The 110,949-nt window shown below is 72.8% G+C and carries 111 protein-coding genes (1 of these 111 only partly in view); 51 read left to right on the top strand and 60 right to left on the bottom strand.

The annotated features are described in order from the left end of the window. Window positions 1-94 precede the first annotated feature (94 nt). Entirely contained in the window at window positions 95-460 is a 366-nt protein-coding gene (locus tag ACGFMP_RS28565) for a hypothetical protein (protein WP_393675906.1), read from the bottom strand. Between the two features lie 579 nt (window positions 461-1,039). After that, a complete protein-coding gene (locus ACGFMP_RS28570) occupies window positions 1,040-1,846 on the bottom strand; it encodes a DUF4253 domain-containing protein (protein WP_393675907.1) in 807 nt (268 codons plus the stop codon). 388 nt (window positions 1,847-2,234) lie between these two features. Here ACGFMP_RS28570 and ACGFMP_RS28575 point away from each other — a divergent pair, with 388 nt between their 5' ends. Beyond that, the gene (locus ACGFMP_RS28575) at window positions 2,235-2,537 is read left to right on the top strand and encodes a hypothetical protein (protein WP_393675908.1); all 303 of its coding nucleotides are present in this window, start codon (window positions 2,235-2,237) and stop codon (window positions 2,535-2,537) included. 1,162 nt (window positions 2,538-3,699) lie between these two features. On the opposite strand, the gene ACGFMP_RS28580 is transcribed toward ACGFMP_RS28575, so the two are convergent. The 6 genes from ACGFMP_RS28580 to ACGFMP_RS28605 all read right to left on the bottom strand — a co-directional run bounded on the left by ACGFMP_RS28580 (window position 3,700) and on the right by ACGFMP_RS28605 (window position 8,944). Continuing rightward, window positions 3,700-4,053 (bottom strand): hypothetical protein, encoded by a 354-nt coding sequence (locus ACGFMP_RS28580; RefSeq protein WP_393675909.1) that lies wholly within the window; start codon window positions 4,051-4,053, stop codon window positions 3,700-3,702. A gap of 133 nt (window positions 4,054-4,186) precedes the next feature. Continuing rightward, a complete protein-coding gene (locus ACGFMP_RS28585; RefSeq protein WP_393675910.1) occupies window positions 4,187-4,927 on the bottom strand; it encodes an MBL fold metallo-hydrolase in 741 nt (246 codons plus the stop codon). A gap of 182 nt (window positions 4,928-5,109) precedes the next feature. Further along, on the bottom strand, window positions 5,110-5,943 hold the full coding sequence (locus ACGFMP_RS28590) for a hypothetical protein (RefSeq protein ID WP_393675911.1): 834 nt from the start codon (window positions 5,941-5,943) through the stop codon (window positions 5,110-5,112). 650 nt (window positions 5,944-6,593) lie between these two features. Beyond that, window positions 6,594-6,887: a DUF1330 domain-containing protein gene (locus ACGFMP_RS28595; RefSeq protein ID WP_393675912.1), complete on the bottom strand. Its 294-nt coding sequence runs from the start codon at window positions 6,885-6,887 to the stop codon at window positions 6,594-6,596. 123 nt (window positions 6,888-7,010) lie between these two features. Beyond that, window positions 7,011-8,489: an MFS transporter gene (locus ACGFMP_RS28600; RefSeq protein ID WP_393675913.1), complete on the bottom strand. Its 1,479-nt coding sequence runs from the start codon at window positions 8,487-8,489 to the stop codon at window positions 7,011-7,013. Beyond that, a complete protein-coding gene (locus ACGFMP_RS28605) occupies window positions 8,486-8,944 on the bottom strand; it encodes a MarR family winged helix-turn-helix transcriptional regulator (protein WP_393675914.1) in 459 nt (152 codons plus the stop codon). The genes ACGFMP_RS28600 and ACGFMP_RS28605 overlap by 4 nt, the downstream gene beginning before the upstream one ends. Before the next feature lie 249 nt (window positions 8,945-9,193). Between ACGFMP_RS28605 and ACGFMP_RS28610 the strand changes: the two genes are divergently transcribed. Continuing rightward, on the top strand, window positions 9,194-9,493 hold the full coding sequence (locus ACGFMP_RS28610) for a hypothetical protein (protein WP_393675915.1): 300 nt from the start codon (window positions 9,194-9,196) through the stop codon (window positions 9,491-9,493). A 114-nt stretch (window positions 9,494-9,607) separates the two neighbouring features. Next, a complete protein-coding gene (locus tag ACGFMP_RS28615) occupies window positions 9,608-10,063 on the top strand; it encodes a hypothetical protein (RefSeq protein WP_393675916.1) in 456 nt (151 codons plus the stop codon). Between the two features lie 108 nt (window positions 10,064-10,171). On the opposite strand, the gene ACGFMP_RS28620 is transcribed toward ACGFMP_RS28615, so the two are convergent. Then, complete coding sequence (locus ACGFMP_RS28620; protein ID WP_393675917.1) at window positions 10,172-10,882, bottom strand: type 1 glutamine amidotransferase domain-containing protein; 711 nt, start codon at window positions 10,880-10,882, stop codon at window positions 10,172-10,174. A gap of 245 nt (window positions 10,883-11,127) precedes the next feature. Here ACGFMP_RS28620 and ACGFMP_RS28625 point away from each other — a divergent pair, with 245 nt between their 5' ends. Next, entirely contained in the window at window positions 11,128-11,721 is a 594-nt protein-coding gene (locus ACGFMP_RS28625; protein ID WP_393675918.1) for an ABATE domain-containing protein, read from the top strand. A gap of 41 nt (window positions 11,722-11,762) precedes the next feature. On the opposite strand, the gene ACGFMP_RS28630 is transcribed toward ACGFMP_RS28625, so the two are convergent. From ACGFMP_RS28630 to ACGFMP_RS28640, 3 genes are all read right to left on the bottom strand, one after another. Further along, the gene (locus ACGFMP_RS28630) at window positions 11,763-12,080 is read right to left on the bottom strand and encodes an amidase family protein (RefSeq protein WP_393675919.1); all 318 of its coding nucleotides are present in this window, start codon (window positions 12,078-12,080) and stop codon (window positions 11,763-11,765) included. Next, window positions 12,077-12,268 (bottom strand): hypothetical protein, encoded by a 192-nt coding sequence (locus tag ACGFMP_RS28635; RefSeq protein ID WP_393675920.1) that lies wholly within the window; start codon window positions 12,266-12,268, stop codon window positions 12,077-12,079. Before ACGFMP_RS28635 ends, ACGFMP_RS28630 begins: the two co-directional genes overlap by 4 nt. A gap of 175 nt (window positions 12,269-12,443) precedes the next feature. Next, a complete protein-coding gene (locus tag ACGFMP_RS28640; RefSeq protein ID WP_393675921.1) occupies window positions 12,444-12,821 on the bottom strand; it encodes a winged helix-turn-helix transcriptional regulator in 378 nt (125 codons plus the stop codon). A 216-nt stretch (window positions 12,822-13,037) separates the two neighbouring features. Between ACGFMP_RS28640 and ACGFMP_RS28645 the strand changes: the two genes are divergently transcribed. Continuing rightward, window positions 13,038-13,997, top strand: coding sequence for an aldo/keto reductase (locus tag ACGFMP_RS28645; RefSeq protein ID WP_393675922.1), 960 nt, complete (start codon window positions 13,038-13,040; stop codon window positions 13,995-13,997). Window positions 13,998-14,229: 232 nt separating this feature from the next. Further along, window positions 14,230-15,327 (top strand): MerR family DNA-binding transcriptional regulator, encoded by a 1,098-nt coding sequence (locus ACGFMP_RS28650; protein ID WP_393676046.1) that lies wholly within the window; start codon window positions 14,230-14,232, stop codon window positions 15,325-15,327. A 176-nt stretch (window positions 15,328-15,503) separates the two neighbouring features. Here ACGFMP_RS28650 and ACGFMP_RS28655 read toward each other — a convergent pair whose 3' ends face one another. From ACGFMP_RS28655 to ACGFMP_RS28670, 4 genes are all read right to left on the bottom strand, one after another. Continuing rightward, window positions 15,504-15,995, bottom strand: a complete 492-nt coding sequence (locus tag ACGFMP_RS28655; protein WP_393675923.1) for a nuclear transport factor 2 family protein — start codon at window positions 15,993-15,995, stop codon at window positions 15,504-15,506. A gap of 55 nt (window positions 15,996-16,050) precedes the next feature. Continuing rightward, window positions 16,051-16,704, bottom strand: coding sequence for a hypothetical protein (locus ACGFMP_RS28660; protein WP_393675924.1), 654 nt, complete (start codon window positions 16,702-16,704; stop codon window positions 16,051-16,053). A gap of 53 nt (window positions 16,705-16,757) precedes the next feature. Further along, complete coding sequence (locus ACGFMP_RS28665; protein ID WP_393675925.1) at window positions 16,758-17,342, bottom strand: short chain dehydrogenase; 585 nt, start codon at window positions 17,340-17,342, stop codon at window positions 16,758-16,760. Window positions 17,343-17,445: 103 nt separating this feature from the next. Next, the gene (locus ACGFMP_RS28670; protein ID WP_393675926.1) at window positions 17,446-18,276 is read right to left on the bottom strand and encodes a class I SAM-dependent methyltransferase; all 831 of its coding nucleotides are present in this window, start codon (window positions 18,274-18,276) and stop codon (window positions 17,446-17,448) included. Window positions 18,277-18,338: 62 nt separating this feature from the next. Here ACGFMP_RS28670 and ACGFMP_RS28675 point away from each other — a divergent pair, with 62 nt between their 5' ends. Then, window positions 18,339-18,938 (top strand): TetR family transcriptional regulator, encoded by a 600-nt coding sequence (locus ACGFMP_RS28675; protein WP_393675927.1) that lies wholly within the window; start codon window positions 18,339-18,341, stop codon window positions 18,936-18,938. A 90-nt stretch (window positions 18,939-19,028) separates the two neighbouring features. Here the strand turns inward: ACGFMP_RS28675 and ACGFMP_RS28680 are convergent, their stop codons facing one another. From ACGFMP_RS28680 to ACGFMP_RS28695, 4 genes are all read right to left on the bottom strand, one after another. Continuing rightward, the gene (locus tag ACGFMP_RS28680; RefSeq protein ID WP_393675928.1) at window positions 19,029-20,039 is read right to left on the bottom strand and encodes a hypothetical protein; all 1,011 of its coding nucleotides are present in this window, start codon (window positions 20,037-20,039) and stop codon (window positions 19,029-19,031) included. Then, complete coding sequence (locus ACGFMP_RS28685) at window positions 20,036-20,506, bottom strand: LD-carboxypeptidase (protein WP_393675929.1); 471 nt, start codon at window positions 20,504-20,506, stop codon at window positions 20,036-20,038. Before ACGFMP_RS28685 ends, ACGFMP_RS28680 begins: the two co-directional genes overlap by 4 nt. 174 nt (window positions 20,507-20,680) lie before the next feature. Beyond that, a complete protein-coding gene (locus tag ACGFMP_RS28690) occupies window positions 20,681-20,893 on the bottom strand; it encodes a DUF6199 family natural product biosynthesis protein (RefSeq protein WP_393675930.1) in 213 nt (70 codons plus the stop codon). Between the two features lie 164 nt (window positions 20,894-21,057). Beyond that, complete coding sequence (locus ACGFMP_RS28695; protein WP_393675931.1) at window positions 21,058-21,993, bottom strand: LysR family transcriptional regulator; 936 nt, start codon at window positions 21,991-21,993, stop codon at window positions 21,058-21,060. A gap of 131 nt (window positions 21,994-22,124) precedes the next feature. Here ACGFMP_RS28695 and ACGFMP_RS28700 point away from each other — a divergent pair, with 131 nt between their 5' ends. Next, a complete protein-coding gene (locus tag ACGFMP_RS28700; RefSeq protein WP_393675932.1) occupies window positions 22,125-23,393 on the top strand; it encodes an MFS transporter in 1,269 nt (422 codons plus the stop codon). 39 nt (window positions 23,394-23,432) lie between these two features. On the opposite strand, the gene ACGFMP_RS28705 is transcribed toward ACGFMP_RS28700, so the two are convergent. The 3 genes from ACGFMP_RS28705 to ACGFMP_RS28715 form a co-directional block, all read right to left on the bottom strand. Continuing rightward, a complete protein-coding gene (locus ACGFMP_RS28705; protein WP_393675933.1) occupies window positions 23,433-24,056 on the bottom strand; it encodes a TetR/AcrR family transcriptional regulator in 624 nt (207 codons plus the stop codon). 226 nt (window positions 24,057-24,282) lie between these two features. Beyond that, on the bottom strand, window positions 24,283-24,816 hold the full coding sequence (locus ACGFMP_RS28710; protein ID WP_393675934.1) for a GNAT family N-acetyltransferase: 534 nt from the start codon (window positions 24,814-24,816) through the stop codon (window positions 24,283-24,285). Between the two features lie 46 nt (window positions 24,817-24,862). Continuing rightward, a complete protein-coding gene (locus tag ACGFMP_RS28715; protein ID WP_393675935.1) occupies window positions 24,863-25,606 on the bottom strand; it encodes an SAM-dependent methyltransferase in 744 nt (247 codons plus the stop codon). A gap of 112 nt (window positions 25,607-25,718) precedes the next feature. On the opposite strand from ACGFMP_RS28715, the gene ACGFMP_RS28720 reads away from it, so the two are divergent. Further along, on the top strand, window positions 25,719-26,207 hold the full coding sequence (locus ACGFMP_RS28720; protein WP_393675936.1) for a GNAT family N-acetyltransferase: 489 nt from the start codon (window positions 25,719-25,721) through the stop codon (window positions 26,205-26,207). A 45-nt stretch (window positions 26,208-26,252) separates the two neighbouring features. Here the strand turns inward: ACGFMP_RS28720 and ACGFMP_RS28725 are convergent, their stop codons facing one another. Continuing rightward, window positions 26,253-26,834, bottom strand: a complete 582-nt coding sequence (locus tag ACGFMP_RS28725; RefSeq protein ID WP_393675937.1) for a TetR/AcrR family transcriptional regulator — start codon at window positions 26,832-26,834, stop codon at window positions 26,253-26,255. A gap of 39 nt (window positions 26,835-26,873) precedes the next feature. On the opposite strand from ACGFMP_RS28725, the gene ACGFMP_RS28730 reads away from it, so the two are divergent. The 3 genes from ACGFMP_RS28730 to ACGFMP_RS28740 all read left to right on the top strand — a co-directional run bounded on the left by ACGFMP_RS28730 (window position 26,874) and on the right by ACGFMP_RS28740 (window position 28,445). Further along, window positions 26,874-27,299, top strand: a complete 426-nt coding sequence (locus ACGFMP_RS28730) for a DUF4267 domain-containing protein (RefSeq protein WP_393675938.1) — start codon at window positions 26,874-26,876, stop codon at window positions 27,297-27,299. Window positions 27,300-27,330: 31 nt separating this feature from the next. Continuing rightward, window positions 27,331-27,822 carry a cupin domain-containing protein gene (locus ACGFMP_RS28735; protein WP_393675939.1) on the top strand — a complete coding sequence of 164 codons (492 nt, stop codon included), beginning with the start codon at window positions 27,331-27,333 and terminating at the stop codon, window positions 27,820-27,822. A 122-nt stretch (window positions 27,823-27,944) separates the two neighbouring features. After that, window positions 27,945-28,445 carry a GNAT family N-acetyltransferase gene (locus ACGFMP_RS28740; protein WP_393675940.1) on the top strand — a complete coding sequence of 167 codons (501 nt, stop codon included), beginning with the start codon at window positions 27,945-27,947 and terminating at the stop codon, window positions 28,443-28,445. A 207-nt stretch (window positions 28,446-28,652) separates the two neighbouring features. Here the strand turns inward: ACGFMP_RS28740 and ACGFMP_RS28745 are convergent, their stop codons facing one another. Both ACGFMP_RS28745 and rpmG read right to left on the bottom strand, forming a co-directional pair. Continuing rightward, window positions 28,653-28,904, bottom strand: coding sequence for a type B 50S ribosomal protein L31 (locus tag ACGFMP_RS28745; protein ID WP_393675941.1), 252 nt, complete (start codon window positions 28,902-28,904; stop codon window positions 28,653-28,655). A gap of 60 nt (window positions 28,905-28,964) precedes the next feature. After that, the gene (gene rpmG / locus ACGFMP_RS28750) at window positions 28,965-29,129 is read right to left on the bottom strand and encodes a 50S ribosomal protein L33 (protein WP_205048242.1); all 165 of its coding nucleotides are present in this window, start codon (window positions 29,127-29,129) and stop codon (window positions 28,965-28,967) included. Between the two features lie 163 nt (window positions 29,130-29,292). On the opposite strand from rpmG, the gene ACGFMP_RS28755 reads away from it, so the two are divergent. After that, window positions 29,293-29,952 carry a TetR/AcrR family transcriptional regulator gene (locus ACGFMP_RS28755; protein ID WP_393675942.1) on the top strand — a complete coding sequence of 220 codons (660 nt, stop codon included), beginning with the start codon at window positions 29,293-29,295 and terminating at the stop codon, window positions 29,950-29,952. Window positions 29,953-30,266: 314 nt separating this feature from the next. Here ACGFMP_RS28755 and ACGFMP_RS28760 read toward each other — a convergent pair whose 3' ends face one another. The 4 genes from ACGFMP_RS28760 to ACGFMP_RS28775 all read right to left on the bottom strand — a co-directional run bounded on the left by ACGFMP_RS28760 (window position 30,267) and on the right by ACGFMP_RS28775 (window position 33,887). Beyond that, a complete protein-coding gene (locus ACGFMP_RS28760) occupies window positions 30,267-31,121 on the bottom strand; it encodes a VOC family protein (protein ID WP_393675943.1) in 855 nt (284 codons plus the stop codon). Window positions 31,122-31,215: 94 nt separating this feature from the next. Continuing rightward, a complete protein-coding gene (locus ACGFMP_RS28765) occupies window positions 31,216-31,938 on the bottom strand; it encodes a beta-glucanase (RefSeq protein WP_393675944.1) in 723 nt (240 codons plus the stop codon). A gap of 137 nt (window positions 31,939-32,075) precedes the next feature. Continuing rightward, complete coding sequence (locus ACGFMP_RS28770) at window positions 32,076-33,062, bottom strand: MerR family DNA-binding transcriptional regulator (RefSeq protein WP_393675945.1); 987 nt, start codon at window positions 33,060-33,062, stop codon at window positions 32,076-32,078. A 75-nt stretch (window positions 33,063-33,137) separates the two neighbouring features. After that, window positions 33,138-33,887, bottom strand: coding sequence for an aldo/keto reductase (locus ACGFMP_RS28775; RefSeq protein ID WP_393676047.1), 750 nt, complete (start codon window positions 33,885-33,887; stop codon window positions 33,138-33,140). A gap of 11 nt (window positions 33,888-33,898) precedes the next feature. Between ACGFMP_RS28775 and ACGFMP_RS28780 the strand changes: the two genes are divergently transcribed. Further along, a complete protein-coding gene (locus ACGFMP_RS28780) occupies window positions 33,899-34,774 on the top strand; it encodes a LysR family transcriptional regulator (protein WP_393675946.1) in 876 nt (291 codons plus the stop codon). 36 nt (window positions 34,775-34,810) lie between these two features. On the opposite strand, the gene ACGFMP_RS28785 is transcribed toward ACGFMP_RS28780, so the two are convergent. Next, window positions 34,811-35,851, bottom strand: a complete 1,041-nt coding sequence (locus tag ACGFMP_RS28785) for an NAD(P)/FAD-dependent oxidoreductase (protein WP_393675947.1) — start codon at window positions 35,849-35,851, stop codon at window positions 34,811-34,813. A gap of 177 nt (window positions 35,852-36,028) precedes the next feature. Here ACGFMP_RS28785 and ACGFMP_RS28790 point away from each other — a divergent pair, with 177 nt between their 5' ends. From ACGFMP_RS28790 to ACGFMP_RS28800, 3 genes are all read left to right on the top strand, one after another. After that, the gene (locus tag ACGFMP_RS28790; protein ID WP_393675948.1) at window positions 36,029-36,688 is read left to right on the top strand and encodes a helix-turn-helix domain-containing protein; all 660 of its coding nucleotides are present in this window, start codon (window positions 36,029-36,031) and stop codon (window positions 36,686-36,688) included. Beyond that, the gene (locus ACGFMP_RS28795) at window positions 36,685-36,870 is read left to right on the top strand and encodes a DUF6126 family protein (RefSeq protein ID WP_393675949.1); all 186 of its coding nucleotides are present in this window, start codon (window positions 36,685-36,687) and stop codon (window positions 36,868-36,870) included. The genes ACGFMP_RS28790 and ACGFMP_RS28795 overlap by 4 nt, the downstream gene beginning before the upstream one ends. Window positions 36,871-36,963: 93 nt before the next feature. Beyond that, window positions 36,964-38,211 carry an amidohydrolase gene (locus tag ACGFMP_RS28800; protein WP_393675950.1) on the top strand — a complete coding sequence of 416 codons (1,248 nt, stop codon included), beginning with the start codon at window positions 36,964-36,966 and terminating at the stop codon, window positions 38,209-38,211. Window positions 38,212-38,218: 7 nt separating this feature from the next. Here the strand turns inward: ACGFMP_RS28800 and ACGFMP_RS28805 are convergent, their stop codons facing one another. Further along, on the bottom strand, window positions 38,219-39,193 hold the full coding sequence (locus ACGFMP_RS28805) for an NAD-dependent epimerase/dehydratase family protein (RefSeq protein ID WP_393675951.1): 975 nt from the start codon (window positions 39,191-39,193) through the stop codon (window positions 38,219-38,221). A 126-nt stretch (window positions 39,194-39,319) separates the two neighbouring features. Here ACGFMP_RS28805 and ACGFMP_RS28810 point away from each other — a divergent pair, with 126 nt between their 5' ends. Beyond that, window positions 39,320-39,763: a MarR family winged helix-turn-helix transcriptional regulator gene (locus ACGFMP_RS28810; RefSeq protein WP_393675952.1), complete on the top strand. Its 444-nt coding sequence runs from the start codon at window positions 39,320-39,322 to the stop codon at window positions 39,761-39,763. A 103-nt stretch (window positions 39,764-39,866) separates the two neighbouring features. Here the strand turns inward: ACGFMP_RS28810 and ACGFMP_RS28815 are convergent, their stop codons facing one another. The 3 genes from ACGFMP_RS28815 to ACGFMP_RS28825 all read right to left on the bottom strand — a co-directional run bounded on the left by ACGFMP_RS28815 (window position 39,867) and on the right by ACGFMP_RS28825 (window position 43,128). Next, complete coding sequence (locus ACGFMP_RS28815) at window positions 39,867-40,163, bottom strand: hypothetical protein (RefSeq protein ID WP_393675953.1); 297 nt, start codon at window positions 40,161-40,163, stop codon at window positions 39,867-39,869. 63 nt (window positions 40,164-40,226) lie between these two features. Next, a complete protein-coding gene (thrS, locus tag ACGFMP_RS28820; RefSeq protein WP_393675954.1) occupies window positions 40,227-41,495 on the bottom strand; it encodes a threonine--tRNA ligase in 1,269 nt (422 codons plus the stop codon). 196 nt (window positions 41,496-41,691) lie between these two features. Next, complete coding sequence (locus tag ACGFMP_RS28825) at window positions 41,692-43,128, bottom strand: serine/threonine-protein kinase (RefSeq protein WP_393675955.1); 1,437 nt, start codon at window positions 43,126-43,128, stop codon at window positions 41,692-41,694. A gap of 232 nt (window positions 43,129-43,360) precedes the next feature. Between ACGFMP_RS28825 and ACGFMP_RS28830 the strand changes: the two genes are divergently transcribed. From ACGFMP_RS28830 to ACGFMP_RS28840, 3 genes are all read left to right on the top strand, one after another. Beyond that, window positions 43,361-44,920 carry a Re/Si-specific NAD(P)(+) transhydrogenase subunit alpha gene (locus ACGFMP_RS28830; protein WP_393675956.1) on the top strand — a complete coding sequence of 520 codons (1,560 nt, stop codon included), beginning with the start codon at window positions 43,361-43,363 and terminating at the stop codon, window positions 44,918-44,920. A gap of 6 nt (window positions 44,921-44,926) precedes the next feature. Continuing rightward, a complete protein-coding gene (pntB, locus tag ACGFMP_RS28835) occupies window positions 44,927-46,333 on the top strand; it encodes a Re/Si-specific NAD(P)(+) transhydrogenase subunit beta (protein ID WP_393675957.1) in 1,407 nt (468 codons plus the stop codon). Between the two features lie 260 nt (window positions 46,334-46,593). Further along, complete coding sequence (locus ACGFMP_RS28840; protein ID WP_393675958.1) at window positions 46,594-48,381, top strand: cation:proton antiporter; 1,788 nt, start codon at window positions 46,594-46,596, stop codon at window positions 48,379-48,381. Between the two features lie 24 nt (window positions 48,382-48,405). Here the strand turns inward: ACGFMP_RS28840 and ACGFMP_RS28845 are convergent, their stop codons facing one another. The 4 genes from ACGFMP_RS28845 to ACGFMP_RS28860 all read right to left on the bottom strand — a co-directional run bounded on the left by ACGFMP_RS28845 (window position 48,406) and on the right by ACGFMP_RS28860 (window position 52,073). Beyond that, entirely contained in the window at window positions 48,406-49,362 is a 957-nt protein-coding gene (locus ACGFMP_RS28845) for a DUF389 domain-containing protein (RefSeq protein WP_393676048.1), read from the bottom strand. A gap of 141 nt (window positions 49,363-49,503) precedes the next feature. Next, window positions 49,504-50,334, bottom strand: coding sequence for a slipin family protein (locus ACGFMP_RS28850; RefSeq protein WP_393675959.1), 831 nt, complete (start codon window positions 50,332-50,334; stop codon window positions 49,504-49,506). A gap of 151 nt (window positions 50,335-50,485) precedes the next feature. Further along, the gene (locus tag ACGFMP_RS28855; RefSeq protein ID WP_393675960.1) at window positions 50,486-50,923 is read right to left on the bottom strand and encodes a MarR family winged helix-turn-helix transcriptional regulator; all 438 of its coding nucleotides are present in this window, start codon (window positions 50,921-50,923) and stop codon (window positions 50,486-50,488) included. A gap of 16 nt (window positions 50,924-50,939) precedes the next feature. Next, the gene (locus ACGFMP_RS28860; protein ID WP_393675961.1) at window positions 50,940-52,073 is read right to left on the bottom strand and encodes a PP2C family protein-serine/threonine phosphatase; all 1,134 of its coding nucleotides are present in this window, start codon (window positions 52,071-52,073) and stop codon (window positions 50,940-50,942) included. Window positions 52,074-52,299: 226 nt separating this feature from the next. Here ACGFMP_RS28860 and ACGFMP_RS28865 point away from each other — a divergent pair, with 226 nt between their 5' ends. The 8 genes from ACGFMP_RS28865 to ACGFMP_RS28900 all read left to right on the top strand — a co-directional run bounded on the left by ACGFMP_RS28865 (window position 52,300) and on the right by ACGFMP_RS28900 (window position 61,694). Then, window positions 52,300-53,184: an aldo/keto reductase gene (locus tag ACGFMP_RS28865; protein ID WP_393675962.1), complete on the top strand. Its 885-nt coding sequence runs from the start codon at window positions 52,300-52,302 to the stop codon at window positions 53,182-53,184. A 411-nt stretch (window positions 53,185-53,595) separates the two neighbouring features. After that, window positions 53,596-55,248, top strand: coding sequence for a xylosidase (locus ACGFMP_RS28870; RefSeq protein ID WP_393675963.1), 1,653 nt, complete (start codon window positions 53,596-53,598; stop codon window positions 55,246-55,248). Window positions 55,249-55,425: 177 nt separating this feature from the next. Continuing rightward, window positions 55,426-57,015 carry an MFS transporter gene (locus ACGFMP_RS28875; RefSeq protein ID WP_393675964.1) on the top strand — a complete coding sequence of 530 codons (1,590 nt, stop codon included), beginning with the start codon at window positions 55,426-55,428 and terminating at the stop codon, window positions 57,013-57,015. A 109-nt stretch (window positions 57,016-57,124) separates the two neighbouring features. Further along, window positions 57,125-58,291, top strand: a complete 1,167-nt coding sequence (locus ACGFMP_RS28880; protein ID WP_393675965.1) for an ABC transporter ATP-binding protein — start codon at window positions 57,125-57,127, stop codon at window positions 58,289-58,291. Then, a complete protein-coding gene (locus tag ACGFMP_RS28885; RefSeq protein WP_393675966.1) occupies window positions 58,288-59,013 on the top strand; it encodes an ABC transporter permease in 726 nt (241 codons plus the stop codon). Before ACGFMP_RS28880 ends, ACGFMP_RS28885 begins: the two co-directional genes overlap by 4 nt. Further along, window positions 59,010-59,678, top strand: a complete 669-nt coding sequence (locus ACGFMP_RS28890; protein WP_393675967.1) for an ABC transporter permease — start codon at window positions 59,010-59,012, stop codon at window positions 59,676-59,678. The genes ACGFMP_RS28885 and ACGFMP_RS28890 overlap by 4 nt, the downstream gene beginning before the upstream one ends. 277 nt (window positions 59,679-59,955) lie before the next feature. Then, on the top strand, window positions 59,956-60,912 hold the full coding sequence (locus ACGFMP_RS28895) for an ABC transporter substrate-binding protein (RefSeq protein WP_393675968.1): 957 nt from the start codon (window positions 59,956-59,958) through the stop codon (window positions 60,910-60,912). A gap of 125 nt (window positions 60,913-61,037) precedes the next feature. Beyond that, window positions 61,038-61,694, top strand: coding sequence for a PhzF family phenazine biosynthesis protein (locus tag ACGFMP_RS28900; protein ID WP_393675969.1), 657 nt, complete (start codon window positions 61,038-61,040; stop codon window positions 61,692-61,694). Between the two features lie 34 nt (window positions 61,695-61,728). Here ACGFMP_RS28900 and ACGFMP_RS28905 read toward each other — a convergent pair whose 3' ends face one another. Then, on the bottom strand, window positions 61,729-62,013 hold the full coding sequence (locus ACGFMP_RS28905; protein ID WP_393675970.1) for a dsRBD fold-containing protein: 285 nt from the start codon (window positions 62,011-62,013) through the stop codon (window positions 61,729-61,731). Between the two features lie 227 nt (window positions 62,014-62,240). Between ACGFMP_RS28905 and ACGFMP_RS28910 the strand changes: the two genes are divergently transcribed. Next, on the top strand, window positions 62,241-64,064 hold the full coding sequence (locus tag ACGFMP_RS28910) for an alkyl/aryl-sulfatase (protein ID WP_393675971.1): 1,824 nt from the start codon (window positions 62,241-62,243) through the stop codon (window positions 64,062-64,064). Between the two features lie 135 nt (window positions 64,065-64,199). Here the strand turns inward: ACGFMP_RS28910 and ACGFMP_RS28915 are convergent, their stop codons facing one another. Both ACGFMP_RS28915 and ACGFMP_RS28920 read right to left on the bottom strand, forming a co-directional pair. After that, window positions 64,200-64,691, bottom strand: a complete 492-nt coding sequence (locus ACGFMP_RS28915; RefSeq protein ID WP_393675972.1) for a peptidylprolyl isomerase — start codon at window positions 64,689-64,691, stop codon at window positions 64,200-64,202. Window positions 64,692-64,753: 62 nt separating this feature from the next. Further along, entirely contained in the window at window positions 64,754-66,166 is a 1,413-nt protein-coding gene (locus ACGFMP_RS28920) for a PLP-dependent aminotransferase family protein (protein WP_393675973.1), read from the bottom strand. A 47-nt stretch (window positions 66,167-66,213) separates the two neighbouring features. On the opposite strand from ACGFMP_RS28920, the gene ACGFMP_RS28925 reads away from it, so the two are divergent. The 6 genes from ACGFMP_RS28925 to ACGFMP_RS28950 all read left to right on the top strand — a co-directional run bounded on the left by ACGFMP_RS28925 (window position 66,214) and on the right by ACGFMP_RS28950 (window position 75,417). After that, window positions 66,214-67,545, top strand: coding sequence for an MFS transporter (locus ACGFMP_RS28925; RefSeq protein ID WP_393675974.1), 1,332 nt, complete (start codon window positions 66,214-66,216; stop codon window positions 67,543-67,545). Between the two features lie 535 nt (window positions 67,546-68,080). Then, window positions 68,081-68,287 (top strand): type A2 lantipeptide, encoded by a 207-nt coding sequence (locus ACGFMP_RS28930; RefSeq protein ID WP_393675975.1) that lies wholly within the window; start codon window positions 68,081-68,083, stop codon window positions 68,285-68,287. 73 nt (window positions 68,288-68,360) lie between these two features. Further along, the gene (locus ACGFMP_RS28935; protein ID WP_393675976.1) at window positions 68,361-69,161 is read left to right on the top strand and encodes a hypothetical protein; all 801 of its coding nucleotides are present in this window, start codon (window positions 68,361-68,363) and stop codon (window positions 69,159-69,161) included. A gap of 107 nt (window positions 69,162-69,268) precedes the next feature. Next, window positions 69,269-71,395: an NHLP family bacteriocin export ABC transporter peptidase/permease/ATPase subunit gene (locus ACGFMP_RS28940; protein ID WP_393675977.1), complete on the top strand. Its 2,127-nt coding sequence runs from the start codon at window positions 69,269-69,271 to the stop codon at window positions 71,393-71,395. Between the two features lie 130 nt (window positions 71,396-71,525). After that, window positions 71,526-74,390, top strand: a complete 2,865-nt coding sequence (locus ACGFMP_RS28945; RefSeq protein WP_393676049.1) for an NHLP bacteriocin export ABC transporter permease/ATPase subunit — start codon at window positions 71,526-71,528, stop codon at window positions 74,388-74,390. An 82-nt stretch (window positions 74,391-74,472) separates the two neighbouring features. Further along, on the top strand, window positions 74,473-75,417 hold the full coding sequence (locus tag ACGFMP_RS28950; protein WP_393675978.1) for a carbohydrate kinase: 945 nt from the start codon (window positions 74,473-74,475) through the stop codon (window positions 75,415-75,417). Window positions 75,418-75,449: 32 nt separating this feature from the next. Here the strand turns inward: ACGFMP_RS28950 and ACGFMP_RS28955 are convergent, their stop codons facing one another. Beyond that, on the bottom strand, window positions 75,450-76,631 hold the full coding sequence (locus ACGFMP_RS28955; protein WP_393675979.1) for a hypothetical protein: 1,182 nt from the start codon (window positions 76,629-76,631) through the stop codon (window positions 75,450-75,452). Window positions 76,632-76,680: 49 nt separating this feature from the next. Then, window positions 76,681-76,857, bottom strand: a complete 177-nt coding sequence (locus ACGFMP_RS28960) for a hypothetical protein (protein ID WP_393675980.1) — start codon at window positions 76,855-76,857, stop codon at window positions 76,681-76,683. Between the two features lie 191 nt (window positions 76,858-77,048). Here ACGFMP_RS28960 and ACGFMP_RS28965 point away from each other — a divergent pair, with 191 nt between their 5' ends. Together ACGFMP_RS28965 and ACGFMP_RS28970 are read left to right on the top strand one after the other, a co-directional pair. Further along, window positions 77,049-77,522 carry a GreA/GreB family elongation factor gene (locus tag ACGFMP_RS28965; protein WP_393675981.1) on the top strand — a complete coding sequence of 158 codons (474 nt, stop codon included), beginning with the start codon at window positions 77,049-77,051 and terminating at the stop codon, window positions 77,520-77,522. A gap of 192 nt (window positions 77,523-77,714) precedes the next feature. Further along, the gene (locus ACGFMP_RS28970; RefSeq protein ID WP_393675982.1) at window positions 77,715-78,044 is read left to right on the top strand and encodes a hypothetical protein; all 330 of its coding nucleotides are present in this window, start codon (window positions 77,715-77,717) and stop codon (window positions 78,042-78,044) included. A 65-nt stretch (window positions 78,045-78,109) separates the two neighbouring features. On the opposite strand, the gene ACGFMP_RS28975 is transcribed toward ACGFMP_RS28970, so the two are convergent. Further along, window positions 78,110-78,952 carry a hypothetical protein gene (locus ACGFMP_RS28975; RefSeq protein WP_393675983.1) on the bottom strand — a complete coding sequence of 281 codons (843 nt, stop codon included), beginning with the start codon at window positions 78,950-78,952 and terminating at the stop codon, window positions 78,110-78,112. After that, window positions 78,952-80,220, bottom strand: a complete 1,269-nt coding sequence (locus ACGFMP_RS28980) for a VWA domain-containing protein (protein ID WP_393675984.1) — start codon at window positions 80,218-80,220, stop codon at window positions 78,952-78,954. Before ACGFMP_RS28980 ends, ACGFMP_RS28975 begins: the two co-directional genes overlap by 1 nt. Before the next feature lie 220 nt (window positions 80,221-80,440). On the opposite strand from ACGFMP_RS28980, the gene ACGFMP_RS28985 reads away from it, so the two are divergent. The 4 genes from ACGFMP_RS28985 to ACGFMP_RS29000 all read left to right on the top strand — a co-directional run bounded on the left by ACGFMP_RS28985 (window position 80,441) and on the right by ACGFMP_RS29000 (window position 83,493). Beyond that, entirely contained in the window at window positions 80,441-81,157 is a 717-nt protein-coding gene (locus ACGFMP_RS28985; protein WP_393675985.1) for a DUF4232 domain-containing protein, read from the top strand. A gap of 317 nt (window positions 81,158-81,474) precedes the next feature. Further along, on the top strand, window positions 81,475-82,101 hold the full coding sequence (locus ACGFMP_RS28990; RefSeq protein WP_393675986.1) for a class F sortase: 627 nt from the start codon (window positions 81,475-81,477) through the stop codon (window positions 82,099-82,101). A 53-nt stretch (window positions 82,102-82,154) separates the two neighbouring features. Further along, on the top strand, window positions 82,155-82,643 hold the full coding sequence (locus tag ACGFMP_RS28995) for an RNA polymerase sigma factor (RefSeq protein ID WP_393676050.1): 489 nt from the start codon (window positions 82,155-82,157) through the stop codon (window positions 82,641-82,643). Continuing rightward, window positions 82,627-83,493 (top strand): DUF4232 domain-containing protein, encoded by an 867-nt coding sequence (locus ACGFMP_RS29000; RefSeq protein ID WP_393675987.1) that lies wholly within the window; start codon window positions 82,627-82,629, stop codon window positions 83,491-83,493. The genes ACGFMP_RS28995 and ACGFMP_RS29000 overlap by 17 nt, the downstream gene beginning before the upstream one ends. A 93-nt stretch (window positions 83,494-83,586) precedes the next feature. Here ACGFMP_RS29000 and ACGFMP_RS29005 read toward each other — a convergent pair whose 3' ends face one another. The 10 genes from ACGFMP_RS29005 to ACGFMP_RS29050 all read right to left on the bottom strand — a co-directional run bounded on the left by ACGFMP_RS29005 (window position 83,587) and on the right by ACGFMP_RS29050 (window position 94,499). Next, entirely contained in the window at window positions 83,587-84,879 is a 1,293-nt protein-coding gene (locus tag ACGFMP_RS29005) for a polysaccharide lyase family 1 protein (protein ID WP_393676051.1), read from the bottom strand. Between the two features lie 142 nt (window positions 84,880-85,021). Continuing rightward, window positions 85,022-86,362 carry an ABC transporter substrate-binding protein gene (locus ACGFMP_RS29010; RefSeq protein ID WP_393675988.1) on the bottom strand — a complete coding sequence of 447 codons (1,341 nt, stop codon included), beginning with the start codon at window positions 86,360-86,362 and terminating at the stop codon, window positions 85,022-85,024. A 23-nt stretch (window positions 86,363-86,385) separates the two neighbouring features. Next, window positions 86,386-87,204 (bottom strand): PmoA family protein, encoded by an 819-nt coding sequence (locus ACGFMP_RS29015; RefSeq protein WP_393675989.1) that lies wholly within the window; start codon window positions 87,202-87,204, stop codon window positions 86,386-86,388. Further along, window positions 87,201-88,391, bottom strand: a complete 1,191-nt coding sequence (locus ACGFMP_RS29020; RefSeq protein ID WP_393675990.1) for a Gfo/Idh/MocA family protein — start codon at window positions 88,389-88,391, stop codon at window positions 87,201-87,203. Before ACGFMP_RS29020 ends, ACGFMP_RS29015 begins: the two co-directional genes overlap by 4 nt. A 5-nt stretch (window positions 88,392-88,396) precedes the next feature. Next, window positions 88,397-89,296, bottom strand: coding sequence for a carbohydrate ABC transporter permease (locus tag ACGFMP_RS29025; protein ID WP_393675991.1), 900 nt, complete (start codon window positions 89,294-89,296; stop codon window positions 88,397-88,399). Next, a complete protein-coding gene (locus ACGFMP_RS29030; RefSeq protein WP_393675992.1) occupies window positions 89,293-90,210 on the bottom strand; it encodes a carbohydrate ABC transporter permease in 918 nt (305 codons plus the stop codon). Before ACGFMP_RS29030 ends, ACGFMP_RS29025 begins: the two co-directional genes overlap by 4 nt. Before the next feature lie 75 nt (window positions 90,211-90,285). Next, the gene (araD, locus tag ACGFMP_RS29035) at window positions 90,286-92,019 is read right to left on the bottom strand and encodes an L-arabinonate dehydratase (RefSeq protein WP_393675993.1); all 1,734 of its coding nucleotides are present in this window, start codon (window positions 92,017-92,019) and stop codon (window positions 90,286-90,288) included. After that, entirely contained in the window at window positions 92,016-92,921 is a 906-nt protein-coding gene (locus ACGFMP_RS29040; RefSeq protein ID WP_393675994.1) for a dihydrodipicolinate synthase family protein, read from the bottom strand. The genes araD and ACGFMP_RS29040 overlap by 4 nt, the downstream gene beginning before the upstream one ends. After that, entirely contained in the window at window positions 92,921-93,568 is a 648-nt protein-coding gene (locus tag ACGFMP_RS29045) for a GntR family transcriptional regulator (protein WP_393675995.1), read from the bottom strand. The genes ACGFMP_RS29040 and ACGFMP_RS29045 overlap by 1 nt, the downstream gene beginning before the upstream one ends. A gap of 214 nt (window positions 93,569-93,782) precedes the next feature. After that, a complete protein-coding gene (locus ACGFMP_RS29050) occupies window positions 93,783-94,499 on the bottom strand; it encodes a ribonuclease H (protein ID WP_393675996.1) in 717 nt (238 codons plus the stop codon). Window positions 94,500-94,626: 127 nt separating this feature from the next. Between ACGFMP_RS29050 and ACGFMP_RS29055 the strand changes: the two genes are divergently transcribed. Next, on the top strand, window positions 94,627-96,639 hold the full coding sequence (locus ACGFMP_RS29055) for a SpoIIE family protein phosphatase (RefSeq protein WP_393675997.1): 2,013 nt from the start codon (window positions 94,627-94,629) through the stop codon (window positions 96,637-96,639). A 96-nt stretch (window positions 96,640-96,735) separates the two neighbouring features. On the opposite strand, the gene ACGFMP_RS29060 is transcribed toward ACGFMP_RS29055, so the two are convergent. Continuing rightward, a complete protein-coding gene (locus ACGFMP_RS29060; RefSeq protein ID WP_393676052.1) occupies window positions 96,736-98,103 on the bottom strand; it encodes an NAD(P)/FAD-dependent oxidoreductase in 1,368 nt (455 codons plus the stop codon). Between the two features lie 273 nt (window positions 98,104-98,376). Here ACGFMP_RS29060 and ACGFMP_RS29065 point away from each other — a divergent pair, with 273 nt between their 5' ends. Continuing rightward, a complete protein-coding gene (locus ACGFMP_RS29065; RefSeq protein WP_393675998.1) occupies window positions 98,377-98,898 on the top strand; it encodes a hypothetical protein in 522 nt (173 codons plus the stop codon). On the opposite strand, the gene ACGFMP_RS29070 is transcribed toward ACGFMP_RS29065, so the two are convergent. Next, window positions 98,870-100,135, bottom strand: coding sequence for an MFS transporter (locus ACGFMP_RS29070; protein ID WP_393675999.1), 1,266 nt, complete (start codon window positions 100,133-100,135; stop codon window positions 98,870-98,872). The genes ACGFMP_RS29065 and ACGFMP_RS29070 overlap by 29 nt on opposite strands. A gap of 151 nt (window positions 100,136-100,286) precedes the next feature. Here ACGFMP_RS29070 and ACGFMP_RS29075 point away from each other — a divergent pair, with 151 nt between their 5' ends. Further along, a complete protein-coding gene (locus tag ACGFMP_RS29075; RefSeq protein ID WP_393676000.1) occupies window positions 100,287-100,751 on the top strand; it encodes a MarR family winged helix-turn-helix transcriptional regulator in 465 nt (154 codons plus the stop codon). 119 nt (window positions 100,752-100,870) lie between these two features. On the opposite strand, the gene ACGFMP_RS29080 is transcribed toward ACGFMP_RS29075, so the two are convergent. Further along, on the bottom strand, window positions 100,871-101,434 hold the full coding sequence (locus tag ACGFMP_RS29080) for a hypothetical protein (RefSeq protein ID WP_393676001.1): 564 nt from the start codon (window positions 101,432-101,434) through the stop codon (window positions 100,871-100,873). Between the two features lie 257 nt (window positions 101,435-101,691). Between ACGFMP_RS29080 and ACGFMP_RS29085 the strand changes: the two genes are divergently transcribed. The 6 genes from ACGFMP_RS29085 (at window position 101,692) to ACGFMP_RS29110 (ending at window position 109,942) form a co-directional block, all read left to right on the top strand. Further along, the gene (locus ACGFMP_RS29085; RefSeq protein WP_393676002.1) at window positions 101,692-102,327 is read left to right on the top strand and encodes an NAD(P)-dependent oxidoreductase; all 636 of its coding nucleotides are present in this window, start codon (window positions 101,692-101,694) and stop codon (window positions 102,325-102,327) included. Between the two features lie 84 nt (window positions 102,328-102,411). Next, window positions 102,412-103,089, top strand: coding sequence for an epimerase (locus ACGFMP_RS29090; RefSeq protein WP_393676003.1), 678 nt, complete (start codon window positions 102,412-102,414; stop codon window positions 103,087-103,089). A gap of 73 nt (window positions 103,090-103,162) precedes the next feature. Further along, window positions 103,163-103,906, top strand: a complete 744-nt coding sequence (locus ACGFMP_RS29095; RefSeq protein ID WP_393676004.1) for an HAD family hydrolase — start codon at window positions 103,163-103,165, stop codon at window positions 103,904-103,906. Then, window positions 103,903-106,263 (top strand): glycoside hydrolase family 65 protein, encoded by a 2,361-nt coding sequence (locus ACGFMP_RS29100; RefSeq protein ID WP_393676005.1) that lies wholly within the window; start codon window positions 103,903-103,905, stop codon window positions 106,261-106,263. Before ACGFMP_RS29095 ends, ACGFMP_RS29100 begins: the two co-directional genes overlap by 4 nt. Window positions 106,264-106,325: 62 nt before the next feature. Then, on the top strand, window positions 106,326-107,729 hold the full coding sequence (gene sthA / locus ACGFMP_RS29105) for a Si-specific NAD(P)(+) transhydrogenase (protein WP_393676006.1): 1,404 nt from the start codon (window positions 106,326-106,328) through the stop codon (window positions 107,727-107,729). Window positions 107,730-107,854: 125 nt separating this feature from the next. Continuing rightward, window positions 107,855-109,942 carry a cellulose binding domain-containing protein gene (locus tag ACGFMP_RS29110; RefSeq protein WP_393676007.1) on the top strand — a complete coding sequence of 696 codons (2,088 nt, stop codon included), beginning with the start codon at window positions 107,855-107,857 and terminating at the stop codon, window positions 109,940-109,942. 67 nt (window positions 109,943-110,009) lie between these two features. Here ACGFMP_RS29110 and ACGFMP_RS29115 read toward each other — a convergent pair whose 3' ends face one another. Further along, window positions 110,010-110,949, bottom strand: partial view of a PHP domain-containing protein gene (locus ACGFMP_RS29115; protein ID WP_393676008.1) — the 3' portion only. Its footprint extends 95 nt past the window's final position; 940 of the gene's 1,035 nt are visible here — the last part of the coding sequence; its start codon lies off the right edge, out of view; the stop codon is at window positions 110,010-110,012.

The raw sequence follows: 110,949 nt of genomic DNA on the forward strand, positions 1-110,949 counted from the left end.
GGCCCTGTCTCCATGCGCACCCCGACCGGAGATCACCCGACCGAGAAACCACACTCGAACCCACGCTCACCACACCCGATAGCGCAACAGCTTCTTAGGGGTGGTACTTGGGCTGGAAGGGCCAAGGCGGATAGCCCTCGTAGCACGTGCCGTCCGGTTGGACGACCGGCGACTGCATCCCGGTGCGGTAGACGGCGGTGAAGAACACGACGGCGGCCAGGGGCAGCAGCCACAGGACACACCGCACGGCGGGTGCGGGAAGCGCGAGGGCCCACAAGGAGAGCTGGGTCACCAGCATCGCCACCGTCATCAGCACCCAGACCGCCGGCATCGTTCCCATCACGAGTCCGACGCCGCTCGAGGCGTCGACACCGAGCGGGCAGTCGGCCCAGGCACGCTCGGTCAGCACGGTGCCGACGTACGTGCCCACAGCCGCGAACACCGGAGCACGGGCGAACATCTGTACAGGGGGGAGGGTGGCCCACGGCTGTCGGCCGGCCGCGGAGGGACGGGGCGGCCAAAACGGCATGGGCGACCACGCGGGCGGCGGGGGCCACGCGGGCGGCGGCGGATAGGCGGGCGGTAAGGGGTCCACGACAAGGATCACGCGCCTGCGGCCAGAACAGTTCCGGCCCCGTCCCGGTCACCCAACCACCAAGACCCCAGCCCACAGCTCACTCCACGCATCAACCAGCCACCCCTCCGATCTCACCCTCGTCCTGCCAGTCATGGACTTCCCCGGTCCGCTCAGGCAGCAGCCCGGTAGCGTCACATCAGGGCGGGCGGCAAGGGTCTGCCACCCTGACAGGTGCTGGGAAGGGCCCCGGGGATGAGTGGCTGGCAGGCGGTGGGATGGGGTGCGTTAGGCGCCGCGCTGTACATCGCCGCGGTGTGGCGTCGCCTGCACGCTCCGGTGACCATGGTCGGTGGGATCGCGAGGGCCGACGGCCCCGCCCGGCGCGACCTCCTACCTGCACACGTGCCCGGCAGCACGACCTGTACGGGGCCGCTGCCGTCGCTGGGGCGGTGGCAGGCGGCGTCAGTCCCACCAGAACTCCCAGCAGTTCAGGTCGATCAGATACTCGGCGTACGCCGCCAGGTCGGGGTGCGCGCCCTGGCAGACGTTGTCGGGGCAGAAAGCGAAGTGCTCGGCCGCGAGGACCAGGGCGTCATCGAGACGGTGCGGTGGTGCGGCAACGCTGAGGTGCAGGGTGTCGAAGCCGACACCGGCGACACGTGCGCCGAAGCGGTCTTCCCAGTCGCGCACGACGGCGGAGAACTTGGCGGTGTCGTTGTCGTAGTTCAACGGTCCGGTCCAACCGGCGGCGGCCAGGGTCCCGGCTCCGCAAGGTGCTGCGACAAGTCCGAGGCGTGCATGGGGATGCCGGGCCAGGAAGCCTCGCGCGTACCGGTCGGCCATCGCGCCCGGGTCCTCCACGGGTGTGGAAGCCGGGGCAGGCCCGGGCCAGGTCTGCCCGAAGGGGGCGGTGACGGGCACGCGTTCGTCCAGGCTCAGCTCGTCCTCCTCCTCGGGCGCGGTGCAGTCCTGCCACCAGCGCATCAGGAGTGCCTGGGGATCATGGTCCGCCGGGGACGACATGCTCTCAGGCCATATCTCACCGCACGCCCAGGGACGGAAGTCGGTGTCATGCGGATCCAGGGAGTCCAGCAGGAGCGGCCAGAGCCCCGAAGCGGCGTGCTCAGCGCGCAGCCGGGGCCACAACTCCGGGAGAGGCGGGTTGTCGCTCAACCACAGCGGCTGCAGGACACCATCGCCCTCATCCGAAGTGATCATGCGGCCCGGCGGCAGCAGCAGGCCCTCGGGCAGGCGGGATTCGAAGCTCACGACCGCACGATAGGCCCGGGGTACGACAGCGCGGGCCGCCCCCGCGGCCCGGTGTACCCGGGAAAGCGCCCCGGTCGCTTCGGGCGGTCGCAGTGGGCCATTGCCCCGACCGTGTCCATGACCCCTGCGACCAGCAGATTTTCACGGCCGGAAGTGCCCCTACGTACTTCGTCGAGCCGAGCAAGAATGGCGGCATGACGACGGGGGATCGGCTGTGGCAGCCACTGCTGCCCAACGCCGTCTCTTCAACCAGCTGCTCTTCAAACTCTGCCACTGTCTCCAGCAGCGCGCACGGCCTTCCCAGGAGTCGCCGTGCGGGTAGAAGCGACCGCGGCGTAAACCAACGGGACGCCTTGCTCCAGCCAACCACAGCGTTGATCATTCGCGGATGAGACCAGAAGTTCAGGCCTTCGTAGCCGACGGCCCCCTCCCTGACTGGGACGCCGACGCGGAGGAGATCGACCGGCGATCCGACCAGTTCGACGCCATCGCCAAGCCCGTAACCGGCGAGGAAGCCCAAGCCCTGGTCGCCTGCTTCGGCCCGGACGACTGCTACGGCGTCGCCTGGGCTCTACTGCACCTCATCGAGACAGACCCGAATCCGGTCCTGACCACCGAACCCGCTCGCGACGCCAACGAGTGGCACCACAGCCTCTGGGCTCGCATCGTCAACAGCACTCTCCCCCAGTGAACTTGACATGCCAGGATCCAGATCCCTTCGGCACCCAGCGGACCCCATCCGGCGTCTCTTCCACGACCGGTACGGTCGCGCCGCCGCGTATCACCGGGCCCGGTGACCGTGCCGACAAGCTCACCGAGGGGTTACGTCCTTGGAAGTGGTGTAGCGGGTGGGACCTGATCCGGGGGTTTGTCCCGGCGTCTGGATTGGTGCCCGCATAGAGAGACGGCCACCGGCTGATCTTCGAAGTGTCTAAAGCCTCGAAGGAGATCAGCACGATGACCGCACCAGACAGTCTGCCCCTGCACGCCCTCACCGAGGACAACCTCGCCACGGCGAGTCCCGACCTGCTGCGCGCGATGGTCAAGACGTTCACCGATGCGCTGATGTAGGCCGAGGCCGACGCGATGCGCAATGCGGAGTATGGGCAGGTCAGCGACGAACGCGTCAACCGGGTCTGGTGCACGATCGGGTGACGTCTTGACCTGTCACCCAACCCTGCACCAGACCCGGCTACCTGTCGTGGCTGGAGGTCTGTTCATGGGGCGACGACATCGAAGTGACACTCGCCGCCGCGCGTCACTGGTTGCAGACACGCTCTTGATCTCGAACGAACCAGCGTCCAGCGGCCTCCGCGACACCACCGACATCACGCGTTCAAGTTCAGTAGCGTCGCCTTCCGTGACCAGGACCACTCCCCCCACGGCCGATCGATGCCGAGGTGTTCTTTTCGGAACTGGCTGCCTACCGAGGCACGACGACGCGGCTCCGCCCGGCACCTCCCGACACGCTGGCAGCACCCAAACCAGTGCAGTTCAGCGACACAGGTTTCAGCAGACCCGCGACGCGCTGAAACCAGCTGGCGGGTCATACGGAGCAGTCCGGCACCCTGATGCCGAGAGCACTGGCGAGGCGGAAGACGTGGGCGGGCTCGCCCAGGTGGGGTCCGAATGATCGGCCTCAGGGTGGATGGCCTGGCGCAGGATCGCGAGGACTTCTTGCCGCCTGCCGAGTAAAGCGAGGTGGAATTGTGGGGAAAGTCCTGCACGCACGCGATGCCATCCGGCATGCGAAGGAGGCGAACATCCCCGCTCATGTGCCCTTCCAGGGGAAACGGGCAGCGGCGCCGTGCGACCGGCAGCGCCCGGTCCTCCAGTAGCAGGCTCTCCTCTACTCAGCGGAACTCGTGGACCACCTGGATCTCGCCGACAATGTGGGCGTTGAAGTCGTCCAGTTCCTCGGCCGGAACCCAGAGTTCGAGGATTGTCCGCCCGCCGGCCTGCTGGACGGGATAGCGGCTCAAGAACTCCGACTCGACTTCAAAGCGAGTGACGAAACCGGCGCCATCGTGCTTCACGTTCCAATCCCGCGCGATCCTGATCGCGTAGTCCTCGTTGAGGACGGGGTAGAAGATCGGCTGCTCGGCGAGCCGGGGCGGCCAGGCCTTCCAGCTCAACTCCCGGACCAGATCCAGCTCCTTGGGGCCGGTGGGGCGCCACAGGGTCGTCGTTGCCTGCTGGCTGGTCATCTGCATCGCTCTCTGAAGGTAGGTCGCCGGTACGACGGGGCGGGAGACCGGACGATACCGGCATCGCGGACTCGGCAGCCACAAGGTTTCCGCACCCTGGCCAGGTTCGTGACCAGCGGGCACGAGACAGCCCTCAGCGGCTCGGCCCGTTCAGCGCGGCCTCGACTTCCTGTCGCGACTTCGGCACGTCGTGGCTCTCCACATATGTCTCGTAGTCCGTGCTCACCAGTTCCCGGACCATCGCCAGGTCGGCTTCGTCGCCCGGCTGCCGCATGTGGTACGGCGGCGGGTAGTAGCAGTCGCCCAGCAGGATCACGCCCTCGGACGGGACCCGGACCACGATCGAATCAGGGGCGTGGCGCCCGCCTACATGGTCGAGTTCGACCGCCGCACCCGCGAGCCGGACGGTGTGCCGGCCGTGGAAGGTCTGGGTGGGGAGCACCAGCCGGAACGACTCCCAGCAGCCCTCCATGGCTCGACTCCGAGCCGAATAACTCGGCACCAGCAGCGGTTCGCGTGCCATCTCCGCCCGCAGATACGCATCGGACCAGGGCTTGTCCGCCTCCGCGAGCATCATCTGCCGGCAGCGCTCATGGGCGACGACCGGAACCCCCCACTCCTGTGCGCCCCAGACGTGGTCCCAGTGGTGGTGGGTGTAGACCAGCAGCCGAGGCGGCGGGAGGCCCTGGTCCGCCATGCTGTCGCGAACCCGGCGAGCGTGCGCCGGACTCTGCCCGGCATCGACCATGACGCAGCCGTCGTCCCCCACGATCACCCCGACGCTCGCCTGGACCCGGTCGGGATCAGGATGGTGGGGCCATATCCAGACGCGTTCCGTGACCCGCACAAGCGCACCAGGAACCACGTGTGCCATCTCTCCCCCAGGACTACGGCGCCGACGTGCCCCGCACACTACATCGACGCCCGCTGCGGCGGCCCGGCGGTCCGCGACACCGTCAACCGCCACCCGCGGACGAACAGCGACCGATCCGCCGAAGGACTCCCACCGGTGACCGGACCCTGCGAGACCGTGGCAGACGCGCCTTCGGGGCGGGTTCAGGTGCTGGTCGGTCGCGCCGAGCGGGGTCTGCCGCGCAGCGCCGGGAGCAGGGCGCAGGCTTCGGAGTCCGCCAGGCACTCGCCCGATGCCAGGAGCGAGAGCAGCTGCACCGGGCGGCCGGCTGCGGCCGCGGCCTCCAGCTTGTGGTGGCCGTCGAGGAGGAAATGCGTCAGGCCCCAGTGCCGGTAGTGGTCGGCCGGCAGGCCGGAGGCGGGTTCGCACACGTCCAGCGTCGAGACCGCCACAGCCGTCGGGACCGCTCCTCGGCCCATGCTGTCGATGTATTCCTCGACGCGCTCTCCCTCGTTCCACGTCGGCGGAACCATGGGTACGACGAACTCGTAGAGGTGAGCGGACGCGTCGACCGTGGTCTCGAAAGTCCGGTAGTACGGCGTGTGCGAATTTTCCGGGAGTCCCCAGAATTGGTCAAGCCCCCAGGTGGCCACTTGCTCGCCGCTGAAATAGTCGCCGTCCCGGCCCGGGGTGACCAAGCGAGGCTCCACGCGGAGCAGCATCGGAAGGTACTCACCCGCCGGCAGCAACGCACCGAACGCCTCGATCACACCGCCGTCGTCGGGATCGGCCAGCGTGCCGGTGAGCTGTTCCTGCATGCTCTGCAGCGACAGGGTCTGCCGGGCGGTCTCCAACCGGCGGAAGAGAAAAGGGCATGTTCCGCACCAGAAGCTGAGTTCGAAGGCGGGTTCCCCGTCGACCACGAGCAGCCTGCGTCCCGGCCCGCTCCCGGTCTCCTGCTGCTCCGCCTCGAACCGCAACCGCGCCTCCGGGGCCGGGACACCGAGCCTGCGCGGTCCGCCCGACGTGATCAGCACGAACCGACCCTACGGGACGTCGCGGATCGGCACCGTCGGCACCATCCCCTATAGCCTCACATCGCGTTCGGGAACCGCTGGGTCGACATCCATGCGGTGTACCAGCCGCAGGAATCCCGTCAGGGAGTCGGACCACCGCATATGTGGCTTCCCGGCCGTGTGGTAGGCCTCATTTCTCACCGATCCGCGGGTGGTGCCGGGATTCCGCTCCGCCCGAGCTGCGTTCCTGTTCGGCGGAGGGACCGCGGACTCGCTGTGGGACGGGGAGGTCGCGCGTGAGTTCACACCTTTCGTGCGCGAAGTCGACGGCGGCGCGGACTCACGGGATGGAAGTGCCGGGCCCCTCGCTGCTTCCGCAGCCGTACTCGGCCAAGTGGCCGCGGAGATCGAGCAGTTACTCGACGAGACCGTGTGGGCGTTCACCTGAGGCCCTGGGGTGGTCGCTCCGATGGGCGCTGGAACCTCGTCGAACGCACCCCCGCGCCATCAAGGCCGACGTCCGCGGCGCCGCGCCGCCGGGAACCGTCGCCGGACCGGACATCACTGCAGATGCCACTGGCCTGACGCTGTTCGCGACGGTGCGGCGCGCTGACGGGCCGGGGTGATCCCCGCAGTCGGCTTCGTGTTCGTCGCCGACGCAGCCGCGATCGTCAGTCGAGGCCTTCGATGATGCGGAAGTCGCGCTCGACGGCACCGGCAAGTGCGGCCAGCGCCTCCTGGTAAGCCGCACTCGCATGTGCGGCGACCGCCTGTTCGAAGCTGTCGAACTCGATCAGGACGGTGCGCTCGGCGATTCCCGCGTCGTGTGCGACCACCCGGCCGCCGCGGGCAAGCGGCCGCCCGCCCGCGGCTTGGACGGCTGGACCGGCCAGCTTGTTGTAGGCGGCCAGCTTCTCGGGGTCCGCAATGGTGCGGTAGGCGCTGACCCAGTAGCCCTTGGCCACGGTTACCTCCTGTGTTCGGAATTGATGCTCGGCAGCATGCTCGGATCCATCGGCGGCGCGCTGTGGGTCAGCGAGCCGACGGAGACGGCGTCGAAGTCGGCCGGCTCCGGTCCTCAGCCTTCCTCAACTTTCGGTTCGATCGGACCGGCCCAGGCCCGACACACCGGCTGGGGCTGTGATCGGATCGGTCTCGGGTGGGCGCCGGCGGGCGAGGGCGAGACTGGCCATCGTCGTGATCGCCATCGCGGCGACGCCGACCAGCGCCGCGGTCGTGTAGGCGTCGTCGTTCGGGAAGAGGCGGCCCGTGGGGGTGCCGGAGGCCAGGATCAGACCGCCGATGGCGCTGCCCAGGGAGTACCCGACGCTCCGGACGACGTAGTTGAAGCTCATGGCGCTCGACGTCTCGCTCTTGGGGGTGACGGCCAGGATGACGCCGGGCATGGCGGCCGAGAAGCTGCCGACGCCGAAGCCCAGCACTCCCATGGCCGCGAGCAGTTCGGCCAGGTTGGACCGGGCGGTGGCGAACAGGATGAACCCGCCGCCGACGATGGCGGCGCTGCCCGCCAGGAGCAGGGGGCCCTCGATCCGGGTCCGGACCCGCGGTGTGAGCTTGCCGGCGACGAACCCCAGCACGGAGAACGGGATGAGGACCAGCCCCGCCACGAAGGTGGTCAGTCCGAAGCCGTAGCCGGCGCTGTGCGGCGTCTGCGCGTAGCGGGTGATGAGCGTGAGCAGGAGGTACATGCCGCTCCCGCCGACGAACATGGCGATGTTCGCCCCGGCGACCGCCGGGTGCCGTACCGCCCGGACGTCGACCAGGGGCGTTGTGGTTCGCAGTTCGGAGACGGTCCAGAGGCAGAGCAGGAGTACCGCGCCGACGGCAAGGGTCACCGCCACGGTGAGGTGTCGGCTCCACAGGCTCCTCTCGCCGGCCAGGAACAGGACGAGGAACAGTCCGCCCGCCAGGGCGAGCCCACCGGCCACGTTCACGTGGGCGGAGCGGCCTTCGGGAGCTGCGGGCATGGAGCGCCAGGCGGTCACGAAGGCGATGACGGTGACGAGCAGGCCGAGGCCGTAGGCGGCCCGCAGCCCGCCGAACTCGGCGAGCAGCGCGGCCAGCGGGTAGCCGACGCCGGCACCGATGATGGAGACCACGGAGATCAGGGCGATCGTGGCCGCACTGCGCTCCTCGGGAAGATGGTCGCGGGCCACGCCCATCATCAGCGCCGTGAGACCGAGTCCGACGCCTTGGGCAGCTCTGCCCACGAGCAGCCAGGCGAACGGCAGCGGCAGCACGGTGAGGGCGCTGCCGACGACGACGATCGCCAGCGTGGCGAGAATCGTGGCCCGCCGGTGCGGACCGGCTCCGAGCCGGCCGAGGACGGGTGTGGCGACGGCGCCGCTGAGCAGGGCGATGGTCAGCGTCCACTGCGCGCTGTCGAGGGAGACGTGGAACGTGGTCGCCACGCTGGTGATGAGGGGCGTCCCGAGGCTGGCGACCGCCGCCACGACCAGGGCGATGAATATCAGTGCGGGGACCAGCAGACGTGTCTCGGAACGTATCAGGGCAGTGCTCTTGGGCTGGTCCTGGGCCGCGGTCACCGGTCCGACTCCTCTCGGGTGTGGCTTTCGAGCTCCGCCAGATGCAGCAGCGCCGGAAGGGCTGCCACCAGGGCCTCGACCTCGTGACCGGAGAGTTCGCCGATCAACCGCGCGTACGCGTCGACGCCCGCCTGGTGTCGCGTCCGGACGTACGACGCGCCGGCCTCGGTCAGGCACACCAGAGTGACCCGCTTGTCGGACGGGTCGCCCTTCCGCTCGACCAGCCCGGATTCCTCCATCACCCGGACCAGGACGGTCATCGCGGGCTGGGTGACGCCCTCGGTCACCGCCAGATCGGTGATACGTCGCGGGCCGGTCTTGTCCAGGGTGGCCAAGGTGGCCGCGGACGTCAGGCTCATGTCGCGGGGAAGGCGTCTCACCGCCCGGGTGGCCAGGCCGTAGAGGGCTGACCCGATGGCATCGGTAGCGCCGTGCGCGGCGTCTCGGCTACTCACGCCTGAAGCATAGTCGATTTATATGAATCCTTTATGCATCTCGGATCAGGGGCTGGTCATACCTGACTTGCCACGGGCTGGTTCCGCCGACGAGTGCGCACCCTGCGGCCGCCCGGACCGCACCTCCACTCCCGTGATCGTCGGCGAGGTGCCGCTCAGTCGGCAGGAGTGCCGGACGTGGGTGCCGTTGCCGTGGCACGATCATGACGGTCGTCGTGGACCGGCAAGACGCAGGGAGTCGTACCGCTCATGGCCCGCTGGATAGTGCTTCTCACGCAAACCGCCGGGTATCCCGCCGAGGCGTCCGGTGTTCACCCTCTCGCCGAGTTCGAAGGCAGTGCGGAGGAGGCGGCAGCGGGGTTTGCGGAAATGGTGAGCACCTACGACCATGACGTCAGGAAGGTCACCCGGCGCGAGGTGTTCAAGTGCTCGGACCGGTCCTACTTTGTTCGAGTCAAGGGACGCATCCGCGAGTTCGAGTACCTGTTCCAGCTTGCCGAGCTGGTTGCCGACACGAAGTCCCCCGACCTTCCCGACACGATCGGCTGACGCAGCCGCCGTGACCCACCGGCGGATGCGGCCGTTGGCGGCCCACCACCCGCGTGAAACCCGATGCTCCTGCCATGATCGGGCCGAGTCGTGGAGAAGGGTGGGGAATCGGCCGTGGCGTACCAACTCACGTTCTTCTGCCGGGCGGACGAGGAGAGCGGGCAGGAAGCGATCAACCGCCTGCTGGCCGAGGTCTCGTCCGTCGGCGATCCCCTGTCGGCCGAGTGGCTCGGACCGTTCGCCGACCAGGTGGCCGCGTACTCGCTGGTGACGAGAGGGTCCGCCGGACATCCCGTGGCTGACTGGCTGACCCTTGAGGTGCACGTGGGAGTGGCGTGGAACGCGGAGTCGGTGATCGCGGCTTCTCCAGCCGATGAACACGGCATTTGGGGATGCGACCTGCTCGCCACGATCACCCTCAGCGGGGGCGCTCCCGACTGGCCTCTCGTCAACCGCATCTGGACGGCACTGGTCCGCCTGTGGGGAGCCACCCCCTGGGACGAGATCTCCGGATTCGAGGTTGCGAACAGTACGCCGGATGCCGTGCGGACGAAGAGAGGGAACTCGTAGAGATCCAGGGGGTGTTCAGTCGGCGATGGACCAGGGGCAAGGGCGCACCGCCTCTCCCGTGAGTGGACGCGAAGCGGCGCTCGCGCGGGTGGTCAGGGGATCTCGTGGTCAGGCGGCGAGCAGTTTGAGGACGGCTTCGGCTGCGGGGCCTGCGGATGCCGGGTTCTGGCCGGTGACGAGATTGCCGTCGACCACGACGTACGGGGACCAGGGCTGACCCTTGGAGTAGTCGGCGCCCGCGGAGCGCAGACGGCTCTCCAGCAGCCAGGCGGCGTTGGCTGCCAGTCCGGTCATCGTCTCCTCCTCGTCGGAGAAAGCGGTGAGCTTGCGGCCGTCGAAAAGCCAGGACTCGGTGCTGCCCGCGGAAAGGAGGCCCGCCTGGCCGTGGCACACCGCTGCGACGACCTTGGTGGTGTCGGGCAAGGTGGCCTCCAGGAGGCGGCCCAGGTCCTCGTTGACGGCGAGGTCCTGCATCGGGCCGTGACCACCGGGTATCAGGACGGCGTCGAAGCCGGCCGGGGTGACGTCCTCCAGGCGCAGCGGGGCCTCAAGGAAGGCCTGGACGCTGCCGGACTCCAGGTAGGCGCGCAGGTCTGCGACCTTGTCGGCGTCGCCGTTGTTCGCCTCGGGGGCGAGGCTGAGTTCGTCGACCGTCGGCACGCGGCCGCCAGGGGTGGCGAGGGAGATGTCGAGGCCGGCCGCGGTGAAGGCGCGGTGGGGCTCGATGAACTCCTCTGCCCAGTATCCGGTGGCGCGCTGGCTGCCGTCCGCCTGGGTCCACCTGGTGGCGGCGGTCAGCACGATGAGAACCGAGGGCATGGGTGTCTCCGTAGGAAGAAGAAGGGTCGGGGGGCCCGGGGGCCTCTGGCGGCCTCCCGGGGCGTCGCAGGGGGAACGGCTGACTCGGGAGCCTCTCCTCCGAGCCACCAAACTACCGTAACACCTTCGGGTATCACCTTTCCAAGGCTCGGAGGCTGTACGTCATATCCATCCGCCATTAGCTCATGACTGCGAGAGGGGGCGAAGGCATCGTAGGATGGGGTCCTCGAATGGAGGTGGGAGACATGCAGCAGGCTCCAGCGGACGCGTGCGCCGGTGACGCATGCCGCAGCTCGGAACTGCTCCTGGGCTTCGTGAACACCGCGCCCCACGGCAGCGAGCGGATCGAGCTGTTGGGTGACGGCCCGGCGCTGCGGGACTGGATGGCGGGCGCGGGGCTGGGAGTCGGCGAGGGCGAGCTGGTCACGCAGGCGGATGCCATGGCGGGCCGTGAGCTGCGCGATGCCCTGTGCACGGTCTTCCGCGAGCACTCGGCGTGCGTCGAGGGCGCGGAGATGCTGCCTGCCGCCGAGGCGTACCTCCTGCGGGCGGCCGATCGCCACCCGCTGACGCTGCGGGTCGGCGCCGGGAGCTGCGTGCTCGTGCCGGCGCAGACCGGGGTGCTGGGCGCGTTCGGCGCACTGTTCGCCGCCGCTGCTGACCTGTCGGCCCGTGGGGCGTGGGGTCGTATGAAGATGTGCGCGAACAAGGACTGCCACTCCGGGTTCTTCGACAAGACCCGCAACACCTCGGGCCTCTACTGCGGCACGGCGTGCAGCGCGAAGGCGTCGCAACGCGCGTACCGCAGCCGGCGGAAGGCCGCGACCGGGGTCGCGTAGATCCTCGGCGGGCGGCGCGGCCTCAGTGGCACGGCACCGCTTCACCGTCGGCCGTGGCTCAGGTGAAGCCAGTATTTGCGCGAGCCGCCCGGGCACAGGGCGGCGTGCTGGTCTCGGACCTCGCTCAGCGTCTCGAGCAACGAGGCGATGCGCAGGATCGTCGACTCGGCGTACCAGGTCGCGAGCAGTTGCACGCCGATCGGCAGGCCCTCGCGGGTCGTACCGAACCGCATGGACAGGGCCGGGAGCCCTGTCAGGCTGAACGGGACGGTCGTCGAGCTCACGTGGAAGGGGCCCGGCGTCTGCCCGTCGAGGACGAACTCCTCGAGCGCGTGCGCGTGCGCGTGGATCGTCGTCACGGCAGCAGCAGCGCGTCGTACGTCCGGAAGTACGCGGCGAAACCGTTCCGGAGCCGCTCCACGCCCTGCTCGGCCAGGACGTAGTCGGCCGCCGATGTGTCGGGGGTGGCGAGCAGGGTCGTGGAGTAGCTGAACATCTCGTCCTCGTGTCCGGAAGTGATCTCCCGGACGGCCGGCTTCATCTCCATGACGTGCTGCCGGGCGAAGAGGTCGACGCGGATGGCTGCACACCGGTCCCGGAAACCTGGCGACCGGCATCGGCCTGTTCACATCAATTTCCATGGATATCGCGCCCGGGGAGCAGCCGCATGTCCACTCGGCTGCTCCGCTCGTTCACCCGCTGTGACCCGGTACCGACCTGACTCAGGCGCCAGGGGACTCAACGGGGCCGGTGGTCATCGCGCGGACGGGGGTGGCATGGCGCTCGCCCCATTCGCGCAGCGCGCGGAGAACGGGGAGCAGAGCGCGGCCCGCGTCGGTCAGCAGGTACTCGTCCCGAGGCGGACGGTCACTGTAGCGGCGACGCTCGATGACCCCGGCGTCCTCCAGCTTGCGCAACCGCAGGACCAGCGTCTCCCGCGGGGCGCCGGTGTTGATCCGGATGTCCTTGAACCGGTGGACGTCGAACCCCAGCTCCCGGACCACGAGCAGACTCCAGCGTTCACCGACGACATCGAGCGCGTCGGCGACGGAGCAGACCCGGGGGGCCTGGCAGTCAGTCGATTCGGATTCCGGACTCACTCGGTCATATTACCTCTTCCGGGTCCCGGTCCCGACGGGCTGCACCCCGGGGCCGCGGGGTTTGCGTGATCGATGGCGAGCCACGGGCGAGCAGGTTCGCTTCTCGGACTGACCTTGGGTAGCGTTGGCAACAGGAGTGAGTTCGGAAATCGTACTTACTGGTAGAGCCTGGGCTCGCGACCCGAGTGGCCGGCTCCCCGAGAGATTGGATGTGCCTTGACCTGGATCGCATCGTCACCGCAAGCGCGCCGGGCGCAACTCGGACGATTTGTGCTGGGCACCGGCAACATCGGCGGAGTCTCGACTCAGACCGGCCCCGGCCTCGGGCTGTCCGACTCCGAGGGAATCGACCTGATCGACCGTGCGGTCGCCGAGGGCATCACGGTCATCGACACCGCCGACGTCTACACCGGCGGCAACAGCGAGCGTGTGGTCGGCATGTGGAACAAGGCGCACCCGGACTCCGGAGTGCTCATCCAGAGCAAGACGGGCTTCACGAGCGACGGCCCCGATCTGTCCCCTGAGCGCGTGGCCCGCCAGTTGCAGGCCGGCATCGACACCCTCGGCCGGGTGGACATCTACTTGGCGCACACCGTCGACCCCGATACGCCGTGGGCCGAGTCGCTCCCGGTGTTCAGCGCGGCCGTGGAGAGCGGCCGTATCCGGGCGTACGGCCTGTCGAACATCGACCGGGCCGGGCTCGAGTCGGTCCTGGAGACCGCGGACCGCCTCGGCCTCGTACGCCCCGAGCTGATCCAGAACCCCTACTCCCTGCTCGTCCGCGGCGATGACCTGTCCGTCTTGCCGGTCGTGCAGGCAGAGGGGCTGGCGTACACCCCCTACTCCCCGCTGGCCAACGGCATCCTCGCCGGCCGCTACAGCCGCGGCGAACAGCCGGAGAAGGGAAGCCGGGCCAGTACCGTGCGCCGGGCCGACGAATTCCTGGGCGACCCGGGGCTGATGGAGCGGGTGCAGGCATTCGACCGGCTCGCGGCCGACCACGGCGTCACGCCGGCCGGCCTGGCGCTGGCATGGCTGGTCAACCACCCGCAGGTCGCCGCACCGGTCATCGGCGTCAGCAAGGAGTCCCAGTGGCAGGGGGTCCACGAGGCGCTGAAGCTCGAATGGACGGCCGACCTCTCGGCGCGGCTCGACGAACTCTTCCCGGCTGCATGACCTGACCGCCTGGGCTCCCGTCCGGCCTCCGCCGCAGGGGTTCGCGATCCGCTCACCCCCTCAGCGCGCGTCCGGATCCTGCGCGCGCTCTGCGGTCGCCCGCGCCTGTCCCCATGAGCGACATCGTCCGCCGTCCGCTGCTTCGCGTTCACCTCCTGCTGCCCTGGGTGAGGTGCTTGACCCTCACGTGACGTCAGGCTGCATAGTCGGTGCCGTGGAAGATCACTGGACCGTGGGACGCGTGGCCGAGCTCGCCGGCGTGAGCGTCCGCACGCTGCATCACTATGACGAGATCGGGCTCGTCCTGCCGTCGGCGCGGACTCCGGCCGGGTACCGGGCCTATTCGGCGGGCGACGTGGAGCGGCTGCGGGAGGTGCTGGCCTACCGGCGGCTGGGCTTCGGGCTCCGCGAGGTCGCGGAACTGGTCGGCGACCCGTCCACCGACGCGGTCGCGCACCTGCGCCGGCTGCGCGGCCTGCTGCTGGAGCGGCGGGATCGCGCCGACGTCATGGTGGCGGCCATCGACAGGGAACTCGAGGCACGAGCGAAGGGAGTGCTGGTGACACCTGAGGAGCAGTTGGAGATGCTCGGGGCACGGCTGTACGACGCGATCGGCGGCGCCTACACGGCGACACGGCGCACCGAACCGCGGTTCGCCGCGCAGATCTGGGGCGCCCTCGGAGATGCGCGGACGGTGCTGAACGTGGGCGCCGGTACCGGGTCCTACGAGCCCGCTGACCGGCACGTGACAGCGGTGGAGCCATCGGCGGTCATGCGGGGGCAGCGGCCTGCCGGCTCAGCGCCGTGCGTGGCCGCCGCCGCGGAGAGCCTGCCGTTCGAGGACCACTCCTTCGACGTCGCGATGGCCGTCTCCACGGTTCACCACTGGGGCGACCCGATAGCGGGGCTGCGTGAGATGCGGCGGGTGGCCCGCCGCGTGGTGGTGCTGACATTCGACACCGACGAGCCTGCCTGGCAGGACCGGTTCTGGCTGACCCGCGACTACCTGCCCGAATTCGCCGGCGTCCTCGCCGATTTTCCCTCGCTCGCGGGGATGGCCGACGCGATCGGCGCCCGCGCCGAGCCGGTGCCTGTCCCGTGGGACTGCGCTGACGGCCTGTTCGAGGCGTACTGGCGCCGGCCGGAGGCGTATCTGGATGATCACGTGCGCCGTGCCATGTCGGTGTGGACGAGGGTCGGGCCGGAGGCCGAGCAGCGGGCGGTACGGAGCCTCGGCGACGATCTCGAATCCGGCCGGTGGGCCGAGCGCAACGGCGACCTCGCCGACCTCGACGCGGCTGATCTGGGCCTCCGCCTGCTCGTGGCGTGAACCGCGTTACAGCGCGGGTGCGTTGGTGGCCCATGGAAGCGCCGCACGTCGTATGCAAGCGGCGGCATGCTTTTCGGGACGTCCGTCCGGTCCACGACATGGCTGGCCAGAGCGCACAGTCGGCGCCGGCAGATGAGTACGCAACCGAGGCCGGCAGGGCTTCATGGCCGGGCGTTCTAGGGCCATCGATCGAAGTGGGCGCGGACGGGGCCGCCGGCGGGGGCCGCTCCTTCACCACCCATGATCACGTCGAAAGGGCGTCTCGCTCTGCGTCGTGTCATCCGCCAGACCCCTTCCCCGCGGCGGTATTCGTCCTCGTAGCTGCCTCCGCCGATCAACCAGCGGCGGTCGGGAAGCTGGGCTAAGACCACGACGTCCGACCGGCCTGTCGCCATGTCCCCGCTGATGGCCACGGTGTGGTTCGCGGTGGCGTGCTGCATGAAAGGGAAGGTGCGCCACTGCTGCTCGACTGCCGCGCAGATGGCCTCCAGGCCCCTGAAGACGCGGTTGGGGCTGATCTCCCAGATGGCGTCCAGTGCCCATACCGCCTCCCAGCGGAGCCGGTCGTGGTGGTCGGCGCCCACGCAGTAGTCGTGGGCCAAGCGGTGCAGTGCCAATTCCGCCTCTACACGGTCGAGACGGGCAGCGAGATCCTCCAGCGTAGTCATGCCGGGCACGCTACTCACAGGTGGGACAACCCGGGAGGGGGCCGGGTGGGCTCGGTCAGGGCCGGCATGACTCGCGATCTTCACTCTGACCTGTTTTTCCACGTGCCCCGTCCAGCGGCGCCCGAGGGCGGTCCTGCCTGTCGGCGGGCACGCAGGTCAACGGTTGCCCGCCGCGGCCGGTCCGGCTGACGCCGCGCGGTGAGAATGTCATCGGGCCGATCCAGCCTTGGCGGACCAGGGCGACCTGGGAGGGCAAGGGGGTCACCGGGTCGAGGGCCCGTCCTCGTGACCAGTTCTCGAACAGGCCATCGGTGGTCTCGACAGCGGACACCACCATGGCCACTTGGAGGCCCCCTTCGTCCCAGGTGTTCCACAGCGCCCATCCTTCCGGCCGTGCTTCGACACCGATACGCGCGCACACTTCCTCGTAGCTCTCGTCCACCCCGGCCGGCATGGTCCCGGGCCTCAGCACCGTGGCACCGGCAAGTCTGACCACCGTGCGGTCCTCCTCCACGCAGCCGTCGCCGTCGAAGTGGTGGCAGCGCAGGGCGCGCGCCAGCGCGTTGACGCTGCGTCGGAGCGGGGACGCGCTTTCCGATTCCTGCTGGTACGAGAGCCAGCCTTCGCCGGACGCTTCGAGAATGACGCGGTGGGCGAGACGTTCGATCTCCAAGAGGTAGTCCGGATCGCTGAGTTCAAGTGTCGTCATGGCGCGCAGTGTCGCACCGGGGCGGTCCGGCAGGACACGCGTTTTCCGGCGGGCTACGGACGTATCGTCCGGCCCTGCATGGTGCCTTCCACGGCGTCCACGTAGGCGCGGGCGACTTCGGAGACGGGAGTGCCGTCCGTCGAATCCGCCCCCATGCCGTCCAGGGTCTCCTTGACCCACCCGGGGCTGATGAGGTTGATGCGCAGGCTCCGGGGCACTTCCGCCGACAGATTCCGGACGAAGCCCTCCAGGCCGGTGTTGATGAGGGCGCCCAGTGACCCACCGGCCAGCGGAGCGGTGAAGGTCCCTCCGGTCAGAGTGACGGAGCCTCCGTCCCTGAGATGGCGCACGGCTCGCTGGGCCAGCGCGACCTGTCCCAGGAGCTTGCCTCGTACTCCGGCCGCGATCTCTTCATCGGTCGCCGACGCGAAATCCACCCGCGGGCCGCCGGCGGCGCAGCACACCACCGCATCGAGGTCAGCCACTTGATCGAAGAGTGCGTCCAGAGAGGCAGGGTCTTCGAGGTCCACTTTCAGCGGGCCGCCACGCGAAGCCCTCATGACCTGATGAGAGGTTTCCAACGCGCCGGCGACAGCGCCGCCGATGGTCCCGGTCGCTCCGATGACAAGTACGTTCATGCCGGGGATCATGCCAGTGGAACCCGGAGAGGTCTTCACGGTCGCGCCTGGAACCGGCCGGATCCGGCCTGGCCGCACAGCACCGACTGCCCTGCTCGGGACGTCAGTTCGGGCCCGAGCGGGTCGAGGTGACCACCACGGTGGTGTAGGGCATCGCGGCACTGCCGCCGAGAGAGTCGATCGCGGCCCCGACGCTGTCCAGGACCGTCGCGAGCTTGTCCGCGGGCAGGCGGGTGAGCAGGCCGAAGGTGGGGAGCTGGTCGAGCCATTCGTCCCGGGTGCAGGTGCGCTCCCAGGTGAAGCGCCACTGCTCCGGTTCGCTGAACCCGCCCGCCTGCCGCATGCCGTCCGCGATTCTCGTGAACAGCGGCTGGAACGCGTCCAAGGCCGACTCCCCCAGCACGCCGGGGTCGAGCGGCGAGTCGGGTGCCACCTGCCGGTATGCCCCGGCGAGGGCGCCCATCACCTCGGCCGGGAGCCGGGGCACGTGGTGGAAGGGCGCGAGTCGGCCGCCGGGCCTGAGCACCTGGGCGGCCTTGGCCGCGCCGGCGACGGGGTCCACCCAGTGCCAGGCGGTGCCGGCGATGACCGCGTCGAACCGCCGCCCGGCCGGCTGCCAGTCCTCGAACCTGGCGACCTCGACCTCGACGCGGCTGCGTCGTGCGACCGCGGCCATCCGCTCGTCGGGTTCGACGCCGAGCACCGTGCAGTCGGCCGCCTGGAACTGCCGGGCTTCGATGCCGGTGCCGGCCCCGACGTCGAGGACGTCCCGGCCGGGGCTTGCCGCGACGATGCGGTCCACCAGGGCTTCGGGATACCGCGGTCGGGCGCGGTCGTAGCGTTCGGCGTCCGCGCCGAACGACTCGGCCACCTGCCGGTGGCGGTGGGGCTCGGGTACGTGGCGGTCCGGCTGTCCCTGCGACAGAGTGGGCATGCGCCCACTCTAATGGGCAGGTGCCCACATGGAAAGATGGCTGCCGCTGAGGAAGGGGAGCGATGCCGTCAGGGGTGCACATCCACAACGTGCGCGGCCAGCTGTTCGAGGCCGCCGAGCGCGTCCTGCTCAGGGACGGGCCCGACGCGCTGACCAGCCGGGCGGTCACCGAGGAGGCGCACTGCGCCAAAGGCGTGCTGCACCGGCACTTCACCGACTTCGACGCCTTCCTGGCCGAGCTGGTCCTCGACCGCATCCGCGGCATCGAGGAACGGGCCACCGTCCTGCGCGCGGCCGCCGGCACCGGGAGCGTGGTCGACAACCTGGCCGGTGCGCTGGCGGACCTGTTCGGGCCGGTCACGGTGGCGATCGTCGCGCTCATCACCTTCCGCGACGGCCTGCGTGCCCGGCTGCGCCGAGCCGGTCTGGCCGGCATCCCGCTGGTCGCGCAGGGCTCCGCCATGGTCGCCGGCTACCTCACCGCCGAGCGGGAGTCGGGACGGGTGGCGGACGACGCCGACATCGACACGCTCGCCCCCGTCCTCGTCGGGGCCGGGCACCTGCTGTTCGCCGACCGGACGAGCGCTCCGCCGCAGATCGCCGCCGTCCGCAGGATGGTGGCCACCGTCGTCGCCGGGGCCGTGCGGCCGCCCCTGGTGTGACACGCCCGCCCCTCCCGGGTCACCCTCGACACGCTCGCCGGTGTCCCGCAGGCGCCATGCAGCCCCCCGGACAGGTCGTGCATCCCGACGTCAGATCTCCGGTCGGGCTTCGGTCCTGCGTGCGAGGTCGAGGAGGGTGCGCGTGGCGGCGTTGCGGATGGCGCGGGCGCCGCGCGACGCCCGTCGGCCGCTCAAGTCGTGCAGGATCGAGCGTGGGGTCCGCGTGTTGGCGGCCAGCAGGAGAAGGACGTCCGGGTCGCCGGTTGCCGCGAGAGCGGCGGCGGCCGCGGAGCCCAGGGACGGACCGGCCGCGTCCCGGCGGTGCTTCCGACGCCTGAGGGCGTCGGACACCATCGGGTCGGTCGCGTCCCGGGCGCGGGATTCGACCAGTTCGCCACGCTCGGGGTCCCGGATGCGCGATTCCAGCAGGAGGACGAGAACCTGCGGGTCGCCGTACCTGTCGAGGAACCGCGCGAGCCCGTCGATGTCGCTGCCCGGGGCGTTCGCCAGGTGCCGGGCGTGGAAACCGGCCGCCTTCCGGCCGCCGTCCGTCGCGGTCGGCGAGGCGCCGAGCATGTCCTCGTACGCGGTCTGTTTGAGTGCCGAGTCCGGATCGGCCTCGGCGAGTGCCCGCAGCAGCCGCCCGTCGGATACGTCGCCGTACCGTCGGACGAAGGCTGCGAACTCGTCGGGGGGGACGCGGGGGTCGCGGTAGAGCTCCAGCCCGAGCGTCAGGATCGACTCCTCGTACCTGTGGACCTCGCACATGCGCGTGAGCAGGCTGCGCGGCCCGGGGCGATGCCCCAACTCGTCGATGAGCACGCCGCGATCGCACAACTCGAGGAGGTAGTCCTCCGGCATGCCCGCGTTGCCGGTGAACCCGCACCCGAGTTCCTCGTACCCTTCGGCGACCACCGCCTCGACGATCCCGCGCAGCTGGGCGGCGGATGCGTCCGCCGCTGCCGCGGCACGGGCGACCGCGTTCACCAGTGCCGCGGTGTCGCCCGGCCCTTCCAGCGCCTGGTAGAGGTCGTGCCGCCAGGGTGGCCGCAGCATGTCCGTGACGAGCGTCGCCGGGTTCACGTCGTCCTCGGTGATCATCGCGTCGACGTCCGGGGGTGTCCGCCGTCGGGAGGTGCGGAGGTGACGGCGTGTCCGGGAACTCTGCGGCCCTCGGCACGAAGATCGATTCGGCGACCGGCCGGGTGGCCGAGGATCGGCTTGGGGTCGGCGGCGATCGCCTCGATGTCGATCAGGTCGAGGCAGTCGAGCGCCGTCTGGTCGCCGTCGTGCGCGACGAGCGCGCGGAACTCGGGATCGGGCGGCGGGGTGTTGGGCTCCCGGGTGATCTCCGCGGGCCGCGCCGCACTCCACCGGTGGTGCCGCCCGGCTTCGAGGAGCGGCGCGAGCCGTACGCGGAATCCCATCCGTTCGCTCCCGGCCACGGCCTGCCGGAGGTCCGGCTCGCAGGTGGTGTGGAGCGGCCCGGACAGCGGGGCGATGACGACGAGGTCTCCGGGCGCCAGGGCGCGGGGCCGAGGCGGTCCAGGCGGTGCGGCACGGGTCACCGGGGCAGTATTCCGGCGCCTGCCGCAGCACGCCACGCATTTGCCGTTCGGCCGCTGTGGCGCGGTGCCGTTCACCGGTGACCGGTGTCCCGCGCGGGCGGGCGGGCGTCGGGAGCCGGCCGTCCCGCACCCCTCGTCGTTCCACGTGCGGGTCGGCCGGCGCCGTGGCTGCGGTCAGATGTTCGTCACCAGGATCCAGACGGCGACGGCGAGGAAGACGACACCGACGACGCGCTGCATGGCGTAGCCCTTGCGGGTGGGCTCCGTGCCGTCGGGATCCTTCACCCAGCCCCGCTGCAGGCGCCTGTTCATCCCCCAGAGCAACTGCGGTCGTACGACCTGGAGCAGCCCCATGGCGAGCATGAGGCACATGACGGCGATGAACACCGGTCCCCCTTGCGATCGTGTCGGGCGGCCCGTGCCTTGCCCGGCCCGGCCTCGCCTCTCGGCTGCCCCGGGGGCCAGGGCGGAAACGGGCACCGGTAGCCTCGCCCGTCGCGGGCGGCGGCAGGCGTGACGGCGTCCGCAACGTCCCACGGCGCGGGGCGTGTTCAGTGCGGGGGCACCCAGTCCGGGACCCATGTCCCGGCGGCACCGTGGCCTGCGGCCGTGGCGGCGAGATGGGCCCGCAGGGTGGCCAGCGCCGGGTGGGGGTTGTCGCGGTGCCAGAGCAGCGAGTGCGGGTACACGGGCGTCGGGTCCGTCACCGGGATGCGGCGCAGGCCGTGGCCTGCGGGCCAGACCAGGCGGGCGTGGACGCCCATGAAGGTGGCCAGGGCAGGGGTGTCGGCGACGGTGTCCAGGAGGACGTCGGAGCCGAAGTTGGGGCCGGTCGCCTCGATGGTCAGGCCGAACTCGGCGACGAGGTCGTCGTAGTAGGCGGCCCACTCCGTACCGGGCACGATGCCCGGCATCCAGATCCGGTGCCCGGCGAGCTGGGCGACGCTCACCGACCTCGCTCCCGCGAGCGCGTGGGCGGGCCCGGTCAGGAGCTCCAGCGGCTCGTCGAGCACCCGGACGGACTCGATGTCCTCGGGCAGGGGCCGCCCGGGCACCCCGACGGCACGGAAGGACGCGTCGATCACGCCGGACCGGATGGCGGCCACGGCCGTCTCGATGTCGAACAGCATCACCACGTCGAGCTCGATCTCGGGGCGCGCCTGGTGGAAGCCGCGCATCAGGCCCGACGCCGCGCCGCGCGAGGCGATGATGTCCACCCGCAGCGGACGGCGGCCGGTGTGCACCGAGGCTGCCGCACGGTCGGCGACGCGCAGCAGCTCGCGCGCGTGCGGCAGGAACGCCTGCCCGTCGATCGTGAGCACTGCGCCGCGCGGGGTGCGGGTGAACAGCCGTACCCCGAGGCTCCGCTCCAGCGCGGCGATGCGTTTGGAGACGGCCTGCTGGGTGACCGCCAGCTCGGCCGCGGCCTCCTGGAACTGCCCGGCGTCGGCCGCGGCGACGAAGGTTCTGACGGCGTCGAGATCCATGGAGGCACCTTAGACGCACAACCACCGGTTGTGGCCGGTGGGCCAGCGGTTGTTTGATCCGCGGATACGGCACTCGCTTTGATGCTTCCGATCGCGGATCGGTTGTACGGGTGAGGACGAGGGGTGCGGGGATGAGGAGCGGGGACCGGCGGGGGCAGCGCCAGGGACAACGGCTGGGGCGGGCCTTCGGGTGGCTGTGGGCGGCGTACGGCACCAGCGCGCTCGGCACGTGGCTCGCCTTCGGCGCGTTCCCCCTCATCGCCATCCGGGTGCTCGGCTCGGGGCCAGCCGAGGTCGCCGCGCTCTCCAGCGTCGGGGCCGCGGTGGGCGCGGCCGTCGCGATTCCGCTCGGCCCGTGGGTGGAATTCCGCCGCAAGCGGCAGGTGCTGATCGCGATGGACCTGCTGCGGTGCGCGGCATTGGTCACGATCCCCGCGGCATTCGCACTCGGCGTCCTCACCTTCCTCCAGCTCCTGCTGGTCTCCGTCGCGGTCGCGACCGCCGACATCACCTTCAGGGCCGCCTCCGGCGCCTACCTGAAGACGCTGCTGCCGACCGGTGACCTCCTCGTCGCCAACGCCCGATTCGAGTCCACCGCCTGGACCACCACGATCGTGGGTCCCCCGCTGGGCGGGGCCGCGATCAGCCTCCTCGGCCCGGTGGCCACGGTGGTGGCGGACGCGGTGAGCTACCTGCTCTCGGCCGTCGGGATCCGTGCCATCGGCGGGAACGAGCCGCGCCCCGAGCGACGGGAGGCCGCGCGCATGCGGCCGGGGGACCTGCTCGACGGCTGGCGGTACATCCTCGCCGACAACGCGCTGCGCCCCCTGTTCTTCAACACCGCCGTCTTCAACGGCCTGGTGATGGCCACCCAGCCGCTGCTGGCCGTCATGATGCTCGGGCGGCTCGGATTCCCGCCGTGGCAGTACGGGCTCGCCTTCGCCGCGCCCTCCGTGGCAGGGCTGCTCGGTTCACGACTGGCACGGCCGCTCGTCACCCGCCACGGACAGCGCCGCGTCCTGGTCGCGACCGGGGTGCTGCGGGCGATCTGGCCCATCGGCCTGGCCTTCGTCGGGCCGGGCGCCGCAGGACTGCTGCTGGTGGTGGGCGTCGAGCTCGGGCTCATCTTCTGCTGCGGGATCTTCAACCCGGTCAGCGGCACCTACCGCCTCGAACGGACCCCTGCCGACCGGGTCGCCCGCACACTGACCGCATGGGCGGTGACGACCAAGGCGTCGACCGCTCTGCTGACGGCCGTGTGGGGGGCGCTGGGCGCGCTGCTCGGCCTGCGTACGGCCGTCGGCCTGGCCGGAGTCCTCCTGCTGGCGACTCCACTGCTGCTCCCCCGCCGCACGGCGGCGCCGCTCCCCCGGCCGGAACCCGTGTCGAACCCCACCTGACCGGCCCGCCCCGCTGCCGGCGGGCGTTGCGTGACCGTGTCAGGCGCACAGTGACGCGTTGTCCCCGACGGAGGCGGCCAGTGCCCTGGCGATCAACTCGGGCAGCTCGGTGCGCCCGTCGTCCTCGGCCCAGCGGGTCAGCGCCGTGTGCATCGCGGCCAGGCAGGCGCTCGTGGCCGCCTGGGCGCGGAAAGCGGTGTCGGTGTCGGCCGCCTGGTCCCCCAGGGCCTCGATGATGGCCTGCTGCAGGGCGTATTGGCTGTCGAGGTACCGGGCGCGCAGCGCGGGCGTGGCGACCATGAGCTTGAGGCAGTCCAGCAGGAACCGCCGGTAGGCCGCCGGTTCGGCCGCGTCGCCGCCCGTCAGTGCCGCGGCCGCGTCGACGAGTGCGCCGCCGACACGGCTCACCAGGGGGTTGCCTGCGGGGGACGCGGCGACACGTTCGGCGATGAGCCGCGCCGGCTGGTCGACGAGGACGAGGTCCTCCTTGGTGGGGAAGTGCCGGTAGACGGTCATCGCCGAGACACCGGCGGCGCGGGCGACGTCGGCCACCGTCACCGTGTCGTAGCCGCGGTCGGTGAACAGCCCCACCGCCTGCGCCTGGATCAGGCGCCGCGTCTCGGAGCGCTGTCGCTCCCGCAGGGTCGGTTGCCGGTCACTCACGCGAAGGACATTACCGCAGCGTCTGCCATCGGCACCGAAGAGGACTCGCATCGGCGCCTTCGTGCACGGCCGCGCCGGTGCCCCGCTGCCCCGATGGCCACTGCGGTGCCCGGCATGCCCGGTCACCGCTCCGGATGCCCCACCACCAGCGCCCGGCCGTCCATCCGCCCACCCTGCCCGGGTCCGGAAGGGTCCGGCGCCCGAACTCTGCGGCCCGGCCCTGGTCTCAGCGGTCCCCGACGCGGCGGGCCAGGACCTGGCCCGGCCAGGAGTCGGCCGTGAAACGGTCCGTCGGGGTGAAGCCGTTGCGCTCGTAGTAGGCGACCAACTCGCCCCCGCCGCCCGCCCAGCAGTCCACCCGCAGCAGGTCCACGCCGGCCCGCCGGGTCTCCTCGACGGCGTGCGCGAGCAGCGCCGCTCCGACGCCCCGGCCGGCGTGGGCGCGGTCGGAGACCAGCAGCCTCACGTACCGCTCGGGTTCGTCGGCCGGCGCGATCGGCACATGCGGGCTGGGCCCCGAGTCCAGGACCAGGGTTCCGACGGGGCGTCCGTCCAGCTCCGCGATGAAGGGGGCGTTGTCGGTCATGTACTTCTCGACCCGCGCCACACCGCCCGGCTTCTGCGAATACGGCGTGGTGCCCCACTGCTCGGTGTTGCCGCGCGCGTTCATCCAGGCCACCGCCGCGTCGAGCATGTCGAGCGTGGCGGGCGCGTCGGCCGGGCCGCCGGGTCGGATCGTCAGGCGTGTCGTGTCGTTCACGGCGTGAGTGTAGGCACAGCCGGCAGGCACGAGCGCCACCTCGGGGTCAAGAGTGCCCCTGCGTGCGGCGCAGGAGAAGTGTCACGAAGCCGAAGGCGTCGCGGTAGACGCGCAGCCATTCGGTGCGGCGGGTGTCAGCGGTGGCCAGCACCTCCGCGGCGGCGGGGTCGTCGGGGTGGTCCAGCGCCCAGGCGGCCAGGGCGCCCCAGCAGGCCCACTCGTAGTCGTCCAGCTCACGGCGGGTGCTGACGTGTCCGTGTACGGGGGTCCAGCCCTCGGCGGCGACCTTCTCCACGGTGGTGGCCAGGTCGTCGAAGTCGCCGAGCATCCCGACGGCTTCGGCGGACGGCGCGGACTCCCAGAAGCCGTCGCCGATCAGGACGTGGCCGCCGGGGGCAAGGTGCTCTCGGGCCGCGGCGAGGGTCGGGAGCAGGCCTCCGAAGGCATGCGCGGCCCCGACGCTCAGCACCAGGTCGAACGGTTGCGGCGCCGTGAAGTCCGCCGCGTCCCGCCGGTGCAGCACCAGCCGCTGCTCGACGCCCCGGCGGGTGGCCGCCTCGCGGGCCTGGGACAGCGCCTCGGGGGAGATGTCGACGCCCTCGGCGTGCACATGGGGGCCTGCCGCCAGGGCGCGCAGCAGCCATTCGCCGCCGCCGCAGCCGAGGTCGAGCACGCGTCCCCCGCCGCGCGCGAGGCCCTTGTCCAGGAGTTGCCGGACCGAGTCGTCGTCGAGCGGCGCCTTGATCGGGTGGTCGGAGTGGGCGATGCGGGAGATCTCTTCGCGGTTCACCCGCGCAGCCTGCCGACTCCGTGGCGCACGCGCATCCGATTTTGCGGTGGCGTCGGGAGTCCGCGGGGATATGCGGTGGAAGGCAGCGGTCCGGTGCGGGCATCCTGTGCGCATGCTGATCAGGGAAGCCACCACCGAGGACTGGCCGGCCATCTGGCCGTTCTTCCACCGCATCGTCACGGAGGGCGAGACCTTCACCTACCCCGTGGACCTCACCGAGGACCAGGGCCGCGAGTGGTGGCTGCTGGCGGAGCCGATGCGTACCGTCGTCGCGGTGGACGACGCGGGCACCGTGCTGGGCACGGCGAAGATGAACCGCAACCACATGGGCAACGGCTCGCACATCGCGAGCGCCAGCTACATGGTCGACCCGGCGCACTCGGGGCAGGGCGTGGGGCGTGCGCTGTGTGCGTACACGGTGGAGTGGGCGCGCGCGGCGGGCTATCGGGCGATGCAGTTCAACGCGGTCGTGGAGACGAACGAGTACGCGGTGAAGCTGTACAGGTCGCTCGGCTTCCAGGTGATCGGCACGCTGCCGGAGGGCTTCCGGCACCCGAGGCTCGGCTATGTCGGGCTGCACATCATGCATCTCGCGCTCTGACCGGGCGGCGGCCCGCGGGCCCCGGCGGGCCGTGCCCCGCGCCTCTCACGCGGGCGGTGAGAACCGGTCGATCAGCAGGGCGAGCCGGACGTCGTGGCCCTCACGGCGCAGACGGCCGCTGCGCATGAGGGTGAGCAGGCCGTGCAGGCCGCTCCACACGGTCTCGGTGAGCGCGCCCGGATCGTCGCCCGGCGCCGCCAGCGGTTCGACGGCGCCGCGCAGTTCACCGAACGCCTCGCGGAGCGGGGCGGGGGCCTGCGGGGTCGCGAACGGCAGGTCGACGGCGTGGGTGAACATCGCGTCGTACGTCGCTGGGCACCGCTCGGCGAACGCGGAATAGGTCACGGCCACGGCCACGAGGGCTTCGCGCGGGCCGGGCGCCGCGGTGCGCGCCGCCCGCAGTTCGCCGGCCATCTCGGCGAATCCCTGGACGGCGACGGCGGCCATGATGGCGTCCTTGCCCTTGAAGTGGCTGTAGAGCACCGGCTGGCTGTACTCGATCTCGGCGGCGAGACGGCGGGTGGTGACCGACTCCCAGCCCTCGGCCTCGGCCATGTCCCGGGCGGCCGTGATGATCGACCGCTCACGTTCGGCTCGTTCGCGCTCGCGGCGCGTCTGGATCGTCATGGCAGTGACTCTAGCATTGCTAGGCAATGTGTCGACGCTATGCTAGCGTCGATCTCGTTCCTAGCAGTGACAACTACCGCGAGGAGAACCGCCGTGCTCACGCCCACCGCCTACGGCCTGGCCATCGTGCTCGACCTGCTCGTCCTGTTGATCGGCGCCCGCTTCCTGCTGGTGCCGCGGCCCGCCGCCGTGGGCTACGGGGTGGCCGCCCGGGAGAACGGCGACCCGGCGTATCTGACGGTCAAGGGCCTCAGGGACGCCACGTTCGGCGTCATGGGCCTGGCCCTGCTCGCCTTCTCCGGTGCCGGCGCCGAGGCCTGGTTCATGCTCGTCGTGGCCCTCGCGCCGCTCGGCGACACCCTGATCGTGCTGCGGCACGGCGGGACCAAGGCCACAGCATTCGGCATACACTTCGCGACCGCCGTCACCGTACTGGCCAGTGCGGCCCTGCTGTTCGCCGTCTGACCACCGCTCACCCCACCCCGAGGAGCCAGAGATGTCGCTCATCGTCCCGAAGTTCGACGAATCCGTGGTCGTCCGCTCCGCGGAGGCGGAGGTGATCGGCAGGGCGCCGACCACCATCAGGCTGCTGGCCGACAGCAGCGCGACCGGCGGCGCGCTGTCCACCCAGCGGGTCACCCTCACGGACGGCGCCGACGGCGCCAAGCCGCACCACCACGCCGGCTCCGCCGAAATGTTCTACCTGCTCGACGGCACCGCACAGCTGCTGTCCGGCGAGCAGGTCGTCACCGCCGAGCGCGGCGACCTGGTCATCGTCCCGCCGGGTCTCCCCCACGCCTTCGCGGCCGCCCCCGGGCACGACGCGGACATCCTCATCGTCATCACACCGGGCGTCGAGCGCTTCGAGTACTTCCGCCACCTGGAGCGCATCGCCTACGGCAAAGTCCCCCCGGAGAGCCTCCTGGACGTCCAGGAGCTGTACGACACGTACTTCCTGCAGAGCGCGGCCTGGGACGAAAGGCATTGACGGCGATGTGGCGGGGGGGCAGGGACGGAGGCGACCGGAACATCCCGGCCGGTGCACGCGTGGCGACCGGGCCCCCGGCCCGGGACCGCGGGCCCGTCGGGACGGAAGACAGGCCGGCGGCCGTGGACGATCTGACGACGGCGCGCCTCGTACTGCATCCGCTGAGTGCGGGCGAGGCCGAGCAGGTGCTGGGCGGCCGGGCCGACCGCTCGGTGCGCTGGGCCGACGGGTATCCCGCGGAAGGGGACCTCTCGGCGGCCAGGCGTTTCCTCGCCACCTGCGCGGACAGCGGCGATCCGCGGCCTTTCGGCACCTACGGGATCCGGCTGCGCGAGGACGGGCGGACCATCGGCGGCGTGGACTTCCACGGCAGGCCGGACGAGGACGGCTGCGTCACGATCGGCTACGGCCTCGTACCCGCGGCGCACGGCAACGGATACGCCTCGGAGGCGCTGCGCGCGCTGCTGGCATTCGCGCGGACGCAGGGCGTCGGCAGCGTCCTGGGCGACACGGACGTCGGCAATGTCGCCTCCCGCCGCGTGATGGCCGCGGCCGGCATGCGGCTCACAGCCGAGACCGAGCAGCTGGCCTTCTACCGGATCGACTGGGAGGACGCGATCTGACGGCGGCCCGGGACGCAGCAGGAGAGTGCCCCCGGGTGGGTGGATGGGGCTGGTCGAAGGCACTGTCCACCGCAGCAGCAGGAAACACTCTCCAGGCCGGTGACTCTACCCGGGCACGCCGCGGCGGCGGCGCGAAAGCGCCGCCGCACGAAGACGATCACCCTTTCCAGCGACATAGCTGCCGGGGCCCGCGGGGGCAGGACCGGATCAGCCGGCGCTGCGCCCGTAGCGGCGCCGGAAGCGGTCGATTCGGCCCGCGGTGTCCAGCTCGCGTGCCTTGCCGGTGTAGAAGGGGTGGCTGGCCGACGACGTCTCGACGTCGATGACCGGGTAGGTGTTGCCGTCCGTCCAGGCCAGGGTGCGGTCGGACGTCGCGGTGGAGCGGGTCAGGAAGGCGAAGTCGCCGGCCTTGTCCCTGAAGATGACCGGGCGGGAGGTGGGGTGGATGCCGTTCTTCATGCGTGTCCTTTCACTGGCCGGCTGTGGCGTGCCGCGGTGCTGCCCTGATGGGGCCGCGGGTCAGCGCTCCTCGCGGAAGAGCACGTGCTTGCGGGCCACCGGGTCGTACTTGAGCAGCGTCAGCCTGTCGGGGTCGTTGCGCCGGTTCTTCCTGGTCACGTACGTGTGTCCGGTACCGGCAGTGGAGCGGAGTTTCACGACGGGGCGCAGTTCACTGCGAGCCATCAGCCACCTCTTTCCGTCATCGTTGTCGTTTCCACTTCCTACGCTCACCAGAACGCACCGGGGTGGCGTCGCATTCCTTCCCCGGCCGACTTTTCCGCACGGTCGTGCTGCCAGTCACGTAGGCTTGGCGGATCGGAATCAGGACAACGCATCGGAGGCTCCAGTGGCGACGACGAGGACCGCCGCCCGCGTCGACGGGCGGGTGGCGCGCGGCGACGAGACGAGGCGCCTGGTACTGGAGCGCGCCGTCGCGCTCGCGTCGGTCGAGGGCCTGGACGGGCTGACGGTCGGGCGGCTCGCCGGCGACCTGGGGCTCAGCAAGAGCGGGGTCTTCGCGCTGTTCGGGTCGAAGGAGGACCTCCAGCTGGCGACCGTGCGCACCGCGATCAGGATCTTCCTCGAGCACGTGGTGAACCCCGCACACGAGCTGCCGCACGGCATGGACAGGCTGTGGCGGCTGTGCAGCGGCTGGCTGGCCTATTCGCAGGCGAGGATCTTCCCCGGCGGCTGCTTCTTCTACGCGGTCGGCGCCGAATACGACGCGCGGCCCGGCCGGCTGCACGACACGATCGCGGCGGCCCGCAGGAACTGGTCCTCCTTCCTGGAGCAGACCCTGCGGGAGGCCCAGCAGGCGGGCCAGGCGCGGCAGGACGTCGACCGGCCGCAGCTGGTCTTCGAGATCTGCGCGCTGATGGAGATGGCCAACGGCGATTCGGTGCTGCACGGCGACGACACCGGCTACCGGATGGCGGCCAAGGGCATCCTGCGCCGGTTGCGGGAGGTGGCGACCGACCCCTCGCTGCTGCCCGCGGCGGACGGCTGAGCGCGGGGGCCGGGGCCGGCGCGAGACTCACCAGCCATCGGCCCGCACATCTTTAAGCACGATCGTTCGTGTATATTTCGCGGCGACGGTCATCCGGTGCATCGGGAGGCAGGACATGGTGGAGCCGCCGGCTTCTGGGCAGCAGTCCGTGAAACCCCGGATCGCCGGGCCCAATCAGTGGATCAAGGACCACCTCGACGCGCTGATAGACGCCCGGCTGCTGCCGCAGGACCCGGCACCGCCCGCCCGGGGACGTGCCCGCAGGTCCGCCAGGATCGCGGACCGGTTGAAGCGGGCGGTGGCTCCGGACGCGGCTACCGGGAGAACACCGTGAACAGGCCGCCGTCCGGGTCGCGCAGGTCGGCCCACGGGCCGGCCTGGCCCGTCCCGCTGCCGAGCAGCGTGCCGCCCAGCGCCCGGGCGGCCTCGACACGCGCCGCGACGTCGTCGACCGCGAAGTGGACGGCCCAGTGCGGGCGGACCACCGGGTCGGGCGCCGCCTCGACCGCGCCTGAGGAGATCCGGGCCACCACGTCGCCCGAGCTGTGGACGAGGACCTCGGCGCGCTCGTAGTCGTAGGAGACGCTGCAGCAGCCGGCCGCCTCGTCGGCCCACTCCAGGACGCCGCCGTAGAAGATCGCCGCCTCGAAGGCGTCCCTGGTGCGCAGGCGGACGACCACGGGCCCGCGGTCGTGCCAGGACTGCCAGCCGCCGGGCAGCCGGCCGTCCCATACGCCGAAGACGGCGCCGTCCCGGTCGGCGGCCAGGACCGCGCGACCCGAGGCGAAGGAGACCGGGCCGAGCGCCACGGTGGCGCTGCGCTCGCGGATCCTGGCGGTCGCCTCGTCGGCCTGTGCGACCTCGAAGAACGGTGTCCATCCCACCGCGACCTGCATGTCGCCGGCGACCGCGCCGATGGTGGCGATCGGCCGGCCGTCGGTCACCGCGACGGCGAAGCGCTCGCCGAGCGTCGTCGAGCGGAACTCCCAGCCCAGCACGCTGCCGTAGAACTTCTCGGCGGCGGCCAGATCGCGTGCGGTCAGGCTGACCCAGCACGGGGCGCCGCGCGCCACGACCGGGTCGCTCGCGCCCGTCCCGCTCGTACCGCTGGTCGGACCGGTCGCGCCGGTCGCGCGCCCGTCCGTCTTCGCCGGCTGCCGCCCGGTCATTGCACCGACTCCGCTTCGTCCACTTGATGCTCAGGGGGAGATGACCCCCTGGATACGGGGGTGTCCTTCCTGCACTTGCCCGGTCCTCGCGTGATCATGCCGGGTGATCGCGGTCTCTTCCGGTGCCGGACACGGAGCGGCGCACGGTCAGGGCCGAGCACTGCCAGTGCAGCTCGTCGGTGCCGGGGCGCGGCGGCAGATGGCCGTAGCGGCCGGCGGCGACGCTGATGCAGACCACCGGCCAGGCGCGCCAGTGCGGGCCGACGCCCCGGTGGTCGGCGTGGAGCAGCCGGCCGTCGGCATACCACTCGACGCTCGCCGCCCCGAAGACCACCCGCAGCACGAACGGGCGGCCGGCGGTGACGGCGCCCTCGGCGTAGTGCGCGGCAGGGCGGACGTGGTTGGTCAGCTCCAGCATGCCGGGGTGGGTGGGGTGGTATTCGAAGGCGTCGATCTCTCCGTGTCCCGGCTGCGGGCGGCCGCCGGTGTCGCGGCCCCAGGTCCACAGTGCGGGCCACGCGCCCTGGACGTCGTGGACGACGCAGGTCGCGCTGAGCTCGTCGCCGGCCAGCAGTTCGAACCCGCCCGGGGCGTACTCGGTGGAGACCAGGGCGGTGTGCCACTCGCCGCCGCGGGCGCGGTGGGCGGCGAAGACCCCGTCAGCGGTGGGGGCGAAGTCCGGGCCGATCCGGTCGAGCTTGTTGTCGCCGGGGTTGCGGCCGTCCTCGGGATAGGCGGAGGTGCGGCCGACCGCCCAGGCGGAGCGGTCGCCGAAGGGCGCGTCGAAGACCACTGCTGGGGTGGGGCGGTCGGGCATACGGGCTCCTTGCTGGCGGCCGGAATGACCCCATTCAATCCGGTTCGACCCTCCATTGGAAGCGGCGTGCGGAAGCGTCCGCCCGGCGCGTACGGCGTGGCACGCGCCCCCGGGCAGGTCCCGGGGCGGGCGGCGGCTCAGGCGGGGTTGTCCGCGAGCCAGCGGAGGACCTCGCCCGCGTGCCGGTCCGGCGGGAAGACCGGGTAGAAGACGTGCTCGACGACGCCGTCCCGGACGACCAGCGTGATGCGCGCGTGGAGCACGTCCCCGCCGGCCTCGAAGGTGGGCAGACCCAGTGACGCGGCCAGGCTCAGCGCGGGGTCGGAGAGCATCGCGAAGGGGAGCCGCAGCCGGGCCACGACCTCCTGCTGGTAGCCGGTGTCCTGGCTGGACAGCCCGAGGACGCGGGCCACGCCGAGGGCGGCGAGGTCGTCGTGGTGGTCCCGGAAGCCGCACGCCTGCGCGGTGCAGCCGCGCGCTCCCGGGATCGAGTCCCAGCCCTCGGGCACATCGGTGTCGGGCCTGCCGGTGAGCGGGTAGCAGTACAGCACGGTACGTCCCTCGCCGAGCGCGTCCAGGGCGACCGTGCCGCCCGCGGTGCCGGGCAGCGCAAGGGCGGGCATCCGGCAGCCGACGAGGTGGTCCGCGGCGCCGTCGTCCTGCGGCACCGGCAGGTTCTGCGGCAGCCGCCTGAGGTGCGCGTCCCCCGTCGCGCCGCCGGCGAGGGCGTCCCGCGCGGGCACGGCGGCGGCCGGCGGGGAGGCCCTGCTGTTGCGGTAGGCCGCCTCGCGCAGCTGGGACGCGAGGGTGTCCCTGCGCACGGTCAGCGCGTCGATCCGGGCCGTCAGGTCGTCGATGGCTTCGCGATAGGCGGCCAGCGAGGACGGGCAGTCGTCCGCGTACTCCCGGCCGCCGGCCAGGCATTCGAGGAAGGGCCGGGTCCGCTCGACGGGGATGCCGAGGGAGTTGAGCGCCCGGGCCTCGCGCACCATCCGGGCGTCCTGCTCCGAGTAGTCCCGGTAGCCGTTGGGCAGCCGGGCCGGGGCCAGCAGCCCCGCGGCCTCGTAGTAGAGGACCGTCTTGACCGTCACTCCCGCGCGGCGCGCGACCTCACCGATTTTCATGTCATCACCACGGAACGGACCCTAGACCCTGCCCCGAGGGGCAGGGTCAAGCGGCGGACGCGGAAGGCCTGCCGCTCAGCGGCCGCCCTCGATGCGGCGGCCGCGCTGCTCCACCCCGGGAACGCCGTACGGGTAGTCCGCCGCGCCCGGGTCGCTGGCCTCGTCCAGCCTGGCCGTCTGCCCGGCGGTCAGGCGCAGGGCTGCAGAGCCGAGGTTGTCGTCGAGCTGCTCGACGGTACGGGCGCCGAGGATGACCGAGGTCACCGCCGGGCGGTCCAGCAGCCAGGCAAGGGCGACCTGCGCCATGGTGGCGCCGGTCTCCTCGGCGATCGACTGGACCGCGTCCACCACGTCCCAGGTGCGCTGCACGCGAGCCCGCCGCTCGTACGCCTCCACGCCGCGCTCGGGGTTCTCGCCGAGCCGGGTGGCGCCGGTGGGGCGCTCGTCGCGGCGGTACTTGCCGGTGAGCCAGCCGCCGCCGAGCGGGCTCCAGGGCAGCAGCCCCAGGCCCTCGGACTGGCAGGCCGGGGTGACCTCCCACTCGATCTCCCGGCTGAGCAGGCTGTACTGGGGCTGCAGCGTCACCGGTCGGGCCAGGCCGCGGAAGTCGGCGGTGTCGACGGCCTTCTGGAGCTGCCAGCCGGTGTGGTTCGACAGTCCGACGTAGTGGATGCGGCCTTGGCGTACCGCGTCGTCGAGGAAGCGCAGGGTCTCCTCCACCGGGGTCAGCGGGTCCCAGGAGTGCACCTGGTAGAGGTCGACGCAGTCCACGCCGAGCCGGCGCAGCGAGGCGGTCAGCGCCCGGTCGAGGTGCCGCCGGGACAGTCCGGCGCATCATGGAACTGCGGCAACTCGAGTACTTCGTCGCCGTCGCCGAGGAGCGGCACTTCACGCGGGCGGCGCACCGGATGGTGGTGTCCCAGTCGGGGCTGTCGGCATCGGTGCGGTCGCTGGAGCGCGAGTTGGGCGCGGCGCTGTTCACCCGGACCACCCGCAGCGTCGAACTGACCGGCGCGGGACGGGCGTTGCTGGCCGAGGCGACCCGTACGCTGGCCGCCGCCAGGGCCGCGGGGGACGCCGTCGCGGCGGTGCAGGGGCTGCTCCGCGGCAGCCTGGCGGTGGGCACGGAGCAGTGCGTGAACGTCGACGTGGGGGCGCTGCTGGCCCGCTTCCGCGCCGAGCACGGCAATGTGGAGGTGCGGCTGCGGCAGGCGGGCTCCGCGGTGATGGCGCAGGACGTCGCCGACGGCCGGCTGGACCTGGCCTTCATCACCCTGCCGGGGCCGCCGCCCGAGGGGGTGCGGCTGCTCCCGCTGACCAGCGAGCCGATGGTGCTGCTGTGCGGTCCGGGGCACCGGCTGGCGGGCGAGCCGTACGCCCGCTGGGGGCAGTTGGCGGACGAGACGTTCTTCGACTGGCACCAGGACTGGGGGGCCAGGCGGCTGAACGACCTGGCCTTCGAGGCGAGCGGCACCCCCCGGCGGGTCGGCATCGAGGTCTACGACGTGCACACGCTGATCGACATGGTGCGGCACGGGCTGGGCATCGCGGTGGTGCCGCAGCCGATCTCCCGCAAGGAGCAGGCGGCGGAGCTCTCGGTGGTGCCGCTGAAGGGTCAGGACGAGCGGCAGTGGGAGGTGTCGGTCGCGCTGCCCTCGGACGGCCGGGACAGCCCGGCCGCCCGCGAACTGCTGTCCTATCTGGGGCTGTGAGGCGGACGGCCGGCGGCCCCGGCGGCGGATGCCTGCCTACCCGGCGCCGTGCGGCGCGGCAGGCCGTGCGGCACGGGCGGCGGCCACCGCACGGCGGGTGTCGGCGCCGACCAGGTCGGCGTTGATCGCCGCCGCGGCGCGCACTCCCGCGGCCGCCGCCCCGATGACCTGCTCGGCCAGGCTCGCCACATTGCCCGCGACCCACACGCCGGGCACGGCGGTCGCGCCGGTCGGATCCGCGGGGATGCGGGTGCCCAGCACGTGGCCGCCCATCTCCTGCTCCTCGGGCTTCAGGCCCAGGTCGCGCAGGATGCCGCCGTTGGCCGTGAAGCGGGGGGCGACCGCGAGCGCGTCGCAGGCGATCCGCCGGCCGCCGACCAGCTCGACGGCGGCGAGCCTGCCGCCGTCGGCCACCAGGCGGGCGACCTCGCCGTCGACGACCGCGATGCCCCTGGCGGCCAGCTGCTCGCATGCCTCGTCGTCAGGTTCCTGCGCGGTGTGCAGGAAGACGGTGATCCGGTCGCTCCACTGGCGCCACAGGAGCGCCTGGTGGACGGCGAGCGGTCCGGTGGCCAGGACGCCGACGGCGCGGTCCCGTACCTCCCAGCCGTGGCAGTACGGGCAGTGCAGCACATCGCGACCCCACAGGCCGGCCAGCCCGGGGACTGCGGGCAGCTCGTCGGTCAGGCCGGTGGTGACCAGCAGCCGGTCCGCCGAGACCGCGGCGCCGTCGTCGAGGGCGACCCGGAAGCTCCCGTCCGGGCGGCGTTCGGCCGCGGTGACGGTGCCTGACCGGATCTCGCCGCCGTAGCCCGCGACCTCGGCGCGGCCTGCGGCGAGCAGGGCGGCGGGCGGGGTGCCCTCGCGGGCCAGGTAGGTGTGGACTCCCGCGGCGGGCGCGTTGCGCGGGCGTCCGGCGTCGACGACAAGGACCGAGCGGCGGGCGCGGGCCAGGGTGGACGCTCCGGCCAGGCCGGCTGCGCCGCCGCCGACGACCACGGCTTCGTAGTGGGCCTCCGCGCCGGCGGGCGGCGCGGCCGGGGCGGGCGTGGGGGTGTGCGGGCGGGGTTTCGTCATGGGGTCTGCCTCCTTGCCGCGATGGTCGGCGGGGCCGTCCCTCGTGGCAAACCTCATTGCCGGAACAGCAACGCGTGCGGCAGGACGGCAGGTGGATCTGCACGGGGATCGGGATCGCACTTTTGCCTGCGGGGCAAAAACTTTGCCCCTCAGGTACGGAAGCGGTTCCATGGAGTCATGGCAGACCACCAGTCCCCCGCCGCCCCCGAGGAAGACCTCGTCCTGGCCCCGCGACTGCGGGACCTGCGGCGGGCGGCCGGGCTCACCCTGGAAGGTGCGGCCGGCCGGGCCGGACTGTCCGCTGCGCATCTGTCGCGGCTGGAGTCCGGACTGCGCCAGCCCTCGCTCCCGGTGCTGCTCGGGCTCGCCCGGATGTACGGGACCACGGTCTCGGACCTGCTCGGCGAGACCACCGGCGAACCCGATCCCATCGTACGCGGCGCCGACGCCGCCGCGGTGCCGGCCGGCGGCTGGACCTACTGGCGGGCCGGCGGCAACGGCCGGGCCATGCAGGCACTGCGGCTGCACATCCCGGCCGGGGCGCAGCGCGCGCTGGTACGGGTGCACGCCGGCGAGGAGTGGCTCTACGTCACCGGCGGCACGCTCGACCTGGCGCTCGGCGAACGCACCCACACCCTCGCCCCCGGCGACTCCGCGCACTTCGACTCGCTGGTGCCGCACCGGCTGGCCGCGGCGGGCGACGCGGGGGCCGACGTGCTGTTCGTTCACACGCTGATGCAGAGCGAGACCTCCGCGCTGTGCGTCGGCGCCCCCTCCCGCACCACCGCCGCGCTCCCCGCGGCGCACCGTATCGCCACCCCAGGAGACCGGACATGACCATCGACAGCACCCCGCACGACGCCCGCCCGGTCACGCCGGTCGTCGTCCCCACCACCAACGGCAGCGAGAAGCGCAAGCAGCGCGGGGTGATCACCCGGGTGCTGGTCTACGTGGTGGTCGCCCATCTGCTCGCGGCCTACCTCTTCTTCCTCTTCGAGGTCGCCGCCAAGCACGGCTGACCGGCAGGGCCGCCGCCCCCGCGGCGCCGGCGTGGTCGAATGGTCCGCACGCACGGCCCCGAGCGGTGGGACCTGACAGTGGAAGGTGACCCGATGGCGCTGACCGACGACACGTGGCAGACCGAACTCCTGCCGGGGCTCGAGGCGCTGTACGAGGATCTGCACCGCCATCCCGAACTTTCAGGGCAGGAGCACCGCACCGCGGCGAAGGCCGCGCAGGCGCTGACCGCCGCGGGCTACGAGGTGACCGAGGGCGTCGGGGGCACCGGCGTGGTCGGCGTGCTGCGCAACGGCGAGGGGCCCGTGGTGATGCTGCGCGCGGACATGGACGCGCTGCCGGTGCGCGAGGAGACCGGGCTGCCCTACGCCTCCGAGGTCCACGCGGTGGGCGCCGACGGCGCGAGCGTGCCGGTCGCGCACGCCTGCGGCCACGACATGCACGTGGCCTGCCTGGCCGGGGCGGCGGCCCTGCTCGCCAGGATGCGCCAGCGCTGGTCGGGGACCGTGCTCGCGGTCTTCCAGCCGGCCGAGGAACTGGTGGCGGGCGCGCGGGCGATGATCGAGGACGGCCTCTTCGAGCGCTTCCCGCGGCCCGGCATCGTGCTCGGCCAGCACGTCGGGCCGCTGCCGGCCGGGATGATCGGGTACCGCGAGGGCGCCGTGATGGCCGCGGCCGACTTCGCGGACATCGAGCTCTTCGGGCGCGGCGGCCACGGGTCGCGGCCCGAGGCGACCGTGGACCCGGTGCTGATGGCCGCATCGGTCGTGGTCCGCCTGCAGGGCATCGTGGCGCGGGAGGTGCCGGCGGCGGAGACCGCGGTGGTGACGGTGGGGCGGCTGCAGGCCGGGACGAAGGAGAACATCATCCCGGACACCGCGCAGCTGGGCATCAGCGTGCGCTCGTACACCCCGCAGGTGCGCCGGCTGGTGAGGGACGCGGTCGAGCGGATCGTCAACGGCGAGGCGGCGGTCAGCGGGGCGCCCCGGCCGCCGGTGATCACCTGGAAGGAGGCGGCGCCGGTCCTGGTCAACGATGGGGACGCGACAAGGGCGGTGCTCGCGGACCTGGCGGCCCACTTCGGGCAGGAGCGGATGCTGCCGCTGCCGCCGATCGCGGCGAGCGAGGACGTCGGCCTGTTCGGCGAGGCGGCGGGGGTGCCCACGGTCTTCTGGTTCTGGGGCGGCCCCGATGCCGCGAGCGTGCTGGCGGCCTTCCGGGAGGGCACGCACGACCAGTTGCCGAGCAACCACTCCCCCGGCTTCGCCCCGGTCGTCCAGCCCACCCTGACCACCGGCGTGGAGGCCCTGACGGTCGCGGCCCTGGGCAGGCTCGGCGGCTGAGCCGCGGTCAGCGCGCGTTGCCCGCGCCGAGCCAGCCGAGGTAGTCGGCGACGGCACGTGCGGTGTCGTACGCGGGGGCGTACCCGGTGTCCTGCCGCAGGCGGGTGATGTCCAGGCAGATGTCGGCGGGGGCATGCGGGGCGCGGCCCGGCGGAAGGCCGATGGGGGCGGCGGGCGCGTGCGCGGACAGGGCCGCAAGGATGTCGGCGTTGGTGGTCACGCGGCCCGAGGCGACGTTGTAGGTGCGGTGCCCGAGCGCCGGCGCCAGCTGGAGCAGTGCCAGGGCCCGACCGCAGTCCCTGGCGTAGATCAGGTCGGTGCCCTGGTCGGCGTACGCGGGCGTGTACAGCGCCGACAGGTCGGGGGCGACGCCGCGGGCGGCGGCGTGGACGAGTTGCGGGGCGGCGAAGAACACCGACGCAGGGCGGCCCAGTGGCCCCCAGACCGCGGATATGCGGGCGTTGACCAGCTCCACTCCGGTGGCCGCGGTGAGATGGTCGGTGAGCAGTTCGCCGATCTTCTTGAACGCCGGGATGACATGACCGGTCGTCATCGGCAGCGGCAGGTCCTCCCCGAGCCGTGTGCCCGCATCCCCTGCGGCCCCGGCGTAGACGCCGATGGTGCTGGCGACGACGACCCGGGCGACCTTCCACTCGGCCGCCGCCCGCACGACGGTGAGCAGGCTGTCGAGCGCCGCGCCGGCCGCGTCCACCGGGTCGGCCCCGCCGGGCGGCCAGGGCACGGACCCGGCGAGGTGGACGATGCCGGTGACGCGGTGCCGGGCGCCGATCCCCCTCACCCGGTCCCGGTCGGCGAGGTCGGCCTGCTCCACGAAGAGCCGGGTGCCGTGCTCGGCGGCGAGGGCCGCGGGCATTTCGGTGACGGCACGCCGCTGGAGCAGTACGCACGACTCGCCGAGGTCGAGCAGTGCGCGTGCCGTGTGCGTGCCGATGAAGCCCAGGCCGCCGGTGATGAGGATCATCCGAAGTACTCCGTTGCTGGGTCGGTGCGTCCGGTCGGCGGCATGCGCAATCGCGTCGTCGACCTGATCGTCAGGCATGAAGAACGTCAGCTCTACTGACGTTCACGCTAGCTGTAGAATCCCCTGGTGTCCAACACACCGCCGGAGCTGAGCGGCCGGCTCGGCCATCTCCTGAAGCACGCGCAGCTGCGGCTCGCCGAGCTGAGCGCGCAGGCGCTCGCGCCGTTCGGCATCAGCGGGCGCGAACTGGCGGTGCTGCTCGTGCTCGCCGCGCAGGAGGCGGCCTCGCAGCAGCAGGCCGCGGGCCGGCTCGGCGTGGACCGGACGACGATGGTCGCCTTCCTCGACACCCTGGAGGGCAAGGGCCTGGTGGCACGCCGCCCCGACCCCGACGACCGCCGCCGCAATGTCGTCGTCCTCACCGCGAAGGGCACCCAGACCCTCCGGGATGCGACCGCGGCGAGCGACGCGGCGGAGCGCGCCTTCCTGGCCCCGCTCACCGCACCCGACGCGGCCGGCTTCCGTGCCGCGCTCAGGGCCGTGGCACTGCACGACGACGCCACGGCCTGACCGGCCGTCCCCTGCCCGTCGGCGCCCCCGGTGCGGCCGCCGCCACGATGACCCGCCGCGGCCTCCGGCGTCTCGCGGGCGGCAGCGCGTCCCGGGACGGCCCTCAGCGACCCGCGGGCGGTTCCTGCGTCTCCCCTGCGGCCAGACGGCTCCTCAGTTCGGCGAGCCACGCCCGTATCTGCTCGTCGTCGTGCAGGTAGCCGCCGTACTGGTCCGCGGGCAGGTCGATTCCGTGCAGGAGGTTCAGCGCCCACCACGAGAGGTCGTCCCAGGACAGGGCGTCGTCGTCCACCCATCGTGCGGCCCAGCGGTCGGCCTCGTCCCTGGTCAGCCGCCCCTCGACGAGCGCGGCGAAGCACTCCTCGATCTCGCCGGGGCTCGGCCGGCGGTCGGCGTCCATGCCCCGACGGTAGCCCGCGGGGCCGGCGCCGCGGGCCTCGGGGCACCGCAGGCGCCTGGCATGTCAGGCCGCGCCGCTCCCGTCGTCCCACAGGTCCGCGTCGCGGGTGCGCAGTCGGGCCGCGATCCTTCGCACCGCCTCCGCCGCCGGCAGCGGTCCGAGGCGGCGTCCGTCCCGCAGCCGGAGCGCGAGGTCGCCTGCGGCTGCCTCGCGGGGGCCGAGCACGGCCTGGTAGGGGGCGAGGCGGGCGGCTCTGATCCTGGCGCCGAGGGTGCCGTCCGCCGGGTCGGCGGCCTCGGCGCGAAGGCCCTGGTCGAGGCAGACTTCCAGCAGCGCGGCGGCATGGGGCGCTTCGGCCTCGGTGAGCGGCTGAAGCACCAGCTGCACCGGGGCGAGCCAGCCGGGGAAGGCACCGCCGTGCTGCTCGATGACCTGGGCCACGGCCCGCTCCACGCTGCCGACGATGCTGCGGTGGACCATCACCGGGCGGTGCTTCGCCCCGCCGGGGCCGACGTATTCGAGGCCGAACCGCTCGGGCTGGTGGAAGTCGACCTGGACGGTGGACAGGGTGCTCTCCCGGCCGGCCGCGTCCGCGACCTGGATGTCGATCTTGGGACCGTAGAACGCGGCCTCGCCCGGCGCCACCTCGTAGTCGAGACCTGAGGCCTCCAGCGCGTCGGTGAGCAGCGCGGCGGCCCGCCGCCAGCTGTCCTCGCCGCCGGCGTACTTCCCGCCGGGGCCCGCCAGCGACAGGCGGTGACGTGCGGCCACGATCCCGAGCGCCGCGTAGGCACGCCCGATCATGGCCAGCGCGGCCCGCGCCTCTTCGGCGACCTGGTCGAGGGTGCAGAAGATGTGGGCGTCGTTGAGCTGGATCGCCCGTACCCGGGTCAGGCCGCCGAGCACGCCGGACAGCTCGGAGCGGTACATCCCGCCGAGTTCGGCGATCCGCAGCGGGAGTTCGCGGTGGCTGCGGGCACGGCGGCGGTAGATCAGCGCGTGGTGCGGACACAGGCTGGGGCGCAGGACGAACTGCTCGCCGCCGACGTCCATGGGCGGGAACATGTCGTCGCTGTAGTGCGACCAGTGCCCCGAGATCTCGTAGAGCTCCCGTTTGCCCAGCACGGGCGAGTACACGTGCCGGTAGCCGGCGCGGCGTTCGGCGTCGCGGATGTACTCCTCCAGCGCGTGCCGCACCGCCGCGCCCGCGGGCAGCCAGTAAGGCAGCCCGGCGCCGACGAGCGGGTCGGTGTCGAACAGGGAGAGCTCGCGGCCGAGCCTGCGGTGGTCGTGCATGGTGGTCTCCTCGCGGACGGCGGGGCGGGTGACCACACGGCGAAGCCCCGGGGCACCCGCCCCGGGGCTTCGCTCACGGACATCGGTCAGCGCGCCGGGACGTACTCCGGCGTCGTCGTCAGTCCTCGGCGTCTCATGCCGCGGACGCTAGCAGGGCGGCGGCAGGGCGCGCAGGCGGTTTTCCACCCGCACGTGCCGAGTCCGTGCCGCCGGGCCCCCTCGGTGCCCGCCGTCACTCCTCGGGGCTGTAGTACGCCAGGGTCGCGTCGAACCCGGCCATCCAGGCGTCGAGTTCCGCGGGCCTGCGGGTGGTGACCTCGCAGGAGTGGAGGGTGCCGTCGCGGAGGGCGAGGGCCACGACGAGGACATGGCCGCGGCCCCGCCCCTTCTCGCACCAGGCGACGTCGACCGCGGGCCAGGGGATCTCCGCGACCCGGCCGTTGTTGCCGAGCGAGATGCCCGCCCGGTCGAGGACGACCGCGTTCCTGCGGTCCATCGCCAGGAATTCGGGCTCGGGCGGCCCCGCGAAGGCCCCGCCCGGCGGCGGGATCGGGGCACCGGGGAGATATGGCGACGGCGGCAGGGCGGGCGCAGCGGCGGCCGCGGGAGGGGGGTAGGCGGGCATCGCGGGCACGGCGGGCGGGGGTGCGTCCCGCGGCGCGTACGGCTCGTTCCCGGCGGCCCGCCCGTACGGCCCGACGGGCACCTCAGGCGCGGCGGGCACGGGCGCCGCCGGCACCTCAGGCACGGCGGGCACGGGCGCCGCCGGCACCTCAGGCACGGCGGGCACGGGCGCCGCCGGCACGGACGGCCCTGCCGCCTCCCGAGGCCCCCGCGGCCTCGGCGGCGCGAGGTCGTACGACGTTCCCGCGGGCCCGGACGACGCGGGGCCGTCGTGCAGCGGGCTGAGCTCGTCGAGGAGCTGCCCGGTGGTCGGCCTGCGCCCAGGGGACTTGTCCAGACAGGCGGCGACCAGCGGCCGCAGTCGCTCCGGCACGGCGGACACGTCGGCCTCGTGGTGCACCGAGCGGTAGACGAGCGCCACCGGTGTGCCGCCGCCGAAGGCGCTGCCGCCGGACGCCGCGACCAGCACCGCCCCGAGCGCGAAGACGTCCGCGGCGGGACCGACATCCAGTCCCTCGGCCTGCTCGGGCGCGAGGAACCCGGGCGTGCCGAAGGCCGTGCCCGTGGCGGTGAGCCGGGCGTCCTCCATCGCGCGGGCGATCCCGAAGTCCAGTACGCGGGGGCCGTCTTCGGCCATGACGATGTTGCCCGGCTTCAGGTCCCTGTGCACCAGGCCGCAGCGGTGGATCGCCTGGAGCGCCTCGGCGAGCGCGGCCCCGAGACCGCTCAGCCGCGGCTCGTCCATCGGCCCCTCGGCGGCCAGCAGCCCTGCCAGCGTCGGTCCCGGCACGTACGCGGTCGCCAGCCACGGCGCCGGGGCGTCGGGGTCGGCGTCGACCACCTGTGCGGTGTGGAACCCCCCGACCCTGCGGGCCGCCGCGACCTCCCCGCGAAACCGCGCCCTGAATCCCGGATCCGCGGCCAACTCCGGCCTGACGACCTTCACCGCCACCAGCCGCCCGCCGCGCGAGCGGGCAAGCCACACCGTCCCCATCCCGCCCTCGCCGAGCTTGCGCTCGACGCGGTGACCGCCGATCCACTCCACGCGACCCCTCCCACGTCCGACCCGGCGATTATGACGAAGCACACGCCCCGTTCCCGCACCGACCGCCACCTTGGCAGCCGGGGCACAGCGGGACGCGCGGGTGGTTTTCGGGCAGCCGGAAGCGGCGGCGCGCCGACTGTGCCCGGTTCGTGGCCCCGGTCCTTGCGAACTGCGGCTACCTTCCCGGTAGTCATTGCCTCATCCGAGGTGGTTCGCCGACCAGAGAGGACCCATGATGAGTCAGTCAGGGCAACGAGTGGGCGTCGTGGCAGAGTCACGGGCCGGGGAGACGCGGGTGGCGGCCACCGCGTTGACGGTAGCCCAACTGCGTGACCTCGGCTACCAGGTGGTGGTGGAGGCCGGCGCGGGTCTCGGTGCAAGCCTGGCCGACGATGCCTACAGGGACGCTGGAGCCGGCATCGGGAGCCGTACGGAAGTGTGGGGCGCCGATGTCGTCCTGGCGGTCAACGCCCCCTCAGCGGAGGAGATCGCGCTGCTGCGGGACGGCTCGACACTGATCTCGCTGCTCGGCCCGGCGCACAATCCCGACCTGCTCGACGCGCTCGCGCAACGCCCGGTGACCGCGCTCGCGATGGACGCGGTGCCGCGGATCTCCCGGGCCCAGTCGCTCGACGTGCTCAGCTCGATGGCCAACATCGCCGGCTACCGGGCGGTGGTGGAGGCCGCGCACGCCTTCGGGCGCTTCTTCACCGGCCAGGTCACCGCTGCGGGCAAGGTGCCGCCGGCGAAGGTCCTGGTCGCGGGCGCCGGGGTGGCCGGGCTCGCGGCGATCGGCGCGGCCGGCAGCCTGGGCGCGATCGTGCGGGCGACCGACCCGCGGCCCGAGGTCGCCGACCAGGTCAAGTCGCTGGGCGGGGAGTACCTGTCGGTGGAGTCGGCGGAGGCGGAGGTGAGCGCCACCGGTTACGCCAAGGAGATGTCGGACGACTACAACACCCGCGCCGCCGCACTGTACGCGCGGCAGGCCCCCGAGGTGGACATCATCATCACCACCGCCCTGATCCCGGGCAGGCAGGCGCCGCTGCTGATCACCGAGGAGATGGTGGCGAGCATGCGCCCCGGCAGCGTGATCGTCGACATGGCGGCGGCGCAGGGCGGCAACGTGGCGGGCACGGTCGCCGGCGAGGTGGTCGTCACCGCCAACCAGGTGTCGATCATCGGCTACACCGATCTGGCGGCCCGGCTCCCCGCGCAGGCCTCGCAGATGTACGGCACCAACCTGGTGAACCTGCTGAAGCTGCTGACCCCCGGCAAGGACGGGCAGTTGACGCTGGACTTCGACGACGTGGTGCAGCGCTCGGTGACGGTGGTGCGGGACGGGGAGAAAACCTGGCCGCCACCGCCGGTCCAGGTGTCCGCCGCACCGGCGGCCGGGGCGGCGGCCGCCCCGGCCGCGCCTGTCGTCCCGACGGCGCGCAAGGCGGCCTCGCCGGGCCGCACCTACGCGCTGGTGGGTCTGGGAGCGGCGGTGCTGTTCCTGGTGACGGCCTTCGCGCCAGAGCAGCTGATCGGCAACCTGACGGTCTTCGTCCTGGCGATCGTCATCGGCTACTACGTGATCGGCCATGTCCACCACGCCCTGCACACACCGCTGATGTCCGTGACCAACGCGATCTCGGGCATCATCGTGGTCGGTGCGATGCTCCAGATCGGGCACGCGCACACCGCCGTGACGGTGCTGTCCTTCGCGGCGGTACTGCTGGCGTCCATCAACATCTTCGGCGGCTTCGCCGTGACCCGGCGCATGCTCGGCATGTTCGCGAAGGACTGAGCGACAATGACTGCATCGACTGCCGCACAGGCGGCCTACGTTGTCGCCGCCCTGCTGTTCATCCTCTCCCTTGCCGGGCTGTCCCGGCACGAGACCTCGCGCTCCGGAGTCGCCTACGGCATCGGCGGCATGGCCATCGCGCTGGCGGCGACCATCGGTCTGGCATCGCGCAGCATCGCCGCGACCGGGATCGGGCTGCTGGTGCCGGCCATGGTGATCGGCGCCGGGATCGGCCTGTGGCGGGCCCGCCGGGTGGAGATGACCGGCATGCCGGAACTCATCGCGATACTCCACAGCTTCGTCGGCCTGGCCGCGGTCCTCGTCGGCTGGAACGGCTACCTCGACGTCGAGGCCAAGGGGGCGGCGCAGCACGAGATCGCCTCGGACCTGCTGCGCATCCACCACGCCGAGGTCTTCATCGGCGTCTTCATCGGGGCGGTGACCTTCACCGGGTCGATCATCGCCTTCCTCAAGCTGTCGGCGCGGATCAAGTCGAGCCCGCTGATGCTGCCCGGCCGCAACGCGATCAACATGGGCGGGCTCGCCGCCTTCGTCGCGCTGACCGTCGCCTTCGTGGTGTCACCGCACCTGTGGCTGCTGATCGCGGTGACCGCGGTGGCGCTCGCGCTCGGCCTGCACCTGGTCGCGTCGATCGGCGGCGGCGACATGCCGGTCGTCGTCTCGATGCTGAACAGCTACTCCGGCTGGGCGGCGGCCGCGTCGGGCTTCCTGCTCGACAACAACCTGCTGATCGTGACCGGTGCGCTGGTCGGCTCCTCGGGCGCGTATCTGTCGTACATCATGTGCACCGCGATGAACCGGTCCTTCCTTTCGGTGATCGCGGGCGGTTTCGGCATCGAGACCGGTCCCGCCGACACCACGGAGTACGGGGACCACCGGGAGATCAATGCCGAGGACACCGCGAAGCTGCTGCGGGACGCCACATCGGTCGTCATCACCCCCGGCTACGGCATGGCGGTGGCGCAGGCCCAGTACCCGGTGGCCGATCTGACCCGCAGGCTGCGCGAGCGCGGGGTGGACGTGCGCTTCGGCATCCACCCCGTCGCGGGCCGGCTGCCCGGCCACATGAACGTGCTGCTGGCCGAGGCGAAGGTGCCGTACGACATCGTGCTGGAGATGGACGAGATCAACGACGATCTCGCCGCCACCACGGTGGTCCTGGTCATCGGCGCGAACGACACCGTCAACCCGGCGGCGATCGACGACCCGGGCAGCCCGATCGCCGGCATGCCGGTGCTGCGGGTGTGGGACGCGGAGAGCGTCGTCGTCTTCAAGCGGTCGATGAACCCCGGTTACGCCGGGGTCCAGAACCCGTTGTTCTTCCGCGAGAACAGCCAGATGCTCTTCGGCGACGCCAAGGAGCGGGTGGAGGACATCCTGCGGGCGCTGTGACCGTCCCTGCGCGGGGGCGCCACCGCCGCCGCCCCCGCGCAGGAACGGCGGTACCGGTCGGCGAGGTCCCGCGGGTGGGCCGCCGGCGCGGGAGCGTTTGGGCCGTCCGGCGGATACGGGGGCCGCGGGGGACGGTGCCCGCGCGTCGCCCCGCGGCGGCCGGCAGCGGGCGTGGTTGAGTCGCCGGACCGGGGTGCGCCCGACGACCGGCGCGGGCCTGCGCCGCGCCCGCCGGAGGCGGCGCCTGGAGGGCACAGAACGTGACGCAGGACCAGGTGTTCGCCGGCCTCGGGCTGACCGTGGCCCTGGCCGTCGGCTCGCAGCTGCTGGCGAGCCGGCTGCGCGTCCCGGCCCTGCTGGTGCTGCTGCCCGTCGGGTTCGCCGCGGGCGCGCTGACGGACGACGTCGATCCGGTGCGGCTGCTCGGCGACGCCTTCGCGCCGATGGTCTCGCTCGCGGTCGCGGTGGTCCTCTACGACGCGGGCCTCGGCCTCGACGTGCGGCGGCTGCGCGGGCACCCCCGCCGCGTGGTGGTCCGGCTGATCTGGGTGGGCGTGCTGGTCACCTGGGCGGCGACGGCGCTGCTCGCGGTGCCGCTGCTGGGCATGTCGAAGCGGTCGGCGGTGATGCTCGGTGCCGTCCTCGTGGTCTCGGGACCGACTGTCGTCGGGCCGCTGCTGAACTTCGTGGGGCCCAGGGAGCGGTTGCAGCGCATCCTGGTCTGGGAGGGCACGCTGATCGACCCGGTCGGCGCCGTCCTCGGCGCGCTGGTCTTCCATGCCGTACTCGCCGCCGACCACCGGGGGGTGGCGGCGCGGGTGGGGCAGTTCGCGGCGAGCACCGGGATCGGCCTCGCGGGCGGCGCCGTGGGCACGGCGGCGCTGTGGCTGATCCTGCGCCGGCTGCGGCCCGACGAGGTGCTGGGCACGACGGTGCAGCTGGGGGTGGTGGTCGGGCTGGCCGCGGCCTGCGACGTGGTCCGCGACGACACGGGCCTGATCGCGGCCGTCGCCATGGGGGTGGCGCTGGCGAATCTGCCGGGGCTGGACCTGCCGGCCCGCCGGCCGTTCTTCGAGACACTCGTGTCGCTGGTCATCGGGCTGCTCTTCGTCTCGATCTCGGCGACGGTCACTCCGCAGTCGCTGCGGCACGTGGTGCTGCCGGCGCTCGGCCTGGTCGCCTTCCTCGTCCTCGCCGTCAGACCGCTGGTCGCCGCGCTCGCCACCTTCCGCACGGATCTCCCCCGGCGGGAGAGGGCGTTCGTGGGCTGGATGGCGCCCCGGGGCATCGTGGCCGCGTCCACCGCCTCGACCTTCTCCGCTGCCCTGGTCGCACAGGGCGTCGGCGGGGCCGCCAGGATCCTCCCGGCGACCTTCGTGGTGATCGTCTCCACCGTCACGCTGTACGGGCTGACCGCGCTTCCGGTGGCCCGATGGCTGCGGGTGCTGCGTACGGCCAGGTCGCGCCCGCTGCTGGTCGGGGGCGCCGACTGGGTGGTCGACCTGGGCCGTGCGCTGAGCTCCGCCGGGCTCGACGTGCTCATGTGGGCGGGCGTGGACCGGGAGCGTGAGCGGATCACGCGGGCCGGGCTCGAGCTGGCACCCGGCGAGCTGCTCGCGGACGCCACCGGCGCCGGCGCGGAACTCGAGGGGATCACCGGAGTGCTGCTGCTGACCGCGGAGGACGACTTCAACGCGCTGGCGGCGATGACCCTGCGCGGAGGCATCGAGGGCCCGGTCCACCGGCTCGGGGCGCCGAGCAGCCGGCACGGCGTGGTCGCCCCGTACACCGGTGGTGCGGCGCTCTTCGGCAAGGACCTCGACAGGTCCGAGCTGGAGCGCAGGTACCGGGGCGGGGCGCGGATCGTGACCGCGGCGGCCGACGCGGGGATTCCCGCAGGGCACCGGCTGCTGTTCCTCGTCAGGGCCGACGGGCGACTGCTCCCGGTCACGGAGGCCGACCGGCCGCTGCCCCGGCCTGGCGACCTCGCCGTACTGCTGGGCCCCTGCGGCGGGGACAGGGCTGCTGCGTCCGCGGCCGGGCGGTGAGCCGCCACCCGCGGCGGAAGGTCTTCACCGGCCGCGCACCGGGGCCGGGCGGCCGGTGCCGACGGAGCGCCAGATCGCGCGCTGGCACTTGAGGGTGGCGGTGCCGACCACGACCAGCACGACGACGTTGAGCAGCAGCTGGAAGAGCGAGCCGCGGGCCTCCGACCAGCTGGCGAAGGCGCAGGAGACCCCGATGTCGGCTGCCGCGGGGATGGTGGTGACGGAGATGAAGACGCCGAGCAGGGCGCTGGTCCTGGCCTCGGTCAGCGAGACGATGCCGATGACGCCGGCCAGCACCGCGACCACGACGGAGAAGAAGTTCGGGGTGTTGATCAGGTTGGACACGGGTCTGATCCCCCGGTCGAAGGCCTCGGGCTGGAGCCCGAGGCCCCGCACCACCAGGCTGAACAGGAGGGTCACCGCGACGGCCGCCGTGAAGCCGGCGGCCAGGGCCGCCAGGCCCTGGCGGACCCTGGTACCCGAGTGGCGGTCGATGCCGAGCGCGACGCTGGTGATGGCCCCGTACTCGGGTCCGACCACCATGGCCGCGACGATGAGGATCTGCGAGTTGGTGAGGATGCCCACGGCGCCGATCATCCCGGCGGCGACCAGCAGGAGGTGGAAGCTCGGGGGGTATCGGCCCTCGGCCCCGATGCGGGCCTCCACCTGGTCCCACACCGGCGGGCGCGGCCGCGGCCCGAGCACCTCCGCGCGGACCCGTGCGGCACGCTCGCAGAAGGCGGTGTCGACCGGGTCGAGGACGATGGACCCGCGGCGGTCGAGGCCGAGGTCCCGGAGCCCGCGCAGCACCTCGTTGGCGGCGCCGGTCAGCACGTCGAAGGCGATCGCGTCGCCGTCGGGATTGCGTGCGCTGCCCGGCTGGAGGAGCAGGTCCAGCACGCAGGGCTCCGCGCCGAGCAGGGCCATGGTGCGTTCCGTGAGGTCCAGCGGGCTCACCACCCGGACATGGAGCATGTCGATGGCAGAACCTCCGCGAGTCCGTGCGGTGCGCGTGCACGACCGCGGACCGGGCCGCCCCTCCATTGACGCCGCGCCCGCCGGGTACGGCAACCGGACACCGGCCGCCGGGGGCTCGCCACCGGGTGCGGGGCGGTGGGGGTGTCAGTTTCCCGCGTCGATCTCCGGCGGGTCCTCCCGGCCGGGCGGGCTGTCGACGGCCCGGGGCCCGCTCGGGGGGTCGATCCGCGGGACCGCGGTGTCCCGGTCCACGGGGCCGCGGCCCTGGTCCTCGACGAACCGGGTGACGGCCTTCGCGCTGTCGAGCAGCTGGGCGGGGAAGACGATGGTGCTGTTCTTCTCCGCCGCGATCTCGGCCAGGATCTGCAGATTCCGCAGCTGGAGGGCGATCGGGTGGTCGGCGATGACGTCCGCGGCCTCCGCGAGCCGGCCGGCGCTCAGCGCCTCGCCCTCGGCGGCGATGATCTTGGCGCGCTTCTCCCGCTCGGCCTCCGCCTGACGGGCCATCGCGCGCTGCATGGACGTCGGGAGCTCGATGTCCTTGAGCTCGACGAGGAAGACCTGCACGCCCCACTGCTGGGTGATGTTGTCCAGGATCTCCCGGATCGCCAGGTTGAGCGTCTGGGTGTCGGTGAGCACCTGGTCGAGGAGCGAGCGGCCGACGATGTTGCGGACCGTGGTCTGGGCGATCTGGCCGACCGCCTGGGCGACGTTCTCGATCTCCACGATCGCCTTGACCGCGTCCACCCTGCGGAAGTAGGCGACCGCGGCCACCCCGATCGACACGTTGTCCTGCGTGATCACCTGCTGTGACGGCACCGGCATGGTGACCGTGCGCAGGCTGACCTTCCACATCCGGTCGGAGAACGGGATCATGAAGTGGAAGCCCGGCCTGCGCACCCCGCGCAGCCGGCCGAGCCGGAACACCACCCCGCGCTCGTACTGCCGCACGATGGCGACTCCCATGTTCGGCATGTCGCATGCCTCCCGGTATCGGCTCCTTCCAGCATCCCTCGCCAGGCGCGGGTCCGCGCGGACACCAGGGGCCGGCCGTCCGCCCGCGGGGCCCGGGGCCACGGCTCCCGGCACCGGCGCACGCGTCCGCCGGCCCCGGGGCCGATCGCCGTCACAGGCTCTGGGCGAGCCGTTCGATCAGCGGCTCGGCGGCCATCAGCTGCTCCAGCTCGGCCCTGGTGAAGCGGGTGGCGAGGGCGTCGGCGAGCCGCTGGGTCCTGGCGTTGCGCCGGTTGCGGAGCATTTCCAGGCCGGACGCGGTGACCGACAGGACCACCCGGCGGCCGTCGTCCGGGTCGGAGCGCCGCTCGACCAGGCCGCGGGCTTCGAGCCGGCCGAGGGTGGCACCCATCGACTGCGGGCTGATCTGCTCCTGCTTGGCCAGCGTGCTGGACGTGGCGGGGCCGCCGCGGTCGAGCCGGGAGAGCGCCGAGGTCTCCGGGAGGGTCAATTCGCCGTCCACCTGCACCTGGCGCACCCGCCGGACCAGCAGCCGCAGGCTGGAGATCAGGGCTTCCGCCGCCCGACCGGCGTCGAGGTCCTCGGTCATGCCCTCAGGGTAACTGTTAAGCCCGACTTACCATATCGGGTCCCACGACATCGTCGCCGCCCGTTCCGACCTGGACGACCAGTGCCGCGATGTCGTCGTCGAGGCCGCCCCCGCTGAAGCGCAGCAGCCGCTCGTGCAGCAGGTCGAGCAGCCGGCGCGGGGGCGCCGGGTCCTGCTCGCGCAGCCAGTCCAGCAGCGGGAAGAAGGCGCCCGCCCGGTTGCGCGTCTCGGTGACGCCGTCGGTGTACAGGAGCAGCTGGTCACCGGGGGCCAGCAGGACGGTGTCGACCGTGTAGTCGCCGCCGATCAGCCCTGCCATGTTCAGCGGCGGCGAGACGGCGGACGGCTCCAGCGCGCGGACCTCCGCACCCCGCGTCACGATCGGCGCCGGGTGGCCGCAGTTGAGCACGGTCGCCTCGCCGCCGCCGCGGGGGATCTGGGCCAGCACCACGGTGGCGAACCGCTCGGTGGCCTCGTCGGAGGGGAAGGACGCGCTGTAGCGGACCATGCTGGTCTCCAGCCGCCGCGCCAGCCCGGCGAGGCCCGGTTCGTCGTAGGCCGCCTCGCGGAAGGAGTTGACCACGGCGCCGGCCACGCCGACGGCCGACAGGCCCTTGCCCCGGACGTCGCCGATCAGCAGCCGGACGCCGTACTGCGTGTCGACCACCTCGTAGAGGTCGCCGCCGATCCTGGCCTGCGCGGCCGCGGCGACGTACAGCGTCTCGACGGCCATCCCGCAGATCCGCCGCGGCACGGGCCGCAGCACCACCGACTGGGCGGCATCGGCGACCGAGCGGACCTGGAGCAGGGCGCGTTCGCGCTGCAGCCGGATGTGGCTGGCGTAGCCGGCCGCGGCGGTGACGGCGGCGATGGCGGCTCCGGTGAAGATGCTGGGCGGCTGGTGGGAGGAGATGTCGATGGTGACCACCACGGCCAAGGCCAGCACCCCGAGTGCCACGGTCGCGGTGACGGACCACATCGAGGCGGCGAGGGCGGGCGCGGCCGGCAGCAGCCGGCTGAAGGCGAAGTCCCTGGGGGTGGCCATGGACACCGCACCGAGGACCACGGTCAGCAGGATCGGCGCCATGGGCGGGCGGCGGCTCGGCCGGCGGGTGGCCGGGCGGCGCCTGGCTTGCTCGGTGGTCGTCACAGCAGCGAGCGTATCGGGGCGAAACGGAAATACCGCGCTGCCGCCGGGACCGGCGCAAGGCGCCGCGGGCGCTTCTCCGCCCCGCTTTCCCGTACCAGGTCAACTCCCCGCGGCACGGCATCGTTCCCGTTCCCGCTGTGACAATCACCCCTCCGGCAGGGCATTAACGGCACCCCGACCCGTAGGCGATACTCCGGTCTCCACCACGAGAGGAAAACGATCATCCATGGCCTCACACACCATCACCGCCGCAGCCGCAGGCACCTGGCGGCTCGGCGATCTGACGGTGAACCGCATCGGCTTCGGCGCGATGCGCCTGACCGGAAGCGCGGCCTTCGACCTCGGCGTGCCCAGTGACCGCGAGCGGGTGCTCGGGGTGCTGCGGCAGGCGGTCGAACTGGGCGTCGACCACATCGACACCGCCGCCTTCTACTTCTCCTCGCTGCGGTCGGCGAACGAGCTGATCGGCCGGGCGCTGGCGCCGTATCCCGACGACCTGGTGATCGCCACCAAGGTGGGCCCGGGACGGGACCCGTCGGGGCAGTGGCTGCCGCTGGCCAGGCCCGACCAGCTGCGCGGCCAGGTGGAGGAGAACCTGCGCCAGCTCGGCCGGGACCACCTGGACCTGGTCAATCTGCGCGTGATGCCGACCACCGAGCTCGCCGAGCACTTCGGCGCACTGTCCGATCTGCGGACGGCGGGGCTGATCCGCCATCTGGGCGTCTCCAACGTCACCAGCGCGCAGCTCGCCGACGCGCGGGCCGTCGCACCGGTGGTGTGCGTGCAGAACCTGTTCGGCCTCGACGACCGGCGCAGCACCGACCTGCTGCACGAGTGCGGGGACCTGGGCATCGCCTTCGTGCCCTTCTACTCCATAGCGGGCAAGGGCCGGGAGGAGGGCGCCCGCGGCGACAGCAGTGAGCAGCTGGCGGCGGTCGCCCGCGCGCACGGGGTCTCCACGGCGCAGGTCCGGCTGGCGTGGACGCTCGGGCTGGGCCCGCATGTGCTGGCCATTCCGGGGACCGGCGACCCCGCCCACCTCGCGGAGAACGTGGCGGCCGGCGCGCTGCGGCTCACCGACGAGGAAATGGCTCTGCTGAACGCGGCCTGACCCGTCCGGTCCGACAAGTCATGAATGAACTCATCCGATCTTTTACCGCTATTGCACAGGGCGCAACGGTGGAGGTCATCCCGTGAATGCTGCGCTTTACGGACAATTCGCTTATCTGGTCTGGACCCTTGACGGGATGTTTGTTTCAGCAGTTGAATCCCTGCGTACCTGAAACCGCGCTTTCGGAAGTGCTCAGCGTGGTGCGTGTCATGGGACTGCGCGCACCTCCCCCCACCGCAAATCAGCCCGAAACAAGCGGATTCCACCGCGACCGTGGCGCGCTGCGCCACGGTCGCGCGCGGGGCACTGGGTTCACCTGTTGAAGTTGAAGATGTAAGCAGCAGGTTCCGTGCGCTCAGTCCACCGTCGCGCCCGGCCGACCTCGCCGTGCGCCGCCGTTCGGAGACAGCCATGTCAGTCACGCGTCGTACGTTCATCGGCACCGCAGCGGGCGGGGCCGCCGCCGCGGCCCTGGGCACGCTCAGCGCCGCCCCCACCGCGTCGGCGGCCAGCGGGCCAGGCGATGTGGTCGGCAAGATCACGGTCGGGTATCAGGGGTGGTTTGCGTGCATCGGTGACGGTGCGCCCATCAATGCGTGGTGGCACTGGAGTGCCAACGCCGGCCTGGCCCCCTCGCCGTCGAACACCACGATCGTGGCGTGGCCGGACGTGCGCGAGTACACCAGGACCTACCCCACCGGATACGCCGCGCTGGGCAACGGGCAGCCCGCGACGCTGTTCTCGTCCTACGACCAGCAGACCGTCGACACGCAGTTCCTGTGGATGCAGCAGAACAACATCGACACCGCCGCCCTGCAGCGCTTCAACCCCACCGGCGGCGAGGGCCCCACCCGCGACGCGATGACCGCCAAGGTCCGCACCGCCGCAGAAGCCCACGGCCGTAAGTTCTACATCATGTACGACGTCTCGGACTGGACGACCATGCAGTCCGACATCAAGACCGACTGGACCAACAAGATGAAGGCGTACACCGCCTCACCCGCCTACGCCACCCAGAACGGCAAGCCGGTGGTGTGCATCTGGGGCTTCGGCTTCGCCGACAACCAGCGCCCCTTCACCCCCGCCGCCTGCCTGGACGTCCTGAACTGGTTCAAGGCACAGGGCTGCTACGTCATCGGCGGCGTGCCCACCTGGTGGCGCACCGGCGACCGCGACTCCCGCCCCGGCTTCTCCGACGTCTACCACGGCTTCCACATGCTCAGCCCCTGGATGGTCGGCCGCATCGGCAACACCGCCGACGCCGACAACTTCTACAACACGGCCACCGTGCCCGACATGGCCGAATGCGCCGCCCACGGCATCGACTACCAGCCCTGCGTCCTGCCCGGCTCGGTCACCGGACGCCAGCGCGCCCACGGCGACTTCATGTGGCGGCAGTTCTACAACATGTGCCGCGCCGGCGTCCAAGGCATCTACATCTCCATGTTCGACGAGTACAACGAAGGCAACCAGATCGCCAAGACCGCCGAATCCCAAGCCTTCGTCCCCACCAACTCCGGCTTCCTCGCCCTCGACGAAGACGGCACCGCCTGCTCCTCCGACTACTACCTCCGCCTCACCGGCGACGGCGGCCGCATGCTCAAAGGCCAGATCGCCCTCACCCCCACCCGCCCCACCAAACCCACCCTGGGCTCGTCCGGCGGGCCGACCACGGTGGTGAGCCTGCGGGCCCGCGCCAACGGCCGCTACGTCACCGCTGACAACGGCGGCGCGTCACCGCTGATCGCCAACCGCACCTCGGTCGGCCCGTGGGAGCAGTTCGACCTGCTCGACCAGGGCGGCGGCACCGTCGCACTGCGGGCCCACGCCAACAGCCTCTACGTCTGCGCCGGCAACGCGGGCGCCTCGCCGCTGATCGCCAACCGCACCGCACCGGGCGCCTGGGAGACCTTCCAGCTCGTCCACAATTCCAACGGCAGCGTCAGCCTCAAGGCCCAGGTCAACGGGTTGTACGTCACCACGGAGAACGCCGGCGCCGCGGCCCTGGTCGCCAACAGGGCCACCATCGGCGGCTGGGAGCAGTTCGACCTCACCACCGGCTGAGGTCCGCTCCCGGCGGGCGCGGCGCAGCGGTGAGGCGGGCGACGGGGCATCCGGGCACGGCATCCGGGTGAACCGCCCGCCCGTCGGGTGGCGCGACGCCCGCGACTGGCAGAACGTGGTGGCAATCGCGCCCCGCGGCTGATCGCGGGGCGTGGCCGCGACCTGCCGAGGAGAGCCATGACCGCCGCTGCGAGGACCGGTGGTGGATCGCGGAACCTGGTGCTGGCGGCGATGATCTTCGCGGTCTCGATGACCTTCATCGACCAGACCATCGTCTCCATCGCGGTACCCGACATCCAGCGGGAGCTGGGGCTGTCGAGCACCGGAGTGCAGTGGGCGGTCAACGCCTACCTGCTGACGCTGGCCGCGCTCTTCGCCTACGGCGGCCGGCTGGCCGACATCGCGGGGCACCGCAAGGTGGTGGTGATCGGGGTGGTGGTCTTCGCCTGCGCCTCGCTGCTGTGCGGCCTGACCCCGAAGGGCGGTGCGGCGCAGGCCTGGATCGTCGCCTTCCGCGCGGTCCAGGGCGCCGGCGGCGCCGTCATGTTCCCCGCGGCGCTCGGGATCGTGGTGCAGACTTTCGCGCTGCGGGAGCGCGGCAGGGCGCTGGCCCTCTTCTTCGGGATCGCCGGCGGCCTCACCGCGATCGGGCCGATCCTCGGCGGCTACCTCACCGAGTGGACCTGGCGGGCCATCTTCTGGGTCAACATCCCCGTCGCGGCGATCGCCCTGGTGCTGATCGCCGTCTCCAAGCCGGTCACCGAGCACCGGCCTGCGCCGATGGACCACCGCGGCCTGGTCCTGATCGCCGCCGGGGTGACGCTCAGCGTGTTCGGCTTCCAGCAGGCCGAGATCTGGGGCTGGGGCAATCCCGGGATCGGTGTCGCGATCGGCGCCGGGGTACTGCTGCTGGTGGCCTTCGTGCTGGTCGAACTGCGCACGCGCGAGCCGCTGATGCAGGTGCGGATCTTCCGCAACCGGGCCTTCCGCTTCGAGAACGCCGTGCTGGGCATCGCCATGCTCACCTTCGTCCCGGTCTTCTTCTTCGTCAGCGAGTACGCGCAGATCGCGCTCGGCAAGACCGCCTCGGAGGCGGGCCTGTACCTGCTGTACTTCTTCCTCGGCTTCGTCGTCGCCTCGCAGATCGGCGGGCGGATGCTGGACAGCCGCGGCGCCAAGCGCCCGGTGGTGCTCGGCTGCGCACTGGCGGCACTCGGTTTCCTGCTGTGGGCAGGCGAGGTGACCGACCTGGACTTCTCCGACCAGGTCTGGGAGGTGATCCTGGCCGGCGCAGGCATGGGCATGATGCTCAGCCCCGCCAGCACCGACGCGGTCAACCGCGCCTCCCGGCTGTCGTACGGCGAGGCCACCGGCATCACGCAGACCGTACGCAACTACGCCGCCTCGCTCGGTCTCGCGGTGCTCGGCACCATCTCGGTCACCGAATTCCGCAACCACCTGCGGCAGTCGCTGACCGCCCGCGGCGTGCCGGCCCCGCAGGCCGCGGAGCAGGCCCGGCACATGGCGCAGGCGAACTCCACGCAGAGCGGCGGGAGTCCGATCCCCGCCTTCGTCCGGATGGACTTCGCCGAGGCCACCCGCACGGTCCTCTACTGCATGGCCGGGGTCATGGCGGTGGCCGCGGTGGTGGCCTTCCTCGGTTTGGAGGCGGGGCTCCAGCCCGAGGTCCCGCAGGACGGAGCGGAGGCCGGCGGCGGGGCCGGGAGCGGGGCCGTAAACCGGCAGCCGGCACCTCCCGGCAGGTGAGGCCATGAACGCTCGCGGCAGCCGCGGTCTAAACTCTCCTGGCACCGGCCTGTTCGATGGTGACCGGAGACAGGCCGTCCATGCCCGATCCCGAGGGGTATTCGGCACTTTGATACAGATAGAGTCAGTTACGAAGCGATACCCCGACGGCACGACAGCGGTCGACGACCTGTCGCTGGAGATCCCGGACGGCTCGATCACCGTACTGGTAGGACCGTCGGGATGCGGGAAGACGACGACTTTGCGCATGATCAACCGGATGGTCGAGCCGACGTCGGGGCGCATCCTGCTGGACGGCTCGGACATCAAGGCGCAGCCGGTCAACGCGCTGCGCCGGTCGATGGGCTATGTCATCCAGAACGCCGGCCTCTTCCAGCACCGCACGATCGTGGACAACATCGCGACCGTGCCGCGCCTGCTGGGCTGGGACCGCCGCAAGGCGAGGGAGCGGGCCAGGGAGCTGATGGGGCGGGTCGGCCTCGACGAGGCACTGGCCAAGCGCTATCCCTACCAGCTCTCCGGCGGGCAGCAGCAGCGGGTCGGGGTGGCCAGGGCGCTCGCCGCCGATCCGCCGGTGCTGCTGATGGACGAGCCCTTCTCCGCGGTCGACCCGATCGTCCGAAAGAGCCTCCAGGGCGAACTGCTCCGCATCCAGCAGGAGCTGGGCAAGACGATCGTCTTCGTCACCCACGACATCGACGAGGCCATCCGGATCGGCGACATGGTCGCGGTGATGCGCACCGGCGGCCGGCTGGCCCAGTTCGCACCGCCCGACGAGCTGCTCAGCTCGCCCGCCGACGAGTTCGTCGAGGACTTCCTCGGCACCGACCGGGGCATCAGGCGGCTGTCGTTCTTCCCCTCCACCGGCCTGCGGCTCACCATGGAGCCGGTCGTCCCGGTGGACGCCGACGCGCAGCGGATCGCGCGCGGCACCGCGGCCGGGGCGCCTTACCTGCTGCTCGCCGACGCCGGGGGCAAGCCGCTCGGCTGGGTGGAGCCGAAGGACGCCGCGGGCGGCGCCGACAAGGTCCCCGCGGGCCGGCTGCTGCCCTACGGGCGCCCGTTCGCGGCCGGGAAGGAGTCGCTGCGGGACGCGCTGGACTGCGCGGTGCTCTCCCCGACCGGGTGGGCGGTCGCCGTGGACGGCGAGGGGAAGGTGGCGGGTGTGGTCTCCCAGGAGGCGATCGGCGCCGCCATCCGCAGCGCGCACGCCGGGCAGCAGGACGGCGGCGGCGCAGACCCGGTGCCGACCACCAAGGCCGGGGCGGCCACATGAGCGGCACGGGCTTCTTCGACATTCCCAGCGACCTCCAGCACTCCTATCTCGGCCTGGTCGGGATCCATGTGGAGGAGGCGCTGATCCCGGTGGCGCTCGGATTGGCCGTGGCCCTGCCGCTGGGCCAGCTGTGCGTCCGCTTCCGGTGGCTGTATCCGCCGGTGCTCTGGATCACCACCGTGCTGTACGCGATCCCGTCGCTGGCCTTCTTCGTCTTCCTCATCGACTACACCGGAGCGACGAGGACCACCGTGATGATCCCGCTGACCCTCTACAGCCTGGTGCTGCTGGTCCCGGCCATCGTCGACGGCATCAGAGCGGTACCGCAGGAGACGATCTCGGCGGCCACCGCGATGGGGCTCGGCCCCATGCGGCGCTACCTCCAGGTGCAACTGCCCATCGCGGTGCCCGCGGTCATCGCGGGCCTGCGGGTGGCCGTGGCCTCCAGCGTCTCGCTGGTGAGCGTCGGCGCGCTGATCGGCAACCAGGGCGCGCTGGGCAACCTGCTCCAGGACGCCAACCTCTACCACCGCTCCAACCTGGCGGTGAACTCGGTGGTGACCACCGCCCTGCTCGCCGTCCTGCTGGACATCGCGCTGGTGCTGCTGCGGATGGCGCTGACCCCGTGGATGCCGCGCAGCGCCGGCGCCGCACGCCGTGCGGCGCGCCGCGCGGCGGTCGAACCCGCAGCCCGGCCCGCCCTGGAGGACAGCGCCGTATGAGTCTCTTCCAGTTCATCAGCGATTTCTTCCGGGACAACGCGCACTGGCACGGCGAGTACGGGATCCCGCACCGGTTGCTCGAACATGTGGAGTACTCGGTCATGGCGCTCGCGATGGCTGCGGGCATCGCGCTGCCGGTGGGCCTGGTCACCGGCCACACCGGGCGCGGCGGCAACGCGCTGGCGCTGATCGCCACGGCGGCCAGGGCGCTGCCCAGCTACGGGCTGCTGGTACTGATGTTCTTCTGGCTGGGGCTCGGGCTCACCCCGGTGATGATCCCGCTGGTCGCGCTGGCCATACCCCCGGTCCTGGTGACCACCTACGAGGCGATGCGCTCCGTGGACCCCGCTCCGGTCGACGCGGCGCGCGGTATGGGCATGGGGCCGGCCGCGGTGCTCTTCCAGGTCGAACTGCCGGTCGCGCTGCCGCTGATCCTCAGCGGGCTGCGGTCCGCGGCGATCCAGGTCGTCTCGACGACCGCCATCGCCGCGATCGTCTCGCTCGGCGGCCTCGGACGCTTCGTCATCGACGGTCTCAACCAGCGCAACTACCAGATCGTGGTCGGCGGGGCAACGCTGACAGCGGCTCTCGCGGTGTCCATGATCGGGGTGTTCTGGCTGATCGGCCGGCTGGTCGTCTCCCCCGGTGTACGGGGCGGCCGCTGAACCGTACGACGGGACGTCAGGCCGGATTCCGCCCCTTCGGGGGCGGTGTCCGGCGTACCCGCGGGAACGGACATCGTGCTTCGCCGGCGGCGCCCATCGATGCCAATCGGTGACCAAGACGGGCTTGACTGGGTTTGAGCCCGCTGGATTGGATCAGTTGACGTACGGAACCGATGTTCCGATGACCGCAGAACGCCATCCGAACCATCAGCCCCCGGAAGCGGGAATAGTGATTTCACAGACGCAGAGCACCTCCACTGGCCCTCGACACCTGCGGGTGGCGGCGATCGTCATCGCCGCCACCACGGCCGCGGCGCTCCTCGCGGGCTGTTCCGACTCGTCCGACTCCTCGTCGTCCCCGTCCTCGTCCGGCAGCGCCAAGGGTCCCAAGGACCCGCTGGCCGCGGCTCCTGCGAGCGGCGACACCGTGGTGGTCGGGTCCAACAACTTCGCCGAGAGCGTCCTGCTCATGGACATCTACGGCGAGGCGCTCAAGGCCAAGGGCATCAAGGTCGGCTACAAGCCGGACATCGGCAGCCGGGAGATCACCTACGGGCTGGTCAAGAACGGCTCCCTGACGGTGCTGCCCGAGTACAACGGATCGCTGCTCGCGTACCTCGACAAGTCCGCGCCGGCCCCGGCCTCGGCGGAGGCCGCCACCGCGGCGATCAAGGCGAAGCTCGACCCCAAGCTGACCATGCTCGACCCGGCCGCGGCCGAGGACAAGGACTCCCTCACGGTCAACGCGGCGACCGCGGCGAAATACCACCTGACGTCGCAGTCGACCATCGCCGACCTGGCGAAGGTCGGTTCCGACATCGCCATCGGCGGCTCCTCGGAGTTCCAGACCCGGCAGCAGGGCCTGGTAGGTCTCAAGTCGCAGTACGGCCTGGTGCCCAAGTCGTTCAAGACGCTCGACGCGGGCGGTCCGCTCACGGTCGCCGCGCTGAAGAACAACAACGTGCAGGCCGCCGATGTGTTCAGCACCGACGCTTCGGTGGCGCGGGAGAAGTTCGTAGTCCTCCAGGACCCGAAGAAGCTGTTCGGCTTCGCCAACGTCCAGCCGATGGTGTCCAAGACCGGGCTGTCGCCCGAGGGTGTGGCCGCACTGAACGCGGTGTCGGCCAAGCTCGACACGAAGGCGCTGCTCGACATGGACGACCAGGTGCAGAACCAGAAGAAGGACCCGCTCGACGTCGCCCAGGCCTGGCTGAAGTCGGTCGGCCTCGGCTGACCTGACGCCGGTGTGCCGGGTGCGGACTGCCCCTGCGGGCGGTCCGCGCCCGGTGGGTCCGCCGGACCGTGCTCCGGCTGCCACTGGCTGCGGCGGGTGACGGCCGGGCGTGGTTGACTGCCCCGGTGACCGACTACGACGTACTGCGTGTCTTCTGCGGGGCAGGCGGCCGCCACGGCAACGAACTCGCCGTCGTACGGGACGGGTCCGCCGTGGCCGACCAGGGCGAGCGCCGAGTGCTCGCCGGGAAGCTGGGGTTCAGCGAGACCGTCTTCGTCGACGACCCCGAGCGCGGCGCCATCGACATCCACACGCCCACGCTGCGGCTGCCCTTCGCCGGGCACCCGTGCGTGGGGACCGGCTGGCTGCTCGACCTTCCCGAACTCGTCACGCCCGCGGGCGTGGTGGGCGTGCGGTTCGACGGCGAGTTCACCTGGATCGAGGCGAGGGCCGACTGGGCGCCGCCGCGCACCCTGCGGCAGTACGCGTCGGCCGGTGAGGTCGACGCGCTGCCCCTGCCGCCGCCCGGCGAGTGGACCTACGCCTGGGCATGGCAGGACAAGGCGGCGGGCCGTATCAGGGCCAGGGCCTTCCCCGGCCGCGACGACGGCATCGACGAGGACGAGGCCACCGGGGCCGCCGCCCTGCTGCTCACCCACCGGCTCGGACGCGCGCTCAACATCGCCCAGGGCCTCGGCTCGCAGATCCTGACCGCACCGCACCCGGACGGCTTGATCGAGGTGGGCGGCCGGGTCGTGCTGGACGGCCAGGAGTCCATCTGAGGGGCGTCCCGCGATCCCCGGCGTGCGGCCGCGGTCAGCCGGCCTTGGCCGACTTGGCGTTGGCCGCCGCGTCCTCGGTCGCCTCGTGGAGCATCTGCCTGCCCAATTCCAGCAGGGCGCGGCCTGCGGCGTACTCGTCGCCTATACCGGGCACCGGCGGATCCTCCGGGTTGCGCTGGGCGGTGGTGCGGGTGCGCAGGGTGCGTTCGCCGGTGTCGAGCGCGGCCTGCACCGAGGTCGCGTCCTGGCTCTCCTCGGCGATCTCCAGATTCAGCGTCCAGGTCTTCGTGCGCGGCCGCGCCGCGGTTTCCTGCTGCATCACAAGCCGTCCGTTCCCGTACGCGTGTCGAGCGGATGCCGGACCACGGCGTACGCGACCGCGTTCGCGGCGCCGGGCTCACTTCGTGCCGGTACCGCGTCCGGCCCCCTTACGATCAACACCTGCCCGGTGCGATACCAGGCAAACACCGGCATAACGCCCCGGCCGATCGGGACACCGAGGGGACAAAGCGGAGTAATTCCTCCATATCGTCATACCCTTCCCGCATGACGGAACTCGCCTACGACGACACGCAGGACTTCGAGAACGCCGACCGCGGCTTCGTCGCCGCGCCCACCGTGCCACAGGTGACCGACGCCGCAGGCGCCGTCGTGTGGGACACCCAGGCCTACGGCTTCCTCGAGGCCGACTGCCCGCCGAGCGCCCACCCCAGCCTGTGGCGCCAGGGCAGGCTGTGCGCGCGGGCGGGCCTGTACCGGGTGACGGAGGGGATCTACCAGGTAAGGGGCCTCGACCTGTCCAACATGACCCTGGTCGAGGGCAATCACGGAGTCCTCGTCATCGACCCGCTGATCTCGGTCGAGACCGCGGCCGCCGCGCTGGCGCTGTATCAGGAGCACCGCGGGCGGCGCCCGGTGAGCGGTCTGATCTACACCCACTCGCACGGCGACCACTTCGGCGGCTCCCGCGCGATCGTCCCGCACGGCAGCGAGGGCGGCATCCCGGTACTGGCACCGGAGGGCTTCCTCGAACAGGCCGTGGCGGAGAACGTCTACGCCGGCGGCGCGATGTCCCGGCGCGCGGTCTACATGTACGGCACGGGACTCCCCAAGGGGCCCAGGGGCCAGATCGGGGTGGGGCTCGGCACCACCACCTCCACCGGCACGATCAGCCTGGTGCGGCCGACCATCGACGTCACCCACACCGGGCAGGAGGAGACGATCGACGGGGTCAGGATCATCTTCCAGCTCACCCCGGGCACCGAGGCGCCCGCCGAGATGAACATCCTCTTCCCCGGCCACCGGGCCCTGTGCGTGGCGGAGAACGCGACCCACACCCTGCACAACATCCTGACGCTGCGCGGCGCGGTCGTCCGCGACGCGCGCGTCTGGGCGCACTACCTCAACGAGGTCATGGACTTCTCCGCGGGGCAGGCCGACGTCGCCTTCGCCTCGCACCACTGGCCCACCTGGGGTGAAGACGCGATCACCGGCCTGCTCACCGGACAGCGGGACCTGTACGCGTATCTGCACGACCAGACGCTGCGGCTGCTCAACCGCGGCCTGACGGGTGCGGAGATCGCCGAGGAGATGGTCCTGCCGCCGGCGCTGGAGCGCAGCTGGCCGGCCCGCGGCTACTACGGCTCGGTGTCCCACAACGTCAAGGCGATCTACCAGCGCTACATGGGCTGGTTCGACGGCAACCCCGCCCATCTGTGGGAGCACCCGCCGGTGGCGACGGCCCGGCGCCACACCGACGACTACGGCGGCATCGAGGCGATCACCGCCCGCGGCCTGGAGTACGCCGCCGCGGGCGACCTGCGCTTCGCCGCCACCCTGCTCAACCACGCCGTCTTCGCCCACCCGGACGACGCGGCCGCCCGCGAAGCCCTCGCGTCCGTCTACGACCGGCTCGGGCACGGCGCGGAGAACGGCACCTGGCGCAACTTCTACCTCACCGGCGCAGCGGAGTTGCGCGGCAGCGTCGGCGAGGTCCCCATGGACCCGGGCAACCCCGAGGTGGCGATGGCCCTGACCGTCGGGCAGCTCATCGACTCCCTGGCCGTCCGCGTCGACGGCCCGCGCGCCTGGGACAGCGACCTGACCATCGACTGGCACCTCACCGACGAGGGCCACACCTGGCGGCTGACCCTGTCCAACGGCGCGCTGACCCACCGCACCGTCCCGGCCGACCGCCCCCGCCCCGCCGCCCCGGACCTGGCGATGACGCTGACCAGGCCGCAACTGCTCGCCGCCCTCGACGGCCGCGGCCTCGACGGCATCGCCACCGAGGGCGACCCCGCGGCGCTCGACCGGCTGCTGTCCCTGCTCGACACGCCCGACCCGGACTTCCCGATCGTCACCCCCTGACGGCGTCTCCCCGGTACTCCCCCGGCGTGCGGCCGCGCCCCGCAACGCGTGCAGGGTCCTCGCGGGCTGACGCCTGCGAGGACCCTGCACGGTGCCGGGGCCGCCGGGCGGCAGCCAGGCAGCGGATCCGGAAGGTTATTCGACGATGCCGGACGCGGTGATGACCACCTTGGAGGAGGGCTTGCCGCTGCGGGAGCCCTTGCCCTCGATCAGCCTGACCAGGTCCTGGCCCTCGACGACCTCGCCGAAGACGACGTGCTTGCCGTCGAGCCAGTCGGTGACGACGGTGGTGACGAAGAACTGCGAGCCGTTGGAGTTCGGTCCGGCGTTCGCCATCGACAGCAGGAACGGACGGTCGTGCTTGAGCTGGAAGTTCTCGTCCTTGAACTTCTCGCCGTAGATGCTCTTGCCGCCACGCCCGTCACCCGAGGTGAAGTCGCCGCCCTGGAGCATGAATTCCGGGATGATCCGGTGGAAGGCGGAGCCCGCGTAACCGAAGCCGTGCTCGCCGGTGGCCAGCTCACGGAAGTTCCTGGCGGTCTCGGGCACCACGTCGTCGAACAGCCGGAAGACGATACGTCCGGCCGGGGCATCGTCGACGGAGATGTCGAAGTACACATTGTTCATGGGCCCCATCCTTGCACCCCTGCGGTCGCGGACCGCGCCCCGGGGCCGTCTTACGCGCCGTGTCAGGCCAGCAGGCCGCCGATCGAGGCGATGCCGGCGGTGATCGCCCGCTCGCCGACATTGCCGAAGCCGAGGACCAGCCGGGGCGGCCGCAGGGCGCGCACGGAGCTGTTCTCGCTCATGCCGTGCAGGCCGACACCGCGGGCGAGGGCCGCACCGACCACGGCCTGCTCGTCGGCGTCCGCCGGCAGGTGCGCGACGGCGTGGAAGCCTGCCGCCAGGCCGCTGAGGCCCACCCGCGGCGCGTGCGCGGCGAGCGCGTCGGCCAGGGCCTCGCGCCGCCCGGCGTACAGCGCCCGCATCCTGCGCAGGTGCCGGTCGTAGCGGCCCGACTCGATCAGCCGGGCCAGCGCGAGCTGGTCGAGGGTGGGCGAGCCGCGGTCTTCCAACTGCTTGCAGGCGGCGACCCGGTGGGCGAGCGCGGGCGGGCACAGCAGCCAGCCGATGCGCAGCGCCGGTGCCAGCGACTTGCTGACGGTGCCGATCGCCACGACCCGGTCGGCCGCGAGGCCCTGGACGGCGCCGACCGGTTCGCGGTCGTAGCGGAATTCGGCGTCGTAGTCGTCCTCGATGACGTACGCGTCGTGCCGCGCGGCCCATTCGACCAGGGCCAGCCGCCGCCGGGCGGCCATCACGACACCGGTGGGCCACTGGTGCGCGGGGGTGACGAGGACGGCGCGGGCGCCGGTGGCAGCCAGCGCGCCGACGTCGATGCCGTGCTCGTCGACGGGTACGGGGACGGTCCGCATGCCCGCGTGCGCGGCCGCGGCGGCGGTCATGACGGGCGCGCCGGGGTCCTCGTGGGCAAGGGTGCGGATGCCCGCTGCGGCCAGGGCGCGCAGTACCAGGACCAGGCCCTGCGCGTAGCCGGAGCAGACGACGGTGTGCTCGGGGTCGGCCGCTGCCGCCCTGACCCGGCGCTGGTATCCGGCGATCACCTCGCGCAGGTGCGCGTCCCCGCGGGGGTCGCCGTAGTCGAGGGCAGCGGTGGGCATGGCGCGGGCGGCCTCGCGTGTCGCCCACAGCCAGTCGGCCATCGGGAAGGAGGCGAGGTCGGGGACGCCGGCCTTGAAGTCGGCCAGCAGCCGCGGGGCGTCCTGGTCGGCCGTGCGCGGCGCGGGCGCCGCTCGGGGCGGCGGGCACGCGCCGGCAGCGACGGAGGTGGCGGCGCCGACCCGGGAGTCGAGGTAGCCCTCGGCTCTGAGCTGGGCGTAGGCGTCCTGGACCAGGCCCCGGGACAGGCCGAGCCTGCGGGCGAGTTCACGCGAGGACGGCAGCCGTTCGCCGACGTCCAGGCGGCCGTCGCGGATCGCGTCCCTGAGCCGGTCCTCCAGCTGGGCGCGCAGCGGCCGGGGACCGTCCCTGTCGAGGGTGAGCAGCAGCTCGGGCGAGAGACCGGACCACTCCAGCGGCATGGAAATGGAGCTTACCGGGGGGCCGGCCGGCTCGTAGCGTCGTGGCCATGACCACTTCACCGCGCGTCAGGACCCCCGTCGCCGCCCTTCCTGCCACCCGCCCGCCGCTGGTCACCAGACCGCTGATGCTGCGCCTGGTCACCGTGGTCGGCGCGTCCGCGAGCTTCTTCCTGCTGCTGTCGGTCGTGCCGCTGTACGCCACCGCTTCGGGCGGGGACGCGGGCCTGGCGACCGGGGCGCTGATGCTCGCCACGGTGTGCGGGGAGCTCGCCACCCCGCGGCTGGTCGCCCGGCACGGATACCGGCGGGCGCTGGCCGCGGGGCTCGTGCTGCTGGGCGCTCCCGCCCTGCTGGTGACCGTGTCGGGGAGCATGGCCTGGATCGTGGCGGTGTGCTCGCTGCGCGGCATGGGCTTCGCCCTGACGGTGGTGGCCGGCGGCGCGCTGACCGCGTCGCTGATCCCGGCGGAGCGCCGCGGCGAGGGCCTGGCCCTGACCGGGCTGGTGTCGGGGGTGCCCTCGCTGCTGGCGCTGCCGCTGGGTGTCTGGCTGGCCGGCCGGGTCGGCTACCTGCCGGTGTGCGTCGCGGGCGGGCTGCCTGCGCTGGTGGCGGTGGTGGCGGTGGTTGGCCTTCCCGGCCGCGGACCGGCCGCGGGCGGTGCGGATGACCAGGGCGGTGCTGCCGTCGCCGCGGGGCGGCCGGTCCCGCCGCAGCCGGGCGACGGGCCGGGCGCGGCAGCCGGCGCGCGGGCCTGGCGGCCGGGGAGGCGTTCGGCCGTACGGCGGTCGTGGCGGCGGCTGACGTCCGGCCGATCGAGGGCCGGGGCGCCAGGGGGCGTCGTGGCCGGGCTGCGGGACGGCGCGCTGGTACGGCCGGCCGCCGTCTTCACGGTCACCGCGCTGGGGGCCGGGATCGTGGTCACCTTCCTGCCGCTCGCCGTACCCGCGGCGGCGTCCGGTGTGCTGGCCGCGGCGCTCTTCGTCCAGCCGGCCGCTTCGACCGCGGCCCGGTGGTTCGCGGGACGCGCCGGGGACCGGTACGGCGCGGGCCGGCTCGTGCTGCCCGGGCTGCTGCTGTCGGCGGCGGGCCTGCTGCTCACCGCGGCGACCGGCAGCACGGCCGCGGTGCTGTGCGGGGTCACGGTCTTCGGCGCCGGCTTCGGGGTGATGCAGAACGCGACGCTGTCACTCATGTACGCGCGGGTGTCAGCCGCCGGCTACGGCACGGTGAGCGCGCTGTGGAACGTCGGCTACGACGCCGGGATGGGTGCGGGCGCGGTCGGCTTCGGCGGCCTGGCCGCGCTGACCGGCTACCCGGGGGCCTTCGCGCTGACCGCCGCCGCGATGCTGCTGCCGCTCGGCCTCGCCCGGCGCCCGTGACGGCGCGCCGCGGACACCGGTGGCACGGCGCCCGGGCGGGATGGGCGGTAATCGCCGGATGTACGACATCGGGGCACATCCCCTGATCTCCCGCCCGTCTGCCGACGTGACCGCAGGAATACCGTTATCTGCGGGAGCGCACAGCACGGGCGCATACTCTGCACACACACCCGCCGTATCTCCCGGCATTCCGGTTTCCCGGCCGCCGGCACGCAGGTGTGTTCGAGCGGAATGTGCCGGAGCTTCCGCAGGACCGCCGCTGTGCGAATTCCTGGGGGCAAACGGTGTGAAGAATTCGTCACCGTCCCGTGCCGACTGCCGCCACACCGCACCCACCTGCGCCGACCTGCCGATCCCGGGGTGGCTCAGGCGGCTTCGATGTGCTTGCATCGTGCGCCGAGCGGGAGTTGAAAGAACACCCTCCGGAATTCCGGGCGTCGGATGGGCCGTCGATTCGGCCTGCCCGGTTCTCACCGCCCGCCCGGTTCGACAATGTTTTCGAAGCATTCCGGTACAACGAAGGGACGATGCACTCATGCGCAAGGATTCCACCCCCAGGGTCGAGACCCGCGAGATTTCCGACAGCGAGCTCGACACCATCTCAGGCGGCATTCTCGGCCCGGTGCTCGACACCGTGTGGACGGTCGACGCGATGCTGCCGACCGTCTCCGACGTCACGGGTCTTGCCACCTCGGCGGCAGGCGTGAACGTGGCGCCGCTGACCGGTCTCGCCGGTCTCTGAGCGCATTCGCGACCGACCGTGGACCCCGGGGCCTGACAGCCCGGGGTCCACGGGGCTGTCAGGGAGGACTTCGGTGGAATTCCGGCAGAAAGCGCTGTCCAGGCTCCGTTCGCCAGAGGAACTGGACCTGCCGGTGCGGTTCGCCCGGCCGCAGGGCCTGCTGGCGCTGACCGTGGCGGTGGTCGTCCTGGCCGGCGCGGGGGTGTGGGCGGTGGGCGGCTCCGTGTCGTCCCGCACGACGGTGCCCGGGGTGCTCACCCGCGGCGCGGGAGGCTACGTGCTGCAGAGCCCGCTGGCGGGCCAGGTGGTGCGGGTACGGGCCAGGGTCGGCGACCTGCTCGCGGCCGGAGCGCCGTTGCTCGACGTGCGCACCGCGCAGGGGGTGCAGCAGGTGCGCATGGTCGCGGCGGGGCGGGTGACCGCGCTGCCGGCCGGGATCGGCACGGTGATCGGCGCCGGCAGCGAGGTGGCGGACCTGGAGCGGGCCGAGCGGGCGAGCGACCCGCTGGAGGTGGTGCTCTATCCGGCCGCCGGGACGCCGGTGCCGGTCGGCGCCGCGGTGGAGCTGACCGTGCAGTCGGTGCCCGCCGGGCGGTACGGCGTGCTGCGCGGCACGGTCACCGAGGTGGGCCGCGAGCCGCAGAGCCCGCAGCAGATCGCCGGATTCCTCGGCGACGCCCGGCTCGGCGCGGCCTTCGCCGCCCACGGTGCGCCGCTGGCCGTCACGGTGCGGCTGCGGCGCGACCCCGGCACGGCCACCGGCTACCGCTGGTCCTCGCGCGGCGGCCCGCCGTACCCGCTTGCGTCGCTGACGCCGGTCAGCGGTTCCGTGCTGCTGCCCGCGCAGCGCCCTCTCGACTGGCTGCTGCCGTGACGGCCCGCCACACCGGCCGACCGGCCGCGCCCGCCACGGGCCGGCACCGCCCCGGGCGCGGCCCGCGCCCCGGCCGCCGCCGGGCGCGTACGCCCGGGGTGTTGCAGATGGAGGCGGTGGAGTGCGGCGCCGCGGCCCTGGCGATGGTCCTCGGCCACCACGGGCGCCATGTGCCGCTCGAAGAGCTGCGGGTGGCCTGCGGGGTGTCCAGGGACGGCTCACGGGCCGGCAACCTGCTCAAGGCCGCGCGCACCTACGGTCTGCGGGCCGGGGGCTTGCAGGCGGAGCCCGCCGCCCTGGCCGAACTGCCGCTGCCCGCCGTGCTGTTCTGGGAGTTCAACCACTATGTCGTCTACGAGGGCCCCGGCCGGTGGCCGGGGCGGCGCGGGGCGTACCTCAACGACCCGGCGCGCGGCCGCCGTTTCGTGTCGCCCGAGGAGCTCGACGCCGGGTTCACCGGTGTGGTGCTGACCTTCGAGCCGGACGCCGGCTTCGTCAGGGCCGGGCGCAGGCCCGGGGTGGTCCGCGGGCTGCCTGCCCGGTTGCGCGGCACGTCGGGCACCATGTCGGCCGCGATGCTCGCCAGCCTGCTGCTGGTCGTGGTGGGCGCGGCGGCGCCCGCGCTGAGCCGGACCTACATCGACTCCTTCCTGCTCGGCGGCGGGCCGGCCCTGCTGGGCACGCTGTTCACGGCGATGGCCGTGGTGCTGGGGCTCACCGCGGTGCTGACCTGGGTGCAGCAGGCGAACCTGCTGCACGGGCGGGTGGTGTCCTCGACTCTGGGCAGCGCGCGCTTCATGCGGCATCTGCTGCGGTTGCCGGTGCGCTTCTTCGCCCAGCGCAGCCCCGCCGACCTGGTGCAGCGGTTGCAGTCCAACGACACGGTCGCGCAGACCCTGGCCAGAGACCTGGCGGCGGCCGGGGTGGACGCGGTGGTGGTGCTGCTCTACGCGGCGCTGCTGTGGACGTACGACCGGGAGCTGACGGCCCTCGGCGTGCTGATCGCGCTGCTGAACGTGGCGGCGATGCGGATCGTGGTGCGGCTGCGGGCCACCGGCACCCGCAAGCTGCGCGCCGACACCGCCCGCCTGACCAACACCTCCTACAGCGGGCTCCAGTTGATCGAGACGATGAAGGCCACCGGTGCCGAGGACGGCTACTTCCGCCGGTGGGCCGGGCAGCACGCGGCAACCCTGGACGGCAGGCAGCGGCTCGGCGTGCCCGGTGCGGCGCTCGCGGTCGTCGCCCCCTCGCTCGCCGCGCTCAACAGCGCGCTGATCCTGCTGGTCGGCGGCCAGCGGGCGGTCGAAGGCCGGATCTCGGTCGGCCTGCTGGTCGCCTTCCAGGCGCTGGTGACCGGCTTCACCGCACCCGTCACCCGGCTCAGCGCGGTCGCCGGGCGGGCGCAGGACCTCGCCGCGGACCTCGCCAGGCTCAGGGACGTGGAGGGCTTCCCCGTCGACCCGGTCCACTCCCCCGGCCGCGGCGCGGTGCGCGCAGGCGACGCGCGCCGGCTCACCGGGCACGTGTCGCTCGAGGACGTCACCTTCGGCTACAGCCCGCTCGACCCGCCCCTGCTCACCGGCTTCTCGCTCGCGGTGGGCCCCGGCCGCCAGGTCGCGCTGGTCGGCGGCTCCGGCAGCGGCAAGTCGACGGTGTCCCGGCTGGTGTCGGGGCTGTACGAGCCGTCGCGCGGCACGGTGCGCATCGACGGGCGGCGCCTCGCGGATCTGCCGCGCAGCACCCTGGCGGCGTCGGTGGCCTTCGTCGACCAGGACGTCTTCCTCTTCGAGGGCACCGTCCGCGACAACGTGGCGCTGTGGGACCCGTCCGTCCCCGACGAGGCGGTGACCGCCGCGCTCGCGGACGCGGCGGTCCTCGACGTGGTCTCCAGGCGCCCCGGCGGCATCCGCTGCCGGGTGGAGCAGGACGGCCGCAACTTCTCCGGCGGGCAGCGGCAGCGCCTGGAGATCGCCCGGGCCCTGGTCCGCGATCCCGCGGTGCTGGTGCTCGACGAGGTGACCAGCGCGCTCGACGCGGAGACCGAGCGGTTGATCATCGACAACCTGCGGCGCCGCGGCTGCGCCCGGGTGGTCGTCGCGCACCGGCTGAGCACGGTGCGCGACAGCGACGAGATCGTCGTGCTGGACCGCGGCGCGATCGTCGAACGCGGCCGCCACGAGACCCTGGTGGCGGCGGGCGGCCCGTACGCGGATCTGGTGAGGGAGCACTGACGTGACGCAGCCGCCCGGTCCCTTCCCCGCGCCGACCGCCCAGGGCTCCGGCCCGGTGCCGCATCAACCGTACGGGAGCGCGCCGCTGCCCGCGGCCGACGGCCCCGCCAGAGACCGGCGGGACGGCCCGCTGCCGCCGCACTCGGCCGCCTACGGCGGCGGGGATCCCGTCGTCGCGGCGCTCGGCGGGCTCGGCGAGGCGGTCGACTGCGCCGGGGCGCGCAGCCTGGCGCTGGCCGGGCCGGAGACGCTGTGGCTGGTGACGGCCGGGGCGGTGGACCTCTTCGCGGTCGGCGGCGACGGCCAGGGCCGCTGGCACCACCTCGGGCGCCTGGAGGCGGGAACCGCGGTGCTCGGCCCCGCGCACGGTCCGCACCACTCCCTGGTCGGCAGGCCGCTGCCGGGGTGCGGGCTGCGGCGGATCGCGCTGCGCGAGCTGTTCGCCGGCCCGCAAGCCCCGCCGTACCCCCACTCCCTGGCGCAACCCCGGCAGGAGCCATACCCGCAGCAGTACGCCGATCCGTACGCGGCGGGCGGTCCGCCGCTGAGCGTGCTGGAGGAGGCCTTCGCGCTCGGTGTCGGGCGCGGGCTGCGGCTGATGTTCGAGGCCCGGGTCGACGGCCGGCCCGCCACCGGGTCGCCGTCCGCGCAGGACGACATCCGGTGGGTGCCGGTCGAACCGGGCAGCGTGCGGCTGGGCGCCGACTTCGACCGGGAGTCGGCCGGCCGGCTGCTGGTCGACGGGGCGATGTGGCAGCGCATGGTCAGGCAGCAGTCGCGGCTGCTGCTCTCGCTCGGCCGCTGGATCGAGCAGGTGGAGCACGCCCACGAGGAGCGGGCGGCGGCCGGGACCCGGGCCGGCGAGGCGGCGGGCGCCCGGGCGGAGCGGCTGCTGCTGGCGGCGCTCGACCGGCCGGGCCGTGACTCCGGCGGCGACGGCGACGCCACCTTGGCGGTCTGCCGGCTGGTCGCGGCGGCGAGCGGCATCACGGTCGCCGAGCCGGCCGGCGCCGAAACGGGCACCCGGCTGGGGGCGGTGGAGCACATCGCCGTCGCCTCGGGCTTCCGCACCCGCGAGGTGGCGCTCGGCGGGCGCTGGTGGCGGACGGACGCAGGACCGCTGGTGGGCCGCACGGCGGCGTCCGGCGCACCGGTCGCGCTGCTGTGGCGGCGCGGCGGCTACCGTGCGGTCGATCCGGTGGCCGGCCGCACCACCCGGGTCGGCCCGGTGAACGCCGCCGGATTCGCCCCGCAGGCCGTCATGTTCCACCGCCCGCTGCCGCAGCGCGCGGTCTCCGCCCGCGGGCTGCTGCGCTTCGGGCTGCGCGGCACCGCGGCGGACCTGGTCCGGCTGCTGGCCGGCAGCCTGGTCGCGGTCGGCCTCGGCGCGCTGGTGCCGCTCGCCACCGGGCGCATCCTGGGCAGTTACGTCCCCCAGGGCGAGAACGGGCTCATCGTGCAGGCCGCGCTCGCGGTGGTGGCCGCCACGGTGGTGTCCGCGGCCTTCATGCTGGTGCAGAACATCGCGGTGCTGCGGCTCGAAGGCCGGATCGAGGCCACCTTGCAACCGGCCGTGTGGGACCGGCTGCTGCGGCTGCCCACCGGCTTCTTCGCGCACCGTTCCACCGGGGAGCTGGCGAGCGCCGCCATGGGGGTCAGCGCGATCCGCCGGGTGCTGTCGGGCACCACGTCGGTGGCCATCCAGTCCGGCACGGTCGCCGTGGTCAACCTGGTCCTGCTGCTCTGCTACAGCGTCCCGCTCGCCCTGGCCGCACTCGGCATGCTGGCCGCCGTCGGCGCGGTGCTGCTGGCCGCGGGGCTGGCCCAACTGCGCTGGCAGCGGCAACTGGTGGAGCTGGGCAACCGGTTGAACAACCAGGCGTTCCAGACCCTCAGGGGGCTGCCGAAGCTGCGGGTGGCGGCGGCGGAGAGCTTCGCGTACGCCGCCTGGGCCGCGGACTTCGCCCGCAGCCGCGAACTCCAGCGCAGGGCGGGCCGGGCCGGCAACGTGGCGAGCGTCGTCAACGCGGTCTACCTGCCGCTGTGCACGCTCGCGGTCTTCATGCTGCTCGCGGGCCCGGCGCGCGGCAGCCTGTCGGCGGCCGGCTTCCTGACCTTCAACTCGGCGGCCACGATGATGCTCTCCTCGACCGGGCAGCTCACCGGGGCGCTGCTGTCGGCCGTCTCCGTGCTGCCGATGGCCGAGCAGTTGCGTCCGGTGCTCGCGGCGACCCCCGAGGTGCCGGCCGGCAGCGTCCGGCCCGGCGCGCTGTCCGGCGCGATCGAGGCCGTCGCGGTGTCCTACCGCTATCCGGGCGAGGGGCCGCTGGTGCTCGACGAGGTGTCGCTGCGGGTGGCGCCCGGCGAGTTCGTGGCCGTCGTCGGGCCGAGCGGGTGCGGCAAGTCGACGCTGCTGCGGCTGCTGATCGGCTTCGACGACCCCGTGTCGGGCAGCGTCCGCTACGACGGCCAGGACCTGGCCGCGCTGGACCGGGCTGCGGTCCGCAGGCAGTGCGGGGTGGTGCTCCAGCACGCGCAGCCCTTCACCGGCTCGATCCTCGACTGCATCCGCGGCGCCGGTTCCTACACCCAGGAGGAGGCCTGGCAGGCCGCCACGATGGCCGGGCTCGCCGAGGACATCGCGGCGATGCCGATGGGCATGCACACGGTGCTGCCGGACGGCGGCGCGGCGGTGTCCGGCGGGCAGCGGCAACGGCTGATGATCGCGCAGGCGCTGATCCGCCGCCCGCGGATCCTCTTCCTCGACGAGGCGACCAGTGCGCTCGACAACGCCACCCAGCGCACCGTGATCGACAGCACCCGGGCTCTGCGGGCCACCCGGATCGTGGTCGCGCACCGGCTGTCCACGGTGCTGGACGCCGACCGGGTGGTGGTGATGGACGCGGGCCGTATCGTCCAGCAGGGACCGCCGCAGGAGCTGCTGGCCGACGCCGGGGGGCCGTTCCACGCGCTCGTCCGCCGCCAGACGCTCTGAGGCGGGCGGCGCCGCGCGTGCCCTGGCGGCCGCGCGGGAGCCCCCCGGCGGATCGGTACCGCGGGCGCGGGAGGATGGACGGATGAGCGACTTCCTGGTGATCGGCGAGAGCGTCGCCGACATCGTCCGCACCCCCGGCAGGCCCGACGTGGCGCACCCCGGCGGCAGTCCCGCCAACGTCGCCTACGGGCTGGCACGGCTGGGGCGCCCCACGGCGCTGCTCACCCAGCTCGGGAAGGATGACGCCGGACGGCTGATCCGCGGCCATCTGGCCTCGGCCGGGGTGGAGTTGCTCGCCGACGGGCAGGAGGGGGCGGCCACCCCGACCGCGGTGGTGAGGCTGGACGAGCGCGGCGCGGCGTCCTACGACTTCGAGATCGGGTGGACGCTGCGGCCGGTGGACGTGCCGGCCGGCGCGAGGCATGTGCACCTCGGGTCGATCGGCGCGGTGCAGCCGCCCGGCGCTGCCGCGGCTCTCGGCGTGGCGGCGCGGCTGCGGGAGTCCGCGACGGTCAGCTACGACCCGAACATCCGCCCGGCGCTGCTGGACTCGCGGGACGAGGCGCTGGCCCAGGTGGAGAAGTGCGTGGCGATGAGCGACGTGGTCAAGGCGAGCGACGAGGACATCGCGTGGCTGTACCCGGGTGAGGCCGCGGGTGCGGTGGCAGGGCGCTGGCTCGCCCTCGGGCCTGCGGCCGTCTTCGTGACGCTCGGTGCGGACGGCGCCTCGGCCTTCACCCGTGCCGGGCAGGTGACGGTGGCGCCGGTCAGGGTCGAGGTCGCCGACACGGTGGGCGCGGGCGACGCCTTCATGGCGGCCGCGCTCGACACGATGGCCGGGCTCGGGCTCACGGGGGCGGCGGCCCGGCGGCATCTGCCGGCGGCGCTCGACGGCCCGGCGCTCGCCGGGGTGCTGCGCCGGGCGGGGACCGCAGCGGCACTGACGGTGTCACGGGCGGGAGCCAATCCGCCGGACGCGGCGGAGCTGGCGGCGGCGCTCGGACGTCCCGCGGGGGCGCATCCGTAGGCTCGGCCGAGGTGGAGGAAGCCGGACGCGGGTCAGTAGCGCAGTACCGCCGCGACGCCGCCGGCGGCGTCGAGCGTCCCGTCGGGCACGAACAGCACCTGGGAGTCGGCCTCCACGGCGTTCTCGACCAGCCGCTCGACGATGTCGGTGGCCACCGCGGCCGTGTGCGCGGGCGACCGGCCGTCCTGGCGCGGGTCCGGCAGCGTCACGGGCTCCGGGTAGGGCACGACCTCCAGGTCGCGGCCGTCCCCGCCGATCCGGCCGGCCACCGCGAGGCTCTCCTCCACCAGCAGCCGGTGCACCCGCTGGTCGGCCGCCGCGGTCCACACGTCCGCGGGGCCGCCCGCGTACTTGCCCTGCGCGCGTGCCGCGCCCAGGTCCTCGACGGCCGCGGCGACCTGCGTCGCGCGGAAGTCCTCGACCAGCGGTGCCAGCCGCCTCGCCAGGTCCCGCTCCGGGTCCTTGTCCATGCCGGTCAGCGGCAGCGTGCCGGCGATGCGGTCGCCGTGTCCCGTGAGGCCCTTGAAGGCCGACAGCACCTTCTGGCTGCCGACGACGAACAGCGGCGCGTCGTCGTACTCCTTCAGCGCCGCGCCCAGCCGGGTGTCCACGGTCCGCAGATACTGCCTGACCCGCTCGTCGTGGCTCTCGTAGGGCGCCGAGTGCGGGATCGGCCCGGGAAGGGAGTCCTCGGGAGAGGGGATCCGCGGGACGTCGGGGAATCCGTGCCGCGTCACCTCGACCAGTCGCCGCACCGAGCCGCGGTGGAGCCGGCAGGTCTCCTGGTCCAGGACCAGGACCAGGTACGGCCGCGAGCGCTGCTCGGCTGCGACCGCGTACCGGGTCAGGAAGGCGGATGCGAACTCCACCCGCGGCTCGACGGCCGGTGATGTCAGCTGCCACACCTGGGCCGGCTCGCCCACGGCGAGGTGCACCACCAGCGCACCGGCGGGATGGAAGGGAATGCCCGCACGCTCGATCGCTTCGGCGTCCAGCGCGTGGTCGCGCAGGGCAAGCCGCGCCTCGCGGGTGACATCGGGGTCGTCGGCCAGCCGGCGTCCGGCCTGGATGACCAGGTCGCGCAGCAGGATCCGGTCCTTCTCGCCGAAGGGGAGGTCGGGATCGGTCGGCATCGCCAGCGTGATCGCCGGATAGGGCCGCGGCCTGCGCAGGTCGGCCAGGGTCTGGGGGGTCAGATCGGACGTATCCACCATGCCACCTTCGCTGGGGTCGCTGCGACGCGTGCTCCTCGGCGCAGCCGGGTCACGGGACCCAGTGGCCGTTCTGCCGGCGGTGCTCGTGCGGCCGGTGGCGCTTGGCGAGGAGGGGGTCCGTGGGCTGCCGCTCCGCGTGCGGGATCTGCGTGTGGAAGTAGAGCTGCTTTCCCTGTCCTCGCGCGGCGAGACCGTGCCGGCCCTTTGCCGGGGAATTCCTGCCCATGCCTTCTCAGCTCCCTCGCCTGCGGAAAGTCCTGATCGCAGCGGTGGGTTCGTGTTTTCACGCTACGCCGTACAGGTGGCTGCGGCGACCGGGCCGCCCTCGGGCAATTCGACTAAAATGGGGGCGTGTACGGGAATTCCACACGGTGACCACTCACCCGGCTCCGTACCGCCTCGACCACGGGAGCAGGCATGACCGGTGTCCCCGAGCCCCTCAGCCCCGACGCGCGCCGCGCGCTCGAAAAGGAACTGTCCGATCTGCGTGAAGAACGCGGGTCGGTCGCGCTGACCCTGCAGGGCAACGACTCCGAATCGCCGGGCGACAGCGCGGACCAGGCCGACGAACTGCAGCGCGCCACGGAGGTGACGCGGCTGGACAACCGGATCGCCGAGGTCACCGAGCGTCTGCACGACGCGACCGAGAGCGGTCCGCCGAGCACCGACGCCGTGGGCGTCGGCAGCACGGTCACCGTGCGGTTCGCCGACGGTACGACCGAGACGCTGCACGTGGGCGAGGTCGCCGACGACCGGGACCAGTCGCTGGTCACGGCCGACAGCCCGCTCGGCCGCGAGTTGCTCGGCCACCGGGCGGGCGACGCCGTGGACTACGAGACGCCGGGAGGGCCGACATCGGCGGAAGTGGTGTCCATCGGCACCGGGTCCTGACCGTTCCCTGCGGGCACCCGCGGTCGAACGGACGCCGGCGTGTGGCCGGCCGCCCCGCTTGCGGCCCGGCGGACGAGGCGTTTGAGTGAGGAGTATGTCCGGCGCGGAACCGCCCCGGATGTGCTCGCAGACCTCTCCGCGCACCGACACGGTCCGCGGCGCCGGCCGGCACCGGCATCGAGAGGAGTAGCCATGGCACACCACCACAAGTCCAACACGGCCGTCGAGGGAGACCCCGACACCGGTCACAGCCGAGGCATGCCGGGGCGCCCCGACGAGGACCGGCTCGTGGAGCGCGCCGCGGTGGACCGCCAGGAGGCGGGCCTGACCGCGGGCTCGCAGGCACAGCCCGCGCGGATCGCCCCGGAGGCCCACATCGCCACCTGGACGCAGCGGCTGCTGAGCGAGGCGCCGGAACTCTCGCCGGAGCAGGCCATGGGTTTCGTCCACGACCTGTACTTCGCCGCCCAGCGGGCGCTGGACCGCGAGGTGTGGGAAGCGGACTTCGAACGTGATGAGTAGCCGGGCGTGAGGCGTGCGTCGCGCCGCCGGCCGGGCTCGGAAGCCCGGCCGGCGGCGCGTGGCGTTCAGGAGGAGTAGCCGGCCGACCTGTAGGGCTGGTCGGGCTCGACCGGATGGCCGGAGCGGCGGGACGGCGGGCGCAGCGGGCCACGTGCCAGCCGGTGGGCGCCCAGCGCGGCGAAGACCGCGAGCAGGCCGCCGCCGGCCGTCCACAGCCACCGCGGCGACCACCAGGTACCTGCCCAGCCGTCGCCGGGTGCGACGTCGGGGGCGTTGCGTGAGACCACAGGGACGACGGAGCCGTCGACCGCGTTGCGGCCCGCGGTGCCGTGCGAGGTGGCCTCGACGGTCGCGCGGACCGGCTGGCCGAGGTCGCCCTCCGGCACGTTCAGCGCGGTGAGCCGCAGGTAATAGGCGCCGCGCAGCGGGTCGTTGGACCAGGTGTCGGCCCAGGACCGCACCGGCCGCAGGGTGCAGGCGAGTTCGACGCTGGCCGCGTCGGCCGCGGCGGTGCGCGTCTGGGCGCCGTAGCGGCACGGCTGGCGGCGGCGCAGCCCGTCGTAGACGTCGATCTGCCAGGTCGAGGCGCCGTGCGCCGCGGTGGCCCCGGACCCGGAGCCGAAGGCCACGGTGGCCTTCACCGTGACGTTCTGCCCGACGTCCGCGGGCACCACCCAGTACAGGTAGTCGCCCGCCGAGGCGGTGGCGGTGGCCTTCTCGCCCTGCTGGATCACCGTGGCGGTGAGGAAGTTGGTGCCCGCCTCGGTGGGCGGTCCGTCGTCGCCCGCGGTGGCGGTCGCGGTGGGCGTGGCCGCGGGTGTGTCGTCGGCCGCGGCGGGGCCGGTCAGTACGGCGAGCGCGGTGGCGGCGAGCAGCCCCGCGGCGGCCAGGCGTCGTGCGGTGCGCATCAGGAAGCCCTCCCCGAGTTCATCCGCCAGCGGGCGGCCCAGCCGGTCAGAAGTCCGGCGATGCCGCCGGTGACGGCCAGCAGTCCCAGCAGCCACCAGCCGCGTCCCAGGCCGTAGAAGGCCACGTCGGACGGCTGGTCGGGGCTGTGCACCAGGTCGATCGACAGCTCGACCGGCAGGCCGGGCGTGGTCTTGACGGAGGCCGGTGCGGAGAAGGAGTTGCCGACCTGGAGGCACACGGTCTCCGCCGGCGTGTCCGAGTCCGCCTTCGGCTTGGGGTAGCGGATGCCGGCCGAGACCGCGTCCGTGCGCCCGCTGCCGCCCTCGTCGTCGCGGACGATCTCCCTGCCGTGCAGGGTGACTCCGCGCAGCAGCACGCCGTATCCGGCGTTCACCGCCCGGTCGTCGCCGATGCTCACCGCGGCCCGCAGCTCCTGTCCCGGGCGGACGTCGACGCGGTACCAGCGGTTCTCGGAGAAGGTCTCGCGGTCGGAGTACAGGCCGGCCTTCAGGACTGGTGCGTCGGCGCAGTTCGCGGCGCCCTGGGTGGCCACCGGGGTGGCGGCCACCGGGTCGGTGCTGCGCTTGACCAGCTGCTGCACCTTGCTGGTGAGCTGCGCCCTGTGCTGCACGGTGGTGTACGTGCCGCCGGTGGCCTCCGCGATGCAGCTGAGCTGGTTGCGGGTGGTGGCGTTGGGGATCAGGCCGAGCGTGTCGATGACCAGGTGGATGCCCTGGGCGGCGATGTCGCGGGCGACGTCGCAGGGGTCGGCGTTGCAGGTGTCCTCGCCGTCGGTGATCAGCACCATCCGGCGGGTGCCCTCGCCGCCTGCCTTGAGGTCGTCCGCGGCGGCGAGCAGCGCGGGCCCGATCGGGGTCCAGCCGGTGGGAGCGAGCGTCGCCACCGCGGTCTTGGCCTCGGTGCGGTTCAGCGGGCCGACCGGGTAGAGCTGCTTGGTGTCCTTGCAGCCGGTCTTGCGGTCGTTGCCCGGGTAGTCCGCACCGAGGGTGCGTATGCCCAGTTCGACATCGGGGGGTGTGGAGTCGAGGACGTCGTCGAAGGCCTGCTTCGCCGCGGACATCCGGGACTGCCCGTCGATGTCCTTGGCCCGCATGGAGCCGCTGACGTCGAGGACGAGCTCGACTTTCGGTGAGGGTTGCGCCGCCGGTTCGTCGTCGGCGGTGGCGCTTGCGGGCAGCAGCCCGCAGGCGAGGGTGGCCAGCAGGCCACCGGCCATTCCCGTGGCCACGAGTCTTCTCATGATCATCGCAGGATCGTAGTGAAGGTCGGCCCCAATCATGAAGTCGGCTGGTCAGCGGGGCGCGTTGGGGCCCGGTCCGGCGGACTCGGTTCCGCACGGGGTGACTTGACGAAGTCTTTACAACCCGGGCGAGCGCTGTGTCGTCTCTGCTCGCGACTCCCGGCAAGGCCCGGGTCCGCGCTCGCTCCGGGGCGCGGCGGGCCGCCGGAGAAACGAGGGACGGGACATGCGGAGCACTTCACTCGCCGCCGGCGCGGCGGCGGTCCTGGCGATGGCGGCCGCGGGCGCGGCCCCCGCGACGGCCTCGGCCCCGGTCGGCCGGGCACCCGGCACCCCGATGTGCGTGACCTCGCAGCTGACCGCCGCCCTGGGCGGCGGGGACGCGGGCGCGGGCAACCTCTACCGCTACCTGGTCCTCACCAACCACGGCTCCACGGCCTGCCACCTCACCGGCTACCCCGGGGTGTCGCTGCTGGACGCGGCCGGCAGGCAGATCGGGGCACCGGCGGGCCGTCAGCCGAGCCGCTACGCGCCGGTCGTGCTGCGCGCCGGCGGGTCGGCGAGCGACACCATCCACACGATCAACCACCAGGGGACCTGCCTGCCGGCCTCGGCGAAGGTACGGATATACCCGCCGGGGAACACCGCCTCGATGGTGATCGCCGGGAAGATCACGAACTGCGACCACCTCTTCACCGTGACGCCGATGGCCGCGGGGACCGGTGGCAGCGATCCGGTGGAGCCCCCGCCCCCGACGGCCACGGCGACCTCGCCCGGCCGGCAGGTGCCGACGGTGCCCGCGGGGGCGCCCGACACCGGGCTCGCGGCGACCGGTGGCGGCGACCACTCGTGGCGCGCGCCCGCCGGGCTGGGCGCCGGAGCCCTCGTCCTCGGCGGCGCGGGCGTCGCGGCCGCCACCCGGCGCCGCCGGGCCAGGAGTTGACCGTGCCGCCGCGCCCGCCCGCCGCCTCCACGGGGAAAGGCAACGGTCCCCTGCGGCCGCCCGCGGATCCTTCTGGCCCGGCCCCCCGCACGGACGGTGCGGATCCGCTCAGGCCCGCGGTGCCGCTCCCCGAGCCCCCTCACGGCACCCGCCCCCGCACCCGCCGCGGCGCGCGCCGGGCGTGGGTGCGCGGCGGGCTCGCCGGGCCCGGGAGGCGCGCGCTCGGCAGCCGGTCACGGCAGGGAGCCGGGGCGGCACGCGCCACCGGCGCTCCTGCCCCAGGGCCGCGCGGTGGGGGGACCGCCACCAGGGTGTGGGTGGTGGCGGTCGCGGCGGGCGTGCTGCTCGCCGGCTGCAGGGCCACGGACACGGACGCCGGCGCGGGCGGTGCCCCGACGGCAGCGGCGCCCACCGCGCGGGCCACGACCGCGACCGGGGCGCCGACCACACCCAGGACCGCGGGAGGCAAGCCCTCGGCCATGGCGAAGTCGTCGCCCGAACGGCTGCGCATCCCCGCCATCGGCGTCGACACGCCCGTCATGTCACTCGGCCTCGCGGCCGACGGCACCGTACGGGTCCCGCCGATCGAGGCGCACGCGCCTGCCGGGTGGTACCGGGGATCGCCGACGCCCGGGCAGACCGGACCCTCCGTGCTGCTGGGGCACGTGACCGTCGGGGCGTACGGCGACGGCGTCTTCCGGCACCTGGACCGGATGCGGCCGGGCGACCGGGTGGCGGTCACCCGGGCGGACGGCTCGGTCGCCACCTTCGCCGTCGACAGGGTGCAGACCGTCGCGAAGTCGCGTTTCCCGACCGACGAGGTCTACGGGAACGTCGACCACCCGGCGCTGCGTCTCATCACCTGCGGCGGCACGAGGATTTCGGGCGGCGGTGGGTACCCGGACAACGTGATCGTCTACGCCTCGCTGGTCGGCGGGGCGTGAACCACTGGCCGGCGGTGGCCGGCGCCTCGACGACGGGAGTGAGGAGGGCGGTCATCCGGCCCGAAGAACGCGCCGCCTCCGAGCTGTTCGAGGCCCTCTATCCGCGGCTCGCGGGCTGGTGCCGCCGGCTGGTGGACGACGACGGGACGGCGCACGAGATCGCCGCGGAGGCCTTCACCCGGCTGTGGGCGCGCTGGACGAGGGTCGAGGAGCCCAACGGCTTCCTCTACGTGACCGCGGCCAACCTGGTCCGCGACCACTGGCGCAGGACGGAGCGCGAGCGCAGGGCGCTGCGCAGGGTGACCACGGAGCAGGCCGTACGCCCGCAGGCGGAGCCGGCGGACCCCTCGGTGCGCATGCTGGTGCAGTCGCTGCCCGAGCGGCTGCGCAATCCCGTCCTGCTGTACTACTACGCCGACCTGCCGGTCCGTGAGGTGGCCGCGCTGCTGGGCCGCAACGAAGGGACCGTCAAGGCCGATCTGCACGCGGCACGCGAGCTGCTCCGCGCCCGACTCGAGGGACACCATGACCGGATTTCCTGACCGCGACGGGGGCGACCCCGGCGGTGGCGGCGCCGACCCGCAGGAGCCGCTGCTGCGGCAGCCGCCCGGGTATCTGGACGCGCCGCCCGGCGCCTTCGCGCAGATCCGGCGGCGCGCGGCCCGCCGTCGCCGGGCACGGGCCGCGGTCGGCGGTCTCGCGGCGGCCGTGGTGCTGACCGGTTCCGTGTACCTGGCAGGCGCGCTGGCCCCGCACGGCTCCGACCACGCCGTGAGCCCGCCCGCGAGCGACTCGCCGACCACCACGGCCCCGCCGCTCCCGACGGCCACCCGGCAGACCACGCGGGAGCCGTCCGCGACCCCGGCCACCGGGCGGCGCACCAGCGACGCGCGCGGTGGCGCGGGCACCGCCACCGGCCGGACGGCGACGAGCACTCCGGCCAAGGGCGGCGGCGCCACGGGCAGTGCGAGCCCGGCCACCACCCCGATGTGCGCGACCTCGCAGCTGACCGCCTCACTCGGCGGCGGGGACGCGGGCGCGGGCAGCCTCTTCCGCTATCTGCTGCTCACCAACCACAGCTCCACCACCTGCCATCTCACCGGCTATCCGGGGCTGTCGATGCTGGACGCGAAGGGCGGCCGGATCGGCGCGCCCGCCGACCGGCAGCCGATGGACTACGCGCCGGTGGTGCTGCGGCCCGGCGAGTCGGCGAGCGACACCATCCACACGGTCAACCAGCAGGGCAGCTGCCTGCCGGCGTCCACGAAGCTGCGGATCTACCCGCCGGGCAACACCGCGTGGCTGGACTTCGCGGGGCGGGTGACCGACTGCGACGACCTGTTCACGGTCACCCCGTTCGTCGCGGGCCGCACCGGCAACCCGCCGTCGTGAGTGCGTATCCGGGCCGCCTGGCGCGCCGTGCCGCCCGCCGGTGCGCGCACCGCGCCGGCGGGTCCCCGCGGGGACCCGCCGGCGCGGCCTGCGTCACAGCCGGCCGGCACCGGCGCCGCCGTCGACGATGTGCGGGACCGAGCGCGGGTTGTCGACGCGGGTGCGCAGGGTCGGCGTCCAGCCGGCGCCCTGGGCGATCGGCGTGGCGGGGTTGGCGGCGTTGAAGGCGGCGAGCAGGCCTGCCGGGCGGCCGTTGACGTAGTTGTGGTCCTCCGTCATCGCGGTGCCCTTCCAGTACGCGATGGTCCGGTCCGCGGTGACGCCGGCCGGCAGGGTGAACGCGTTGTCCTGGGCGACGAGCCGGGACTGCACCCCGACGCCGAGGCTGTAGACGTAGTCGGCCGCGTCGGTGACCACGTAGTGGTTGTTGTAGGCGTCGACCTGCCCGAAGCGGACCCGCGGGGCGCGCTCGCCGATGTCCTGGAAGAGGTTGTGGTGCAAGGTGATGCGCAGCTTGCCGGCGTCGGTGGCGGCGGCGCCGTCGCTGTTGCCGAACAGCAGGGTCTTGTCGTGGTCGGTGAAGGCGTTCCAGGAGGCGGTGACGTAGTCGGCGCCCTTGACGACGTCGAGCTCGCCGTCGTGCTGCTGGTAGATGCGGCCGAAGTAGAGGGGCTGGTCGGCGTCGGGGCGGCGGCCGTCGGTGAAGGTGTCGTGGTCGACCCAGACATGGGTGGCGCCGGTGACGACGAGGTTGTCGTACTCGGAGTTCCAGTTGCCCACCGCGGTGTCGGTCGGATCCCACTGCGGGAAGCAGTCGAAGGCGTCCTCGAAGGTGAGGTTGCGGATGATCACGTTGTCGGAGCCGGACACCTGCAGGTCGAGGCCCAGCAGCCTGGGGTGGCGGCCGACGCCGACGATGGTGGTGTTGGATCCGACCTTCAACTCGACGCGGGCGGCCTGCACCGCCGCGGAGGCGGCGCGCGCGTCCTCCAGCGGGCCGGCCGGCACCTCGGTGGTGCCCCAGACCGCCGGGTCGTAGGCCGCCAGGTAGGCGTCCAGGGTGTATCCGTCGGTGGCGTAGTCGTCGCAGGACAGCGGGGCGCCCGCGTCGTCGGCATTGCCGTCGACGGTCCCGGCGACCTGGATGATCTTGGGGGTGCTGCTTCCGCCGTCCAGGGCGGCGGCCAGCTCGGCCCGGTTGGTGACGGTGAAGACGTGCGCGCTGTCGGCGGCGGCGCCGCCGGTGGTTCCCGACCCCTGGGAGGCCCACCCGTCGCCGGCCGCGAGCGCCTGGCGGGCGTAGTGCGGCAGCTTGGGCGCCGACCCGCAGTGCGCGGGTGCGGCGGCGAGCATCAGGGGGGCTGCGGAGATCAGTACGGCGATCATCGGGACATGGCTCTTGCGCACTTCGGCTCCCGGTGGGGGGTGAAGGTGGATGCGGGGGGGTGGGGAAGCCGGCCCGGACGGCGGGGCACGGCTGCGGTGGCGGGGCCGGCTCCCGGTGTGCCGGCCGGCCCCGCCACGCGGCTCACTTCTTGCTGTGCTGGGCGAAGTCCGCCTGGGCGTCGTTGAGCTTGCCCGCGAGCTCGTCCGCGAAGGCCTTGGCGGTCATCTTGCCGAGCAGGACCTTCTGGAAGTCGGGCTCGGTGTCGGCCTTGGTGATGTTGTTCCAGTCCGGCAGGTAGTACGGGAACTGCACGATCTTGGTCTTGGGGTCGTTCAGCGAGTCCATGGCCACCTTGGTGGGCTTGGCGTCGTTGATCCACTTGTCCTGTTCCGCACCGGTGTTGGCCGGGATGGCGCCCGCGGACTGGTTCCAGAGGCTGTTCATCGGCGCGGAGGCGGCGAACTCGATGAACTTCCAGGCGGCGGCCTTGTTCTTGCCCGACTTGAACATCCCCAGGCCGTCGACCGGGTTGGAGACGATGGTCCGCACCCCGCCGTCCTGCGAGGGCGGCAGGGGTATGCCGTCGACCTTGTCCTTGCCGAGGGCCTTGATGTGGTCGTTGTACGAGCCGAGGTTGTGCTGGAGCATGCCGACGCTGCCGTGGTCGAACTCGGCGACCATGTTGACGAAGTCGTTGTTCAGGTCGGCCTCGGGGGTCGACTTCTTGTACAGGCCGACGTACTTCTCCAGTGCGGCGATGTTCTTCGAGTCGTTGACGGTGGTCTTGTCGCCGTCCCAGAAGTTCTCGATGCCCGACTGGGCGTACATCATCTCCAGGGCCTGGGCGATCGAGCCCTTGCCGCCGCGGATGGTGAAGCCGAACTTGTTGTCCTGCGCGTCGGTGAGCTTCGAGGCGGCCTGGTAGAACTCCGACCAGGTGGTGGGTGCCTGGAGACCGGCCGCGGCGAAGAGGTCGGTGCGGTACCAGATGGTGCCCTGGTTGGCCGAGGTGGGCACCTCGTACATCTCCTTGCCCTGGCCGCCGGCCGCCTGGACGCCGGCGACCATGCCGGTGACCAGCTTGCCCTTGAGGTCGCTCTTGTCGATCCGGTCGGTGAGCGGCTCCAGCGCGTTCTGCGCGACCATGTTGGCCAGGTACGCCGTGCCGACGCCGCCGACGTCGGGCAGGCCGCCGCCGGCGATGGCGGTGTCGTACTTCTTCTGCACGTCGGCGATCGGGATGCCGACGTACTCGACCTTGATGTCGGGGTTCTGCTTCTCGAACGCGGCGATGATCTGCTTCCAGACGTCGGTGCGGACACCGCCGTTGTTGTCCCAGAAGACGATCTTCCCCTTGCCGCTGCCCTCTCCCCCCGAGTCGCCGCCCCCGGAGTCACCGCAGGCGGTGGCGGTCAGGGCGAGTGCTGCGGCGAGGGCGATCCCCGCGGCCGGTCTGCGGTGTCTGTGCTGCGGTCGTGACATGGCGGCTCTTTCGGTTGTCGGAATCATCGGGTGGTGCGGGCAGCGAGCGCGGCGGCCTCGCCGGGTCCGAGGCGGCCGTCGGCGACGGCGGTGACGACGCGCCGGGTGAGGGTGCCGCCGGCCGGTACGGTCAGCGGGTCGCGCCAGGCCAGCGCGGGCCCGACGCCGGGGTACTCGCGGGTCCTGACGAACCAGGGGTCCGCCGCGCGCAGCACGAGGGTCCACTGCTCGCCGGCCAGCGCGATCCAGTCGGCCCTGCGGCCGTGCACGGCGTCCTCCCCCGCCGCGTCCGCGGTGAAGACCAGAGGTGGCGCGGCGGCGCGGGGCGCCCGCCAGAAGAAGCCGCCGTATCCGGCCCCGGGGCGGCCGTTGGTGGCGGGGCTGCCGATGCGCAGCGGCCCCGCGGTGGTGTTGGTGAGGGTGAAGGAGAGGTCGAGCTCCCATGCGGTGGGCGACAGCAGGCGGGTACGCAGGGTGCGCCGCTCGTGCAGCAGCCGTTCGCCGTCCGCGGTCCAGGACAGCTCCTCGGTGAAGCCGTCCGCGGCGCGCCGGATCCAGCGCAGGTGGCGCTGCTCGCCGTGGTTGTCCAGTTCCGTGGGCCCCTGGTCGCGCACATAGGTCCTGCCGCCCCAGAAGTTCCGCCCGGCCACGTCGGGCACCGCGATGCCCGCGCCGAGGTGGTGGCGGTGGTCGTGGGGCGTCGACTCGGTGACGGCCGCGCCGCCCAGGGTGGTGAGCGGGTGCAGGTAGGGGCGCGGGGAGAGCCGTGCCGGGAGGTCGGGCCGGTGGACGTAGCTGCCCACCGTGCGGTCGCCGCAGCGCAGCGGCAGGGCGGCGGTCACCGGTGCACCGCCGTGCGCGGTGCGGCCGGCCGCACCCAGGGCGCGCCCAGCTCGCCGAAGGTCGCCAGCCGCTCCGCCGCGGCGTCGACGAGCTTGTCGACGTCGCGCACCACCCGGCGGTGGGAGCGCTCCCCCGGAACGGCACGCCAAAGGGACCCGGGGACGCCCTCGGGGTCCGCCGCGGTGCGGACGGCCTCGACGACCTTCATGAACGCACCGGTCGACTGCGGGGGCACGAGCAGGTCGGCGCCGCGGGCGCGGTGCGCCAGCAGGTTCTCCAGCAGGTCGGTGCGGTCGAACACCCGCTCGTCCGGGCCGTGTCCCGCACGTTGCAGCAGCACCCGGTCCTGCTTGTACCAGAGCGTGATCCGGCCCCTGGTGCCGTGCACGACGACATACGGTTCGGCCGGCGTCGCCGCGCACAGGGTGGCCGCGACCACGATCCTGGTGCCGCGGGTGGTGCGGATCAGGACGCAGGAGGTGTCGTCCGACTCGATGTCGTGGGCGCGGAAGAGTTCCGTGCCGACGGAGGCGACGTCCTGCTCGCGGCTGCTGCCGTCCAGGTGCAGCGCCGTGGCGACCGCGTGCGCCAGCGGGTTGGTCAGCACGCCGTCGACGACGTCGGCACCGCCGAGGGTGCGGCGTCCCGACCATGCGGCGCGGCTGAAGTAGTGCTCCTCGCGCACCCAGTTGCCGGCCGCGCCGATGCCGCGCAACTCCCCCACGGCGCCGTCCTCGACGAGCGAGCGCACCGCGGTGAGGGCGTGCGAGCCCAGCGACTGGAAGCCGATCTGGCAGGCCCTGCCGCTGCCGCCGAGCCCGGCCACCAGCCGCCGGAATTCGGCCAGTGAGGGCGCGGGCGGCTTCTCCAGCAGGACGTCGGCGCCGCGGGCCGCGGCGGTCAGCGCCAGGTCGGTGTGGGTGTGGATGGGGGTGCAGACGATGGCCACCCGGGCGCCGGTCCGCTCGATCAGCTCGCCGAGGTCGGAGCCCTGCTCGGGCCGGCCGAGCCGGGTCAGCGCGGCGGCGTCCAGCGGCCGCACGTCGCACACCCCGGCCAGCTTGACCATGCCGCGGGCGCTGAGGCGGCGCAGGTTGTCCAGGTGCCAGTGGCCGTGGCCGCGGCCGCCCGCGAGCACGACGCGTACCGGCCGGCGGCCGGCGGTGGCCGCGGCGCTGCCGCCCATGCCGCTCACCCCTTCACCGCGCCGGCGCTGAAGCCGGTGATCAGCCACTTCTGGATGAAGGCGAAGACGATCACCACGGGCACCGCGGCGATGACGCCGCCCGCGGCCAGCGCGCCCAGGTCGACGCTGTCGGCGCCGATCAGGGTGTTGAGGCCGACCGGGATCGTCTGCTTGTCCTGCTCGCTGAGGAACATCAGCGCGAACAGGAAGTGGTTCCAGCTGTGGACGAAGGCGAAGGAGCCGACGGCGACGAGACCGGGCCGCAGCATCGGCAGCACCACGGCGAAGAAGGCCCGCAGCCTGGTGCAGCCGTCCACCCAGGCGGCCTCCTCGAGCGCCTCCGGTATGCCACGGATGAAGCCGCTGAGCAGGATGACCGACAGCGGCAGCTGGAAGACCGTCTCCGAGATCACCACGCTCCACAGCGAGTTGATCAGCTGGAGGTGCCGGAAGATCTGGAAGAGCGGCACGAGCATCAGCGCGCCGGGGACGAACTGCGAGCACAGCAGGGCGATCAGGAAGGCGGTCCTGCCCTTGAAGCGGAAGCGGGCCAGCGCGTATCCGCCGCTGAGCGCGACCACGGTGGTGGCGATCAGGGTGGCGACGCCGACCAGCATGCTGTTCTGGAAGAAGATCCCGAACGACCTGTCGTTCCACACCTTGTCGAAGTGCGCCCCCGTGGCCGGCCACGGCAGCAGCGAGGTCGAGCCGTCGGGGCGTACCGCGAACAGCAGCATCCAGTAGAAGGGGACCAGGGTGAACAGCAGGTAGAGCCCGAGCGGGAGGTAGATCTGCCAGCGCGGCGGACCGTCGTTCGGCCCGCGCCCGCGGCGCCCGCCCTTGCGGGGACGCGCGACGGCGGCGGACGGTACGAGGGCGCCTTCCTCGACGAGTGCGGCGGTCATGTGCGGTCGCCTCCGAATTTGCTCAGGCGCAGGTAGAGGACGGAGAAGAACAGCAGGATCACGAAGGCGACGGTGGTCAGCGCCGACGCGTAGCCGAAGTCGTGCCCGTCGAGACCGGTGTTGGCGACGTAGAGCGGCAGCGTGGTGGTCTGGCCCGCGGGGCCGCCGCCGGTGAGGGTGTAGAGCAGGTCGACGTTGTTGAACTCCCAGACCGCGCGCAGCAGCGTGGACAGCACGATCGCGTCCTTCAGGTGCGGCAGGGTGATGTGGAACAGCCGGCGCATCCGGCCCGCGCCGTCGACGGACGCCGCCTCGTACAGCTCCCCGGGGATCGACTGGAGGTCGGCGAGCAGCAGGATCGCGAAGAAGGGGACCCCGCGCCACAGTTCGGCGAGGACCGCCGCCCAGAAGACGGTGTGCGGGTCGGACAGCACGGAGTGGCCGTAGGAGCCGATGCCGGCGTCCGCCAGGTAACGGGTCATGCCCGTCGAGGGGTTGTAGAGCAGCATCCAGATCGTGGTGGTCAGCACGCCGGATACGGCCCACGGCGAGAAGACCAGCGCGCGCGACATGCCGCGGCCGATGAAGGTCTGGTTGACCAGCAGCGCGAGCGCGAGACCGATGAGGAGTTGCAGTGCGATCTCGACCACGACCCAGCGCACGCTGAAGTCGAGGCTGTGCCAGAACTGCGGGTCGTCGGTGAAGATCCTGGTGAAGTTGGACAGGCCCGCGAAGCCGTTGCGCCAGGGCTTGGTGACGTTGTAGTCCTGCAGGCTGTAGTAGAGGACGCTGATCATCGGGTAGGCGATGAAGGCCAGCATCAGCAGGGCTGCCGGGGCTATCAGCAGATACGGAAGGCGCCGGGTGCGCCGTCTGCGGTTCTTGACTGGGTGCTTCGCCACGGCGATGGCCATGACCGGGGGCTCCTTCGCTACGGAGGGCGTGTGCCGGGGGCCGGGCGCCCGGACGGACGGGTGGGCGGCCTCGGTTCAGCCCGCGTAGGGTTCCGGGACCTGGCCGGGTGCGGCAAGGAAGCGGAAGTCGCAGCCGGTGTCGGCCTGGGTGATCTGCTCCTGGTAGAGCGCGCCGTAGCCGCGGCCGTAGCGCGGCGGCGGCGCCTTGAACTGCGCCCTGCGGCGGTCGAGTTCCGCTTCGGGGACGTCCAGGCGCAGGGTGCGGCCCGGGACGTCGAGGGTGATGGGGTCGCCGGTGCGGACCAGGGCGAGCGGGCCGCCGACGTACGACTCGGGGGCGATGTGCAGGACGCAGGCGCCGTAACTGGTGCCGCTCATCCGGGCGTCGGAGATCCTGACCATGTCGCGCACCCCCTGCTTGAGCAGGTGGTCGGGGATCGGCAGCATGCCGTACTCGGGCATGCCGGGGCCGCCGAGGGGGCCGGAGTTGCGCAGCACCAGCACGCTGTCCGCGGTGATGCCCAGGCCCGGGTCGTTCACCGTCGCCTGGAGGGTCCGGTAGTCGTCGAAGACGACGGCGGGTCCGGTGTGGGTGAGCAGGTGCGGCTCGGCGGCGATGTGCTTGATCACGGCGCCGTCCGGGCAGAGGTTGCCGCGCAGCACCGCGATCCCGCCCTCGCCGGCCAGCGGGTCGGCGGCGGGGCGTATCACGTCGTCGTCGTGCACCGCCGCGCCGGCGAGCTGCTCGCGCAGGGTGGCGTGGCCGACGGTGGGCCGGTCCGGGTGGAGCAGGCCGATGATCCGCGAGAGCAGTCCCGGCAGGCCGCCGGCGAAGTGGAAGTCCTCCATCAGGTAGCGGCCGCCGGGGCGTACGTTGGCGAGCACCGGCACCGTGCGGGCCAGCCGGTCGAAGTCGTCCAGGGTGAGCCGGACTCCGGAGCGGCCGGCCATCGCCATCAGGTGGATGACGGCGTTGGTGGAGCCGCCGAGGGCGAGCACGGTGGTGACCGCGTCCTCGTACGCGTCGCGGGTGAGGATCGCGGAGGGCCGCAGGTCGCTCAGCACCAGCCCGACGATCAGCGCGCCGCTCGCCGCCGCCATCCGCTCGTGGGCGGAGTCGACCGCGGGGATCGAGGACGCGCCGGGCATCGTCATGCCCAGTGCCTCGGCCGCGGCGGTCAGGGTGGAGGCGGTGCCCATCGTCATGCAGTGGCCGGCGGAGCGGGCCAGACCGTTCTCCAGTTCGGCCATCTCGCAGTCGCCGATCAGGCCGGCCCGCTTGTCGTCCCAGTACTTCCACATGTCGGTGCCCGAGCCCAGCACCTCGTTGCGCCAGTGGCCGGGCAGCATCGGCCCGGCGGGCACGAAGACGGCGGGCAGGTCGGCGCTGGCCGCGCCCATCAGCAGGGCGGGCGTGGTCTTGTCGCAGCCGCCGAGCAGCACCGCGCCGTCCACCGGGTAGGAGCGCAGCAGCTCCTCGGTCTCCATGGCCAGCAGGTTGCGGTAGAGCATCGGGGTGGGCTTCTGGAACGTCTCGGAGAGGGTGGCCACCGGGAATTCCAGCGGGAAGCCGCCCGCCTGCCACACCCCGCGCTTGACGGCCTGGGCGCGGTCGCGCAGATGGCTGTGGCAGGGGTTGATGTCCGACCAGGTGTTCAGCACGGCGATCACCGGCTTGCCGAGGTGCTCCTGCGGCAGGTAGCCGAGCTGCCGGGTCCTGGCCCGGTGGCTGAAGGCCCGCAACCCCTCGCCCTCGTACCAGTGGCTGCTGCGCAGCACCGGTGGGCTGGTCGCTCCGTCGTCCGTCACAGTCCCCAGCCCTCCACTGCGGCGGCGACCTCGGCCCGCCGGTCTTGGGGCAGCGCGCTGCTGGGCGGGCGCACCTCGCGGCGGCACAGGCCCATCGCCGCCAGCGCCTCCTTGACCACGGTGACGTTGTCGGCGGACTGCCGGGCGGCGCGCAGGTCCTCGAACGCGCGGATCTGCTCCCAGACCTTCATCGCGGCCGGGTAGTCGCCGGCCCGCAGCGCGGCGAGCATGTCCAGTGAGATCCGGGGGGCGACGTTGGCCAGGCCGGAGGTGAAGCCGGTCGCGCCGGCCGCGAAGTACGCGGGCGCGTACAGCTCGGCGAGTCCGGCCAGCCACACGAAGCGGTCGAGGCCGGCGTCCCTGGCGAAGGCGGCGAAGCGGGCGGCGTCGGGCACCGCGTACTTCACGCCGATCACGTTGGGGCAGCTCTCGCCCAGCTCGGCCATCCAGCTGCCGTCGAGCAGCGGGTTGCGGATGTAGGGCACCACGCCGATCTCGGGCACGGCCTCGGCGATGGCGCGGTGGTAGGCGACCCAGCCGTCCTGCGAGACGTACGGGTGCACGGGCTGGTGCACCATCACCATCTGCGCCCCGCAGTCGCGGGCGTGCTCGGCCGCGCCGATCGCGGACGGCAGGTCGTGGCCGACGCCGACGACCACGGTGGCCGGGCGGTGCGCGGTCTCGGCGAGGGTGTCCTGCACGACCACCTGCCGCTCCTGCGGGGTGAGGGCGTAGAACTCCCCGGTGTTGCCGTTCGGCGTGACGGTGCCGATGCCGCCGTCCAGCAGCCGGCGCAGCAGCAGCCGGTAGGCGGGCCTGTCGATGCCGCCGCCGGTGCCGAAGGGGATCACCGGGATCGCCACCACACCGGCGAGCGCGCCCGTCAGCGCGGTCGTGTCCATCACAGGCCCTCCTCGTCGTCGGGGAACGCTCTGCGGACGAAGTCCGCGATGTGCGCGTGCAGCAGCCGGCCGGCCTCCGTCGCGTCGCCGGCCAGGGCGACCCGCAGGATCTCCTGGTGCTCGTGCGCCTCCCGCTCCCACGACGGGTCGGCGGCCCATGCGACGGTGGACACCAGGGCCGCCTGGTCGCGGACCTCGTCGAGCATCCTGGCCAGCAGCGGATTGCCGCACGGCAGGTAGAGGGCCCGGTGGAAGTCGCGGTTGGCGAGGCTGCGGTCGGCCCGGTCCTCGGCCTCCTCGGCCCGCACCAGCGCGTCCTGCGCGGCGGCGAGCGACGCCTGCTTGGTGATGGTCCTGCGCAGCGCCTCGGGCTCCAGCAGCAGGCGTACGTCGTAGACCTCGCGCGCCATGGCGGCGTCCACGGTCCGCACGGTGACGCCCTTGTACTGGCTCATGACCACAAGACCGGTCCCTGCCAGCGTCTTCAGCGCCTCGCGCACCGGGGTCTTGGACACCCCGAACTGCGCCGCGAGGTCCGCCTCGACCAGGGCCTGTCCCGGGCTGAGCTGCCCGGTGAGGATGCGGTGCTTGATCGCTTCGAGGACATACTGCGTCCGGGAGGGGATCGGGGTGGGGGCGAACGTCATAGGGCTCTCGGATTCTCGCGTATCAGGTCTCATATATGACGTACGAAGTACGACGCGATGAAAGTAGGGCCGCCGGCGGCCGGCGTCAATGCCCCGGGCCGGATCGGTTTCCGGTCACCCCGCCGCCCGCGGGCGGCACAACGCAGGCGCCCCCGTCGCCGCGCGGTACGCGGGTGACGGGGGCGCCTGGTGTGGTCGGTGGCCGGTGGCCGGTTCAGCGGCAGTCGGGGTGGCCCCAGCCGTCGGGGTTCTTGGTGATCGGCTCGCCCGCGGCATAGCTGCGGCCGCAGCGGCAGCGGCCGGGGTACTTGGCCTTGAGCGTGCGCGGGGCGCCGCCGCCCGGGCCGGAGCCGCCGCCGGGGGCTGAGGACCCGGACCCGCCACCGGAGGGCGGGGCCTGCTTGCGGGGCGCCTTGCGCACCGCGTCGGGGGCGCGCGGCGGCAGCGGGGAGCCGAGGTCGCTGCCCGCGGCCTCCTGGACGATGGCGCAGTGGCTGGCCGCGCGGTCCGCGAAGTCGTTGAGCCGGTCGCCGTCCACCTGATGGGCGGCGACGTAGCGGAAGTCCACCGAGCGGCCCGCCAGCAGCGCGTCGATGCGGACGACCAGCTCCTGGTTGGCGACCGGCTTGCCCGCCGAGGTCTTCCAGCCCTTGCGCTTCCAGCCGGGCAGCCAGGTCGTGACCGCCTTCATCGCGTACTGCGAGTCCATCCGGATCTCCAGCGCGACGTCGCGGTCCACCGTGGCCAGCAGGCGTTCAAGCGCGGTCAGTTCCGCGACGTTGTTGGTGGCGGTGCCCAGCGGCCCGGCCTCCCAGCGGACCGGCTCGCCCCGGTCGTCGGCGATGACCCAGGCCCATGCCGCAGGCCCAGGATTGCCCTTCGATGCCCCGTCACACGCGGCGATGATGCGTTCACCCACGACTCCGAGCATGCCAGTAGGCCGTCCCCTGCAGCACATCGCCCCCCGTCGACCCGCCGGGACGCTCCGCATGCGAGGACCGCGGTCGTCGCAGAGCATGGGTACCGACAGGACCACCCCTGTGGCGAGAGGGCGCCGGATGGGCACGGGAGCAGAGGGTCCGGCGCAGCACGAGCAGTCGGAGTCGGACACCGGAGCCGGGCCGGGGGACGGCCCCGGAGCGGAGCCGGGCGCCGAGGCGGGAGCCGAGCCGGGGGCAGGACCCGACGCGGAGCTGCGGCAGATCGACGCCATGAACCGCTTCGAGCCGGAGGCCGGCGGCCCCCCTACCGACGCGGGGTCCGGCGCCGCGGGCCCGACGGGCGGTACGGGGGCGCGCCCCGTCCAGGGCAGGCGGCACGACGCACTGCTGCTCGAGACCGGTCACGAACTGGCGGAGGCGGAGACGCTCACCGCGGCCCTCAAGACGGTGACCAGGCTCTTCACCCCGGACTTCAGCCTGGACGGCCTGGTGGTCTTCGGCGTCACCGACAAGTTCCTCAATGTCATCGGCCAGTGCGGATACCGCAGCAACACTCCCGAGCGGGTCTTCCGGATGCCGGTGACGACGGCCTTCCCCGCAACCGAGGTGGTCAGGTCGGGCCGGCCGGTCTACCTGTCCTCGCCCGAGGAGTACGGCGAGCGCTTTCCGGCCACCTGGCCGCTGGCCGCCCGGCACGGCCGGGTGTCCTGGGCCTTCCTGCCGCTGGTGACCTCGGGGCGGATCAGCGCGGTGTGCCTGATGGCCTTCCGCCAGCCGATGGCCTTCACCGCCGACGAGCGCGCCCTGCTGGTGGTGACCGCCCGGCTGATCGCCCAGGCGCTGGAGCGGACCAGGACCAGCAGCGCGGAACTCGCGCTGTCCCGGGGACTGCGCCGCAGCATGGGCGCGGCGGTGCCCGCCGTGCCGGGGATGACGGTGGCCAGCCGCTACGTGCCGACCGGCGGCGGACTCGTGGTGGGCGGCGACTGGTACGACGTGATCAACCTGTCCGGCGGCCGGCTGGCGGTGGTGATCGGCGACGTGCAGGGCCACGACGTGCACGCGGCCGGGTTGATGGCCCAGCTGCGTACCGCCGTGCACGCCTACGCCGCCGAGGGCCACGGGCCGGACGCGGTGCTGGCCAGGTCGTCCAGGTTCCTGGCCGCGCTGGACGAGGACCGCTTCGCCACATGCCTCTACATCGAGGCGGAGCCCTCCACCGGGATGCTGCACATCGCCAGGGCGGGCCACCCCCACCCGGTGCTGCGGCTGCCGGACGGCACCTGCATGCTCAAGCACGTCGGGGGCGGTCTGCCGCTCGGCCTGATGCCGGGCACCGAGGACTACCCGGTCACCGATCTGGAGCTGCAGCCGGAGGAGATCCTGCTGCTGTGCACCGACGGCCTGATCGAGACCGGCGGGCACGACATGTACAGCGGCTGGGTACGGGTCAGGGACGCGTTCTCCCCCGGGTCGGCCGATGACCTGGAGGGCATCGCGGACCGCCTGATCCGCACCGTCCACCACCCGCTCCAGCAGTCCGCACAGCCCGCGTCCGGCGAGGACGGCTCGCGGCGCGAGCCGGACGCCGCCGGTGTCCGCGCCGACCTCGCGCCGCGCAACGAGGACGACATCGCCCTGCTGCTGCTGCGCCGGGACGCCGGGGTGCAGCAGCGGGTGGTCCCTGAGCGCAAGCTGGTGCTGACCATCGAGCAGGACCAGGCCGAGGGGCTGTCCGAGGCGCGTGCCGAGCTCCAGGCGCTGCTGCACGACTGGGCGCAGCCCGACCAGGTGGACACCGCTGTGCTGCTGACGTCGGAACTGGTCGGGAACGTCCTGATGCACACCGACCAGTCGGCGGCGCTGACCGCGTCGCTCACCGGCGTACCGGGCCGCCGCGTGCTGCGGGTGGAGGTGTCCGACAACGGCGACGAGCTGCCGCACCAGCGGGCCCCCGGCGAGATGGCGTCCTCGGGCCGCGGGCTGATGCTGCTGGACATCCTGTCGGGCCAGTGGAGCGTGCGGCCGGAGTCGGAGGGCAAGACCGTGTGGTTCTCGCTGTGGGAGGACGAGGAGGAGAGCGGGGAGGAGCAGCCCGGCTCGGCTTTCCTGAACGACCTGGCCGACTGAGGGCGGTCCCCGCGTTCTCGCGCACGGCACAGGACAGCGTGGGAGCGCCCGGCCGCACGGAATCCGTGCGGCCGGGCGCTCCCAGGCGGTCGCCGCCTACGGGTGCGGCACCGCCTCGCCGACCTGCTCGCGCAGTTCCTCGGGCGACAGGTACGCGTGGGTGAACTCGAAGTCCACCAGGGTGGCCGGCTTGCGGGACTGGAAGCCGGTGCGCACGAAGTCGTCGCCTGCCACCGCGTTGAGCAGCCAGTTGGTCATCACCCGGGTCTTGGCGACGTTGGTGCGCAGCGCCGACCAGTGGTAGCCGCGGGCGACCGCCTGGGCGGTCACGCCGCGCAGTTCGATGCCGAACGGCTTGGAGACCGCGTCCCTGCCGCCGAGGTCGACGACCAGGCCCAGGTCCCGGTGCCGGTAGGGCTTCAGGGGCTGGTGCCGGATCGCGGCGATGACGTTGTCCGCGACCTTCGACCCCTGGCGCATCGCGTGCTGCGCGGTGGGCGGGCAGACCGCGCCCTCCTCGCCCTTGGCCAGGTCGGGTACGGCCGCCGCGTCGCCGAGCGCGAAGACCCCGTCGGCGCCCGGCAGCGTCATCTCCGCGTCGACCGCGAGCCGGCCCTTCACCGTCTCGGCGCCGAGGGTGGCGATCAGCGGGCTCGCGACGACGCCGGCGGTCCAGATCAGGGTGCGGGTGGGCACCACCCGGCCGTCGGTGAAGGTGACCTCCTCGGGGCCCGCCTTGGCGATCGACACCCCGAGGGAGATCTCGACACCGCGGTCCCGGAGGATCTTCTGCGCCCTGAGCCCCAGCTTCTCGCCGAGCTCCGGCATCAGCCGGGGTGCGACATCGATGAGGTGCCACTTGATCAGCTTCGGGTCGAGCCGCGGGTAGCGGTGCAGCGCGGCGGTGGTCAGCCGCTGCAGGCAGGCAGCTGTCTCGGTGCCGGCGTAGCCGCCGCCGACGACGACGAACTGGAGCCGCGAGGCCCGTTCCACCGGGTCGTGGGAGGCGTCGGCGAGATCGAGCTGCGCGATCACGTGGTCGCGGACGTAGGCCGCCTCGGCGAGCGTCTTCATGCCCCGGGCGTTCTCGACGAGGCCGGGGATGTCGAACGTGCGGGTGACGCTGCCGGGGGCGAGCACGATGTGGTCGTACCGCTCGTTGACGATCTCGTCCGTTATCGTGCGGACCACGCAGACCTTGGCCCTGGTGTCCACGCCGATCGCGCCGCCGGGGACGATCCTGGTGCGGTACTTGCTGCTGCGGCGCAGCGAGACCGCGATGGACTGCGGCGTCAGGATGCCCGAGGCGACCTGCGGCAGCAGCGGGAGGTAGAGCTGGTAGGAGGACGGGGTCACCAGGCAGATGTCCGCCTCGTCCCGGGCGAGATTGCGCTCGAGTCTGCGCACGCATCCCACCCCGGCGAAACCCGCACCCACCACGAGGATCCTCGGTCGTGCCACGATGTCCGTCCCTTCTGGGGCTGCCGGCGGTCGGCGGGGAGTCTGCCCGCCTGCCGCGGCTTCGCACCTCCTGTCCTACCGCGCGCCCGGGCACCCCGCCAGCGGGGTGGTGCGACCGGATGCCGCGGCTCCGCCTGCGGGCCGGGCCGCGCGACAGCCGGCCGACGGCCGGGGTCGGTTCGCGCCGCGGCTCGCTAGCATGCTGGTGCTCCCGCACAGTTCGCCCCTCGCCACCGGGGCCGCGGACGGCCCCGGCTTTCCACTCCGGAGGTAGGCATGCGCAGCAGGCACCACCACTTACGCTCCTCGGGCACCGTCGCGGCACTGGCCGTGCTGGCCGGTACGGTCGGCCTGTCCTCGGCCGGCGCGGCGGCCGTCTCCCCGTTGCCCGTCGGTCCCGGTCAGACCTTCGTCGGGCAGGTCAACGGCGTGACGATCGGCGCGGTCATCAAGGTCGGCTGCTTCGGCCCGGTGACACCCGCCTCGACCGGTCACCCGCTGGCGGGCCAGCAGGTGTCCGTCCAGCTGGTCGCGGGCAACGCCCCGACCACCGCGACCGTCGGCTACACCGGCACCGCCGCCGACCGCGACATGGTCGGCTTCGGCAACTCCGTGTCGGCCGCGCCGGCCACCGAGATCAAGGCCTACGGGCTGGCCGTCGCGATCCCGCAGACCCTGAACCTGCCCTGCTACGGCACCGGCACGGTCGGCTTCGTACCGGCGCCGACCAGTCCCGGCGCGCAGACCGCGCTGGTCGGGGTGACCTACGTCAGCGTGGGCGTGTCCCCGGGGAGCTGAGCCCGGCGCCGGCGGCGCCCGCCGCGGAGCCGCCGTCCCCGGCGTCCGGTCCGCGCCCCGCGGAGCGGGCGACGATTCGGCCGGGCCTGCGGGCGCCGCCGCGTTCCAGCGACATCGACAGCACGGCGAGCAGCAGCGCGCCGCCGGCCAGGGCCACGCCGACCCAGTTCGTCGCGGTGTAGGCGTGGCCAGCCGAGATGACCAGGCCGCCGATCCAGGCCGCGAGGGCGTTGCCGAGGTTGAAGGCCCCGATGTTGACGGCGGAGGCGAGGGTGGGGGCGCCCGCGGCCTGGTCGAGGACCCTCTTCTGCAGCGGCGGCGTGGTCGCGAAGCCGAGCGCGCCGATCGCGAAGACGGTGACCGCTGCGGCGGCCTTGTGGTGCGCGGTGACGGTGAACAGGGCGAGCACCACGGCGAGGCCGCCCAGCGCGGTCATCAGCATCGGCATCAGCCGCCGGTCGGCGAGCCGGCCGCCGGCCAGGTTGCCCACCACCATGCCGAGCCCGAGCAGCACCAGCAGCCAGGTCACCGACCCCTCGGCGTACCCGGTGACGTCGGTCATCATCGGCACCAGGTAGGTGACGGCAGCGAAGACCCCGCCGAAGCCGAGCACGGTCATGCCCATCGCGAGCAGCACCTGCACATTGCGGAAGACGGCGAGTTCGTGGCGCAGGCTCACGCCCTCGGGACGCGGCAGGTCCGGGACCAGGCGGGCGACGCCGAGCAGTCCGAACACGCCGAGGCCGGCCACGATGACGAAGGTGACCCGCCAGCCGGCGCCCTGCCCGACGAGGGTGCCGAGCGGCACGCCGACGACGTTGGCGACCGTCAGCCCGGTGAACATCGTCGCGATGGCGCCGGCCCGCTTCGCCGGCGGCACCACCTCGGCGGCGACGACCGACCCGATGCCGAAGAACGCGCCGTGCGCGAGCGAGGCGACGACCCGGCCGATCAGCATGACGGCGAAGACCGGGGCGGCGGCCGAGATCAGGTTGCCGACCACGAACAGGCCCATCAGCAGCATCAGCATCCGCTTGCGGGTCACCTTGGTGCCCAGCACGGTCATCAGCGGCGCGCCGACCACCACGCCGAGCGCGTAGCCGGTGACCAGCAGGCCCGCGGTCGGGACGGTCACGCCGAAGTCGCCTGCGACCTGGGGCAGCAGCCCGATGATGACGAATTCTGTGGTGCCGATCCCGAAGGCCCCGATGGCGAGGGCCAGGAGCGCGAGAGGCATGGGGATACCCTTCCCAGGTGAGTGCGCAAGCGCCTAACAAGCGTCGACAATAATTGCACACGCGGGTTACTTGCAAACGCGTTAGAGTGGGGGTTGCGCCCGCACGTCACCTGGGCCGGGCGCCGACGCCCACGGAGGGCCTGGAGGACAGATGACCGCCACGGATCCGGCTATGACCGCACTCGCCGACGGCTGGTGCGCGCTGTCCCTGCTGCACGGTCGGATCGAAGCGCACCTCGAGCGTGCGCTCCAGGCCGGGCACGGGCTGAGCGTCCGCGAGTTCTCGCTGCTCGACGTGCTCAGCAGGCAGCACGACGGCCCCGGCGGGCGGCTCCAGATGAAGCAGGTCGCCGACGCGGTGGTGCTCAGCCAGTCCGCGACCACCCGGCTGGTCACCCGGCTGGAGGAACGCGCGCTGCTGGAGCGCTACCTGTGCCCCACCGACCGCCGCGGGATCTACACCGACGTCACCGCGGCGGGCCTCGACCTGCTGGCCGCGGCCCGCCCGACCAACAACGCATCGCTGCGCGAGGCCCTCGACCAGGCCGCCGCCGACCCCCGGCTCGCCCCGCTGGTCACCGCGGTCGAGCAGATCCGCGGCCCGGTCCCGGCCTGACCGGCGGGCGGCAGCGGCACCGGCAGGCGTACAGGCGTCCTGACCGGCGGGAACGGCCCCCGTAGGCGTATCCGGGCCATGTCGCGGCACGAGGGGCTTCCCCGGCGGGAGCCGGACCTTCACCTGCGCTTCAGGAGAAGAAGCGCACCCCGGGAAGGAGCGGTGACGGGCCGTCGAGCAGGCCGTGGTCGTCGCGGCCGCGCAACCGGCCGTCGAAGAAGGCGGCCAGGCAGGCGCGCTGGACGGCGATCGCGCGCCAGGGGGTCGACGGTGCCGACGTTCGCCGCGACGGTCTCGGCGGGAAGGCCGAACCGGCGGGCGATCTGCGGGATCAGCGCCTCCGCGTCGGTGTAGGTCGCATGCTCGGCGCCGACCAGGCTCAGCCCCCGGTGCCACCCGCGGCTGCGCCGCCACAGCGCGTCCCATGAGGGCACCGTACGGGGGGTGTTGCCGTCCTTGCCGATCACCCCGGTGTAGGCGGCGAGCGCGGCGAACCCGGCCGCCTTCCCCGGCAGCATCTGCGGGGCGCCGGGGCGGCCGCCGGTGGCCGACGCCGGGTAGCGCAGGCTCACCGTCAGTTCCCGGTAGGGCTGCGGCACCCACGGGTCGGGGCGTACGGTGTCGACCAGCCGCAGCGCGACCGTGCCCACGGCGTACGAGCCGCTCGGCTCCGGAAGCAGCAACCGGCCGGGGCGGCCCGGGCGCGGCGGCCGGGTGCGGGACGAGGGTCAGGGCTGCGGCGGCTGCCGACAGGGCGGCGGCGCGGCGTGTCTGCAAGGTGGCTCCCGTGGTCCGTGCAAGGGTGGCGACCGCCTCGTCCTTGCCGCCGGGCACCGTCTTCCCCATCCGGCAGGCCGGACGGTCTCCCCGGGGGTGAACCCGACTGCCGCAGTGCGCGCGGGCCCGCGCCGTGCCGCCCCGCAAGCATCAGGAGGACACCGTGCGGATCGTGGTCTTCGGCAGCACCGGCGCCACCGGGCGCCAGGTCGTCGGGCAGGCGCTGGCGGCCGGTCACGAGGTGACCGCCTTCCTGCGCGACCCGGCCAAGGCGCCGCCCGCCAGGGACGGCCTGCGGGTCGTGGTCGGACAGGTGACCGCCGATCAGGTCGCGGTGACCGCGGCGGTCACCGGCGCCGACGCCGTGGTGAGCACGCTGGGCGTGGAGCGCACCTGGCGCGGCCTGCGCTCGCCCGAGGTGATGGCCACCGCCGCCCCGCGGATCGTCCGCGCGATGGAGGAGGCCGAGGTCGGCCGGCTGGTGTGGCTCTCCGGGCTCGGCGTCGGCGACACGCTGGCCGAAGTGCCGCCGCTGCCGCGGCTGAGCTACCGCGCGCTGCGCCGGGTCTACGCGGACAAGGCGGCGGGCGAGCAGGTGCTGCGCCGCAGTTCGCTGGACTGGACGCTGGTCTACCCGGTGATGCTCACCAACCGCGCCCGCACCGGCCGCTACCGGCACGGCGAGCACCTGGAGCTGCGCGGTGTGCCGACGGTCTCCAGGGCCGACGTCGCCGACTTCATCCTCGGCCGGCTCACCGAAGGCGACTATCTGCGCAAGATCGCGGCCATCGCCGACTGACCGGCGGGCCAGGGGCGTTACCATCGTCCGGGCCGCGGGTGCGCTGGGCACCCGCGAGGACGCAGGAAGGCGGCGGCGACCGCGATGAAGGTGGTGGTCTTCGGTGCCTCGGGCATGGTCGGACACGGTGTGCTGCGGGCCTGCCTGCTGGACGACGAGGTGACCGAGGTGGTCACGGTCGGACGCAGCCCGCTGGGCATCACACACCCCAAGCTGCGCGAGGTCACGCACGCGGACTTCACCGACCTCTCCCCCGTCGCCGGCGAGCTGGCGGGCGCCGACGCCTGCTTCTACTGCCTGGGGGTGTCCACCGCGGGGCACAGCGCCGAGGTCTACCGGCGGGTCAGCCGCGACTTCCCGCTGGCCGCCGCCCGGCTGCTGGCAGCGGACAACCCGGCGCTGACCTTCACCTACGTCTCGGGCGCGGGCACCGACAGCACCGAGCAGGGCGGGGTGGCCTGGGCCAGGATCAAGGGCGGCACGGAGAACGCGCTGCTGGCGATGGACATGCGGGCGTACATGTTCCGGCCCGGCTGGATCCGGCCCATGCACGGCGCGGTCTCGCGCACCCGGGCCTACCGGATCATCTACCGGCTGACGTCCTGGCTCTACCCGCTGGCCCACCGGGTGGTGCCCGACCGGCTCACCACCACCGAGCTGCTGGGCCGGTCGATGCTCGCCGTCGTACGGCTGGAGGGGGCGGGCCCGCACATCCTGTCGCCGCGGGACATCAACCGGCTGGGCGCCCAGGGCGCCGCCTGACCCGTTCGGCGAGTCGGGCGGACTTCACCGCGACGGGACATACCCTGCCGGGTCAGCGGGCACAAGCAGCGTCATGACCGAGATCGGCCTGCCCAGCGGTATCCGCGCCTGCCTCTTCGACCTCGACGGCGTCCTCACTCCGACGGCACTGGTGCACGCCGCCGCGTGGAAGGAGACCTTCGACGACTTCCTGCGCCGCCTCCAGGGCCCGGAGTCCAAGCCCTTCGACGCCACCAGGGACTACGACGACTACGTGGACGGCCGGCCGCGCGCCGACGGGGTGCGCACCTTCCTGGCCTCCCGCGGCATCGAGCTGCCGGAGGGCGAGGAGGAGGACCCGCCCGACCACGACACGGTCCACGGCCTGGGCAACCGCAAGAACGCCCTCGTGCTGGACAAGATCCGCGAGGAGGGCGTCGAGGCCTACCCCGGCTCAGTGCGCTACCTGGAGGCGGTACGTGCGGCGGGCCTGCGCACCGCGGTGGTGTCCTCGAGCGCGAACTGCCGGGACGTCCTGGTGTCCGCCGGGATCGAGCAGCTGATCGAGGTGCGGATCGACGGGGTGGTCGCCAGGGAGCGCGGGCTGCGCGGCAAGCCGAAGCCCGACACGTATCTGGAGGCGGCCGCCGACCTCGGCCTGGGGCCGGGCGAGGCCGCGGTCTTCGAGGACGCCCTGGTCGGCATGGACGCCGGGCGCGCCGGGCGGTTCGGGTACGTGGTCGGTGTGGACCGCACCGGGCAGGCCGACGAGCTGCGGCGGCACGGCGCCGACACCGTGGTCACCGACCTCGGCGACCTGCTGGGGGCCACCGCGTGATCACCGACCCGGCCTACGAGGTGTCGCCGTGGTCGCTCCGCGAGGCCGAGCTGAACCTGGAACTGCTGCCGCAGAGCGAGTCGGTGTTCGCGCTGTCCAACGGGCACATCGGCTGGCGCGGCAACCTCGACGAGGGCGAGCCCAACGGCCTGCCCGGCAGCTACCTCAACGGCCTGCACGAGCTGCACCCGCTGCCGTACGCGGAGGCCGGCTTCGGCTACCCCGAGTCCGGGCAGACCGTCATCAACGTCACCAACGGCAAGCTGATCAGGCTGCTGGTGGACGACGAGCCGTTCGACCTGCGCTACGGCACGGTCCGCCGGCACGAGCGTGAGCTGGACCTGCGGGCCGGGGTGCTGCACCGGGTGTGCGAGTGGGTGTCGCCGGCCGGACGGGCGGTGCGGGTGCGCTCCACCCGGATGGTCTCCTTCCAGCAGCGGGCGGTCGCCGCCATCGCCTACGAGGTCGAGCCGCTGGACGGCGAGGTGCGGGTGGTGGTGCAGTCGGAGCTGGCCGCCAACGAGGAGGTGCCCCACACCCCGGGCGACCCCCGGGTCTCGGCGGCGCTCCAGTCGCCCTTGCGGCCCGAGGAGAACTGGGCGGGGGGCACCAGGCTGCGGCTTGTGCACTCCACCACCCGCAGCCGGCTGCGGCTCGCGGTGGCCGCCGACCACCTGGTCGACGGCCCGGCAAGCACCCAGGTCTCCGCGGACTCGGGCGAGGACGTGAGCCGGCTGACCGTCACCTCGGTGGTGAAGGCGGGCGAGCGGCTGCGGCTGGAGAAGTTCGTGGCCTACGGCTGGTCGGCGACGCGTTCGCTGCCCGCGCTGCGCGACCAGGCGGACGCGGCACTGGTGGGCGCGCGGGACACCGGCTGGAAGGGCCTGCTGGACCAGCAGCGCGCGTACCTCGACGACTTCTGGGAGCGGGCCGACGTCGAGGTGGACGGCGACACCGAGATCCAGCAGGCGGTGCGCTTCGCGCTCTTCCACGTGCTCCAGGTCGGCGCACGGGCCGAGGAGCGGGCCATTCCCGCCAAGGGCCTGACCGGTTCGGGCTACGACGGCCACTCCTTCTGGGACGCCGAGACCTTCGTGCTGCCGCTGCTGGCCTTCACCGCGCCGCAGGCGGCCGCCGAAGTGCTGCGCTGGCGGTACAACATGCTGCCGTCCGCGCAGGACCGGGCGCGCCAGCTCGGCCTGTCGGGCGCCGCCTTCCCGTGGCGGACCATCAACGGCGAGGAGGCGTCCAGCTACTGGCCGGCCGGCACCGCCGCCTTCCACATCAACGCCGACATCGCCGACGCGGTCGTCCGCTACGTGACCACGACGGGCGACCTGGACTTCGAGCGCGACACCGGCCTCGAACTGCTGGTGGAGACCGCCAGGTTGTGGCGTTCGCTGGGCCACCACGACCACGCGGGCGCCTTCCACATCGACGGCGTCACCGGGCCCGACGAGTACAGCGCGGTCTGCGACGACAACGCGTACACCAACCTGATGGCGCAGGCGAACCTGAACGCGGCGGCGGACGCGGCCGAACGGCACCCGCGGCACGCCGCGGCGCTCGGCGTCACCGACGAGGAGACGGCCGCCTGGCGGGACGCGGCGGCGGCGATGACCCTGCCGTACAACGCCGACCTCGGGGTGCACGAGCAGTCCGCCGGCTACACCCAGCACCAGACCTGGGACTTCGCGAACACCGGTCCCGAACGCTATCCGCTGATGCTGCACTACCCGTACTTCGACCTCTACCGCAAGCAGGTGGTCAAGCAGGCCGACCTGGCGCTGGCCATGTACCTGCGCGGGGACGCCTTCACCGCCGAGCAGAAGGCCCGCAACTTCGCCTACTACGAGCCCCTGACGGTCCGCGACTCCTCGCTCTCGGCCTACTGCCAGTCGGTGGTCGCCGCGGAGGTGGGCCATCTGCAGCTGGCCTACGACTACCTCGGCGAGTCCGCGATGATCGACCTGGAGGACCTGGAGAACAACGCGCGCGACGGGCTGCACATCGCCGCGCTGGCCGGCACCTGGACCGCGCTGGTGGCCGGCTTCGGCGGGATGCGGCTGTTCGACGGCAACTCGATCCGCTTCGCACCGCGGCTCCCCGAGGCGCTCAGCCGGATCGCCTTCCGGCTGCTCTTCCGCGGCCGGCGGCTGCGGGTGGAGATCGGCAGGAGCACCGTGACGTACACCCTGGCGTCCGGCGAGCCGCTGGAGGTCCTGCACTACGGGCAGCCGGTCCCCCTCACCCCCGACAAGCCGGCGGTCCGCGACCTGCCCGCGGTCGTCCACCGGCCGCCGCCGGCCCAGCCGCCGGGCCGCGCCCCGCTGCGCCGCCCGCAGCACCTCCAGTAGCCGGCTGTTCTTCACCCGGCGAAGCGGTGACGCGGGGCGCACCCGGCTGACAGACTGGCCGGGTGCGCGACTTCGACATGCTGGTGATCGGTTCGGGCCCTGGCGGGCAGAAGGCGGCCATCGCGGCGGCCAAACTCGGACGGCGGGCGGCCCTGGTGGACCGTGCCGACCGGCTGGGCGGGGTGTCGCTGCACACGGGCACCATCCCGTCCAAGACGCTGCGCGAAGCGGTGCTCTACCTCACCGGGCTCAACCAGCGCGATCTGTACGGGCAGAGCTACCGGCTCAAGGAGGACATCACCGTCGCCGACCTGACGGCCAGGACCCAGCACGTGGTCGGCCGCGAGGTGGACGTCGTCCGCAACCAGCTCTCCCGCAACCGGATCACGCTGCTCGACGGCACCGGGCGCTTCCTCGACGAGCACACCGTGGCGGTCACCGACGCGGGCGGCCAGGACCGGGTGCTGACCGCCGACCACATCGTGATCGCCACCGGGACCAGGCCGGCCCGCCCGTCGACCGTGGAGTTCGACGACCGGACGGTGATGGACTCCGACAGCGTGCTGGACGTGGAGCGGGTGCCGCGCTCGATGGTCATCGTGGGCGCCGGGGTGATCGGCATGGAGTACGCCTCGATGTTCGCCGCCCTGGGCAGCAGGATCACCGTGGTCGAACAGCGCGACGCGATGCTGGACTTCTGCGACGCGGAGATCGTCGAGGCGCTGAGGTACCACCTGCGGGACCTGGCGGTGACCTTCCGCTTCGGCGAGACGGTGGCGGCGGTCGAGCGTCACGAGCACGGCACGCTGACCGTCCTGGCCAGCGGCAAGAAGATCGCGGCCGACGCGGTGATGTACTCGGCGGGCCGGCAGGGGCTCACCGACGATCTCGGCCTGGACAAGGCGGGCCTGACGGCGGACAAGCGCGGCCGGATCCAGGTGGACGGCAACTACAGGACCGCCGTCCCGCACATCTACGCGGTAGGGGACGTCATAGGCTTCCCCGCGCTGGCCGCGACCTCGATGGAGCAGGGCCGCAGCGCGGCCTACCACGCCTTCGGGGAGCCGGTGCGCGGGCTCCAGGACCTCCAGCCGATCGGCATCTACACCATTCCCGAGATCAGCTTCATCGGGCGGACCGAGGACCAGCTCACCGAGGCCTCCGTACCGTTCGAGGTGGGCGTCTCCCGCTACCGGGAGCTGGCCCGCGGCCAGATCATCGGCGACGCGCACGGCATGCTCAAGCTGCTGGTCTCGCCCGCCGACCGGAAGCTGCTCGGCGTGCACTGCTTCGGCACCGGGGCGACCGAGCTGATCCACATCGGGCACGCGGTGATGGGCTGCGGCGGCACCGTGGACTACCTGGTCGACGCGGTGTTCAACTACCCGACGCTGGCGGAGTCCTACAAGGTCGCCGCGCTGGACGTGACGAACCGGATCCGGCAGATCGACCGGCTCGGCGACTGAGCCGCGGGCCCGGCTGCTCCCGGTCCGTACCCGGGCATTGACAAGACCGGCCGCCGTGCCAAATATGGGAGCGCTCCCACGGATCGGCACCCCCCACGTCCCGCCTCGCGAAGGTGAGAACTCCCGTGCGCCCAGGCTCATCCCCCAGTTCGGCCCCCCTGCGCAGACGGCTCGCCGCCTGCGCCTCCGTCGTGGCGCTCGGCGCCGCGCTGCTGGCCGGCGGCCAGGCCGCCGTGGCCGACCCCGGCGACCCGGCCGCCCCCGCGGTGGACGTCACGGTGAACGCCGCCGAGGGCCAGGGCACCATCCCCGGCACCGCCTACGGCCTCAACAGCGCGGTGTGGGACTCCCAGATGAACGTGCCCGAGGTCCAGAACCTGCTGTCGGCGGCCGACATCGGCATGCTGCGCTACCCCGGTGGCTCGTACGGCGACATCTACCACTGGAAGGACAACACCGCGCCGGGCGGCTACGTCGCGCCGGGGACCGACTTCGACGCCTTCATGGGGACGGTCAAGAAGATCGGCGCCCAGCCGATCCTGATCGCCAACTACGGCTCCGGCACGCCCCAGGAGGCGGCCGACTGGGTGCGCTACTCCAACGTCACCCAGCACTACGGCGCCAAGTACTGGGAGATCGGCAACGAGCTGTACGGCAACGGCCACTACGGCTCCGGCTGGGAGACCGACACCCACGCCGACACCTCCCCCACCGCCTACGCGAAGAACGTCGCCGACTACGCGACGGCCATGAAGGCGGTGGACCCCTCGGTGAACATCGGCGCGGTCCTGACGCTGCCGGGCAACTGGCCCGACGGGGTGATGGCCGCGGGCGAGACCGCCGACTGGAACCACACGGTCCTCCCGCTGATCGCGGGCAAGGCCGACTTCGTCATCGTGCACTGGTACCCCGGCGGCTCGGACGCGGCCGGGATGCTCGGCACCCCCTCCCAGCTGGACGGTGAACTGGCGCAACTGCACGACCAGCTGGATGCGGCCGGGGTGCCCGGCATGCCGATCGCGCTGACCGAGCTGAACTCCAACGTCTTCGAGGACACCCAGCCCAACGCGCTCTTCGGCGCCGACGCCTACCTGACCGCGCTGCAGAACGGCGTCTTCACCGTGGACTGGTGGGACACCCACAACGGTCCCGGCACCATCAGCACCGCCCCCGACGGGGCCACCGACTACAACGACTACGGCATCCTCTCCAGCGGCACCTGCGTCGGCACCGTGTGCGAGCCGCCGCTGAACACCCCGTTCGCGCCCTACCACGCCATCTCGATGCTCAGCCATCTCGGCACCCCCGGCGACCAGTTGATCGGGGCGGCAAGCGGCAGCCCGCTGGTGGCCGCGCACGCGGTGCACCGCGCCGACGGCGACCTGAGCGTGATGCTGATCAACAAGGACCCCGCGAACGCGCGGACCGTGGCCCTGCACTACGCCGGCTTCACCCCCGGCGGCTCGGCCGCCACCGTGGACACCTTCCGCGACCAGGCGTCCTCGATCGACAGCGTGACCGCGCCGAACACCGGGACCTGGACACTGCCGCCCTACTCGATCACCACGGTGACCGTCCACCAGAAGACCGGCACCTCCTCGGCCCTCACCGCGCCCGGGGCGCCGAAGGTGACCGCCGCCGGCGCCACCAGCGCCACCGTCGCCTGGACCCCCTCGACCGGCGGCAGGGTCGACCGCTACGAGGTCTACCGGCAGGTCGGCAGCACCAGCGAGCTGCTGGGCAGCAGCACCGGCACCTCGGTGACGGTGCCCAACCTGACCCCGGGCACGACCTTCACCTGGAACGTCCTCGCCCGTGACGCCAACGGCCGGCTCTCCCGGCCCTCCGACCCGGTCACGGTGCGCACCGGGACGCCGCAGGACGCGCCCTGCAAGGTCTCCTACGACCTGACGGCCGGTTGGGGCAACGGCTTCAACGCCAACGTGACGGTCACCAACACCGGGCCGAACCCGATCACCGGCTGGTCGCTGGCCTTCTCCTTCCCCAGCAGCGGCGAGTCCGTCAGCGGCTTCTGGAACGCCAACCTGACCACCCAGGGCACCCATGTGGTGGCCACCCCGGTGGACTGGAACGGCACGCTGGCCGCGAACGGCGGCAACTCCGCGACCTTCGGCTTCACCGGCGCCAACAACGGCGCCTACCAGGATCCGACGGTCTTCACCCTCAACGGGGCGGTCTGCACGACCGTGTGACCGGACCTGCCCGCGGCCGCCCGCCGCGCCCGGCGCCTGTCAGGGGCGCCGGGCGCGGCGGGCCCGTTCAGGCTCCGGCGCCCGGCGGGACCTGCCGCGTCGCGGTCCAGGTCAGCAGGTCCTCGGCGGTCCAAGTGGTGATGATCCGCCCGGCCGGGATGCCGGCCTCCTCCGCGCGGGCGCAGCCGTTGATCTGCCAGTCGAGCTGGCCGGGCGCGTGCGCGTCGCTGTCGATGGCGAAGAGCGTGCCCGCGTCCCTTGCCAGCGCGAGCAGCCTGCGCGGCGGGTCGAGGCGCTGCGGGCTGCTGTTGATCTCCACGGCGGTGCCGCCCTCGGCGCACGCGGCGAAGACGGCCGCCGCGTCGTAGGTGGACTCGGGGCGCTCGCGGCCGCCGATGAGCCGTCCCGTGCAGTGGCCGAGCACGTCGACCAGCGGGTTGCCGACTGCGGCGAGCAGCCGGCGGGTGAAGGCGGGGGCTGCCATCCGCAGCTCGGAATGGGCCGAGGCGACGACGACGTCGAGCCGGTCGAGCAGGTCGTCCTCCTGGTCGAGCGAGCCGTCGGGGAGGATGTCGCACTCGATCCCGGTGAGCAGCCGGAAGGGCGCCAGGCGGGTGTTGACCTCGGCGACCGCGTCGAGCTGGCGGCGCAGCCGCTCGGCGGTCAGGCCGTGGGCGATCCGCAGCCGCGGCGAGTGGTCGGTGAGCACCGCCCACTCGTGCCCCGCGTCCCTGGCGGCGAGCGCCATCGCCTCGATCGGGCTGCCGCCGTCGGACCAGTCGGAGTGCAGGTGGCAGTCGCCGCGCAGGGCCGCGCGCAGGGCGGTGCCGCCTTCGGCGAGCGGGCCTGAACTGTCGCGTTCGAGATCCGTCAGATAGCCGGGGGTGCGCCCCGCGCACGCCTCGGCGAGCACCGTGCCGGTGGTGGCGCCGATGCCCTTGAGGTCGGTGAAGCGGCCGGTGGCCGCCCGCCGCTCGAATTCCGCGGAGGGCAGCGCCGCCACCACG

It is taken from the genome of Streptomyces sp. NPDC049040 (assembly GCF_043197715.1).
In the GTDB taxonomy this organism is placed as follows: Bacteria; Actinomycetota; Actinomycetes; order Streptomycetales; family Streptomycetaceae; genus Actinacidiphila.

Excerpts from the sequence above, each read along its gene's own strand:
- ACGFMP_RS28965 (WP_393675981.1), top strand. The coding sequence starts at position 77,049 with ATGACCGGTGTCCCCGAGCCCCTCAGCCCCGACGCGCGCCGCGCGCTC.
- ACGFMP_RS29065 (WP_393675998.1), top strand. The coding sequence starts at position 98,377 with ATGCGCAGCAGGCACCACCACTTACGCTCCTCGGGCACCGTCGCGGCA.
- ACGFMP_RS29030 (WP_393675992.1), bottom strand. The coding sequence starts at position 90,210 with ATGGCCATCGCCGTGGCGAAGCACCCAGTCAAGAACCGCAGACGGCGC.
- ACGFMP_RS28765 (WP_393675944.1), bottom strand. The coding sequence starts at position 31,938 with ATGCCCGACCGCCCCACCCCAGCAGTGGTCTTCGACGCGCCCTTCGGC.
- ACGFMP_RS28910 (WP_393675971.1), top strand. The coding sequence starts at position 62,241 with ATGACGGAACTCGCCTACGACGACACGCAGGACTTCGAGAACGCCGAC.
- ACGFMP_RS28760 (WP_393675943.1), bottom strand. The coding sequence starts at position 31,121 with ATGACCGGGCGGCAGCCGGCGAAGACGGACGGGCGCGCGACCGGCGCG.
- ACGFMP_RS28670 (WP_393675926.1), bottom strand. The coding sequence starts at position 18,276 with ATGCCCACTCTGTCGCAGGGACAGCCGGACCGCCACGTACCCGAGCCC.
- ACGFMP_RS29010 (WP_393675988.1), bottom strand. The coding sequence starts at position 86,362 with ATGTCACGACCGCAGCACAGACACCGCAGACCGGCCGCGGGGATCGCC.
- ACGFMP_RS28575 (WP_393675908.1), top strand. The coding sequence starts at position 2,235 with ATGAGACCAGAAGTTCAGGCCTTCGTAGCCGACGGCCCCCTCCCTGAC.
- ACGFMP_RS29055 (WP_393675997.1), top strand. The coding sequence starts at position 94,627 with ATGGGCACGGGAGCAGAGGGTCCGGCGCAGCACGAGCAGTCGGAGTCG.
- ACGFMP_RS28675 (WP_393675927.1), top strand. The coding sequence starts at position 18,339 with ATGCCGTCAGGGGTGCACATCCACAACGTGCGCGGCCAGCTGTTCGAG.
- ACGFMP_RS29045 (WP_393675995.1), bottom strand. The coding sequence starts at position 93,568 with ATGACGTTCGCCCCCACCCCGATCCCCTCCCGGACGCAGTATGTCCTC.
- ACGFMP_RS28610 (WP_393675915.1), top strand. The coding sequence starts at position 9,194 with ATGGCCCGCTGGATAGTGCTTCTCACGCAAACCGCCGGGTATCCCGCC.
- ACGFMP_RS29020 (WP_393675990.1), bottom strand. The coding sequence starts at position 88,391 with ATGGGCGGCAGCGCCGCGGCCACCGCCGGCCGCCGGCCGGTACGCGTC.
- ACGFMP_RS28780 (WP_393675946.1), top strand. The coding sequence starts at position 33,899 with ATGGAACTGCGGCAACTCGAGTACTTCGTCGCCGTCGCCGAGGAGCGG.
- ACGFMP_RS28720 (WP_393675936.1), top strand. The coding sequence starts at position 25,719 with ATGCTGATCAGGGAAGCCACCACCGAGGACTGGCCGGCCATCTGGCCG.
- ACGFMP_RS28725 (WP_393675937.1), bottom strand. The coding sequence starts at position 26,834 with ATGACGATCCAGACGCGCCGCGAGCGCGAACGAGCCGAACGTGAGCGG.
- ACGFMP_RS28565 (WP_393675906.1), bottom strand. The coding sequence starts at position 460 with ATGTTCGCCCGTGCTCCGGTGTTCGCGGCTGTGGGCACGTACGTCGGC.
- ACGFMP_RS29090 (WP_393676003.1), top strand. The coding sequence starts at position 102,412 with ATGAAGGTGGTGGTCTTCGGTGCCTCGGGCATGGTCGGACACGGTGTG.
- ACGFMP_RS28925 (WP_393675974.1), top strand. The coding sequence starts at position 66,214 with ATGACCACTTCACCGCGCGTCAGGACCCCCGTCGCCGCCCTTCCTGCC.
- ACGFMP_RS28830 (WP_393675956.1), top strand. The coding sequence starts at position 43,361 with ATGATGAGTCAGTCAGGGCAACGAGTGGGCGTCGTGGCAGAGTCACGG.
- ACGFMP_RS28745 (WP_393675941.1), bottom strand. The coding sequence starts at position 28,904 with ATGAAGAACGGCATCCACCCCACCTCCCGCCCGGTCATCTTCAGGGAC.
- ACGFMP_RS28795 (WP_393675949.1), top strand. The coding sequence starts at position 36,685 with ATGACCATCGACAGCACCCCGCACGACGCCCGCCCGGTCACGCCGGTC.
- ACGFMP_RS29025 (WP_393675991.1), bottom strand. The coding sequence starts at position 89,296 with ATGACCGCCGCACTCGTCGAGGAAGGCGCCCTCGTACCGTCCGCCGCC.
- ACGFMP_RS28620 (WP_393675917.1), bottom strand. The coding sequence starts at position 10,882 with ATGCCCTCGGTTCTCATCGTGCTGACCGCCGCCACCAGGTGGACCCAG.
- ACGFMP_RS28875 (WP_393675964.1), top strand. The coding sequence starts at position 55,426 with ATGACCGCCGCTGCGAGGACCGGTGGTGGATCGCGGAACCTGGTGCTG.
- ACGFMP_RS28730 (WP_393675938.1), top strand. The coding sequence starts at position 26,874 with ATGCTAGCGTCGATCTCGTTCCTAGCAGTGACAACTACCGCGAGGAGA.
- ACGFMP_RS28950 (WP_393675978.1), top strand. The coding sequence starts at position 74,473 with ATGAGCGACTTCCTGGTGATCGGCGAGAGCGTCGCCGACATCGTCCGC.
- ACGFMP_RS28770 (WP_393675945.1), bottom strand. The coding sequence starts at position 33,062 with ATGAAAATCGGTGAGGTCGCGCGCCGCGCGGGAGTGACGGTCAAGACG.
- ACGFMP_RS29095 (WP_393676004.1), top strand. The coding sequence starts at position 103,163 with ATGACCGAGATCGGCCTGCCCAGCGGTATCCGCGCCTGCCTCTTCGAC.
- rpmG (WP_205048242.1), bottom strand. The coding sequence starts at position 29,129 with ATGGCTCGCAGTGAACTGCGCCCCGTCGTGAAACTCCGCTCCACTGCC.
- ACGFMP_RS28905 (WP_393675970.1), bottom strand. The coding sequence starts at position 62,013 with ATGCAGCAGGAAACCGCGGCGCGGCCGCGCACGAAGACCTGGACGCTG.
- ACGFMP_RS28800 (WP_393675950.1), top strand. The coding sequence starts at position 36,964 with ATGGCGCTGACCGACGACACGTGGCAGACCGAACTCCTGCCGGGGCTC.
- ACGFMP_RS29070 (WP_393675999.1), bottom strand. The coding sequence starts at position 100,135 with ATGCCTCTCGCGCTCCTGGCCCTCGCCATCGGGGCCTTCGGGATCGGC.
- ACGFMP_RS28700 (WP_393675932.1), top strand. The coding sequence starts at position 22,125 with ATGAGGAGCGGGGACCGGCGGGGGCAGCGCCAGGGACAACGGCTGGGG.
- ACGFMP_RS28915 (WP_393675972.1), bottom strand. The coding sequence starts at position 64,691 with ATGAACAATGTGTACTTCGACATCTCCGTCGACGATGCCCCGGCCGGA.
- ACGFMP_RS28955 (WP_393675979.1), bottom strand. The coding sequence starts at position 76,631 with ATGGTGGATACGTCCGATCTGACCCCCCAGACCCTGGCCGACCTGCGC.
- ACGFMP_RS28865 (WP_393675962.1), top strand. The coding sequence starts at position 52,300 with ATGGCCTCACACACCATCACCGCCGCAGCCGCAGGCACCTGGCGGCTC.
- ACGFMP_RS28815 (WP_393675953.1), bottom strand. The coding sequence starts at position 40,163 with ATGGACGCCGACCGCCGGCCGAGCCCCGGCGAGATCGAGGAGTGCTTC.
- ACGFMP_RS28785 (WP_393675947.1), bottom strand. The coding sequence starts at position 35,851 with ATGACGAAACCCCGCCCGCACACCCCCACGCCCGCCCCGGCCGCGCCG.
- ACGFMP_RS28665 (WP_393675925.1), bottom strand. The coding sequence starts at position 17,342 with ATGAACGTACTTGTCATCGGAGCGACCGGGACCATCGGCGGCGCTGTC.
- ACGFMP_RS28790 (WP_393675948.1), top strand. The coding sequence starts at position 36,029 with ATGGCAGACCACCAGTCCCCCGCCGCCCCCGAGGAAGACCTCGTCCTG.
- ACGFMP_RS28735 (WP_393675939.1), top strand. The coding sequence starts at position 27,331 with ATGTCGCTCATCGTCCCGAAGTTCGACGAATCCGTGGTCGTCCGCTCC.
- ACGFMP_RS28635 (WP_393675920.1), bottom strand. The coding sequence starts at position 12,268 with ATGGAGATGAAGCCGGCCGTCCGGGAGATCACTTCCGGACACGAGGAC.
- ACGFMP_RS28855 (WP_393675960.1), bottom strand. The coding sequence starts at position 50,923 with ATGACCGAGGACCTCGACGCCGGTCGGGCGGCGGAAGCCCTGATCTCC.
- ACGFMP_RS28680 (WP_393675928.1), bottom strand. The coding sequence starts at position 20,039 with ATGATCACCGAGGACGACGTGAACCCGGCGACGCTCGTCACGGACATG.
- ACGFMP_RS29000 (WP_393675987.1), top strand. The coding sequence starts at position 82,627 with ATGACCGGATTTCCTGACCGCGACGGGGGCGACCCCGGCGGTGGCGGC.
- ACGFMP_RS28980 (WP_393675984.1), bottom strand. The coding sequence starts at position 80,220 with ATGATCATGAGAAGACTCGTGGCCACGGGAATGGCCGGTGGCCTGCTG.
- ACGFMP_RS28870 (WP_393675963.1), top strand. The coding sequence starts at position 53,596 with ATGTCAGTCACGCGTCGTACGTTCATCGGCACCGCAGCGGGCGGGGCC.
- ACGFMP_RS29050 (WP_393675996.1), bottom strand. The coding sequence starts at position 94,499 with ATGCTCGGAGTCGTGGGTGAACGCATCATCGCCGCGTGTGACGGGGCA.
- ACGFMP_RS28920 (WP_393675973.1), bottom strand. The coding sequence starts at position 66,166 with ATGCCGCTGGAGTGGTCCGGTCTCTCGCCCGAGCTGCTGCTCACCCTC.
- ACGFMP_RS28890 (WP_393675967.1), top strand. The coding sequence starts at position 59,010 with ATGAGTCTCTTCCAGTTCATCAGCGATTTCTTCCGGGACAACGCGCAC.
- ACGFMP_RS28660 (WP_393675924.1), bottom strand. The coding sequence starts at position 16,704 with ATGACGACACTTGAACTCAGCGATCCGGACTACCTCTTGGAGATCGAA.
- pntB (WP_393675957.1), top strand. The coding sequence starts at position 44,927 with ATGACTGCATCGACTGCCGCACAGGCGGCCTACGTTGTCGCCGCCCTG.
- ACGFMP_RS29005 (WP_393676051.1), bottom strand. The coding sequence starts at position 84,879 with ATGATCGCCGTACTGATCTCCGCAGCCCCCCTGATGCTCGCCGCCGCA.
- ACGFMP_RS28850 (WP_393675959.1), bottom strand. The coding sequence starts at position 50,334 with ATGCCGAACATGGGAGTCGCCATCGTGCGGCAGTACGAGCGCGGGGTG.
- ACGFMP_RS28625 (WP_393675918.1), top strand. The coding sequence starts at position 11,128 with ATGCAGCAGGCTCCAGCGGACGCGTGCGCCGGTGACGCATGCCGCAGC.
- ACGFMP_RS28695 (WP_393675931.1), bottom strand. The coding sequence starts at position 21,993 with ATGGATCTCGACGCCGTCAGAACCTTCGTCGCCGCGGCCGACGCCGGG.
- ACGFMP_RS29040 (WP_393675994.1), bottom strand. The coding sequence starts at position 92,921 with ATGGACACGACCGCGCTGACGGGCGCGCTCGCCGGTGTGGTGGCGATC.
- ACGFMP_RS28885 (WP_393675966.1), top strand. The coding sequence starts at position 58,288 with ATGAGCGGCACGGGCTTCTTCGACATTCCCAGCGACCTCCAGCACTCC.
- ACGFMP_RS28940 (WP_393675977.1), top strand. The coding sequence starts at position 69,269 with ATGGAGGCGGTGGAGTGCGGCGCCGCGGCCCTGGCGATGGTCCTCGGC.
- ACGFMP_RS28960 (WP_393675980.1), bottom strand. The coding sequence starts at position 76,857 with ATGGGCAGGAATTCCCCGGCAAAGGGCCGGCACGGTCTCGCCGCGCGA.
- ACGFMP_RS28655 (WP_393675923.1), bottom strand. The coding sequence starts at position 15,995 with ATGACTACGCTGGAGGATCTCGCTGCCCGTCTCGACCGTGTAGAGGCG.
- ACGFMP_RS28805 (WP_393675951.1), bottom strand. The coding sequence starts at position 39,193 with ATGATCCTCATCACCGGCGGCCTGGGCTTCATCGGCACGCACACGGCA.
- ACGFMP_RS28970 (WP_393675982.1), top strand. The coding sequence starts at position 77,715 with ATGGCACACCACCACAAGTCCAACACGGCCGTCGAGGGAGACCCCGAC.
- ACGFMP_RS28985 (WP_393675985.1), top strand. The coding sequence starts at position 80,441 with ATGCGGAGCACTTCACTCGCCGCCGGCGCGGCGGCGGTCCTGGCGATG.
- ACGFMP_RS28580 (WP_393675909.1), bottom strand. The coding sequence starts at position 4,053 with ATGACCAGCCAGCAGGCAACGACGACCCTGTGGCGCCCCACCGGCCCC.
- ACGFMP_RS28585 (WP_393675910.1), bottom strand. The coding sequence starts at position 4,927 with ATGGCACACGTGGTTCCTGGTGCGCTTGTGCGGGTCACGGAACGCGTC.
- ACGFMP_RS29075 (WP_393676000.1), top strand. The coding sequence starts at position 100,287 with ATGACCGCCACGGATCCGGCTATGACCGCACTCGCCGACGGCTGGTGC.
- ACGFMP_RS28975 (WP_393675983.1), bottom strand. The coding sequence starts at position 78,952 with ATGCGCACCGCACGACGCCTGGCCGCCGCGGGGCTGCTCGCCGCCACC.
- ACGFMP_RS28930 (WP_393675975.1), top strand. The coding sequence starts at position 68,081 with ATGCGCAAGGATTCCACCCCCAGGGTCGAGACCCGCGAGATTTCCGAC.